General features: G+C 42.0%; 102 protein-coding genes and 2 pseudogenes (2 of these 104 cut by a window edge). 21 read left to right on the top strand and 83 right to left on the bottom strand.

Going from position 1 to position 115,343, the window contains the following annotated elements:
- The 5 genes from mfnA to B9T62_RS36295 all read right to left on the bottom strand — a co-directional run.
- Window positions 1–412, bottom strand: partial view of a tyrosine decarboxylase MfnA gene (gene mfnA / locus B9T62_RS36315; protein WP_087919696.1) — the start only. 746 nt of this gene lie to the left of the window's left edge; the window shows 412 of its 1,158 coding nt (coding positions 1–412); its start codon is at window positions 410–412; the stop codon falls past the left edge of the window.
- A gap of 1 nt (window position 413) precedes the next feature.
- Window positions 414–1,493 (bottom strand): BtrH N-terminal domain-containing protein, encoded by a 1,080-nt coding sequence (locus B9T62_RS36310; protein WP_087919695.1) that lies wholly within the window; start codon window positions 1,491–1,493, stop codon window positions 414–416.
- Window positions 1,490–2,227: a 3-oxoacyl-ACP reductase FabG gene (gene fabG, locus B9T62_RS36305; RefSeq protein ID WP_087919694.1), complete on the bottom strand. Its 738-nt coding sequence runs from the start codon at window positions 2,225–2,227 to the stop codon at window positions 1,490–1,492. Before fabG ends, B9T62_RS36310 begins: the two co-directional genes overlap by 4 nt.
- Complete coding sequence (locus B9T62_RS36300; protein ID WP_087919693.1) at window positions 2,227–3,069, bottom strand: sugar phosphate isomerase/epimerase family protein; 843 nt, start codon at window positions 3,067–3,069, stop codon at window positions 2,227–2,229. Before B9T62_RS36300 ends, fabG begins: the two co-directional genes overlap by 1 nt.
- A 155-nt stretch (window positions 3,070–3,224) precedes the next feature.
- Window positions 3,225–3,902: a LytTR family DNA-binding domain-containing protein gene (locus tag B9T62_RS36295; RefSeq protein WP_087919692.1), complete on the bottom strand. Its 678-nt coding sequence runs from the start codon at window positions 3,900–3,902 to the stop codon at window positions 3,225–3,227.
- A 949-nt stretch (window positions 3,903–4,851) separates the two neighbouring features.
- Here B9T62_RS36295 and B9T62_RS36290 point away from each other — a divergent pair.
- Window positions 4,852–5,406, top strand: coding sequence for a dihydrofolate reductase family protein (locus B9T62_RS36290; RefSeq protein WP_087919691.1), 555 nt, complete (start codon window positions 4,852–4,854; stop codon window positions 5,404–5,406).
- 59 nt (window positions 5,407–5,465) lie between these two features.
- Here B9T62_RS36290 and B9T62_RS36285 read toward each other — a convergent pair whose 3' ends face one another.
- The 29 genes from B9T62_RS36285 to B9T62_RS36140 all read right to left on the bottom strand — a co-directional run bounded on the left by B9T62_RS36285 (window position 5,466) and on the right by B9T62_RS36140 (window position 39,389).
- Complete coding sequence (locus tag B9T62_RS36285; RefSeq protein ID WP_087919690.1) at window positions 5,466–7,190, bottom strand: ABC transporter ATP-binding protein; 1,725 nt, start codon at window positions 7,188–7,190, stop codon at window positions 5,466–5,468.
- Complete coding sequence (locus B9T62_RS36280) at window positions 7,187–8,920, bottom strand: ABC transporter ATP-binding protein (RefSeq protein ID WP_169834492.1); 1,734 nt, start codon at window positions 8,918–8,920, stop codon at window positions 7,187–7,189. Before B9T62_RS36280 ends, B9T62_RS36285 begins: the two co-directional genes overlap by 4 nt.
- A 189-nt stretch (window positions 8,921–9,109) precedes the next feature.
- Window positions 9,110–10,831, bottom strand: coding sequence for a helix-turn-helix domain-containing protein (locus tag B9T62_RS36275; protein WP_087919688.1), 1,722 nt, complete (start codon window positions 10,829–10,831; stop codon window positions 9,110–9,112).
- A gap of 51 nt (window positions 10,832–10,882) precedes the next feature.
- Entirely contained in the window at window positions 10,883–11,659 is a 777-nt protein-coding gene (locus tag B9T62_RS36270) for an IucA/IucC family C-terminal-domain containing protein (protein ID WP_087919687.1), read from the bottom strand.
- A 1-nt stretch (window position 11,660) separates the two neighbouring features.
- The gene (locus B9T62_RS36265) at window positions 11,661–12,734 is read right to left on the bottom strand and encodes an ABC transporter substrate-binding protein (RefSeq protein ID WP_087919686.1); all 1,074 of its coding nucleotides are present in this window, start codon (window positions 12,732–12,734) and stop codon (window positions 11,661–11,663) included.
- 178 nt (window positions 12,735–12,912) lie between these two features.
- Window positions 12,913–13,422, bottom strand: coding sequence for a hypothetical protein (locus B9T62_RS36260; RefSeq protein ID WP_245864237.1), 510 nt, complete (start codon window positions 13,420–13,422; stop codon window positions 12,913–12,915).
- Between the two features lie 27 nt (window positions 13,423–13,449).
- Window positions 13,450–14,262, bottom strand: a complete 813-nt coding sequence (locus tag B9T62_RS36255) for an ABC transporter permease (RefSeq protein WP_087919685.1) — start codon at window positions 14,260–14,262, stop codon at window positions 13,450–13,452.
- A gap of 18 nt (window positions 14,263–14,280) precedes the next feature.
- Complete coding sequence (locus tag B9T62_RS36250; RefSeq protein ID WP_245864726.1) at window positions 14,281–15,060, bottom strand: ABC transporter permease; 780 nt, start codon at window positions 15,058–15,060, stop codon at window positions 14,281–14,283.
- A complete protein-coding gene (locus tag B9T62_RS36245; RefSeq protein WP_087919683.1) occupies window positions 15,044–15,967 on the bottom strand; it encodes an ABC transporter ATP-binding protein in 924 nt (307 codons plus the stop codon). The genes B9T62_RS36250 and B9T62_RS36245 overlap by 17 nt, the downstream gene beginning before the upstream one ends.
- Before the next feature lie 75 nt (window positions 15,968–16,042).
- Window positions 16,043–16,969: a sensor histidine kinase gene (locus B9T62_RS36240; RefSeq protein ID WP_087919682.1), complete on the bottom strand. Its 927-nt coding sequence runs from the start codon at window positions 16,967–16,969 to the stop codon at window positions 16,043–16,045.
- 3 nt (window positions 16,970–16,972) lie between these two features.
- Window positions 16,973–17,668, bottom strand: a complete 696-nt coding sequence (locus B9T62_RS36235) for a response regulator transcription factor (RefSeq protein ID WP_087919681.1) — start codon at window positions 17,666–17,668, stop codon at window positions 16,973–16,975.
- A gap of 183 nt (window positions 17,669–17,851) precedes the next feature.
- Window positions 17,852–19,009: a cobalamin-independent methionine synthase II family protein gene (locus B9T62_RS36230; protein ID WP_087919680.1), complete on the bottom strand. Its 1,158-nt coding sequence runs from the start codon at window positions 19,007–19,009 to the stop codon at window positions 17,852–17,854.
- 138 nt (window positions 19,010–19,147) lie between these two features.
- Window positions 19,148–21,562, bottom strand: coding sequence for a restriction endonuclease-like protein (locus B9T62_RS36225; protein WP_087919679.1), 2,415 nt, complete (start codon window positions 21,560–21,562; stop codon window positions 19,148–19,150).
- A complete protein-coding gene (locus B9T62_RS36220) occupies window positions 21,534–23,720 on the bottom strand; it encodes an McrB family protein (RefSeq protein WP_087919678.1) in 2,187 nt (728 codons plus the stop codon). Before B9T62_RS36220 ends, B9T62_RS36225 begins: the two co-directional genes overlap by 29 nt.
- Window positions 23,721–23,753: 33 nt before the next feature.
- Window positions 23,754–24,266 carry a nuclease-related domain-containing protein gene (locus B9T62_RS36215; RefSeq protein ID WP_245864235.1) on the bottom strand — a complete coding sequence of 171 codons (513 nt, stop codon included), beginning with the start codon at window positions 24,264–24,266 and terminating at the stop codon, window positions 23,754–23,756.
- A gap of 331 nt (window positions 24,267–24,597) precedes the next feature.
- Window positions 24,598–24,885 (bottom strand): hypothetical protein, encoded by a 288-nt coding sequence (locus tag B9T62_RS41095; RefSeq protein WP_245864234.1) that lies wholly within the window; start codon window positions 24,883–24,885, stop codon window positions 24,598–24,600.
- A 29-nt stretch (window positions 24,886–24,914) separates the two neighbouring features.
- Window positions 24,915–25,094, bottom strand: a complete 180-nt coding sequence (locus B9T62_RS41090) for an aspartyl-phosphate phosphatase Spo0E family protein (protein ID WP_245864232.1) — start codon at window positions 25,092–25,094, stop codon at window positions 24,915–24,917.
- A 918-nt stretch (window positions 25,095–26,012) separates the two neighbouring features.
- The gene (locus B9T62_RS36200) at window positions 26,013–29,165 is read right to left on the bottom strand and encodes an Eco57I restriction-modification methylase domain-containing protein (RefSeq protein ID WP_087919677.1); all 3,153 of its coding nucleotides are present in this window, start codon (window positions 29,163–29,165) and stop codon (window positions 26,013–26,015) included.
- A 40-nt stretch (window positions 29,166–29,205) separates the two neighbouring features.
- The gene (locus B9T62_RS36195) at window positions 29,206–30,024 is read right to left on the bottom strand and encodes a DNA adenine methylase (protein ID WP_087919676.1); all 819 of its coding nucleotides are present in this window, start codon (window positions 30,022–30,024) and stop codon (window positions 29,206–29,208) included.
- 313 nt (window positions 30,025–30,337) lie between these two features.
- A complete protein-coding gene (locus tag B9T62_RS36190; protein WP_087919675.1) occupies window positions 30,338–30,688 on the bottom strand; it encodes an AAA family ATPase in 351 nt (116 codons plus the stop codon).
- A gap of 453 nt (window positions 30,689–31,141) precedes the next feature.
- Window positions 31,142–32,572, bottom strand: coding sequence for a hypothetical protein (locus tag B9T62_RS36185; RefSeq protein ID WP_087919674.1), 1,431 nt, complete (start codon window positions 32,570–32,572; stop codon window positions 31,142–31,144).
- 785 nt (window positions 32,573–33,357) lie between these two features.
- Window positions 33,358–33,648, bottom strand: coding sequence for a hypothetical protein (locus tag B9T62_RS36175; protein WP_087919672.1), 291 nt, complete (start codon window positions 33,646–33,648; stop codon window positions 33,358–33,360).
- A gap of 97 nt (window positions 33,649–33,745) precedes the next feature.
- Window positions 33,746–33,952, bottom strand: a complete 207-nt coding sequence (locus tag B9T62_RS36170) for a hypothetical protein (RefSeq protein WP_245864231.1) — start codon at window positions 33,950–33,952, stop codon at window positions 33,746–33,748.
- 91 nt (window positions 33,953–34,043) lie between these two features.
- Complete coding sequence (locus B9T62_RS36165; protein ID WP_087919671.1) at window positions 34,044–34,667, bottom strand: type 1 glutamine amidotransferase family protein; 624 nt, start codon at window positions 34,665–34,667, stop codon at window positions 34,044–34,046.
- A 71-nt stretch (window positions 34,668–34,738) separates the two neighbouring features.
- Entirely contained in the window at window positions 34,739–35,701 is a 963-nt protein-coding gene (locus B9T62_RS36160; protein ID WP_087919670.1) for a helix-turn-helix transcriptional regulator, read from the bottom strand.
- 47 nt (window positions 35,702–35,748) lie between these two features.
- A complete protein-coding gene (locus tag B9T62_RS36155) occupies window positions 35,749–36,318 on the bottom strand; it encodes an SF0329 family protein (RefSeq protein WP_087919669.1) in 570 nt (189 codons plus the stop codon).
- Window positions 36,319–36,495: 177 nt separating this feature from the next.
- On the bottom strand, window positions 36,496–37,869 hold the full coding sequence (locus B9T62_RS36150) for a YecA family protein (protein ID WP_087919668.1): 1,374 nt from the start codon (window positions 37,867–37,869) through the stop codon (window positions 36,496–36,498).
- Between the two features lie 34 nt (window positions 37,870–37,903).
- Window positions 37,904–38,281: a hypothetical protein gene (locus B9T62_RS36145; RefSeq protein WP_087919667.1), complete on the bottom strand. Its 378-nt coding sequence runs from the start codon at window positions 38,279–38,281 to the stop codon at window positions 37,904–37,906.
- Between the two features lie 148 nt (window positions 38,282–38,429).
- Window positions 38,430–39,389 carry a tRNA dihydrouridine synthase gene (locus B9T62_RS36140; RefSeq protein ID WP_087919666.1) on the bottom strand — a complete coding sequence of 320 codons (960 nt, stop codon included), beginning with the start codon at window positions 39,387–39,389 and terminating at the stop codon, window positions 38,430–38,432.
- Between the two features lie 317 nt (window positions 39,390–39,706).
- Between B9T62_RS36140 and B9T62_RS41085 the strand changes: the two genes are divergently transcribed.
- From B9T62_RS41085 to B9T62_RS36130, 4 genes and pseudogenes are all read left to right on the top strand, one after another.
- Entirely contained in the window at window positions 39,707–40,222 is a 516-nt protein-coding gene (locus B9T62_RS41085; RefSeq protein ID WP_245864229.1) for a cellulase family glycosylhydrolase, read from the top strand.
- Window positions 40,223–40,229: 7 nt separating this feature from the next.
- A pseudogene (locus B9T62_RS41555) lies at window positions 40,230–40,715 on the top strand (glycoside hydrolase family 5 protein); the annotation flags it as partial.
- 120 nt (window positions 40,716–40,835) lie between these two features.
- Window positions 40,836–41,375, top strand: coding sequence for a cellulose binding domain-containing protein (locus B9T62_RS41550; protein ID WP_342746204.1), 540 nt, complete (start codon window positions 40,836–40,838; stop codon window positions 41,373–41,375).
- An 80-nt stretch (window positions 41,376–41,455) separates the two neighbouring features.
- Entirely contained in the window at window positions 41,456–42,244 is a 789-nt protein-coding gene (locus tag B9T62_RS36130) for a nucleotidyltransferase domain-containing protein (RefSeq protein ID WP_157794148.1), read from the top strand.
- Between the two features lie 51 nt (window positions 42,245–42,295).
- Here the strand turns inward: B9T62_RS36130 and B9T62_RS36125 are convergent, their stop codons facing one another.
- Both B9T62_RS36125 and B9T62_RS36120 read right to left on the bottom strand, forming a co-directional pair.
- Window positions 42,296–43,324 (bottom strand): Gfo/Idh/MocA family protein, encoded by a 1,029-nt coding sequence (locus tag B9T62_RS36125; protein WP_169834490.1) that lies wholly within the window; start codon window positions 43,322–43,324, stop codon window positions 42,296–42,298.
- On the bottom strand, window positions 43,321–43,611 hold the full coding sequence (locus B9T62_RS36120) for an SPASM domain-containing protein (protein ID WP_245864226.1): 291 nt from the start codon (window positions 43,609–43,611) through the stop codon (window positions 43,321–43,323). Before B9T62_RS36120 ends, B9T62_RS36125 begins: the two co-directional genes overlap by 4 nt.
- 33 nt (window positions 43,612–43,644) lie before the next feature.
- Here B9T62_RS36120 and B9T62_RS36115 point away from each other — a divergent pair, with 33 nt between their 5' ends.
- From B9T62_RS36115 to B9T62_RS36110, 3 genes are read left to right on the top strand one after another with little or no spacing between them, the layout of a single operon-like run.
- Complete coding sequence (locus B9T62_RS36115) at window positions 43,645–44,397, top strand: helix-turn-helix domain-containing protein (RefSeq protein WP_157794147.1); 753 nt, start codon at window positions 43,645–43,647, stop codon at window positions 44,395–44,397.
- The gene (locus tag B9T62_RS40115; RefSeq protein WP_169834489.1) at window positions 44,375–44,734 is read left to right on the top strand and encodes a hypothetical protein; all 360 of its coding nucleotides are present in this window, start codon (window positions 44,375–44,377) and stop codon (window positions 44,732–44,734) included. The genes B9T62_RS36115 and B9T62_RS40115 overlap by 23 nt, the downstream gene beginning before the upstream one ends.
- Window positions 44,635–45,360: a hypothetical protein gene (locus tag B9T62_RS36110; protein WP_087919662.1), complete on the top strand. Its 726-nt coding sequence runs from the start codon at window positions 44,635–44,637 to the stop codon at window positions 45,358–45,360. The genes B9T62_RS40115 and B9T62_RS36110 overlap by 100 nt, the downstream gene beginning before the upstream one ends.
- A gap of 447 nt (window positions 45,361–45,807) precedes the next feature.
- On the opposite strand, the gene B9T62_RS36105 is transcribed toward B9T62_RS36110, so the two are convergent.
- From B9T62_RS36105 to B9T62_RS36070, 8 genes and pseudogenes are all read right to left on the bottom strand, one after another.
- Complete coding sequence (locus B9T62_RS36105; RefSeq protein WP_087919661.1) at window positions 45,808–47,406, bottom strand: type I restriction-modification system subunit M; 1,599 nt, start codon at window positions 47,404–47,406, stop codon at window positions 45,808–45,810.
- Window positions 47,407–47,418: 12 nt separating this feature from the next.
- Window positions 47,419–48,666, bottom strand: a complete 1,248-nt coding sequence (locus tag B9T62_RS39780) for a restriction endonuclease subunit S (RefSeq protein ID WP_157794146.1) — start codon at window positions 48,664–48,666, stop codon at window positions 47,419–47,421.
- Entirely contained in the window at window positions 48,666–49,664 is a 999-nt protein-coding gene (gene rhuM, locus B9T62_RS36095; RefSeq protein WP_087919660.1) for a RhuM family protein, read from the bottom strand. The genes B9T62_RS39780 and rhuM overlap by 1 nt, the downstream gene beginning before the upstream one ends.
- Before the next feature lie 44 nt (window positions 49,665–49,708).
- Window positions 49,709–52,918: a type I restriction endonuclease subunit R gene (locus B9T62_RS36090; RefSeq protein ID WP_087919659.1), complete on the bottom strand. Its 3,210-nt coding sequence runs from the start codon at window positions 52,916–52,918 to the stop codon at window positions 49,709–49,711.
- Window positions 52,915–53,490 (bottom strand): restriction endonuclease subunit S domain-containing protein, encoded by a 576-nt coding sequence (locus B9T62_RS36085; RefSeq protein WP_087919658.1) that lies wholly within the window; start codon window positions 53,488–53,490, stop codon window positions 52,915–52,917. Before B9T62_RS36085 ends, B9T62_RS36090 begins: the two co-directional genes overlap by 4 nt.
- A 570-nt stretch (window positions 53,491–54,060) precedes the next feature.
- Window positions 54,061–54,996, bottom strand: coding sequence for a hypothetical protein (locus B9T62_RS36080; protein ID WP_087919657.1), 936 nt, complete (start codon window positions 54,994–54,996; stop codon window positions 54,061–54,063).
- 221 nt (window positions 54,997–55,217) lie between these two features.
- Window positions 55,218–56,383, bottom strand: a pseudogene (locus B9T62_RS36075) (IS256 family transposase).
- A gap of 89 nt (window positions 56,384–56,472) precedes the next feature.
- Window positions 56,473–57,375: a hypothetical protein gene (locus tag B9T62_RS36070; protein WP_087919656.1), complete on the bottom strand. Its 903-nt coding sequence runs from the start codon at window positions 57,373–57,375 to the stop codon at window positions 56,473–56,475.
- 154 nt (window positions 57,376–57,529) lie between these two features.
- Here B9T62_RS36070 and B9T62_RS36065 point away from each other — a divergent pair, with 154 nt between their 5' ends.
- Window positions 57,530–58,741 carry an IS701 family transposase gene (locus B9T62_RS36065; RefSeq protein WP_087913645.1) on the top strand — a complete coding sequence of 404 codons (1,212 nt, stop codon included), beginning with the start codon at window positions 57,530–57,532 and terminating at the stop codon, window positions 58,739–58,741.
- Window positions 58,742–59,308: 567 nt separating this feature from the next.
- Window positions 59,309–60,214: a hypothetical protein gene (locus B9T62_RS36060; protein ID WP_087919655.1), complete on the top strand. Its 906-nt coding sequence runs from the start codon at window positions 59,309–59,311 to the stop codon at window positions 60,212–60,214.
- Window positions 60,215–60,435: 221 nt separating this feature from the next.
- On the opposite strand, the gene B9T62_RS36055 is transcribed toward B9T62_RS36060, so the two are convergent.
- From B9T62_RS36055 to B9T62_RS36025, 7 genes are all read right to left on the bottom strand, one after another.
- A complete protein-coding gene (locus tag B9T62_RS36055; protein WP_087920561.1) occupies window positions 60,436–61,005 on the bottom strand; it encodes an SF0329 family protein in 570 nt (189 codons plus the stop codon).
- 131 nt (window positions 61,006–61,136) lie between these two features.
- On the bottom strand, window positions 61,137–62,126 hold the full coding sequence (locus B9T62_RS36050) for a tRNA dihydrouridine synthase (protein ID WP_087919654.1): 990 nt from the start codon (window positions 62,124–62,126) through the stop codon (window positions 61,137–61,139).
- A gap of 191 nt (window positions 62,127–62,317) precedes the next feature.
- Window positions 62,318–62,884, bottom strand: coding sequence for a DUF4256 domain-containing protein (locus tag B9T62_RS36045; RefSeq protein ID WP_245864225.1), 567 nt, complete (start codon window positions 62,882–62,884; stop codon window positions 62,318–62,320).
- Window positions 62,885–63,058: 174 nt separating this feature from the next.
- Complete coding sequence (locus tag B9T62_RS36040) at window positions 63,059–63,796, bottom strand: hypothetical protein (RefSeq protein ID WP_087919652.1); 738 nt, start codon at window positions 63,794–63,796, stop codon at window positions 63,059–63,061.
- Window positions 63,789–65,981: a M1 aminopeptidase family protein gene (locus B9T62_RS36035; RefSeq protein WP_087919651.1), complete on the bottom strand. Its 2,193-nt coding sequence runs from the start codon at window positions 65,979–65,981 to the stop codon at window positions 63,789–63,791. Before B9T62_RS36035 ends, B9T62_RS36040 begins: the two co-directional genes overlap by 8 nt.
- On the bottom strand, window positions 65,978–66,955 hold the full coding sequence (locus B9T62_RS36030) for an ATP-binding cassette domain-containing protein (protein ID WP_245864223.1): 978 nt from the start codon (window positions 66,953–66,955) through the stop codon (window positions 65,978–65,980). The genes B9T62_RS36035 and B9T62_RS36030 overlap by 4 nt, the downstream gene beginning before the upstream one ends.
- 42 nt (window positions 66,956–66,997) lie before the next feature.
- The gene (locus tag B9T62_RS36025) at window positions 66,998–67,744 is read right to left on the bottom strand and encodes a DUF4367 domain-containing protein (protein ID WP_087919649.1); all 747 of its coding nucleotides are present in this window, start codon (window positions 67,742–67,744) and stop codon (window positions 66,998–67,000) included.
- A gap of 761 nt (window positions 67,745–68,505) precedes the next feature.
- Between B9T62_RS36025 and B9T62_RS36020 the strand changes: the two genes are divergently transcribed.
- The gene (locus B9T62_RS36020) at window positions 68,506–69,063 is read left to right on the top strand and encodes a DUF2569 domain-containing protein (RefSeq protein ID WP_087919648.1); all 558 of its coding nucleotides are present in this window, start codon (window positions 68,506–68,508) and stop codon (window positions 69,061–69,063) included.
- Window positions 69,064–69,439: 376 nt separating this feature from the next.
- On the opposite strand, the gene B9T62_RS36015 is transcribed toward B9T62_RS36020, so the two are convergent.
- The 4 genes from B9T62_RS36015 to B9T62_RS35995 all read right to left on the bottom strand — a co-directional run bounded on the left by B9T62_RS36015 (window position 69,440) and on the right by B9T62_RS35995 (window position 73,122).
- On the bottom strand, window positions 69,440–70,192 hold the full coding sequence (locus B9T62_RS36015) for a Fic family protein (protein ID WP_087920560.1): 753 nt from the start codon (window positions 70,190–70,192) through the stop codon (window positions 69,440–69,442).
- A 173-nt stretch (window positions 70,193–70,365) separates the two neighbouring features.
- Complete coding sequence (locus B9T62_RS36010) at window positions 70,366–70,644, bottom strand: hypothetical protein (RefSeq protein WP_157794145.1); 279 nt, start codon at window positions 70,642–70,644, stop codon at window positions 70,366–70,368.
- A 722-nt stretch (window positions 70,645–71,366) separates the two neighbouring features.
- A complete protein-coding gene (locus tag B9T62_RS36000) occupies window positions 71,367–72,188 on the bottom strand; it encodes a CPBP family intramembrane glutamic endopeptidase (RefSeq protein ID WP_087919645.1) in 822 nt (273 codons plus the stop codon).
- Between the two features lie 121 nt (window positions 72,189–72,309).
- Window positions 72,310–73,122: a MerR family transcriptional regulator gene (locus B9T62_RS35995; protein WP_087919644.1), complete on the bottom strand. Its 813-nt coding sequence runs from the start codon at window positions 73,120–73,122 to the stop codon at window positions 72,310–72,312.
- A 163-nt stretch (window positions 73,123–73,285) separates the two neighbouring features.
- On the opposite strand from B9T62_RS35995, the gene B9T62_RS41545 reads away from it, so the two are divergent.
- The 6 genes from B9T62_RS41545 to B9T62_RS35965 all read left to right on the top strand — a co-directional run bounded on the left by B9T62_RS41545 (window position 73,286) and on the right by B9T62_RS35965 (window position 78,909).
- On the top strand, window positions 73,286–73,456 hold the full coding sequence (locus B9T62_RS41545) for a GNAT family N-acetyltransferase (RefSeq protein WP_087919643.1): 171 nt from the start codon (window positions 73,286–73,288) through the stop codon (window positions 73,454–73,456).
- Between the two features lie 230 nt (window positions 73,457–73,686).
- Window positions 73,687–73,881 carry a helix-turn-helix domain-containing protein gene (locus tag B9T62_RS35985; protein WP_087919642.1) on the top strand — a complete coding sequence of 65 codons (195 nt, stop codon included), beginning with the start codon at window positions 73,687–73,689 and terminating at the stop codon, window positions 73,879–73,881.
- The gene (locus tag B9T62_RS35980; protein ID WP_087919641.1) at window positions 73,878–74,564 is read left to right on the top strand and encodes a response regulator transcription factor; all 687 of its coding nucleotides are present in this window, start codon (window positions 73,878–73,880) and stop codon (window positions 74,562–74,564) included. Before B9T62_RS35985 ends, B9T62_RS35980 begins: the two co-directional genes overlap by 4 nt.
- Window positions 74,551–75,540 (top strand): sensor histidine kinase, encoded by a 990-nt coding sequence (locus B9T62_RS35975; RefSeq protein ID WP_087919640.1) that lies wholly within the window; start codon window positions 74,551–74,553, stop codon window positions 75,538–75,540. Before B9T62_RS35980 ends, B9T62_RS35975 begins: the two co-directional genes overlap by 14 nt.
- 82 nt (window positions 75,541–75,622) lie before the next feature.
- Entirely contained in the window at window positions 75,623–76,306 is a 684-nt protein-coding gene (locus tag B9T62_RS35970; protein ID WP_087919639.1) for an ABC transporter ATP-binding protein, read from the top strand.
- A complete protein-coding gene (locus tag B9T62_RS35965) occupies window positions 76,303–78,909 on the top strand; it encodes an ABC transporter permease (protein WP_087919638.1) in 2,607 nt (868 codons plus the stop codon). Before B9T62_RS35970 ends, B9T62_RS35965 begins: the two co-directional genes overlap by 4 nt.
- 618 nt (window positions 78,910–79,527) lie before the next feature.
- Here B9T62_RS35965 and B9T62_RS35955 read toward each other — a convergent pair.
- From B9T62_RS35955 to B9T62_RS35845, 22 genes are all read right to left on the bottom strand, one after another.
- Window positions 79,528–81,063 (bottom strand): recombinase family protein, encoded by a 1,536-nt coding sequence (locus tag B9T62_RS35955; RefSeq protein ID WP_245864724.1) that lies wholly within the window; start codon window positions 81,061–81,063, stop codon window positions 79,528–79,530.
- Between the two features lie 136 nt (window positions 81,064–81,199).
- Complete coding sequence (locus B9T62_RS35950) at window positions 81,200–81,622, bottom strand: sigma factor-like helix-turn-helix DNA-binding protein (RefSeq protein ID WP_087919637.1); 423 nt, start codon at window positions 81,620–81,622, stop codon at window positions 81,200–81,202.
- Window positions 81,623–81,832: 210 nt separating this feature from the next.
- Window positions 81,833–83,077: an ABC transporter permease gene (locus B9T62_RS35945; RefSeq protein ID WP_087919636.1), complete on the bottom strand. Its 1,245-nt coding sequence runs from the start codon at window positions 83,075–83,077 to the stop codon at window positions 81,833–81,835.
- Between the two features lie 3 nt (window positions 83,078–83,080).
- Window positions 83,081–83,968 carry an ABC transporter ATP-binding protein gene (locus tag B9T62_RS35940; protein ID WP_087919635.1) on the bottom strand — a complete coding sequence of 296 codons (888 nt, stop codon included), beginning with the start codon at window positions 83,966–83,968 and terminating at the stop codon, window positions 83,081–83,083.
- A 134-nt stretch (window positions 83,969–84,102) separates the two neighbouring features.
- Window positions 84,103–85,176, bottom strand: coding sequence for a sensor histidine kinase (locus B9T62_RS35935; RefSeq protein ID WP_425436723.1), 1,074 nt, complete (start codon window positions 85,174–85,176; stop codon window positions 84,103–84,105).
- Window positions 85,177–85,189: 13 nt separating this feature from the next.
- Complete coding sequence (locus B9T62_RS35930; RefSeq protein WP_087919634.1) at window positions 85,190–85,705, bottom strand: VanZ family protein; 516 nt, start codon at window positions 85,703–85,705, stop codon at window positions 85,190–85,192.
- A gap of 35 nt (window positions 85,706–85,740) precedes the next feature.
- Complete coding sequence (gene vanR / locus B9T62_RS35925; protein ID WP_087919633.1) at window positions 85,741–86,436, bottom strand: VanR-ABDEGLN family response regulator transcription factor; 696 nt, start codon at window positions 86,434–86,436, stop codon at window positions 85,741–85,743.
- Window positions 86,437–86,809: 373 nt separating this feature from the next.
- The gene (locus tag B9T62_RS35920) at window positions 86,810–87,958 is read right to left on the bottom strand and encodes a helix-turn-helix domain-containing protein (RefSeq protein ID WP_087919632.1); all 1,149 of its coding nucleotides are present in this window, start codon (window positions 87,956–87,958) and stop codon (window positions 86,810–86,812) included.
- Between the two features lie 15 nt (window positions 87,959–87,973).
- Window positions 87,974–88,678 (bottom strand): hypothetical protein, encoded by a 705-nt coding sequence (locus B9T62_RS35915; protein WP_087919631.1) that lies wholly within the window; start codon window positions 88,676–88,678, stop codon window positions 87,974–87,976.
- A gap of 337 nt (window positions 88,679–89,015) precedes the next feature.
- Complete coding sequence (locus B9T62_RS35910) at window positions 89,016–90,287, bottom strand: DUF6602 domain-containing protein (protein ID WP_087919630.1); 1,272 nt, start codon at window positions 90,285–90,287, stop codon at window positions 89,016–89,018.
- Window positions 90,288–90,766: 479 nt separating this feature from the next.
- A complete protein-coding gene (locus B9T62_RS35905; RefSeq protein WP_087919629.1) occupies window positions 90,767–91,975 on the bottom strand; it encodes a restriction endonuclease subunit S in 1,209 nt (402 codons plus the stop codon).
- Between the two features lie 3 nt (window positions 91,976–91,978).
- Window positions 91,979–93,535 (bottom strand): type I restriction-modification system subunit M, encoded by a 1,557-nt coding sequence (locus B9T62_RS35900; RefSeq protein ID WP_087919628.1) that lies wholly within the window; start codon window positions 93,533–93,535, stop codon window positions 91,979–91,981.
- Window positions 93,532–94,125, bottom strand: a complete 594-nt coding sequence (locus B9T62_RS35895) for a restriction endonuclease subunit S (protein WP_087919627.1) — start codon at window positions 94,123–94,125, stop codon at window positions 93,532–93,534. Before B9T62_RS35895 ends, B9T62_RS35900 begins: the two co-directional genes overlap by 4 nt.
- 109 nt (window positions 94,126–94,234) lie before the next feature.
- Complete coding sequence (locus B9T62_RS35890; RefSeq protein WP_087919626.1) at window positions 94,235–96,988, bottom strand: type I restriction endonuclease subunit R; 2,754 nt, start codon at window positions 96,986–96,988, stop codon at window positions 94,235–94,237.
- 169 nt (window positions 96,989–97,157) lie between these two features.
- Window positions 97,158–97,565, bottom strand: a complete 408-nt coding sequence (locus B9T62_RS35885) for a hypothetical protein (RefSeq protein WP_087919625.1) — start codon at window positions 97,563–97,565, stop codon at window positions 97,158–97,160.
- A 131-nt stretch (window positions 97,566–97,696) separates the two neighbouring features.
- Window positions 97,697–98,248 (bottom strand): hypothetical protein, encoded by a 552-nt coding sequence (locus tag B9T62_RS35880; protein ID WP_087919624.1) that lies wholly within the window; start codon window positions 98,246–98,248, stop codon window positions 97,697–97,699.
- A gap of 153 nt (window positions 98,249–98,401) precedes the next feature.
- Window positions 98,402–99,760, bottom strand: coding sequence for an AbiJ-related protein (locus B9T62_RS35875; RefSeq protein ID WP_087919623.1), 1,359 nt, complete (start codon window positions 99,758–99,760; stop codon window positions 98,402–98,404).
- The gene (locus tag B9T62_RS35870) at window positions 99,747–100,352 is read right to left on the bottom strand and encodes a hypothetical protein (protein WP_087919622.1); all 606 of its coding nucleotides are present in this window, start codon (window positions 100,350–100,352) and stop codon (window positions 99,747–99,749) included. Before B9T62_RS35870 ends, B9T62_RS35875 begins: the two co-directional genes overlap by 14 nt.
- A gap of 353 nt (window positions 100,353–100,705) precedes the next feature.
- The gene (locus B9T62_RS35865; RefSeq protein WP_087919621.1) at window positions 100,706–101,764 is read right to left on the bottom strand and encodes a toll/interleukin-1 receptor domain-containing protein; all 1,059 of its coding nucleotides are present in this window, start codon (window positions 101,762–101,764) and stop codon (window positions 100,706–100,708) included.
- Between the two features lie 550 nt (window positions 101,765–102,314).
- The gene (locus tag B9T62_RS35860; protein WP_087919620.1) at window positions 102,315–102,749 is read right to left on the bottom strand and encodes a hypothetical protein; all 435 of its coding nucleotides are present in this window, start codon (window positions 102,747–102,749) and stop codon (window positions 102,315–102,317) included.
- 58 nt (window positions 102,750–102,807) lie between these two features.
- Window positions 102,808–103,911, bottom strand: a complete 1,104-nt coding sequence (locus B9T62_RS35855; protein ID WP_087919619.1) for a hypothetical protein — start codon at window positions 103,909–103,911, stop codon at window positions 102,808–102,810.
- A gap of 905 nt (window positions 103,912–104,816) precedes the next feature.
- Window positions 104,817–105,065: a hypothetical protein gene (locus B9T62_RS35845; protein WP_087919617.1), complete on the bottom strand. Its 249-nt coding sequence runs from the start codon at window positions 105,063–105,065 to the stop codon at window positions 104,817–104,819.
- Between the two features lie 388 nt (window positions 105,066–105,453).
- On the opposite strand from B9T62_RS35845, the gene tnpB reads away from it, so the two are divergent.
- Window positions 105,454–105,810: an IS66 family insertion sequence element accessory protein TnpB gene (gene tnpB, locus B9T62_RS35835; RefSeq protein ID WP_087919616.1), complete on the top strand. Its 357-nt coding sequence runs from the start codon at window positions 105,454–105,456 to the stop codon at window positions 105,808–105,810.
- Between the two features lie 62 nt (window positions 105,811–105,872).
- A complete protein-coding gene (tnpC, locus tag B9T62_RS35830; RefSeq protein WP_425436722.1) occupies window positions 105,873–107,450 on the top strand; it encodes an IS66 family transposase in 1,578 nt (525 codons plus the stop codon).
- Window positions 107,451–107,898: 448 nt separating this feature from the next.
- Here tnpC and B9T62_RS35825 read toward each other — a convergent pair whose 3' ends face one another.
- The 3 genes from B9T62_RS35825 to B9T62_RS35815 form a co-directional block, all read right to left on the bottom strand.
- Window positions 107,899–108,588, bottom strand: a complete 690-nt coding sequence (locus B9T62_RS35825; protein WP_087919615.1) for a hypothetical protein — start codon at window positions 108,586–108,588, stop codon at window positions 107,899–107,901.
- A 17-nt stretch (window positions 108,589–108,605) separates the two neighbouring features.
- Window positions 108,606–109,643: a pPIWI-associating nuclease domain-containing protein gene (locus B9T62_RS35820; RefSeq protein WP_087919614.1), complete on the bottom strand. Its 1,038-nt coding sequence runs from the start codon at window positions 109,641–109,643 to the stop codon at window positions 108,606–108,608.
- Window positions 109,644–109,974: 331 nt separating this feature from the next.
- Window positions 109,975–110,538: a hypothetical protein gene (locus B9T62_RS35815; RefSeq protein ID WP_087919613.1), complete on the bottom strand. Its 564-nt coding sequence runs from the start codon at window positions 110,536–110,538 to the stop codon at window positions 109,975–109,977.
- A gap of 498 nt (window positions 110,539–111,036) precedes the next feature.
- On the opposite strand from B9T62_RS35815, the gene B9T62_RS41990 reads away from it, so the two are divergent.
- Window positions 111,037–111,288 carry a recombinase family protein gene (locus B9T62_RS41990; protein ID WP_087919611.1) on the top strand — a complete coding sequence of 84 codons (252 nt, stop codon included), beginning with the start codon at window positions 111,037–111,039 and terminating at the stop codon, window positions 111,286–111,288.
- A 149-nt stretch (window positions 111,289–111,437) separates the two neighbouring features.
- Here B9T62_RS41990 and B9T62_RS35800 read toward each other — a convergent pair whose 3' ends face one another.
- Both B9T62_RS35800 and B9T62_RS35795 read right to left on the bottom strand, forming a co-directional pair.
- Window positions 111,438–112,031, bottom strand: a complete 594-nt coding sequence (locus tag B9T62_RS35800) for a recombinase family protein (protein ID WP_087919610.1) — start codon at window positions 112,029–112,031, stop codon at window positions 111,438–111,440.
- 250 nt (window positions 112,032–112,281) lie between these two features.
- On the bottom strand, window positions 112,282–112,707 hold the full coding sequence (locus B9T62_RS35795) for a hypothetical protein (RefSeq protein ID WP_087919609.1): 426 nt from the start codon (window positions 112,705–112,707) through the stop codon (window positions 112,282–112,284).
- A gap of 629 nt (window positions 112,708–113,336) precedes the next feature.
- Between B9T62_RS35795 and B9T62_RS35790 the strand changes: the two genes are divergently transcribed.
- Window positions 113,337–113,540, top strand: coding sequence for a helix-turn-helix transcriptional regulator (locus B9T62_RS35790; RefSeq protein ID WP_087919608.1), 204 nt, complete (start codon window positions 113,337–113,339; stop codon window positions 113,538–113,540).
- Between the two features lie 93 nt (window positions 113,541–113,633).
- Here B9T62_RS35790 and B9T62_RS35785 read toward each other — a convergent pair whose 3' ends face one another.
- On the bottom strand, window positions 113,634–115,343 hold the 3' portion of the coding sequence (locus B9T62_RS35785; protein WP_169834488.1) for an RCC1 domain-containing protein. Its footprint extends 636 nt past the window's final position; 1,710 of the gene's 2,346 nt are visible here — the last part of the coding sequence; the start codon falls outside the window, past its right edge — the gene reads right to left on this strand; it ends in the stop codon at window positions 113,634–113,636.

Here is a 115,343-nt window from a genome sequence, read left to right as displayed (position 1 = left end):
TCTCAACAATTTTGTATTTTAGGCCCATAAATTCTATCGCTTTTAATACAGAATAGTGAGTTGTTTCTGTAAACAGAATTTCAGGTTTTTCTACTTCTGGCCGCATCTTTTTTGCAACTTGGAGAGCTAGAAAATTCGCTTCTGTTCCCCCTGAGACAATATTTCCAACCATGTCTGGCCCGTGAAATACCTCTTTCAAGAGCTCTATTACTTTACTCTCGACTTTAGCAGTTCCTTTAAAGATTCTATTATCTCCCAAATTAGTATCTAGTCCCTTAATAAAAGCTTCCACACCAATATGTAAGGGCTCGGAACAAATTGAATTAAAAACAAATGGCCATTGTATATCTGCTTTTCTAATATCACGTATTTCTTTCATAATCTCATTACTATTTAAGCCTATTTGTCTCACATTACGTTCCCTCCCATTGTTCAAGTAAATAAAACGCCTTCATCTCTAGTTCAATAGTCTCTTCAAGCAGCTTTTTAACCTTTAATAATTGTATGAAGATTCCCGAATGATCTAATCGACTTGAATAATGAAAGTATTTTGATATCTCTATCCAATTTAGGCTTGATTGGTGCATCATTTTTGCAGCTTTCAATAACAAGTGATGATTTGAGAATATTTTTGAAGCTTCATATAAATACTTAGAATATAATGATCTAAAATTCCCACCGCCAGTACCAACTTCGTCAAACATTTTACCAGTTATAATAAGTTGTGCTCGTAAGGGAGAAACATAACACTGTCTATTATTATCAAACTTTTTTAACGGCAAAATTTCAGGCCAACTCACTACCTCATTGGTAAATAATTTGAGTGCCTTATGACTTCCTTCATTTGTATCTTTTAAATAACTCAAAGTATTTTTTTTAATCGCTTTATATATTGCTTCTTTCAGTCTCAATTTATAATTTTGAGGTACATCAATTATGTGCTGTGCATTGTGGGTATTTCCCCAATATAGATCAGCACCTCTAGCTTTTTTAACACATTCAATTGAGGTGACATGTAAATTATTTGACTGTCTCTTATCGTTGATTTTTTTGTCATAAACTTCACCTAGCCAAATATGCTTATCGTCATACCCCACAAGAGGCACCATATGGAAAGGAACTTCTCTCAATATTCCCTTCCAGTAATCAAGCTTAGATTTATCAAGTTCAACAATAACTGGAATGTTATTATTAATTGAAGCCTTTGTATCCTGCCATGCTTTTTCACCATTCGTTTCAAATAGTCTTTTGTGACTCAACTCAAGAACTTCACAAATATTATCGACCCAAGTATAATTTCGACCTCCTGTATAGAAGGCCGGTATGCTAGTTAACACATCGTGCTTTCTATAGCAAAAACCTAAACTACTGTCTAAACCAAATGCCATTGCTTCCGTAAAGTTAAATCCCCAATAATTAAAATAGTTTTGCAAGGTTGTGGAAATGCAGTGGTAACCTGGATGATACACAAACCCTTCAATCATTTTTTTCATGCGGACAGCCCACCATCCACCGTAAACACCCCTCCTGTAATGTAGTCTGATTGGTCACCGGATAAAAATAGAATTAACGATGTTACATCTTGAGGAGTTCCTATTCTTCCAAGCGGTATCTTTTTTATTTCCGAATCCATATCTTTTATAGTCTGATCGGTCATATCTGTAGAAATCAAACCCGGAACTACCACATTCACATTAACCTTCCATTTTGCTGCTTCTTTAGCCAAAGCTTTTGAGAAGGCTACTACAGCCGCCTTTGAAGCCGCATAGTATGTTTGACCTATTTTACTATCATATATACTTACTGAAGAGATATTAATGATTTTCCCAGCCTTTTGTCTGATCATTCGTTTCATAGCCGCATGACAACAACTCATCAATCCTATAACATTCGTGTTTATGCATGTAATCCAATCTTCTTCTGTACTATTGATAAATAATTTATCGTTACTAATCCCAGCGTTATTGACTAAAATATCAATTCTCCCAAACTTCTTTTTAATGTTCTCGAACATTGCCTTAACTTGTTCAGGATCGGATATATCCGCTTGGAGTTGAATTGAATTTGGAGAGAAGGCTTTAATAATTTCGAAGGTCTCGCGTGCCATATCTGTGTCATTTTTATAGTTCATAATTACAATTGCTTTTCTTTTAGAAAATTCAATTGCAACATCCCTGCCTATGCCCCTTGACGAACCCGTAATTAATATAATCTTGTCATTGAACATCAAATTAACTGTCCTTTTGGAAATAATTCAATATGTTTATTTATAAATTCATAACTTTCTTTTAATGCCTTTTGATGGACGCCTGTGTGATTATATAGTTCAACACTTACAAATCCATCATAGTTATGTTTACTAAGAATGCTGAAAATTCGGGGGAAATCCAGATGACCTTGTCCTAGTATTTCATGATAATGAATACGATCTTTAATATCTTCAATATGAATGTGTTTTGTGAAAGGGAGTGCTTTATCAATGGCATTTAAGTAGTCGTCCTCACAACAATTTACGTGCCCTATGTCAAGATTCATTTTGAAATGTTCATTATTACTATCTTTTATTAATTGAATAGCTCCAGTACTAGTGCTAATTAAAAATTCAGGTTCTGGTTCAATTAACAAAGTCAAACCGCCACATTCACTGAGCAATTCTTCAATCGATTCTAAAAGCCAGCTATACGCCATATCCCTGTCTATATTATCTTTCAGTTTACCACTTGCAAAAACTAAGTAAGGTGAATTCAAATTATTAGCAATTTCTATAGATCTCTTTAAAAAGTCTTTTCTAACAGATCTGCATGCTTTATTAGGATTTATGAGTGATGGTTCAAAAGGCATCTCGCCCAATAAATTATCCGCACCAGCAGAAATACAAGAAATAATAATATTGTGATCTGAGCAGAAGTTTTTTAATTCTTCCACTTCTTTTCTTGTAGTCATTAAAGGATGTAAATGGTTTTCATGAAATGATAATTCAACACCATCATAATTATAATTTCTAACTGTTTTAAGCGCTTCCTTAATAGTTAAATGCCTTAACCCATTAGTGTTATAACTTACTTTCATCAATTACTTCCTCCTATCTATAGACTAATGTTTAAATAATTCAGGGCGTTATTTCTAGTTCAAACTTAACACAAAAAAAAGCATATTTTTCATTATTGGCATATAAAGGCATTTTAATGGACTGAATTGTACATTTTTTCACATAGAGGAGCAAGCTATATGTCTTTTATCAATTTTTTGATTGAATCACATTGATTCCTTGAAACAAAAAATACTTGTCCGTCCTCCATTTCTACACTCAATAATCTATCTACCTTCTTTATGTTTTTAACATACTTAAAATTAATAATCATTCCTCTATGAATCATTGCAAAATTATGGTCATAGAGTGTTTTATAGATTTCTTCCAATGACCTACTTTTTAAAATCAATACCTCTTTTTTCAATTTGATTGCTACATTTCTTCCTTCTTTATAAACATACATAATGTCTTCTGCTTTCACATATTGAACCCCATCTTTTAATTCAAATTTATATTTTTTATTTGTATCTAGTTTATTAAGTAGAAATTCTATTACTCCATCAAGCGTATGTTCAGTTTTAACAAATTCAAATGCAACATTGAAATCATTATTTAATGAGAAGGCTATTATTGAAATCTTATTATCTGAAAAATACTGAAAATCCATTAGCGTATTCAAAACATTTCCCAATTCAATGAGGTTAACAAAAAAAACATCAAAATCATTTATTCGATTATCTTTTAAAAAATCAAAACTATCTTTATATACTTTAATTTCATATTTCATATTTTCACCTTTAAAAAAGAAATCTATACGAGACCTTATCACTTCACACAAATAACTTTCATCACATATCGCCATTTTAACCATAAAACACTTCCTCTTTTCATTTTTAAGATATGAAAGAAATGATTATTTTCCGATTAACAGATGGGATGGTCAACTATAAGTTGTTTGGTAGATTCAAGGTTTCCATTCAGAGTTATACTTTTTACAATATGAAACGCATTTAAGATTAATCCTAATCAACAGAAGAATACAATATCCACTATCCAAGATCGCTTTCGATGCAATTCCTTTATGAAACAATTCAGCTGCTAAGTTATAAATGACCTTATGTCTAAAAAGTTTATAAAAGTCACAAAAAAACCTCCTCGAATTTTGTATTAAACAATTATATCTCATATATGGTTTTTATAGTAATTGTTTGACAATTTTTATTAAAACCATGCACATTTACGGCCGGCTTCAAAAAATGACAATCCATCCACACAGCCCGGATCGTCGTGCATTTTTTCCATAAGCAGTAATTTTGTGCGGTAAAAAATTATTTTAATCAAATACTCCGAATGCTCTCTTTGTCCCTTATGTCAACATTTATGCCAAAATACTTCCATTAAGCGTAAGCACGTACCTGCAACCTCCAAAAACATGGAGAACGGAAGCAACATCTGCCCCAGATTTGTATCCTTCGGTCCGTTTGCAGGTGACATCTGTAGGTAGAGCATTTTGAGTAGAACTTCTTCGGTTGAAAAAATGCTCTTGCCCTTCCTCACCTTCCAAGATTGCCAGTGGTGGCTTTTTCGTATCGTTAAAAGCTTCACGTCTGGTTGCTGAGAAGCTGTATACTACCCAACATCGATAACAAAGACATTTATTTAGCTGTAACCCATCCCCGAGTGTCCTATGGATCTCCCCCTCTCTTGAGAAGACAAAAAATACCCTCTCGATGAATGTACCCTTTCTTTTTTTATATGACATAAGATGACATATTTAAGATTTATAATGGGTAGTAGATCAACGAAAGGAGTAACAAATCATGAACCGGAAAATAATTTTAGATTTAGCAGTTACTTTAGATGGTTTTATTGAAGGGACAAACGGGGAGCTTGATTGGTGCATTATGGATTCTGAGATGGAGTTTATTCATTTCTTAAATCAGATTGACACTATTTTGTATGGAAGAACAAGCTATGATTTATGGGGACAATATACTCCGGGAATTGAACAAGATGATACTGAAAAAGAAACTTGGGAATTAATTCATAGTAAAGAAAAATACGTGTTTTCCAGGACACAAAAAGGGACTGACACTAAAGCAATATTCATAAATGATAATATTCTTGAAGAAGTAAATACATTAAAAAACACGCCTGGCAAAGACATCTGGCTATATGGTGGAGCAAGTCTTATTACAACTTTTATCAATTTAGGGCTTGTTGATGAATTTAGATTATCTGTTCACCCAGTCATTCTGGGAGAAGGAAAACCGTTGTTTATTGATATTAAACAGAGGCTGAATTTGACAATGGTTAATACAAGAAAGTTCTCCTCTGGCGTTGTGCAACTAATCTATCATTTGAATGAGAAATAAACCAAAAAAATGAAGCGGGCATACGCCCGCTCCATTCCTTAAGCTTCTGTTTCCTTAAATTAACCTGCCATATACTGACTTTGGAAAAGCAAATCATAGGTCTCGTTTCGGTTACATAGGTTTTGATGGGTATCAAAGGCTACCACCCTGCCATCTTTCAGAACCATTACCTTGTCGCAGTCCAGAATAGAAGATAGACGGTGAGCAATGGAAATCATGGTTTTCCCCGAGGAGAGACTCTTGAGTTCTGTAATGATGTCACTCTCATTTTCGCTGTCAAGGGCGCTTGTACTTTCGTCAAAAATGATGATGTCCCTGTCCTGTAAAAAAGCACGGGCAATCGATAAGCGCTGTTTCTGGCCTCCGGAGAGTTTCACACCCTTTTCACCGATAATTGTATCCATCTTATTCTGCAAGGTTTGGGTGAAGTCATATATACTCGCTCTGCGGCAGCACTCTATCAATTCGTCATCGGTTGCGTCGGCCTTTGCCAGCAACAAGTTGTCTCTGATCGTCATATTGAAAAGAACGGGTTCCTGCACAACAATACTCACTTTGTCTGAGACACTTTCGCCGTTCACCGAATATATATCAATGCCACCAATGCTTACAGTACCCTCTTGCGGTTTAATCTGCCCTGTCAGCAGTTTAGCGATTGTAGACTTGCCGCTGCCGCTTTCACCAACGATAGCCAGATGCTCGCCCTTACGCACGGAGAACGAAATACCGTCAAGAGCAAATGAAACGTTCCCCTCATAGGTGAATTCCAGATTTTCAACATTTATATCTGTTCCGTCAATTCGCCTATAGGGCCTCTTGTCTGCTTCTAAATTTAATATCCCGATAACTTTACCGATGTTCACCGAATCATTCTTGAAATTCATCATGGAATTACTAATGTTCTCTATAAACCCGAAAAACTGCCCGTAAAAGCTAATAAAAACGAGTAGTACACTGACTTCAGAATAGCCTTTAATAACAAATAATCCACCGATAAAATAGATGAACAGTTGGGTAATGAAGTTCTTCGTGAAGAACGAATAGGTAATCCCCAGATGTAAATAGAGCTGATTCAGGAACCAAACAGGCCTGATCTTCTTGTAGTGCCCGTTTAATTCAGCGAGTTGCGCGTCTTCCAGGTTGTTGGTCTTGATATCCTTCCAGTTCTGAAAATTGGAGTGTAAAAAGGATTCATATTTAATTTGTAGTTTCCATAGTTCCTCTCCGGTCTTCTTCGTCTTTGCTCCCAAAAAATTAACCGTAAATAAAGAGACCGGAACAAAAATAAAACTGAGGAGCGCGATTCGCCAGTCGTAGCACAGCAAAATAACGGCCAGCGCAACAGCGTAAACGACAGCATAGATAAAATCCAATATATGAGTCGTGAAGAATTTACCGGCAACCGCAGAATCGTTCTCAATCCGGCTCTTGACGTCGCCAATGCTATAATTGCTATACACCTCATTATCAAGGCTGATATATTTTTTCAGCAATTTATTCTTTATTCTCAGGTCATATTTCAGGATTAAACGGTTTGAAAATCTCTTACTGACTGCAATCCCGATGGTCGCAAACAGAAAAACAGCCAGATAACCGGCAATGACAGGCCAAAGCTCGTTCATATGCTTATCCACTAGAACGCGATTAACCAACAACGAGTACAAGAACAAAGGGACAAGTCCGAATATTAAGTTCCACAGCTTGAACAAACCGAGCGCAAGGAGCGGCTTGTTAATACCGTCTATATCCCGGGTTAATGCCTTAAAGGTGTCCAATCGTGTCATACAGCTTCACCTCCTGCATACTGTTCGCTGAATAAGTCTATATACGTTTTATTGCTTGTAATCAGTACGTCGTGAGTATCATAGCCTTTGACAACGCCGTCCGCCAGAACCGCGATTTTATCGCAGCTCTTGATGGTGGAAAAACGGTGGGCGATGATTATCAGCGTCCGGTCTTGCGACAGATCACTCATCACCTTCCGGATAAGTACTTCATTCCGGCTGTCGAGGAACGATGTGGCTTCGTCGAAGACCAGAATCTTGGGATTCTTGACTAATATCCTCGCGATTGCCAACCGCTGCTTCTGCCCGCCGGATAATTCCTGCCCGTCCGTCCCAAGCAGCGTGTCCAGTCCGTCCGGGAAGGTCTGGACAACATTATAAAGAGCGGCCTTTTTGATAGCCTCCATCAATGCGTCGTCATTATCCTTGTTGTTAGTAAAGGAAAGGTTGTAACGCAGGGTATGATCGTACAGAATAGTCTCCTGATGGACAATCCCCACCTGGCTCCGCAAGCTATGCAGGTTATACTCATTGACATTCATTCCGTCGATCAGAAGCTCGCCGCTGTCAACATTATATAGATTGTAGAGCAGGTTCCCCATCGTTGTTTTCCCCGCACCACTCTTCCCGACAATGCCAATCGTGCTTCCTGCATCCACGCGGAGGTTGAACCCGTTCAGAACAGGTCTATCTTCCGTGTATCCAAAAGTGACATTGTTAAATTCAATCCTGCCCTCCTTGATTTGTTTCGGAGGCTGGTTTTCTTGGTAATCTTCTTCCTCTTCATTCAGAATATCCACGACACGCTGTAAGGAGACGGACTGCACCCAGACATCGGCCATTTTGCTGTTAATGGAGCTGAAGTAATTCACGGCCATATTGAAATAGCTTATGGCGGCTACAAAAACGCCGAGCTGCATTTGGTCTTTAACAATGAAATAGGCGCAGATGATAAAGATCAATAGTTGCGCGATCAGAGTGATGAATGAATTCACCCTCTCTGTCGTCACTTCGATTCTTCCGTTTTCCACGTTCATTTTATGGATGGATGCCGTCTTTCTTAGATAAGTGCTCGCTACTTTTTTACCTGCGTTAAGGATTTTGATCTCCTGCATATTCTTCACGATTTCAAATAAATAAGAGGATAGTTTCCCCTGTGCTGATGCAATTTCCTTGTTGACCTTTTGCGATCTTGTCTTGAAATATTTCGAGGCAAAAAACACGGCAGGAACCAAAACAACCGTAAAAGCCCCCAGAAGTAGGTTGTAGTAAAACATGAAGCCGACAGCAAATGTGATATGCAATAAGTTGGAATATCCCCAAAGTCCGCTCCAGAAGACGAGATTCATAATATCCGTGGCGTCGTGGTTCATCAGGCTGATCATATCCCCGCTGTACATCCCGGACAGGTCTTTCCCTTTTTTATGTAATACCTTATTGAAAAGCGCCCGCCGGATATCAAAGACAAACCCCGTCATCATCTGCGACGATATGAGATTGTTCAGCGTCGCAACGACAAACTGATTGAACAAGAGGATGCCGGCATAGATCAGGCACAAATCCAAAAAGGCGGTCATATCTTTATCATAAAAAGCGATATTGATTAACTTCCCGCCCAGGAACGGATAAATCAAATTGACCATTGTCATTAATGTAGTGATAATGAACCCGCATACAAATACCCATTTGTGCATCAGCATAAATTTGGTGACCCATTGCCTTTTGGTCATCCACTCACCGCTTTCCATATATTCACAAAAGATATTGTAGCACAATTGTTCGTATATAAGAAGCTCAAAAAACACCTGTCAATGACAGGTGTTTATGAATCAACAACCAGCTAAACCCAATAGAATCTATTTGGTTTTGTATATATTTGTCAGCGGATTCACGCCAAGCTAAGAGTTCTTTGGCACCGCTCAGGCCAGCAAGGCGCGGGCTACCTGATCCACAATGCAATTGATGCCTGTCGGTCCATAGCAGCCGATCCAGGTAGCGGCATCCACCGGGTATATATGCCGCCGCCCGTCTGCATCCAGCATGCCCCAGACGCTTTGCTCTGTCACGGATATTCCCTCCTGCAGCATCTCGTTGCTAAGCAAAAAGTAGTGGTTAGCATGCACAGCCGGCAGTCGGTCGACTGAAATATGATAAGCCGTGTCGGAGGTATCTGCGACAAATAGCGGAGCAGGCAGACCCAGGTCCCGGTACAGTACGGCGCCGGTGCGATGAGAAGCAGTATGCACCCGAACCAATGACTCCCGCGGGCGGATCAGAGCCACGCTCTTACCCGCCAGTACCGGGGCAAGTTCTGCTGACAGCAATGCCGTACGGCGATGGTAATCGGCAATAATACGTTCCGCCTCTGCCCGCTTACCCGTCAGTTCGCCGAACAGGCTCAGAATCGTCTGCCAGCTCTCATTGCGCTTAAACATTATAGTTGGAGCCATCCGGCTTAAGCGTTCATAGTGCTGATCATGCACCTCGGTACAGATAATCAAATCCGGCCGCAGCCGTTCTACAGCCTGCAGGTCAGGGTACTCATAGGTTCCGAGCATTTCCGTTGCCTTAAGCCTTTCCCGGATATATTGAGGGAAATTTAACGCCGCACTACCCAATCCTACACTTCCTGCGGGAGACATCTCAAGCGCAAGCAAATGGTCAGCATATTGAACGTCGAGTACGGCGATTCGCCGCGGAGAAGTGGTAACGCGATATTCGCCTCGCATATGGCATATCACCGGTCCCAGCAGCGACTCGTACGAGCAGGCCAAGCGGTCCGGCAGCCCGGAACAAGCGGTGAGCGCACTGGTCCCGGAAGCGGCAGTGCGCCTGTACAGCTGTGGGGGAACTCCATAATATTTCTTGAACGCTCTGCTGAAGTAATACATGTCGCGGTAGCCTGTTCTTTCAGCGATTTCGCCGATGGGAGCGTCCGTATGGCGCAGCATCCGCTCTGCACTCTCCATCCGCAGCTGGATCACATATTCCATCGGTCCGAGCAACTTCTCCTGTTTGAACCGCCGCTGCAGCTGTCTCGCGCCGCATCCGGCAAGCGCAGCCAGCTCTTTAAGCTCCAGCTCCTGACGATAATGCCCCGCTATATAGGCAGCGACAACATCCACCATGTCCGGCTCTGCGCCGCCCTGACCGCGTTCCTGCTCCATAATAAGCTCATAGAGCATTCCTTGCAGCAGCGCATTGGCATGGAAACGTTCCAGCCCCTCTCCCCGGCTCCATTTGGCTGTGATCCTGTCCGCCGTCTGATGCAGCTCCGCCGGGAGCACGGGATGGTGAACAAACGAAGTGCGCAGCGGGTGATTACGTTGCGGGAAGAGAACATGGGCGGCTCCCGCCATAGGAAAGGCCTTGTAGATAATAACGGTATAATGAATGTTTTCTGATCCCGCAGTCAAAGTAAAGGCTGATCCCTTGACAGCATGACAAACAAAAGAGGCCTGGACATGGAAAAATTCACCATTCATCACAAGCCCCCCTTGCCCGCCGCCTGCCAGCAACAACAGATTAGCCGTCAATCCCGTTTCGCTCATAACACCGCCGGGCGGCAATGTACCGCTGCGCACGTCAAGCGTCTTGATCGCCGTGTCACTCCATAAACTTGCCTGCTCTTGCAGCGGCATTTCTCTCATCTCCTGACAATAGCATCCTTTGCTAAACGGATGTACCTGTTGTCATTTTAATTGAGATTCATTCTCATTGTCAATTTTCGGGCATTTCCTGCAATATTCCCCCGACATCCGGTAATAGAAACAGCAGGTAATGCGCTTGGTCTTCGCAACCGGAGCCTTGTCATTGTTCTCTGTGTACCGGGTAAACGGATTGCGTCTTGCGCCGAACAATTGCCCGGGGGCCACCCGGGTCAGAAACGCAAAATCTTCTTGTATTCGCTGCCTTTCTTGCCCGAATTCGTCTGCTCCAGGAGAATACAGCGGAGCAATACGCACCATAATATTCTCCCAAAGCACCGCTATAGAGACGGGGCCAATGGCGGCAAGCGTCTCCAGCAGCGGCGCAAGCCGTGCCGCAAAAAGCTCCTCTACGACTTCTTCCCGCCACGCTTCCCTATCTTCCGGTGGTGATGCTGCCCGAAGCCCGTTCAGCGCTAGGAAAGGAAAATGCGTATCTCCTGTAGAATCCGGGAAAGCCGGATGATAAAGGAAGCTTCTGTCCAGCGGGAAGAAGACTTCCTGATTATGAAAAGTCATGGCGGTCAGCAACGGCGCGATCCACAGATAGCCGATCCGCTTGGCCAGCATGGAAGCCGCAACCTGCATGTCCGGTGCGCCGATATAACCCTTAAGCCAGCTTACATATTCTCGGCACGCAGCTTCTTCATGCAGTTGGCTCAGAGCAATAGTACGGACGCTGCCTTTCGGCGGCTCGCCTAGCCACAGACTGTATTCTTCAGCCATTTCCCTCCAGGAGGCCGACGATAGATAGTTGTCCATTTCAATGCGATCCCAGCAGCGCTTCCGAGGCCTGATCTACGATAATGTTGAGCGCAATGGGACCATAGTAAGCGATCCAGAGCGTTGAATTCACATTATATGCACGGTTATTCTTGACTGCATCAAGGGATTTCCAGACCGGACTGCTTGCCAGAACCTCTGCCTCTTTGGCGAACAGTTCATCCGACAGCAGGAAATAGTGATCTGCTCCGATGTCAGCGACCGTCTCCATCGAGATTTCAACGGAGGTTTCATCTTTAATCTTCTGGACGAATGCAGGGACATTCAATCCCAAATCCTCATAAAGAATGCTTCCGGTCCGATGCTCGGGACCATGTACACGAATACCTTCCGGTCTCGGGCGAATCAGCGCTACCGTTTCGTCGCCCAGCTTCGCCGACAGCTGCTCCCGCAGTCCGACGATCTTGTCCTCGTAAGCCTGTCGCACGACCTCCGCCTCCGCCTGCTTGCCTGTTATCGTACCGATGGTAGCCAACGTATCCCGCCAATCCTCGTAGAAGTCGAGTACTATTGTAGGCGCGATTTTACTAACGCTGTCATATACCTCCTCCTGAAAGTCGGTCATTAATATAAGATCCGGATTCAACGCCACAATAGCCTCAAGATTGGGCTCATCACGTGTGCCGAGGACCTTCACATCACCCAGTTGGCCGCTTAAATATTCTGGAAACTCGTCCTTCGTTCCAGCCACAACGCTGCCTGCCGGGTGCTCGCCAATCGCTATCAATTGATCGACGAATTTCACATCAAGCGCAGCGATCACCTTCGGCTTCTCGGTCAGCGTATATTCACCCTTCAGGTGCTGGATGGTAACCGGGAAGGCTGCAGCAGCCTGCGCCTCCGGCGATGTCTGAGCCTGTGTTTCAGACCCTGGAGACGGCTCGGCTGAAGCTGCAGCAGACGGCTGTGCGGCTGTGCCTGCATTGGTGCCCCCTCCAGTGCCGCAGGCCGTCAGCACAAGTACCAGTGCCAGCATCCATACCATTAATGGTCCACATTTTTGGGCGGCGTTCATCTTGCTGCCGGTTGCCTGCCTCTTTGTTGCTCTGTTCATGCTGACTCCCCCTTTTGTATGATAATGATTTTCATTATCAAATTACATAATGCGAGTATAATCGATCAACACACTCCGTTTCCATGTACTTTTGCGACATTGCAGCCGGATTAATGCGACATTGTGTTCCATAGACACGAGTCATTTCGTGTTTTTTAGCCTTATCACATTCTCCTGCTTACTCAGTGACTCTTTGCAGCTCAAATTGTGTGGCTTCTAACATCAGGATAAGTCTATCATTATTAACATCCAAAAAACTTACAGGTATAGAAAGTCCTGTAGACGAGTCAGATACGCTTAATGCTTTCACTTCATCATTTTCATTTAAACTCAGCATATCCATTTTAAATAATCTGTAAAAAGAGTCCTTGTTGTAGCATATCTCAGTAATATTATAGTGTGGATCTTCTAGTTCATATTGATAAGCCTTATAGCTTTCAAACCCTTTTGATGAAAAGAGATCTTGATTGATTATAATTTCATCACCAATAACTTGTTGCCCTGTTGGATATCCAGACGCATCATTATATGAATTTGCAAAGCCTAACATCTTTTCAACTTTCCAGGTTCCATAGAAAAACTCCTCAGTTTCACTATCCAAATCTATATTTCCTACAAAAGGCTCCGATGTTGCATTACCCAAACAGGCAGACAATATAGACATCATTAGCAGCATTACTATTTTCACCCTCATTTCCACTCTTCCAATTAGAAATCATCGGCCTTTTTGTCCTTGTCTGAGGAATATACCGGCTGATTTGCGTTTTTTACGCTTCAAAACCGTTTGCAGAGGATTTGTCAGCATCACAATTGCAATTGTGAGCAAAAGCATAACCGCTAAGGATAACATGGACAAAATAAGATTTCCCGGTTCGGAAGTATTCATGAAGGTTCCCGTATCAAATCTCATAACCGTCAGTCCTGACAAGATCGGGTACACACTGCGGATCGTGACGTTCTTGATAAACATGGAAATATATCCGTATAGAAAGGATACGATAACTCCCCCCATGAAAATCCCAGGTTTCCTGCTTGTAAACGCAAGGATGGGCAGTAGCGCAATATATGTAAAAGCCGATATGCCCAGCATCTGTAGAAAGCCTGTGAACAGCACAGCAATGCTCAGTCCTGAAACACCTGACAACCATCCGACAATCAGCGTTACCGCATAGCTGTAAAACCCGAACAGCACACTTAAGATTCCCATGGTCAGCAATTTCCCGAACAACAGGCGCTGAAAGCTTACCGGAACAGGCAGGATATTCTTCAAAGTGTCATCTTTATATTCCCGGTTGATTACATAGCCACCAATCAATGTGAAAATTACAGGCATGAAGATGGTTACACTGTTCCAGATAGAACTGTTAACAAGCGCCTCAAAGTTAAAGTTCTGTACTTTAGCTTCCTCCATCACAACCGATTGTGTAAATACAGACAAAACTGCAGGAAGGGTCATACCGATGAGGCCAATGAGCAAAATATGAAACCGCTTTAATTTCAAAAATTCAGTTTTTATAATACGAAGCACTAAAGATCCCCCCTTTCTTCAAATTTCTCTGCGTCGGTAGATGCAGATCATCAAGCAGATGCAGACCGCCGCTTCCAGCAAAAGCACACCAAAACATACTGCTGCCGGTACAAAGTATGGACTGAAACGATTGTAAAACTGTATCTGGATATCACCGATGGGCGTGTAAAATTGGTATAGCCATCGAAAAATCATTGGGATAGGCATAAGTGTTCCGGCATTGAACCCCAGAGGCTGCCTCAGTACACCATCGCTAAAGTGCATGATATAATTTAACATTGTGTAAAAAAACACAATGATAACCGATAATATGTAGCTTTTATTAAACCATACAACCAGCACAATACAAGGAAGCGCAGCCGCCCACAGCAATATCCCTGTTGCTAATGTCAGGTTGAATTGCAAAAAGAAATCGTTTAAGGGGATGTTTTGTATCGCTGCGATTACAGTGCCGGTTATAAACCCTATCAATTGAAAGAAAATCGAAAAAAGCAGCAAAACGATCATTTTTACGAATACAAGCTGCATTTTAGATATAGGAATACTCAGCAGATTTTTGAGTGTATCATTATCCTGCTCAGAAAAAAACAGCACGGATGCGAGGACGATTAATATCGGCATAAGCAGTATAAAACCGCTATACTCTCTTACCGTAGACTGAATATCTTCATAATTCGCCTCAAGCAGGATGGAGTTAAAAATAGGGAAAATTAAAGCTGCCAGTATTCCGAAGATAAATATTTTCTTTCTTTTGAATTTTGTAAATTCACTTAGCAGCAGGTTACGCAATGCCTTCACCTCCGGTGATACGTTTGAAGTAATCCTCCAAAGTATCTTCACAGATGTGGGCTTCCGATACCTCCAATCCGTTTTCAATAAAAGTTCGGTTTAATGCAGCTACAGACAAATTGTTAGTATACAGCCGTAAGCTGTGATCATTCTCCACTGTAAAGTTGTTCACCCCAAAGCTTCTCTCTATGATTCTGGCTGCCTGCGCTGTATCGGAAACCACAAAATGAATGTATTTACCGTTCTTTTCTTCCAGCTCAGCTAGACTTTCTTCCTCCAGTAATACACCATGGTCAATAATTCCAATGTCATCCACCAACAGGGAGATTTCTGATAGAATATGGCTGGATATTAAAATGGTTTTCCCTTTCACATCGCACAGCTCCCGGATAAACGAACGCACCTCGGCAATCCCGATGGGATCCAGCCCATTGATCGGCTCATCCAAAATCAGCAGCTCCGGATCGTGCATAATGGCAAGAGCAATGGCCAAGCGCTGCTTCATACCAAGGGAGTACTGAGAGAACAGCTTTTTATCTCCGTATGGCAGTCCCACAACTTCCAATGCACTTTGAACGGCATTACGCTTGGAAACACCTCTAAGCTGTGCAAAGATTTTCAGGTTTTCTGTACCTGTCAAATTCGGATAAAACCCCGGTGCTTCAATTAAGCTGCCAATGCGGGGCAGGATTTTCTTTTCATTCCCCTGAATATTTTTGCCAAAAATCCGAACCTCTCCAGAAGTAGGTCTAGTCAGATTCAGCAGCATTTTCATTGCTGTGGTTTTCCCTGCTCCATTTCGTCCAAGCAGACCATAGATGCGGCCTTTTTTTACATGGATATTCAAGTTAGCCACGCTTTTCTGCTCGCCATATTGTTTGGTAAGATGGTTTGTTTCAATTATGAAATCACTCAAGCTTAACAACCTCCTTTCCTTGTTGATAATAAGTCTATCACCCCAATCTTGCATTAACCTTGCCGCTAACTTGCATTAACCTTGCAATTTGCATAGATAGACAGTAAAAACAGTATATTGATGGGGTTCGCTTTGAACAGTAATTCTGCCGTTCATTTTTTCAACCATCTGCCTGACAATGGACAATCCCAATCCACTTCCCTTATCAGAACGGCCTTTATCGCATTTATATAACCTATTAAAGATGTGCTGCAAATCGGTTTTCTCAATTCCAATTCCATTATCCTCTATGTAAATTTCAATTTCCGTTTCCTTTTCTGCTATTTCAATTTTAATCTGCACCGCCTGACTATGGGTAATGACGTTTTGAATCAAATTGTTAACAATGCGGGCATATCCGTCCAGATCTACTTTGGCAAGCAGCGGCTTTTCCGGAATTTCTATTTGGTACTCCAAATGATTTTCCTCAAAAACAGGTATCCAGTCCTTCAGAATATTTCTTGTCAGCTCCCCAATCTCCACCTGCTCTATGGATAAGGCAAACTCACTTGAGTTCAATTTAAACCAATCGAATAGAATATCTATATAGTCTTTCAGGTCATGAGCCTTTCGTCTTGCAATCTCAAGATAATCCTCCCGCTCTTTGCCAGCTATAATCCCTCTGTGAACTGCATCCATATATCCGATCAAAGTAGTAAGCGGCGTCCTTACATCATGAGAAAGACTGGTCATCATCTGACGATTGGTTTCTTCCGCTACTCTGAGCTGTGAGAGCTGACCTTCATAGCGATAAATTATCCCATTGATTTTATAGGCCAGATCTGCGGTCAACTCATTGTTTGCGGCAAGAATTCTCCGATTACCGTTTCCGGACTCAATATCATTCAAGGCATCCATCATGTCCTTAAGCTGCCGCTTAACACCAATCAGTACGGACATACAGGTAATACCGAAGAGGACTGCAAGGCAAAATAATATGCCCAAAGCTACATTGAGAATCACGGCCTACACCTCCTTGTTAAAACGATAACCAATCCCCTTTACCGTCTGGATATAAAATGGTGTGCCAGTGTCAGGTTCAATCTTTTTACGGAGGCGGCTGATAATGGCCATAATGTTGCTATCATCAAAAAGGTATGACTCGCCCCAAACTTCCTCGTAAATCTGCTGCTTCGTCAGGATTCTTCCTTGGTTTTTGGCGCAGAACAGCAACAGGTCAAATTCTTTCGGCGGTAATTCAAACGTACCATGCAGTGAGGTTACGCTCCGGCTATCTAAGTCTATGGTCAGCCCTTGATAGGCCAGCGGATGTGAATGCTCTCCCGTCAGATTGAAGCGTGTGTATCGGCGTATCAGGGAAACCACACGGGCAATCAATTCTTCCATATCAAAGGGCTTGGTCAGATAATCATCTGCACCGGAGCGAAGCCCGCGGACTTTTGAGGTATTGTCATGTTTAGAAGTTAGCATCAGAATGGGAATGCTGCTTTGTTGGCGTATTGTCATCATTGTCTGGAAACCGTCCATTCCCGGCATCATCACATCCAGAAGGATGAGCTGATAGTCATTCTTATCGAGCATGGTCAGTCCCTCAACGCCAGAATAGCAGCTATCTGCATCTATACGTTCAGCCGCCACACACTGCCTGATCAAAGCACATAATTCCTTATCATCATCTATAATTAAAATTCTGTTTATCAAGATTCTTCCTCCTCGTATCTATCATCTTCCGGTTATTGATTATACATTTATCCCCTTTTTCTGTATATCTGTTCCTCTGATCTGCTGTATCCATCCTTCTCCTTCTGTTCATACAAAAAGACCGCCGACAATACCGTCGACAGTCTAAGAATGGGAAGCTCCCTTATTTAACTAAGTTAAATATTAACCCCAATATTGCCGGGCAATCTGTTGTCCTTGATTAATCTTCGCCCACTGCTCATCTTCCGTTAATTCATTACCGCCATCGCAGGACGCGAAACCGCACTGATGAGAGAGTAGCAGTCTATCCTTGTCAATAATTTTAGATGCTTCATCAAGCATTTGAATGACACGAGCCTCATCGTCAAGCGTATTGGTTTTAGAAGACAACAATCCAAGTACAATTTCCGTCTCCGGCTTATCTTTGAACACCGCAAGCGCCTCAAGTGAGCCTGCACGGTCATCATCCCATTCTAGGAAAAAGCGGTCGTATTTAAGCTGCTTCAAGAACAGATTAGCAATTTTAGCATAGGAGCCTCCACCCATATTACGGGAATCATAGTTACCGCGGCAGTTATGAGTCCACATTTTGAGGCCTAAGCTATGACCAAAATCTATGATTGTATTGTTAATGTCTATAAATTCTGTAGCCAGAGCCTGTACTTCCTCTTGATTGATGTTCTCGCCAGTATATGGTGAGTTCGGGTTATCATCTGCAAATAGCTCCCATAAGCAATCGTCGAATTGCAGAATTTGTCCTCCAGCAGCAGCAAATTCCTTAACAAAATCCTTGTATGCCTTAACAAGACCGTTTTTAAGCTCATGTCTGTCCTTATAAACGGCTTCTGTGCCGCCAATGTTATCTGACCATGATAACTCACCAAAAATATGGGATGGAGAAGGTACGCACAGCTTGGTTTCACGGTCGCCAGCAAGGGCTTGAAGCTTACGATAGGCATGAATGAAATGATGGTTCTTTCCATCCAATTCACCTGTAATGCGCAAACCGATATCTTTTCTAGTCTCATATTTGGAAGTTCCATCTGTATCTTTGAAGAAATATCCATGATCCGCAATATAGCGGTCAACCCCTTGGAAGCCCCAGACAAAGTCCAGATGCCACATCGATTTGGAATATTCTCCATCCGTAAGAATGGACAACCCATTGTTAATTTCTTTGTCGACTACAGCCTGAATCGCCTCAGCTTCACACTGCTCATACCCCTCAAAGTCCGGGTAAAAGGGATACTGGATATCATCACGATGTTCAATTTGCTGTTTATATTCTAATAAATTCGACGGACGCAGCAGGCTGCCTACGATTTGAAATCTATTGCACATGAAAAATCCTCCTCCATCTAACATATCTCTTGCTGAATGCTTTGATTCTAGCACGGAGGAAGATGATTTACATAACACTTAAAAGTAATATCTGGTTATAGTAAAAAGGTATAGTGAGGATCTGGTTTTTCACTAACGTTAAATATTCCGTACCTCCACAACCTTCCCTAAATCCACATACTGCTCATGATCCAGCTTCACCTTCACTCTGCCCTTTCGGCGCTTCTCACGCCATTCACGCAGCTCCTCCTCCGTTTCAAGCCGAAGCTCCGCAATCTCTATGGCCCGGTCCAGGATGTACTTACTGGTATAGAGCACTCTATAGACCCCTTGTCCTCCAAGTGCGATAGGAGCAGCCAACCGCTTCCATCCCTCAACCGTAAATCGCACGTACAGATCTTCTTCGGTACCCGGGCGACAAGGGACTTCCTTGATCTCCTTACGCCGCAGCACCTTCCAATCTGCCACTTTGCCTACCCAGTGAATGCCTGTTTTTGCGGGATCAGTAAACTTCTTTCTGGATTGGCACATCGCCACGTATTCGAGCTGGGTGAGAATCTTCACATCTGAAAGGTTCATTAACGGCACATGATAAAAAGAATGCTCCAATGCCACCCTCACCTGCTCCGGTCCCCGAACAGAACCGACAAGCATATTTTTGCCCGCAAGCTGATTGGCATAGTATTCTTTCGTACCGCGTGGGCGAGTCGAGCGTTCGTAAGCTTTTTCGGGACTATCCTGAATAATCTCAGCTAAGAATTGCTCCACCAAGCTTGTAGAATTCGGTAGGAACGGCAAAGCGCCAATATTCAATAGCTCAATGCTTTTGTAGAATCGGTGGCTCTTGTACCGCTCCTCATCTGGATAGGGAAATAACACATAAGCGCCAAACATACTTCGCTCATATTCTCCTGAGCCCTTCTCCTGATACACTATGGCATCCCGATAACGGTGCATTGTATTGATGTCATCCTCTTCAGGCCCAGGCTGTCCATAAGTCCGCTGATAGGAAGTTCCCTCATAGGCCGGATTTAAGCGGTATTTCGCATCGAATACATACTTGTACTCTTTGATCGTGCCGGCATCCTTCTTCTTCAGTGTCAGCACATTATCCGGGCGCTGACTGAGCGTCGGGGTCTTATCCGAGCTAGGAATCGTATTATAATACAGGATGAACTGCTCTCCGTTAACCGGATTCTCGTAAACCATCTTAGCGCTCTGCGAGCGATCAAGCGTAACAAAAATACCGTTCCGATTCACCTTAATAATATCCTGCTTCACCAGCTTATACTTCTGCCCCAGGAGCTGATTCAACTTCAAGAAGCACCAATACTCATAGAGCTGAGCGACATCCTTCATGGATAAGCGGAACAGGTCGCCTTGGATAGACAGGCCTTTAAGCAGCATCAGATAACAGCGGTAGACCTCGCGATATCCGGGGGCCATCTGCAGCACAAGCGTAACGGACATCTGCTTCAGCACTCCAGCCTCACGCAAGAAATCCATCTTGAGCACCCGCTCTAGCTGGATGAGCATGGCGTCTAACCTTTTGATAAGTAATGGATCTGGGGTTCGGCTATTCATCTTCCAGCGAGACTTAAGCTCCTTCAGCTTCCCATGAATACGTTCCAGCATCCAGCGGATGAACCGGTTCTCATTCGTATCATAGGAGAGGCGTTTGCGGGTCTCCATTAAGTGCGTTGCTGTGTAATTCTGACCGTTGACCCTTAAGAATCCATTGCTCTCAGCTTCTCTCAATCGTTCGGGATGCTTCGTGAGCTCGCGGATGTTCTCTCTTCCTGCCTTTTTGACCCGATTGGCATCCATTAGCTGGCGGTTCTGGAGCAGAGCGTAATTAGGATTCTTGTTAATCCGCTCGATGGCATCCAAGAGCTGTCTAAAGATATGCTGTAGTAGGGTGAAGAACTCCGTCAGGCTCTGATACTGCGTCTCCCGCAGGCCTGTTAGCTGGTAGGTTCGGCGCAGAAAGTCAAAGGCCAAATTATAAATCTGCTCATTCACTTCATTCAGAATATTCTGATAATCCAGCTTATAATCCATCTTCGAGGGGAAAATCTCCATCTCCACCCGCAGCAAAGTCTGTCCCGCGCTGCGAATCTCCCATTCCGTCAAACCAACCTCATTCCCAAAGTTCAGAACACCCGCAAGAATAGATTCACCTAGAGGCTTAACCGCCTGCCGAAGCAGCACATTCTCATGGTAAAAGGAAAGCTTAGCCGTTGTCTTGTTCTGAATCACCAGTTCATACGACTGAGTCTCATAGAAGCAAGGAAAGGACGACTCCCCCGGCTGCCAGTCTACCATCCCGTAGGCTTCAGGCGAGAACACCTTAATCTGTACCTCACCAAGCCGTTCGGAGCATGTAATCCCAAGCTGAGCATTCACCCATTCGTGGTCCGAAGAGCGATGAAGCTGTAATGTCTCTACAGTAGGATGATAAGGCCGTCCTTGAAGAAAAAGTGTAAAAAGCTCCGTTTCGATACGGAGCAATTCTACTGCCTGATTAAGAGAGCCAGTATGAAGTGAATCCATCTTCCTCCAGCCTCCTAAGCATAAAAGCCAATTTACGGGCACTTTGCGGATGCTTGGCCGCAGGCGGAGTCTGCCCAGCAGCCCATCTCATATAGAGCGGAGTTACATCGTCCATGAGATCTGGAAGGCTTAGTGTAACGCCAGATCCAGTACCAAGAGCCACTTGCATCAAGTTCAACAGGACCCGACGAACCGAAGAATGGCTACCTTGGATTCGTGGCAGTATCTTTTGCAGCAGCTGCCAGTCAAACGCCTCTTCTTCATCCATCAGACCGTAGCGCTCGTTATAAATCATATAGAAGCAAATCGCATCCCGGACCCGGAAGCCCACATGAGCGTGGATGTCCTCCAGCAGTGTATTAATCTTAACCAGGCTCTCCGTCGTCCGGACAACGAGCTCTTTATGAGTATCATAGGCATCCACTAGCTGCAAATAATCAGAACGGACAAAGAGATGATTCAGTGCAGTAAGATCAGCAAGATCGCCCGCCTCCTGCCCCGTCCCTTGCGGATACTGCTGTAGATTAATGTAATTGAACTCCAGCGTGTTGGCGCGGTCGAGTACTTTTTTGCTAAAAGGATGCGTTGTCTCGTCCATGTTCACTGTACCGATCAAGAGCACATTCTCCGGGATACCAAGTCCACCATAGTTCTCTTGATCCTCAGGCGTATCCAGCAAGATAGGAGAGATAAGCGCCTGCGTCTGAATCTCCCCCTCCCGCCACTCCTGCGTTTCCAGCACACTTAACAGATCACTGAAATAATGCTCCACCCGTGCCAGATTCATCTCATCCAGGCAGATAAAATAAGGCTTATGCCGATTCTCCGGCTGCCGCGCATCCACTAATACCTTCGTAATCGGACCAGGCTGGTATCTGCCCGAAAGGTCCTTATACCCCAGCAGATCCGCAGGATCACTCCAATCGGGCCGCACCGGAATCAAGGTAAACTGACCGTTATCCCTCGTCGCCCCAAGCGCCTCCGCAAACAGCTTCACCAGCCGCGTCTTCCCCGTACCCGATATGCCCGCCAGAATGACAAAAGGCTTAGTCTTTAGCGAGAGGTAGAAGTTCTCGATGAGGTGTTCTGGGAAGAAGAAGCCTTGACGGCGGATTTGGGATTGGATTTGGTGGAGGATGGTTGTAATAGTAGAATCTGATGGCGGTAAAATAGGAATCACCTCCTGCAAGCTCTCTGTATTGGATGCAGTCTCATCTTGATCTAGAATGGTAAAATCAGGCCAATCCACTTCTGGCGTGAGCGACTGAAGCACTTTAAGCCCTTGTCTTGAAAAGCGGAACAAATACCCTTGATTCACTCCGCCTCCTGAATGGAGCGGCCCTTGGGTTATATTCAGTTGCATAGTTTGCTGATTAAACTGTTGCAGCGCAATAGATGGAATGAGTTCTACATACTTAGTTCGAAGCAACCGACCATCCTCTTGCCAGTTGGTATTAGCCATAGAACCTGGTTTAGGCGCTTCTACTGCTGCGTCAGTTACGCGGCTAACATAACGAATAGCCTTATTTGAGTAATGAAGGATGATATCTCCTTGTTTAACTTCCTTCATCGTCTCCCAGTGATATAGCTTTCGACCTTGCGTATTCAATAGGGGCGCCCACAGAATTCCCTCTTCCTTCTCCGCTTGTATGGTGGTTCCCTGATTTACCCACCATACATTAGGCTTCGGCTGATGCGTTATAAACTCTAACCGGTATTCGAAAGGAGCTCCTGTCGCAAAGAAATCTATGTATTCTGCTTGATCTTCAGGAACGACAACCTGTGGTTTCTTCGCATCATCTGCTAGTTGATTCGTTCTCTCTTGCATAATGTAGGAATAGGAATGATTGAAGGTTTCAATTATCAAATCCTTCAACTTTTGATTTCCATTATAACGGAGGTGAAGCACTTCTCGGCCCGTAGACTTTTGATTAATTTTAATTAAAATAGCTTCATAGGTTTGATCTTCATAGATCAGCTTAACCTTCAGCCCTTTGCCTAAGTTTGGTTGTTGACCTTGATTAGCCTCCATAAAATTCGGATGAAACTCCCCAGGAATATGAGTACCATCACTAAAGATGGAGAAATCCACTTTCTTACGACCAATTAGATTAGGAATCTCTGTATCTTTCCACCAGCTTCGTAGTTGTTTAATCATTATGTTAACTCCCTTATTCCAATGATATGTATCTTACTGATGCTTCGTGTTGTTCCCCTTTATTCTCTGTACATGAAGCTTGCGAATCTCAGCATCGGTGATATTAGCCTGAACCAAATGATCATATATGGTTTGGGCCTGCGCCGCAGAAATAGAAGGTTCAGGAGTCCCCGTTTTCAAACTGACCAGCTTCCTTGAGATAAACTCACTTAGTTCCACATCATAGACAACCAGTTCGTCCGAATGGATCTTCCGAAGCTCAGGATCAATACTGAACCGACATCTCATTGTGAATGAAACCATAGAGATAAATTTAACTGCTGCTACACTTTTTAACAGACTCTCGATGGCCTTGATATGTCCATAGTTTTGCTTCAGCGGATTATACATCTTGTAACGGTTGCTCACTGACCATTGCTGATCCGTTCGCCCACCTTTAATTTCTCCATTGTAGTTTTTCGTCTCAATGACAAATAAGCAATACGGGGAAATAACGATATGATCAATCTGGGTGTAACCTGTTCGAGACTTGGAATTAGGGAGCATTAGATCGCTTAACGATTTACACTCCTTAGGTAGCTGTCCAGTTGGATATTGATTTTATGTTCGCCCAACTCTCCAATTCGTGTGGAGGCAATCTTCGGTTTCGGCTTTGGAGTCGTTGCCTTACGCACAGCCTGTGGCGGCTTTGAGTCAGATTTTTTGAAGAAAGATAATAGCGCTTTAAACATAGCAAAACCTCGTATCATCTAGATTTACAATATGTATGGATATTCGACAATATGGGAAGGTTTACCTTCCCAACATGCACACAAGAAAAAAGGACTGTCGCATGGACAGCCCCAACATAAAGTTAACGTATACCTTGGATTCCGTCTTAATCAGAGAGAACAGAAGGTGCAGCAAATGCATTAGCAAGCTGCATTCCATCCTTGAGCCCTTGTAGATATAGACGCTCATAAAGAACGGATTGCTTTAAAGAAAGCTTATCCTCCCAATACTCAAACTCTGGCTTACGTGCAATATCCATGGAGGCAAACAGCGCTTGAAAAGCTTTGCGCTCTTCTTCAAAAGCTTGTCTAGGCTTGGACTGATGTTCGATCTGTGCAGTTACCTCATTCAATCGACCTTGAATCGTCTGTATAAACCATGCTGGAAAGCTCACCACATCTCCTCCAAGATAGAAGTTTAACGTTACGCATGTGAATATCTGTTCTTTTCTTGATACATCTGATTAATAAGCTCATCCACTCTACGACTCTGAGCCTGAAGCGCCTCATTGGTGCTTAACGGAATTCCCTGCTCCAGTGACCGCTGTCCGAGTTCATTCAACTTGTGCTTCTCCTCTTCATATTTGTGCGTCAGATTGTGCATTGCATCCTCACCTTTCTGGCAAAGCTATTATCATTAGCTTTTCAAATGGCTACAACTCGCACTCCAATGAAATTTTTGTCACCCGGAGACTCTTTTCGATGCTTCATTTCGGTATCACCTCACAATATAACCAAATTGTATGCGAAGAAAATGTTATTTTAATACGAATATCGAATTAAATTAAAATAAACTAATGGACGCATTAGAATTTCTATACCCATCTACAGAAAAGAAAATTCATTTCCAAGTTGCAAACCTTCGGCTTAGACATTTGCCCAACCAGTTATCAAGATTGGAAGGTCAACATAGACTCGAGCAGGATTATGAGGTGGTGGCCATTGCGAAAGTGCTGGAGGTTTCTGTTGGGGGAGTAGTTGGGATATATTTGTAAATAAATTATTGGAGATAACTGTAGTTGAAAAATTCTGTACTCCGGCTTACCCGGTCCAAAACTTGTATTCTTCGTTCCGCTTGCTGGTAATGTCAATCATGCGATATCCATAATAGAACCATTTATTGAGCTATAATCCAATTAGTGTTTTCTATGAATCCATCTAACTCACTTTTGTGAAGCAAAATAATACCCTTAATAAATAAAGAAAGACCAGACTATCGAAACTTTCTCGACAGCCTGGACTCCGCATAGTATATGGATAATTTGTTGCTTATCGTAATTCAATCTTCTTAACTGAACAACTTGATATGCCAGATCATCACGTTTCCTCTTCCCCTAGGGAAATGTGTCAACGTTTTCTACTAAAGCAGCTGTTTGCTAAATGACAGGATTTTATATCCTTGTTTCTAACACACTACTACATCGTTTGTCTTCATTAAACTCTTTAAAATACAATTTTAGATTTTCAAAGCTTTCCGTCTATTCTGAAGTGTTTTTTTGAATATAGTAATGCTCTGTTCTAATTAATTTGGAATGAGTATACGATCTGCAGTATCTCTAATTTTTATTAACAATTCTTCGCTACTACACCGATGAGCTTCCTCTACAAGCCTTGCCAGGGCAAGATGATCTTGATTTTCTTGATCAAACTCCAATAAATTCATATGTTTAAAGATATTACCTACATTTATGGAAACAACATGAGACTCAACATATTCTTTAACTATATTAGAGTTAAGTAGACCACATAGATAATAGGCCTCATTTGAATTCCAACATGCCACATAAAACACCTTATGGTCAGGAACAAAGGGTCTATTACCAATCAGCGGCACATTTTCCCCAGTAACAACTGCTGCTTTAAATCGACTTGATTGCTCTGCCCATATTACTTTATAAGGGGAAAAAGCATACTCTCCTACGTTGTAAATAGAATAATATGGTTTATCCTTTAAATAACGTTTCCAAGTCGATCTTGAACGTAATAGTTGCTCATTAGATCGGAAGTAGTCTTTTGTCCGAATAGCTATAGTATCCAGCATTAATTCTGCCTCATCACAATCTTTTTTATTTACGCCGAGGTTTGGGATTATAGCGAATAGTTCTTCCTCTATAGATAAGTTACATTCAGAAAAATCCCCTGCCCCTTTAATAAGTGGATACAACATATGAGGTTCAATCCAAAATTTCTGTGCGACCCCAATATCTTTCTTCCCTGCCTCTGGTCGGGTTTCAATTTGAACAAGTCCTGAAGTTTCATTTTGATTTATTATTCTAACAAAATATACTCCATTTAAATCAGTAGTGACTCCTTTTCTACCGCGAACCCAAGTGCTAATACCCATAATTTTATTCAAAGCCTGAAAGCGTCCAGGAGGAAGAATGCTCCATGGAGAACGCAAACCATTAACCGGCACCGCTTCTAAATGCACTGAATGAATCCTAGCCTCTACTTCTTCTAGAGAAATATTGGAGGGAATAAGTTTTGGCTGCCCTATCTTTGCATTCCAAACATCATATGGTACAGGATAATTTGGCTCAAGATACTGTTTCTTTCTAAAATGCGCAACAGCAGTTTTGTTGGCTGCTTGAAATGGTTTAAGAGCTTTAAAATCATCTACCGATATCGGAATCAAACGATCAATTTCATTAATTGAGAAACTTCTAAATCCTTCCGATGAAGGAGTTTGGAAATGGGCTTGTGTTATAACGAATGCAAGCTGTCCCTCCTGAGCTAACCATTTATCAGCCACGGTATAAGTTATCATTCCCGAAACGTCAAGCTCATTCCCACCATGATGAGGCGTACTTGAAAATATTTCATACTGTTTACATGTAGGCTTAATTCTATTGCGATATAATTCAGGGAGATTAGACCAACGGACCCATGGAGGGTTTCCAACTACTATTTGAAAAGAACCCGCTGTGATAGACCAAAAAAAGTTCCGTACTATTCTGAACCATATTCCATTCCAGTTTCTTTTATGGAGTTCAAGAATTTGATTGTATGTATCGCATAAAGGTTCGTCCCAATGGACGGATTCTTCTTGATTAATAAGTCCAGCCAACACTAATTTTTCTTTCACCTTAGTATAGGCAGAATCATTATTAACCATTTCACTCATTAAAATAAATATTCGATCCAATCTTTGTCGATCAAAAGCTAGCTCCGCTGGAATCACGATCTCTAAGTTTGCAACTTCACTACCTATAGTATAAGTAACAACTTCATTTTCATGATTGGGTTGACGAGCAGGAGAGTATATTGCATCTGCTAGTAAAATTGGTAACTCAATAACTTTCCCTGGAGACGACTGGAGTAAATCAGCAATGGCAATTAAGTAATTAACTCTTGATGTCTGTACTGCTAGCGGGTTAAGGTCAAAACCCCATACATTTTCGGTTAATATGCCAATTAAATCTTCATCTTTAATACCGACTGTAACTGCATAGGATCTTATACGTCTAATCGCACCAAGTAAGAATGATCCCGAGCCACAAGTCGGATCTAAAATGCGGTCAGTCAACCATTGAGGAGACTCCAGCTTATTTAGAGTGAATTCCACAAGCCAGTCAGGAGTATAAAATTCACCTAATGACTTTCTTAATGCATCTGGAACTAGATTCTGGTAGAATCCCTTTAAAACATCCCTGGTCCTCATTTCAGTGAGTGTATCTGTTCTATAGAAGGATATTTTTATCAATATTCCTCTAATCAATGTTAAGATAGTTGCCTTATACTCAGGTAGTTCACAAGTGTCTATATACCAACTGAAAATAGCTTCTTCAATGAACCCCTTAATACCCGCAGAATCAAAAAGAAATCCCTTTTCAATTTGTTCATTTAGCTCATGCAATAGCATATTATCAGAATATGTAGCTATTGTTTGGGAGAATACGTCTCTATTTGATAATCCATGAGCAGACACTACTTCCGCAGCTAACAGCTTAATTATAAGTGAATTGTAAGTATGAATAATAAAAAGACTTCCGGGTATAACCAAATCTTGTGGAAATGCTGGAGATAATTGAAATTGAATTACTTTTCCGATTTGTACTCGTTGTGCCTGAGTTAAATCAGCAACTTGCCCAAATAATGTCCGCCATTCTTCAAAGATCATTTTAATTTTATTATGTTCGCTTTGACAAATGCTAAGACTTAATGCATCTGCTAGTGTTTGCATCAGTTGAATGCCAATACTTGATGATACTCCAAAGTCATCTACTAAATTAGTCACGGTTATTGCGCGTCTGAAAGAATCCTGTAGAGCAGTTCCAACCATGGTTACTGATGCTAACGAAAAGGTGAGAAGGTCTCCATAAATAATCTTGTTATTACTTATACGAGCAAAACAAATATGGTCTCCATCAGTAGCTATTCCGATATAATCTTCTGGAGAAATCCCTTCATGTAGAGCTTTACGTAAAATATAAGGTTGCAAACGTTCGTTCATTGCTTGAATAAAAGCCGAGCTGCTTTTTTTTCCGTGAAAAAGACCAGGCGACTTAAATTCAATAATCACATTATTATAACTTGAATCTTGTCTTTGACGCTCCGCTTGCATCTCAATGTTCAATGCTTGAGAAAATTCTTTTATCCAACCGATACGAAGTTCCTCTTCATTCTGCCAATTAACTCTTGCTTGGCGTAACCTATCAAATAATACTTGATACACTTTATGCATCTCCTAATTCTTTAATTTGATTACATTAAGTCTATGTTCTCAACAACAACATCTCCAATTGCTCTTCAATTGGATAATTTGAGATAAAAAGTTCTTTGCCAACTTCTCTTGTTTTTTTATTAGAACTACTGTAAAACCATGAAGCCGGGTAAAGATAAGCCCAATCTTCGTACAGTCCTCTAACTTCAGCGCAATCATCGTACGTGATAAAAAAGTCATGATTTGTTTCTTGCAAATTTCTTGCTAAACGTTCATGATCTTGATTACTCATTCCAACTCTATATAGTAAGTTCCCCTTATGGTAATATGGAGGATCTAAGTACATAAGCACAGAGTCTCCAGGTTCTTGAATAACTTCTTCAAAATCTAATGCTGTTATACGAATATTTTGTAACATACGATGACAATTCCGGACTTGATCGCATAAAGCTTTAGGATTCCATCGACAATCTATTTTATAAATACTTTGTTGGTTTATACCTCCAATTGGATTACCTTTCAAGATTCCACTGAAATTAGTCCGATTCAAAAAGAAGGTTCTAAAGCCTTTTTCAAGAGAGGTTTGATATTCCTGTTGTTTAATTTCACGCCATAATTCAACTGTGGGTATAGTATTCATTATCAATTCACATAATTCCTCTGGTTGATCACGCATAACTACATATAATTCTGCAACTTCACTATCAAAATCATTTATCCAATTTAGTGTAGAAAGAGGCTTCCCAAAGAAAGTAGATCCCCCTCCTACAAAAACGTCTCGATATTCTATATGTTCTTTTTTCCAGAAGGGGAGAAATCGATCTAACACCTTTTTTTTAGCCCCTGGATATCGTAAAGGAGATTTTGTCATATTCCCACCTTGGTTAAAATTTTTGTGTATTTTCCGCTAAACACTTATTTCCCAAGAAAAATCTATTAGTTAATAGATATAGAACTTAGAGCTTAACTTCATGTATAAATGATATCACATCACTACAAATTTAGGAACTTACGTTCTTTTCCCAGGCCAAAAACCTAATAAAAAAGTTCCCAACCCTTATTCCCAAATATTTCATACTCACCTTTAGACACTCAGAAAAAGTTTATGTTTAACATAAGGAAAGGGGTATACTTAGAGAGGGTTTTCGTATGAAAACAAGGTTATAATTGCTAGCTACCTCAGTCTATGCATCGGAAGATTTCAATAAACAACCATGATTAGAAGCAGCGTTCAGCCATCCCCGATAAATCCCACTCTCTACAGTCAAATGAATAACTCGGCTTATATTATGCTCCTGAACAAAAACCATATCTGCGTGTATTGAACCGACGTTAGGCTGCCATAAATCTTGCTCCCCCTGAAATACGATAGCATTTGTATTATGGCGGATGAGATCCATGAAGCGACATAAATTAGACTTGCCGATATTGTTTGAGCCGATAATAAGATTCATTTTGCTGAATAAAGGGAAGTCAATTCCGGTGTCTTCAGAGAAGGAGCGATATCCACGGATAGATAATTGCTTGAGCCACACAGACAACACCCTTTCTAAATTCAGTTAGTTTGTTTTGCTGAAATTTAGTAAAGTTCAATATAAAGGAGGGTACACGCAATCAAGAGCGAAAAGACAGTCAATATTTGATTAAGCACAAAAAAGAAGCCCAACAAGGAATTTCATGTTGACTTCTCTTTAAATAACTAAAGCCCACCACATCAAGTCCATTCCTCTTTACTCATATCACCAATTTATTCTAAGTTTTATACTATTTCTCTTCACTGCAGTACTACTCACCAACAACGCCACCATCTCTTCCTCATTTACGTGGTAGGGGGTGATTTTGCGGGTTGTTAAAGTGTGATAATGACATATGTCGGATGCTTACAGTTCAAAGTACTTAGGAATACAAGCAATAATCGCATCAGTTATAAAAGTTCTAATACTAAAGTAGTTTATTAATATAGCTTACAGCACTACTCAAAATACAAATCAATTGATTTCTTTGGGCTCATACCGACTAGCCGAAAGTTTTGGCATAGCATCTATAAAGATAACGATGGGCATCCTTAGCCCCTCTCGCTGGCAATTTAAAATTAAGTCTTTTAAATCTGTAATACGTTTTATTGGCCCGCCATTGTCAAGTACAAGATAAATTCCATGTAATGTTTTTTCCGCTTTCTGATACTCAGCTATTTGAACAGTAAATCCATGTAAGAGTTGTCCATTTGTAGTTAGCTTCGACTCTACAACAACACGATTTTTATAGCCCTTACTAAATTTAAAATCCACCGGGCCTCTTCCACCATTCACCTCTCTACTAATATCAATATTATTAGCAGCACAATAAGCATCAGCAATACCAAAGAAAAGTTTTTGAGCTGCCTCTTCTTTTTTTGGCTTCACACCATCATATAACAAGGAATTCAATCCATTGTTTTCAATTAAATCTTTATATTTATCGCATACTGTAATCACAAAGTCCATTAAATCTTCTGGCGTCTCAACGTTTTCCTTTTTTAATTCTAGAGGATATTTTTGCACAGTTTCCTTAGAGGCGTAGTACCATATCACCTGTCCTGCTGGATCATTTATATAATCATAAGTAGTTTGTGGCTTAACTTTGTAAAGCGTTATGAGATCTTCTAACAAACCAGGTTCCTTTAAAATTAATTCCTTTAAAAACTGCTTTTGTTGACTCACGGCTTGTTTCCATGTATCGCCTATAAGTTGATTCACTCGATGTCTTAGCTCTTCATTGTGAGAGCATACGATATCAATATCGCTCCAGCTAAATGCTAATGGTAAATCTCTTAAAATGGTTTTAGGCAAAAGTAAAATTGCACTTTTATTATGAGGGTTCATTACCAATTTGTAATTTTCCCCTTCTATTATTTGCTCACTAGTTTCAACACCCATTTCAGAGAATATCCGTTGAGTGTAGTTAAGTATAGCATCACTAATTATATTTGCTGTAATATCGCTAAGTCGATCAGGACCAATATTACTTTCAAACAACCCTACCAACTCAAATATTTCTGGTTCTTCAATACCACTGTCGATTATGCTTTTTGCCGTCTCGAGCAATCTTTCTCTTAAACCTGGACCAATAGCACTCCCGCTAGTACCTCTATTGGAATAGCCTATGCACAACCCTTTAACTTCTGGGAATTTAAAATATATTTCAGCCCGTCTCCAAAATACATCTCCTTTTTCTTTGGAGTGTCTCAATATTTTCAGTATGTCTGTAAACCTTTGTCTCACTTTTTCGTAAGAATTCTGGAATTCCGGCACTTCACAAGCTGATAGCAGGTGGGGGTCAATGAACATTTTGCTATCAACATCCAGTATTGCATCAAACGCTCCAGTAGAATCAAATTTATGTTTTTCAATTCCTAGAAAATCGCATACCGAGATAGCCATATACCCCACCCTTTTCGTTATTATATCTAAATATAGTATCATACTTTTTATTTGATAGTAAATTTTTGTAATAAACCAAAGGGCGTATATTTTTATTAAATAATACTCGTAGTACTACTAATTATATGAATACACATAAATAACATATCATTGTTCCCCCATTGAAATGATTAAAATTCAGCAAAAAGATAAATGACGTACTGTCTTTGACCAGTACGCAAAAATAAAACTTCATATAAGTTCTTCATGAATGTCTTATCATCATCGGTTTCTCAAACATGTAGCCCATAATGTCTTTCTATCTCCGAATTCGGGGAAACCTTAAACTTGGCCTAAGCAGGAAAAAGGTGATAATTCCCATTGCACCAAGCAACATGATATTCCAGCGGTCAACGATCCGATAGAACAAATCGGGCGAAAGGTACGCTCCATTCTGATACAGTACGTCATCAATATATCGTGCAAATATATGCTTTCCCCGATCTAGGGTCCAATTTTGCTGACGTACAGCGGCACGAAAAGGCTTGTTTGCTCTAATAGCTTTGTCCAATACAGCCTCTAAGCTGTCCATCTTCACATAATAATACTCTTCGCTCCAATGCAGAGCTTAAATCCTCTATCGTCTTGAACGGGCGGACATACCGCCACCCCTTCTCATAAGTAGGATAGCTGGTATAGCCATACCCTAACTCGTAAAATGAGGAGCCTTGTGTTCCTTCCGGAATTGCTACAATGATAGTACCCTTGGGAATTTCTAAGGCAACAGCGGTTTCGATGGTTGGAATTTATGTATAATACTGTAAGTAAACAGGCGCTTCTATACGATGCGTTAACGAAAAAGCGGGCTCTGCAGAAATGCCAGGAAAATAGGGGCTATACGTGTTTAGGTCCATTTTCTCCAGCGGAATTCCTTGTTGATAGGGACTGGCAGTTGCCGCAGAAGAGAAATCCTTACGTAATTGATGATTGTGATACAGGGCGGACCCTGTACGGTAGACAAAAACGCCAAAGAGGATAATGACCGTCAACACGGCACACCACCAAAGCAATGGTCTAGAAACAGAGGGAACAGACATGTCATTATCCTCCTTATCGGTCCATATCAGCTAATTAACCTTTACAGTGAAGCTGGCATGCTCTGCATAGTAAATAGGTGTTGAGTACATATAACTTTTACATAAACCCATCTTCCGGTTCACCAACGTCAAAACCTAATACTTTTGTTGCTTCTGATTTAAACCTTTCTATCCAAGAATCCCAATCGCTCTTATTCATCTGCGTATAAAATGATAATCCGCTTGGCTCAACGGATGCCTGAATAAAAACATCATCATCTTCCTGCTCAAACCAGTGTGGAATCTCCTTCCTATCGCAGAACATTCACTTATAGGCGCCCAGAAAATGTGTACTGCTATATCTGGCCAGACAAACAGAAACACCCTCTCCGTGAAGAGAGGGCGATCTTCATTAACTACTCAGATTTCATCAACTCATAGAAATACTTAGCTTCCTGGGTCTTATAAAGACTATACCAGGCATCTAAGGTTTGAGAATCAAACACCCCCAGGGCTTTCAAGACATGTACAGTGAATTCCAACGGGGCTATTCCAGATGCCGTAATCAGCTTTCCATCAGTTACAACAGGTTGCTTTATGTAGAACTCTTCGCCGGTGTAGGCGGGACAGATCATTTTGAGGTACTCCAGATCATTACTTGTATGCGGGCGTGAATTCAGTAATCCTGCCTGGGCAAGCGCCACTGTAGCCCCACAAATCGCTGCAACTAATATATCTTCCTGTATACATTTCCGGGCGATTTGGAGGATGGGCTCGTGAATGGCTTCGGTCCATGTATCTCCACCGGGTAAAATCAATGTATCTGTGCTTGCCATGCTGCACTCCTTCAGATTGATGTCAGGCATTATTTTTAGTCCACCCATTGTGGTTACAAGCGTCTTTTCATTTGCTATGGTAACTATTCTAGATGAGGCCTGCTCCTTCTTATAATATCTTCCCGAGTTCAGTTCGGCAGTTAAGTACCCTATTTCCCAGTCTGCCATGGTGTCGAACACATATAGATATACCGTATTATTCATTCGTAACTCCTCCTTCAATGATTACCTCCATAATAAAACAGCTCCACTGACATCTGCTGTCAGTGAAGCTATTAAATCTGATAATATTCCATTAAGTCCGCCGCAACAGCAGCAAGTTTCGCCTTCAAACTCTGTGGTTCAATGATTTGAATGGATCTCCCATAGGATAGGAGAAAATAAGGGACATACCTCTGAATGGATTGTTCCTCAAGCAAAAAGATTGCCTGACCATATGTCCGCTCCTTCAGATGATGCCCCAAAAACCAATGCAGACATAAGTCATCCAACGCCTCTGCCCTGCCTCCTAGAATTAATGAAATTAACCCTTCTTTGCCCGCCAGATCAGGCAGCAGATTCTGCATGAAGAATTCACGGGCCGAAAAAGCTTCGGAACGCTTAAAGTTTATTTGCGTCCGCTTGATGGTTAGAATCCGGTCTGCCCGGAAGCTGCGGATCTCATTCTTCAGATGGCAAAAAGCAACCGTATACCATTTGTTGTTCCAGTACACCATTCCATACGGGTCTATCACTCTCTTCTTAGGGTGCTCCTCACGGCCTGTACGATAATCAATTTCTACAGAGAATTCATTAGCCACAGCCTGCTCCAATTCCGCGAGCACCGGCTGAACAGAAGGAGGCCCCACGCGGTTTATAACTTCAAATCCGGCTAAATGGCGGCTAAGTATATTTTTCTGTTCCTGATTCGAATACAATTTCAATTTTGCTGCCGCATTGTCTAATGCCTCATTCATAGGGTATCCGGCTTCTTTTGCAAACATAGCTGAATGAAGGAGGGCCTTTTTTTCTTCAATATCAAAAAGCAGAGGTGCTCTGATAAAATTACTCAACAGGCTATACCCGCCATTATGACCTGAGTCGGATATTATAGGCACTCCGCTGGCACATAGTGCATCAATATACCGGTACACTGTGCGGATATTGATTTCTAACTTTTCGGATATTTGTTTTGCAGTTATTTTCCCGCCGGAATTCAGCATCCATAAGATAGCCAGCATATTATCGTTTTTTGGCATAACAGAAACCCTCATTTATTATGAAATCCGCCTGAAAATCATCCACTTCACAACGCCCCCCGCCGCAACTCATAAAAATACTGCACAACCGGATGCTTCAACCTCATCTTCTCCGCCATGCTCAAGATCCGCTTCTTCCCGACTCGCCTGTCCACCAAAGCCAGAACATTCAATACCATATCATCGCTCTCTAGGCTCTCCTCTATAGGAGTAGTTAAGAACTTATTAGCCACCACAATAAAATTCGATTTACTTAATGCAGCCTGCGCTGACATTAGCTCTTTGGCATGTTCTGTACTTTTTCTGCTTCTGGCCATTACGATTAGGCGTTCCTCCGGCACTGGCCCTTTGGCAGCTTGTCTGACCGCTTCAATTTCGTCATTGCTGATAGGAATTTGGATATCTGGATCATTCTTAATGTCCAGCTCTGTTTGATACCATTTGATCGCGTTCGCTTTATCACCCATATTGAGTATGTTCTTTTTATCTACCGCAATATAACAAATCCCTGATTTATCAGGCAGATAACGGTAACCGGGTGCGCGGTATTCTACCCTTCCATGTAACGCAGGACTGAGAAATCCCTCCAGTTGCTGCTTCAATTTGCTCCAGGACATGTAATTCCCCTCCATAACCAAACAGAGGACAGGCTTGTTGGCTCCGGGTTTGCTCCCTCTCCATTCATCCTATCCTCAGTCTTTTCACGTCTTTTCTATTATAACTGGGCAGCTTAATCTTCACGTTCCTCCGCCCTATTATCAGCGCACGCACTTCATGCGCACACACGAATTCCATCACACGGTAAACGGACTCTCAAGCAACCCTAGCGCAATACGCAAGAGCTTTAAATTGGAATAATTCGGATTGATTAGGTAATGCTCATATTCTTTTCTTCTAACAAACGTCTCGGCGCTTTCTGTGGGAGCTTGCTCTTGTGTAACACGAGCCCATTGCAGTAGCACGGGTAAATTTCCGTAATCAGTAACCTCTTGTTCGGAGAGATTCTTGTCTGTCATGATATTGTATCCATTCATGAAAATATTTTTGGGGAACTGCTTAGCCTCTCTTCGCACATTGACCTGAGTCAGGCCGACGGCTGTAGACAGCTTCGATTCCATCAGCTCCATCGTAGCTTCCAGCTCAGCGCTCTGCCAACCGGAGACCGTTACACCCTTTTTATCGATCACAATAGTCGCCAAATCTTTAGAGATCTCGATTTCGTTCAAGCCAAGCTGTTCCCGGCGGTCCGCTGGTATTGTGCCTAATAGCCCGTCCAGCTTGTCTGCCCGGCTAATTATGGTTATCCCTTCTTCAGGATCTGTCCCCGGCGCTAGAATATATTCATCCCGAGTGTCCAGTAGCATTTGCTCTAGCAGCTCAGGATACTCACAAGTATATTGGTGCGTTTCAAAAATTTGCTCCCTCATGTCCTCCAGATTACTAACCGTTTTTCTGTTTCTACTATTAATTCTGTTGCTTAAATTAAGCATCTCAGGATAATTAGCAGCCAGTATAACCGAAGTTGACATCTCCTGTTCTGAAGCCTTTGCTCGTTCTTCTTGCAACTGCTCGACCCTGGTCATTACCTCGAATGCTACATCAGGGTGACCCCACATAAACACTCCATGGATACACCAATCCTGTACATAAGGCTCAATCATTCCGATAGATACGGTCCAAGGAGGAAGCTTAATCATCGTTTCACAGTACGGCATGCGATACCTTTCTTTGGACCAGATGTCCTCAATGACCGCACCTTGCTCATATTGATCCACCATCTGATAGCAGGAAATCTTCATTTCTCTCCATCTTTGAAGCATCTCCCGGTCTTCCCCGGAATATCTCTGGCCCTTCTCTTTCACAAACCAGTCTATTCCGCGCAAACCGTTATCATATACATGAAAGAAATACGCCCACATGTTTCCGGCCCCTTCTCTATAATTGCCTAAAGAAGAATCGAAGGGTTTATACTTTTGATGATCGAATGCCCATTCTCCGCCTTGCTTGTGAGCCAGAAAGGAATACAGGTCAGTGGTTAATTTAAATTTACGATCAAAAAAATGCCGCGCCTTCGCCTGCACCGTCTGATCCTCTGACTGCTTAAGTAAACAGCATTGCTTATATTTTTTCCCACTTCCACAAGGACAAGGGTCATTTCTTCCTATCATGTCAGACACTCCTCTGAAGGTAAATCTATCACCATTAAATATCACCGTTTACTGCACCTATGATTTCCCTCACATGATTGCGATGCTGCAGAATATAAGACTTCCACACTTCCGGTATCCCTTGTTTAAACTGCCTTTTCAGTTTTGCCTGATAGGGAGCCTTAGCCTCAATCATCTCGATTTTGTAATCAGGAAACCGCAGTGTGATATCCCCTATTTTTTGGGCTTTACCGTTTGGCATTACCCGATTAATCTCGAGTATTAGTGAAGTGCATTCGCAATTAGGGTTGGTACAATAATGTTCTACGGCTACATAAGTATCCTGTGACCCAGGAAATGCAAAGTATTGAAAGCCAGCATTCTCATCATAATTGGATTCTTTGATAATTGTGTAGTATGGATACATACTCATTTGATTCAATCTCCCTCCAAATCAGCTTCGCATGGGGCAGGTTGCTGCACCCTCCCTTGAAGCCTTTTCCAGTTTTTTCGTAAAAATTCATCCTCATCCACCCACTTGAGCTCGGTATAGGCGTAGATTAAGCAGTCTTAGAGCCGGGTTACTCGCTTCCAAACTCACCCAGCAGCGCACGCACTTCAATGGTCGACTTGGTGTTCATTAAGTTATTTCTTAATTCACTTGCCCCCCGGAAGCCGCGGACATATATTTTGAAGAAACGGGTAAGGGGGCTGAACGAACGTGGTTTCTGTCCTGAGTATTCATCATAGAGATCCAGATGCAGCCGCAGCAGATCAAGCAATTCGCTACTACTATGTTCCTTCGGCTCCTGCTCAAAGGCAAATGGATTATGAAAAATACCGCGCCCGATCATAATCCCATCCACACCGTACTCTTCAGCGAGCCTCAGGCCAGTCTGACGGTCGGGGATATCCCCGTTAATGGTCAGCAGTGTATGGGGTGCCACCTCATCCCGAAGCTTCTTAATCTCCGGAATCAGCTCCCAGTGAGCATCTACTTTACTCATTTCTTCTCGTGTGCGCAAATGAATGGACAGATTCACAATGTCTTGCTTCAGGATATGGGTTAACCAGCCGCGCCATTCATCTAAGCTACTGAACCCGAGCCTTGTTTTGACACTGACGGGCAGTCCTCCGGCTTTGGCAGCCTGGATGATCTCCGCTGCGAGTTCGGGACGGCAGATCAGGCCGCTTCCCTTCCCATTCTCTGCTACATTCGTTACAGGACAACCCATATTAATATCAATGCCCTTGAATCCTTCTTGTGCCATACCGATGCTCATCTGACGGAAGTATTCCGGCTTATCTCCCCAGATATGAGCTACAATGGGCTGTTCATCCTCTGTATAAGTCAAACGCCCGCGCACAGCATGGTTCCCCTCCGGGTGACAATAACTCTCTGTATTCGCAAACTCCGTAAAAAACACATCCGGTCTGGCAGCAATACTTACGACATGGCGAAAAACAACATCCGTCACATCTTCCATGGGCGCCAGCACAAAAAAAGGTCGCGGTAAATCACGCCAAAAATTATTCGTCATATCAAAAACCTCTCTATGAATACCAGGACAAATCTTTATCCCGAATAGTAATACTAACCTGTTTATGCCTCAAAAGAAATAGACCGCCCTGTCCGAAGGATACGATCTATCTCATGACTGTAATTCCTAAGCCGGCGCTATTTCGGCTTTTATTATAACACATATCACATTTGAACTTGTACCAGCTAATAAGGATAAAATTCCCATAAATGTTGCCATTTCTCCATATTCTCAGTCTGGTTCAAAGAATACGTTAACATCCTGATCGTATGCTATAAAGTCTGACCTCACTGAAATCAATTAGAGGAGGAAAATCGATGTCGTTTGGGTTCCGGAAGTTGGGTGTATGGTTTGTAGCTTTGGTATTGCTTGCAGGTGCTTATTCGTACCCGGGTTATGAAGTGAAGGCTCAAGGTTCAGCAGGCTACTATCACACCTCAGGCAATAAAATCGTGGATTCCGCAGGGAATCCCGCCGTATTCAACGGACTCAACTGGTTCGGCTTCGAAACCGCGAATTACTCCCCGCATGGGTTGTGGACCCGTTCCATGGATGATGTGCTCGATCAGATCAAGACGAAAGGCTATAACCTGATCCGGCTGCCCTACTGCAACCAGATGTTCGATTCAGGCTCTGCAGCCAATAGTATCGATTATGCCAAAAATCCTGATCTTATCGGTCTGAAGCCGGTGCAGATTATGGATAAACTGATTGAAAAAGCCGGTAATCGCGGCATCCGGATTTCCCTTGACCGACACCGGCCGGATTCCGGTGGACAATCGGCGCTGTGGTATACTGCGGCCTATCCCGAAACCCGCTGGATCAGTCAGTGACTGGGTGATGCTGGCCCAGCGATATGCAGATAACCCTACAGTCATTGGAGCCGATCTGCATAATGAACCGCATGGTACGGCAAGCTGGGGAACAGGTAATCTTGCCACAGACTGGCGGCTGGCCAGTGAACGGGCAGGCAATGCGATTCTCGCCGTGAATCCGAACTGGCTAATCCTTGTCGAAGGCATCGAAACCAACGTTCAGGGCAACTCCAGCAGCTATTGGTGAGGCGGTAATCTGACAGGTGTGCGTAATCATCCGGTCACGCTTACAGTGCCAAACCGTGTGGTCTATTCCCCGCATGATTATGGTCCCGGCGTTGCTTCACAGACTTGGTTCAGTGCTGCCGATTTCCCCAATAATCTGCCGAAGCTGTGGGATGATACCTGGGGATACATCAGTAAGGAACAAATTGCCCCCATTCTTGCAGGAGAATTCGGCGGGCGCAGCGTAGATACCCTCTCGGCGGAAGGGAAATGGCAGAATGCGCTCGTAAGCTACATCGGCCAGAACAATCTCTACTGGACGTACTGGAGTCTTAATCCGAATAGCGGAGATACCGGAGGTCTGCTGCTGGATGACTGGACATCCTGGAATGGGCCGAAGCAGGCTATGCTAGACCCTATTATGAAGCCGGTGACCTTTATCCCTGTTGGTGATCCTGGCGGACCCGGGGAAGGACCGGGGCCGGGCGACCCTCAAGCCACACTGCTCTACCATGCCGGTGAGACGGGGACTGCCGTCAACTCGATCAGAGCCAGCCTGCAGCTCAGGAACGAATCCGGCACCTCTATTCCGCTGAATGAGCTTACGATACGTTATTGGTATACCAGTGATGGAAGCGCTGCACAGACCCTGGAATTTGATTATGCTGTCATAGGCAAAGAAAAACTGCTGACGGAGATCGTCCCCTTGACTACGCCGCTTGCAGGTGCCGATACCTATGCGGAGATCGGTTTTACGGCTGGTGCAGGCTCACTCGCAGCTTCCGGCACAACCGGGGACATCCAGTTCCGCATTCACAACAATAACTGGTCGAATTACAACCAGGCCGATGACTACTCGTTCCAGCCAGCCATCACCAGCAATGCTGCGAATGACCGCATCACCGTCTATTATCAAGGCAAGCTGATTTACGGAATTGAACCATAAATGTCTGAATTGACCATATCTGGCAAGCTGTCCAATGGGTACGCTTAAGGTGCATGAGCACCTTAAGGAGGATGAAAGAGATGTATGAGCATCATAGACAGACGCTGGAGAAGCTGGTGGGGAAGCTTGAGAAGGACCCTTCCTGCCTGGCGGTAATCACCAGCGGTTCGGTAGCCCAAGGAACCGCCAAGGAGACCTCGGATGTGGATGTTCACCTGGTATTAACCGATGAAGCCTATGCAGAATATGACCGGGACCATATGCTGTCCTACTTGGACCGGGAAGTCAGCACCTATGAAGGGGGATACGCCGATATCAAAGTGATCAATCTCCGGTTTTTGGAGCTTGCCGCCAAGCGGGGCAACGAGCCGACGAGGTATGCTTTTACCGGTTCGGACGTTGTATTCTCCAGAATCCCGGAGCTGAACGAACTGGTAGCCCGAATTCCCGTCTACCCTGAAGAAAGCCGGGATCGCAATCTGCGGGACTTTTGCGCCCATATCTTCCTGTACGCTTTTTATTTCGCCAAAGAAGCGGCCCGGAAGAACGACGCCTACGTGCTCGCTCACACCGCCAGCAACCTGGTAATCTTCAGCGGGAGGATGATCCTGGCTTATAACCGGATGCTCTTTCCAAGCCACAAGGGGCTGCTGGATGCCGTAGATGCTGCAGAAGCTAAGCCGAAGGACTTCCGTAAGCTCGCTGCAGAGCTGCTGCAGTCACCCGGCGCAGATAAGAGTATGCGCTTCGCCGCGAAGGTGCTGGCTTTTTATAATCATGGCCTTTCCTTCGAGCAGGCGCTGGGCATTTATGTGATGAACAACGAGCGCTCCTGGATAGAGCAGTCTCCTTCCTTGCAGGACCGCTAATCCAAAACAGCGATTCTCCGGTATACGGGAATCGCTGTTTTGACGTTTTGGCTATGGGCGGGTTGCTTCATAGATAGACCCAAGCGCTGCTGCGCCTCGGCCATGATTAGGGATTGCAGGTGTACCCGTTCCCATGTAGCTTCCAGCTTTTCTGCCCTTTGCCCGCTCATCATTTCTGCGAAAGCATTCAACTGGCTGACATAGTAGTTCATCGGCAAATTCACACAGGGTGCTGCGGTTATCCGGAAGATCATGCCGTATTTTGATTTTGTAGAACCCTTTGACTGGCCGGAAGAAATCCGGGACCGTCAGCACTGTATGCTCGAAATACAGGGTATGCGAAGCCCGGAAAGGCAGCTCAAAGGAAGTGAGACACTCAGCTTCCAGACCGTTCTTATATTGCAGCGCCGCCTGAAAGGTCCAATCACAGCCTTCCGGCCCGTCAAAAGCCGACTGCGCCCTGATCTCACTGGGCTGAAGACCGGCAAGGGTCTGCAGGAACTGCAGCCAATAGCAGCCCAGATCGGCAAAAGCGCCTCCCCCCTTAGCCTTGACACTGCGGTAATTCCCGGCATGTCTGTCCTTGGCAGGTACGGATATTCTTGTACTGATCTTATAGAGCGGGCCGAATTGCCCGGAGTCGACAATGGATTTGAGTGCCTGCTGCCAAGGGTGGAAGGCAATCATCAGACCTTCGGCGAGCTTCAGGGCGGCGGATTTTTCTTTTACCAGCCGTAACCGTTCAGCTTCTTCGGGATGTAGGCACATCGGCTTTTCTACCAATACATGCTTCCCCGCCTTCAATGCCCGGACTGCCCATTCTGTATGAAGCTCATTGCTGAGTGCAATATATACCCCATCCAGATCATTTAACTCCAGCAGTTCCTCCAGACTGCCCGCCACATAAGGAATCTGGTAAGCTTCCGCCATTTTCGCTGCCTTTTCCAATGTCCGGTTGGCGATTGTGGTTATCCGAACCTTCTCCACAACCCGTGCAGGCTCCAGCATGGCTGGTACAGCAATGTTCGAGGCACCCAGGATACCGAGCTTATAGACAGGTTGATCACACCCGTTCTTCATACATGTGTCAGGGCAGCATAGGTATTCAAGTACAGCACATTGCATTTGGAACAGGCCGGCGACAAGCCTTCATCCAGAATCCGCCGCAGTCTGTCGTAGCGGGCTGAATTCCATATTTCCGTCAGCGATTGCTCTTTCACATTGCCAATGGCCAGCTCGCCGAAAAATTTGCAGGCACTCACCATGCCGTTCGGAGCAATATCCACCCGGGTACTGAGCGCCAGACATTTCGACGTACTGCGGGAGGCCATCGGCTTGCCGGCCACAAAATCTTCGATTTGGTTCAAGGGGAAGGAAGCCATCTGGCAGGTGCGAATAAAATGCAGGTTATGCAGGGGGATTTGTTAGTTATACCGCCTGGGGTTTCCCATGTCTTTCACCCTCAGGATATGACCGGTACAGAGCCGCTCCTCATCTTCAATTGTATGCTCAGGCCTGAGCTTGGCAGGATTCTCAGAGAGCTGCCGGGACCCTTCTCTGAAGAGGAGATGTTGCCGCTCCTGAAGCTTCTGGAGGTGAAGCAATGGTTCGGGTATAGGGAGAAAAACGTGGAGCTGGCCTTATTGCTCCGCCGTATGCATGAGATGCAGAGCTGTGGCTCACTTAGGGATCAACAGCAGCTATACCCGTTGCTGTTCGAACTGGCGAATCTCATTATGCCCGCAGCCGCCATTCCTTTCGCTCAGCAGTCCGGGATGGACTATGATCCGCTGCATGACGTCATCCTGTATATGATCAGTAATTTCAGAGAGAAAATCACGCTGAAGGAGATGAGCCGGCAGATTGCGGTGAGCTCCCGCCAGTTTCAGAGATTATTCAAAATAAAGACCGGCAAGTCCTATCTCCAGATGCTCCAGGAAATCCGCATGAAATACAGCTGCCTTCTGCTGATGTTCACGGAGCTTGGGATACAGTCCATTGCCCTGGAGGTCGGAATTTACGACATGAAATATTTCTACCGGCTATTCCGTGAATATAGCGGTATGACTCCTGCTTCTTACCGAAACCGGTTGCAGAGTCACTTTTTGTCGGCGAAGGAGATGATGAGCAGTGCTGAACATTGCTCCCATTAAGAGTACGCCTTACCCTACTCTACGCAGTTGTATTGATGACTGTATCCAGTCTGTTGCGCAGTGGCAAGACAAGGACAGCAAGTGCATGTACGGCAATGCCTGGCAGATGTCCTTTGAAGAACAGCCGTCCCCGGATCAGCCGTTGATTGAGCGGTTAATGCTGCCACGGATCAGTACAGAATCCCTGTCTGCGTACCATGGCCTTATGTTCAGTTATATCGACGGAAAGAACCGGCTATGGATAAGAACTTTATGCTGGACCGCCTGGAGAGCCGGCTGTCTTCGGGAATGCCGGTTCTGGTCGGATTCGATTCATATGACTGCCCCTGGTGTGTAGCCTTCCGCAGGCTGCATACCAGTCATGCCTGTCTCGCCGTTGGACTGGACCGGCCCGGCAACATCATTTATCTAACGGATGCCTACTATGGCAAAGCGCTTGAAGCTGTGGACTTCGATGTCCTCGAGCAAGCCTGCCATTTCTATGCCTTATTTGATCTTTGTGATGCTTCGCGTTCATACACTGATTGGCAGACTACGCTTCAAGGAATGCTGACGAGCCCTTCCAATCTGGTTCAGCCGGGCGAGGTTGCTGCTAACCTCAGATCCTATGCCGAAACCTATCTGCATACAGGAATCGCCGCTGATAATTCTGCCGAATCCAGTTCTCGCTTCAAGCTGTATGCCAACGCCCTGCCCATCAGCCGGATTCGGTTCAGCCTGTTCCTGCAGCTGCTTAATCGCGAAGCCCATGTACCCGCACTCTCCCGGGCCGCCGAGGGCTACCGGCATGCAGGCGAGCAGTGGGATCTGATTAATCAATTCATGATCAAGGTGATGTGTTCCGGCAATAAGCCGGCCGGGCGGGTGAAGATTCACAGAAAAATGTGTGAAATCATCAGTCTGGAAGAGCAGCTTCTAGAGGAATTGGTTCAATTGACGATGCAGGCTGGATGGGCCCAGTAAGTTCGTCAACAACTGTATCCAGCCGATTTCACTCCATCACAGTCCTAGATCTTCGGCAACCCGATGCCTTCAAATTCACGTAAATGGCCACAAAAAAAGAAGACGCACAAGGGTTTGGAGTTGCCCGTGGTCTTCTTAAAGCATTTATATCAACTGAACCTACTCACAAAAAAAACAATATCATCTGTCTTCAAAACATAACTCTGCAATCTACCGAGGTCTTCATCGGATACTTGTGGGATACCATTTTTGGGTTCAGGGAGGTCGCCGGTTTGAAGTGTTCTGTTATTATGATTGGCGTACCTTCCTAAACATAATCTTTTGAGTGAAGCGTACTTCCGAAAGGGCCAGGACGAATATCGGAGATTCCACCAAGTTCACTCTGTTCCCAAGCGAAAGCCTAAAAAGAGTCAAGAAATAATATCCTTGACCCTTTTTCGTCAATTCTTACATATTAATGCCTAAGATTCTCAACTGTTCATTAATCTTAGCTTCAAGCTCAGCGATTTCTTGTTTATCTTGCTCTAATAGCTTATTCACTTCGGCAAGGTCAATGGTTTGTTCTTCTTGAGACGTATCCACGTAGCGAGGAATATTTAAGTTAAACTCGTTTTCTTTAATTTCTTCAAGTGATGCCACATGAGCATATTTATCAATATCTACACGATTTCGGTAAGTTTCGATAATTTTATTAATATTTTTACCGGTAAGTTTATTTTGATTCTTACCTTTTTCAAATTCATTGCTTGCATCGATAAACAAGATGTCTTTTGCTTTACGATTTTTCTTAAGTACTAAGATTATAGTTGGGATAGATACGCCGTAGAACAAGTTGGCAGGCAAACCTATGACTGTATCAAGATAATTTTTCTCAATGATCGTTTGGCGAATCACACCTTCTGCTGCACCGCGGAACAAAACACCATGCGGTAATACAATCCCCATCGTTCCCGTATCATTCAGATGATACAAACTGTGTAAAATGAATGCATAATCTGCTTTAGTTCTGGGAGCGAGTTTACCAAATTCTTTAAAGCGCGGATCTTTGAGTTTCGTTTCGCTATTATCCCAATGAGCAGAATATGGAGGATTCGCGACGACGGCATCAAATGAGCGTGGATGGTCATTTCCTTTTGCATCCGGTCCATCAGGCCAATCGCTTTCCAGTGTATTAGCATTAGACAGAGTCATGTTATTAAACGAAACACCATGCATCATCAGATTCATACGAGCCAAGTTGTAGGTTGTCGTATTCTTTTCTTGACCGAAAAATTTAATCGCCCCGGGTTTATCTCCACCAGGCAGCTCGCCTTGTACCGTTAACAGCAATGATCCAGATCCACAAGTCGGATCATATACTGAATAAGTGTGCTCCGATTCTTCTACACCATCCGTTACGATTTTAGCCAAAACTTTAGAAACTTCATGAGGCGTGTAGAACTCTCCACCTTTTTTACCTGCACTTGCTGCAAATTGACCGATCAGGTATTCATAGATTGCGCCAAGAATATCTTTGTTATCTTCACCTTTGTAATCAATGTCGTGAACAAGCTTTACAATTCGGTTCAGTGATTTTGCACGTTCATTGGTGGAGGAACCCAGGCGCGAGTCTCCAAGATTGACGTCGTTAAATACACCACGGAAATCTTTCGCAGCTTCTTGGTTTAATTCAGCGTTGCGATTAAAGTTATCAAAAATAGTTTGATAATCGCTTGGAATCACCATGCTATTATCGATCTTTTGAACTAAAGATTCCCAAGTATCAAGTGGTGCAATAGCATAGCCTAGACTTGAAGAAATATCTTCTAAGTAATCTTTCAAATCGTCGCCATTCGCTTGTTCTAAATAGGCTTTATTGATCGATTCACCCTCGGCAACATCAAGAACATTATTTTCAACTAAATACAGTTCTTGATGTTCTGAAAGATAACGATAAAACATAAAGGCTAAGATGTAGTTCTTGTATTCTCCGGCATCCATGCCTCCGCGAAGCTCGTTTGCCATCGCCCACAGTTTGGTTGGGATGGTTTGCAGGTTATTACCCATTTTATTTTCCTCCTAGATAAACATTTGTTTTAGTAGTGCTTTCTTTTGTTCTTGCAAGTGATGTAGCTTACGCTGATGAAGAGTGATGAGTTGGTCGAGTTGGTTGAAAAGGGTGCCGATTTTAGTTTGTTCCTCTACACTTGGAAGTGATATAGGTGTTCTTAACATCTCATCTTTATTCACGAATTTCGTTGCATTACCTGTTGTTACAGATTCAAAATGCCCTTTATTATTAAGTTTATGTAGTGATGTTTGAATAAACATAGAACTTACATTTTTATTCAAAGTAAGTTTCAAAATATTCCAAGCAACTAAAAACTCTTTTTTAGTTTTCACAACAACGCTTGGACCTATAGTTCCAATGTTTGCGAATAATATATCATCTATTTTGGGAACATATTTCGGAAAATAATTTGGATATTTTTCTTTATCTAAATAACGAATATCGTCGAAAGATATTTGACCGCTTGTTATGTGTTTTGATTGTAATATTTCAACTCCGTCATTAGAATACTCGACTTTGTCACTTGCTGTGTTAATTCCTTGATAAGCTTCAGCTATTACATCACCCAGCTTACGCTGTTCCCATGCACGCGTGAATCCAGGGAAACGAACTTCTGGAAAATCTTCGCCATTTTCCGGTAAAATTTTTTGGAGCAACCCAGCCTTTAAGTTTTTCAATTTATTTAACTTACTCTGATGAAGGGTGATGAGGTGTTCGAGTTGCAAGTTAAATTCCAATATATTTCTTTGCTCTTCGATTTGAGGAAAAACCAAGTTTATTTTTTTTAAATCTGAATTGTGCAAATGAACTACAGATTTGCCTTGAGCTCGTTTTACCATATCTCTATTTGGTGCTCCATTTGAAATTGCTAAAGCTAAAAAAACAGGATCAATTTGCTCGTTAGGTTTAATAACATTTAGGTCTCCACCTAGTATTACTCCTGGCTTTCCAATCACTGAAGCTCTTGAGATATCTTCTGCCGTTTCCCCGGATGCAGGAACAACAACTTCGTTTCCTTCACTTATTACAGATTTATCTTTCATTTCTACAAATGTATCAACATCATTAATCACTGTTTCGTATTTAGTATAAAGACGACCATATAAAACGATTGGCGAACCGGTTTCGCTTAAATCATTCTTCGTATAACCGCTTCCTTTTGAAAATTCTGCGAGATCACCCAACTCACGCTGTTCCCAAGCGTCAGTGAATCCAGGAAATCTTAATTTAGGTACATTTTCTTTGTGTCTGCTCATTACTGCTCTCCCTGTATGGTCTTGATTACTCGATCAAAATCAGACACTATTTTTTGATGTTTGTTGAATTCTTTATACTCACCGATCGCCTTTTCCTTAGCCTTACTTTGTGAAATGCGCCCATTTCCATCCAGAATTTCATAGCGGTTGAATGTTAAGAATTCATCAATGCTTTTCGCGAAGTCCTGCATTCCCAATAAAACCTCATCTTCGAGCAGACGCTCAACATAGTCAAAATAAGCGGATACGTTACGCTCCAGACTGCGAATTTCTTTTTCCAATAAATAATTCTTTGCAATGGATACGTCGGATTGCAAGATTCGGCCATCGGGCGAGTTCTTCCAAGAAGTAAGCCCCATATGTTCCTTGTCTTTATCGGCACTGTCATAAACAATTTCAGCAGCCGTTTTGCCTGTGATCGCATAATGAAACTTGTTTTGAACGGTCGCATAAAACTTCTTCGTAACGTCTGCGTTTCTGTCATAGTCGTATGAAATTTCCGCAAATACATCGGATATTTGTTGCCATATCCGTCGTTCACTTGCTCGAATGGAACGAACAGTTTCAATCAACTCGCGAAAGTAATCCTTGCCAAAAACATTCTCGCCTTGTTTCATACGTTCAACATTAATTTTAAAACCTTTTTGGATATAGTCTTTTAAAACATCCGTTGCCCAGATCCGGAACTTTGTTGCCTTTTGCGAATTTACACGATAGCCAACTGAGATAACAGCATCCAAGTTGTAATATTTCACTGGTTTCGTTTGTGTTTTTCCTTCTATTGCCCCGTGTTGAGTGGTATGTGCAATTTCTGCAATAACCACTTTTTCATCGAGCTCACCTATCTCAAAAATATTTTTCAAATGACGAGAGATTGACGTTCTATCAACATCAAACAACTCTGCGATAGTTTTTTGGGTTGCCCAAATTGTTTCGTCTTGAACAAGAACTTCCACTTTCTCATCGGCATCATACATCAAAAATTGTATTTCTTTCATCCCGATCTCCCATCTCCCCGTCTTATTGAACAGTTTCGAATTTATTAACTTTTTACCAGTTCATCTGCCAGTTTGTAAATCGCGTCGCGCAACCCGTTTCGATATTTCATCTTAGTTAATGACTGTACTTTTTCGTCATGAGAGAGTAGCGCATAGTTAGAACTGGCTTGAGCGATAATGTCACGGATTTGGCCCGTATCATCCAGGTCTTGCAAGCCGTAGCGATGGCGGCTAAACAATTCTCGCATTTGGGCGCTTGTGATAATATCCGCGATTCCCCACTTCACCCGAAAGTCAAGAAACATGCGATCCAGACTAATATTGTTCGCTTGCTGGATAACCAACTCACTGTCCTCTAGTTTCACAGGATACTTGAAATCAGAACCAGCAGGCGGGAAGTGTCCTTCAATAATAGCAGTAGCCGCATTCATAATCTTAGTCGCATAGTGACGATCATCCAACCCATTAGCAAACTGGTTGATTTTTTCTTGCGTCTCTTTGGCTTCTCGATCTTTACCTTCATGAACTTGGTTTAATAATTTTTCCACGAGTTCAGTCAGATAATCATAATCCACTTTAACATCTTTCACATGTGTCATCCGCAGTTCGATTTGATATACAGGGATTTTCTTCTCTTTCGCAATATGCGACTTGAGTTCATTGGTTAACACTGTTGTCAACATAACTTCTTGCTCTGAAGTCATCCCTAGCTTCTCTAATAACTCCTCCGGATCATCATAGTTAAATCCGACGTTTTCACCCTCAACTTCATCGGGATCATACTGCTTTAATTTTGCCATTCCTCTGTTATACTCACGAAGCAAATCAAGCATCTCGTCCTTTTTCTTTTCAGATGGAGGCAACTGTTGAAAATTAGACGTTAAGTTACCCAGCTTGCCAACCACTTCTTTCACTTCGCTAAATACATCTTCAAAGGGCTTGGCAATGATCCCGTCTTCCTGATTGGATTCACGTTGTTTGTCTTCCGGCAATATGGCTGAGTCTTTATTGGCGTAAACAGCGAGCGCTTTATTCATCAACTTCTCATTTTGAGCAGGCCAGCGATAATTCACTACACGTCCCCACGGTTTTTCTTGCATATCCGAAATCCGGTTCGTTCTGGAATAAGCTTGAATTAATCCGGCTCCTTTTAAGGTGCGATCCACATAAAGCGTGTTAAGTTCAGGTGCGTCAAAACCCGTCAATAATTGGTCAACCACAATAACGAGATCAAGAAAATTTCGGTCTGAGGCGGATTTATTCAAGCGTGAAGCCACGTCTTGCGTATAGCCGGAAACATCGTCCATCCCAAAGGATGTACTAAATTCGGCATTATAAGCGGTAATCGCATAGTGCAGACCTTGATTGGCGGCAAGCATACCATCGTTATTTGAAGTATTTTGACTAAATGTCACAGCAACTTTTAAGGTTTGTCCGCCATTCTTTTTATTTTCTTCGTTGATACGTTGAAACTCATTAAAATACATCATCGCCATTGGCGTACTTGCTTTACCGCCGCCCACGTGAGTTGTAAACAAAGCATTATACTTTCCTTCATTCGAACGATTACGCCAATTTTTAAAAATGTCCTCGACTACTAATTTGACGTGATCCGGGTTTTCGTCGTAGAAACTGGGTTCAACAGCATCATCCATATCTTCTTGGGAGAGATTATTGATTTTCTCCTGAATTCGTTCTTCCATCCATTTGGGATAACGTTCACGGTAGAACGCAGGAAGATATTGTTCTTTCATTTGTTTTTCGTTAATGGTGGTCTCGAAATCAACTTTGAACCCTAAAACATTGCGGTCAGCAATGGCTTCCCGAATGGTATAAGCGTGTAAGAGCGGACCAAAAATATCTTCTGTTCGAAGACCGGTGGTCGTTTCATCAAACATCGGCGTTCCCGTATAACCCACCCAAGCGGATTTTTTAAAAGCTTTTTGGATATTCCTGAATGAGTCACCGCCTGTTGAACGATGGGCTTCGTCCACGATAAATACGATATTTTTATCTGGAGCTTTAAAAGTTTTGCGTTTCACCAACGTGTCCAGTTTTTGAACAGAAGTTACAACAATGCTGTTGTCTTTACTTTTAAGCTTACGACTCAAATCAGTCGTATTGTCTGTGTTTTGAACGCTGCCCAATGTGTCTTCGGTCGCATCAGGATCATAAGCTTTGTAATTTTCATTGGTTTGCTTGGTTAAAGCAATTCGATCCACAACAAAGACAACCTTGTCCACCTTCGGCATACGGCTTGCCAGCCATGCTGTTTTGAAGCTTGTGATCGTTTTACCCGCTCCAGTTGTGTGCCAGATATAGCCGATTTTATGGGTGCCGAGCTCAAAATCTGAACGTTTCAAGCCCTCAATCACATTCTGGGTCGCATATACTTGATACGGACGCATCACTTTCAACATTTGTTTGTTTTTTGTGCCATCTAAGATCATGTAGTTGGTAGCCATTTGATGTGCCATTGGAATAGAAAGCATAGAGTCTGCGAATTCTTTCCAGTTGCGAACGATGGTATTGTCACTCTTGCGCTGCCAGTTGAAAGCGAAGTCCTTATTAAATTTATCTGGCGTAGTATTAGCCATATACTTCACATTATTTGGTGTTATAGCCACCAAAATTTGCAAAGTTGAGAAAATATCCCGATATTGATTTTCATCAATATATTGATGCATTTGATTGAGCGCTTCATTGACATCACGAGTATCACGCTTTTCCTCGATTTGAATGATCGGCAGACCATTAATCAGTAAAGTCGTGTCAAAACAGCGATTTAGTTTTCCTGCGATAATTGCTGGTCGTTCAATTTGATTGACTACTTGATAAACAGTATCCCCTGCCCCTATTTGTTTTTGATCAAAAACGGTAAGAAATACATGGCGTCCATCGTCTAAATCAATCTCGATTTGCGACACTCCATTTAAGCCATACAAGAACTGCCCCGCTTCATAAGGTGTCTGAATATCAGAGATTATTTTCTTAACCTGATTAAATTCCACAACGCTTAAAGGATGTTCAAGTGTATTTTGATTGTGTTGTTCCAGGATCGCCTTGAAGTTACCCCAGAGTTGATCTGTCGTTTTAATAGTTGATCCATATTTCCAATGTTTGGTTTTCACTATGTAATCCATATTTGATTCGTTGACAACAAAGTTGCTTATCCCTTCATGATGTTCTGATTTTGTAATTGTGCCACTTGTAAGGTATTGAATTAAATCGGTTTCAAATTGATTCTCGGTCATTTATTGCTTGCCTCCCTAAGTTTTTCTAGTACTATAGCAGTTTCCAAATTTGAAACTCTTTTTTTTAACGCTTCCAACCGTAATTGGCTGAAATAAAGTTCACCGGTAATGAGTTGAATTTCCATTTTTGGCAATTCAAGAAATTCAAGTTCTTTCACTTGTTTCAACGTGTATTTTAGAACTTGTGACCCCTGTAATCCCATTTGAAGCTGTTTTTTAATGAATTTATCTTCATTAAGTAAGTAAACAAGATATTTTGAATCCACCTTTTCATTTGTTACTAACTTAACGTAGTTTTGCGTGTATAGATATCCGTGATGATTTGCACTAACTATAGTAGATTCTCCCGATATCAAACTAAAGACAAGATCACCTTGACATAGTGTATTCACTCGATCAAAAGTTCGCACTTTTTTGCTGTCCCTACCATTAGAATCAATTCCTAGCAAATCATCTTCAATTTCTGATTGTCCATAATAGGTATAAAGTGGTGCTTTATCATCAGACACTTCTTTAATTCTGAATTGCGACGAGCCACTTACGAACTCAACTATATCATCCAACCTCTTCATATGAATTTGTGCCTTTCTTAAATTTAATTTTCAAACCGCTTTATATTCACAGTTTATCAAATAGACTGCGAAAAATCAAGATTATTTTTTTAATTTAAAAAAATTACAATTCAAGATAAGAAAGCGGTATTAAATTTTGTACAAAAAAAGTTGCCTGCACTGTTTAAGAGCAAACAACTTTTTATTTTCGTAGCCAGTATTAAATTATTCGAAAATGCTTTGAAGCAACTTTGATTCCATCTACCTTTTCTGGTGTCAAATATTTTCTCGGTTGTTTTGTATATTTGGTTTTTTTCGGGCAAGAAGCGCCACCGACTCCACATGTGTCGAGTGCTCAGTGTGAACAATCCTTATATGATGTGCCCCTAGACTTTTAGCCTGACTAGTAGATTTTCGCCTGTCAGGCTTTTGTTTTGTTAATCTTAAGGACGGTTCGTTTATGTGTTGAAGTTGAGCTTACTATCGAATCCACCTTCAAGCAAACAACACTTTAAATACTAATCTCCTAGTTCATCGCATGCAAATTTATTGTATTTGGCTTCATCACCATGTAATAAGTACTAAAAACTTCTATAACCTTTTTGCAGGATGCCCTTTCCATACTTCCATATATGGGGATGCCTCGATAATTCGAAACCTTAAAAACTCAGTCGTAGTACCAATATGAAGAGCTGGTACAATTATTAGAAATTGTGTATCATTTGGCAATGTGAACGGTGTGTATCGTCCACTTCTTATTATATTTATTTCTCGATCTCTATAATCTAAATACGTACTAATTTTTCTGTCATATTGATCCGAAATTTTTCTTTTAAAATTTGAGATTGAAGGGTACAATCCGTAAATTTCTAACTGGTTTATTATGTCATTAATTGAATTACAGCAGGAAACAATTTCTTCAGTGCTGGGAAAGTCTATTCTATTATGCTTTATACGATTTCTTATACTACATACTTGATTTGTTTCTAATACTATAGTTGTGTTCTTTAACAATGTGATAATTTTTTGAATATCCTCCAAATTCACATTTAATAAATGTATATTGTGTCTAAATGGGAATTCGATAAGTTCAGAATTCCTTGAGTAGTGAGGAAGATTCTCGAATGGTTTAACATATTTATCTCTTTCGATCATTACAGACTCACATAATTTTGCAAGTATCCCGAACCCGGTGATCAAAGGAAATAAAGTATTCTTACCTTTAGGATTTAACTCTAATTTTTCATCATCACCAAACATTGCTCCATTCAATTTCTCTACCATAATGTTAAGACCATCCTCAAAACTATAGCTGAAGTGGGTTTTAGAGAAGTGATCAGAAAATAGCATCCATGAAGTAAAAGAAAGGGCATTTTCAAGAATTTCTTCTAAAGATACAAAAAAATTAATTGCTTCACTACGAATTATTTCTTTATCATTTTCGTTTCGGGATATCACACTCGAAGCAACTTCTTTGAATCTTTTAAGTCTATCCCAAAACAAAGATTGACTCTTAGGAAAAGACATTTGATTAAATCCTAATTTCCATAAAATTTTCTTAATAATTCTTTCATCTTCATCTTCATTACTCGGATAATGGTAGCGTCAAGAAGTTTGTGTAATTATTTTTAAGGGTTGTAGGATATCCATTGGGACAATGGATATGAATGGTATTCAAAGGGTCAGGGGGGATCCCCCCTGCGAAAATTTCCTTTCATATCCAGTTGCGTCTGCCGTCGGTTTTGTTTTTAGTTGTCTTGGGCTGGGGGATACTTTTCCGCAAACTTTTTACTCAAAGCGGCTTTCGTCTGGGGGTCCCCAAACCCCCGCAGGACACGTCGGCTCCATCTCTCGTTGTACCCCATCGCTTCCAAATAGACAATCTTTTCGGCGGCATCCATATTGGTCAAACTGTTCATGGGACGCAGCCGTTTGCGGATTTCTTTGTTGGTTCGCTCGATCGGGTTGGACGTGTAAATGGCGTACCAGATCTGGGGTGGGTAGTCGTAAAAGCGCAGCAACACATCCAGCTGCTCTCCCCAGGACTCCAGTTCCTTGGGATAGATTTTGCCCCATTTCTTCAGCACCACATCAAAGTTGGCAAGTGCCACATCCTTATCCGGTGCGGTGTAAATGGTCTTCAAATCGCCGACCATCTCGGTCTTGTGGGTATCCCGAATTTTGGGCAGCGTGTTGCGTATCTTGTGGGTCACACAGCGCTGGACATCGGCTTTGGGGTAGGTTTCCTTGAAGGCTTCCTCCAGCCCGGCCAGCCCGTCAAAGACGCCCAGCAGCACCTCATGCACGCCAGCACTTCCCGCCAGCCATACGCGCTCTCCTTGCCGCCAATAGCGAAGCTGAGAATTTCCCGGTGCCCGTCTTCGTCGATCCCCATCGCGATGTAGATGACTTCACTGGCCACGGTTTGACGCTTCAGCTTGACGTACATGCCATCCAGATAGATGACCGAGTAACGCTTAGAGAGCGGACGATTTTGCCAGGCGGCAACATCTTCAAGCACCGTGCCGGTGATGTTGCTCACCGTCGTTGGAGAGTACGAGGTCCCAAACATTTTTTCGATAAACGAGGCGATATCCCGGGTGCTCATGCCCCCTTTATACATGTGGATCACGGTGTCTTCCAGCCACGCCTCCCGGCGCTGGTACGGCTCAAAGAGCTCCGTCTGGAACAGACCCTGCCGATCCCGTGGGACGTTCAGGTCGGGGATCAGGCCGTGGCGTGTTTCCCAGGTGCGGGTGTAATATCCGTTGCGAGTATTGGAGTCTTCCGGATGTTCGACACCGAGGTAATTTTTGATTTCTTCGCGGAGCATGAGTTCAATCTTTTCTTTCAGAAAACTTTGGATGCTATTTTCGAGTAGATCCTGGAACGGGTTTTGTTGTATACTTGTCATTGAGTAGGGCTCCTTTTCTTGGTGACTTCGCATTCCCAAGGATACCCTACTTTTTTGTCGTTTACTAGACTCCCCGGTCCTTACACAAACTATTTTACGCCATCCGGATAATAGAAGTACCCAAATTTTAGATATGAAAAACATTTTTCTGTATGTTCCTTAGAGTCTAAAATGAGTTCTCTTACTACAACAGAGGGGTCTTTTTCAATTAAATACCTATCCAGTTTTGTGTCAGTATTACTTTCCTTTATACTTCTGAGTTTCCATTCTAGAATTGATGGTTCTTGCATGTATATATTTCTTATCAGGTACTTGATCCTGGAAAATGCTATTTGATTAATATTACGCTTATCAATAGATCTTATTCCCTTGTCGGAACACTCACATATTAGTTCCAGCCAACCGTAAGTTATTCTTCTAGGAGAAGATTCCCTTATTTCTGTAGAAGGGATTGTTATTTTGTTACCTTCGATTAATAATTCAATTGTCTCTGTTATTTCATTATCCCCTAAAAGTAAAATTAACTGTAGACATTCACTCTTGGAAAGAGTTGATATAACTTGCTCATTTGAATTACGCCATCTTTCACTATCTGTTTGCCATTTCTGTAATTTCCCTCTGATTTTTTTGGAATATTTCCTAAATAGCTCACTCAAAATCACTTTCAATTCAATTTCATGAAAAGAATTAGCAAGCAACCATGGTAAGTCTTCTAGATGCATATCTTCGTGGTAAGCAATTGTTTTCCTGATTAATTGCTTCAAATTATTAATTTTAGTGTCTGTTAGGTCACCTTCAAAAGTCTTCATATTTTCCTGGAGAAAATCCATTACATTTTCTACAAGACAAGTACCACTCGATAATTTTACAACATGAGCAGAGTTACACGTCGGATCTTCACAATACCACAAAGGAGCAGTGACACTTGGTCTGAGGATTCTTTGTTGCTCAGAAATTAGAAAGCCAAATGGACCGACAAGGAAGTTTTTCACCTGAAAAACTCCCTTTGAAGTTTCATTTAATAACTATAAATGAGCAAATTCGCTTCCAGTAAACTGTAAAATCAAAAAGAATAGAGACAAAGTGCTCTCCTTGTGTTAAAAAGTAGTCACCACAACACACTTTTTAGCCGAAGGAGAACTCACAATGTCCCATACCGCCATCGTACCTGATCATCAAATGCTTCGCAACTATTTATTGCAGCACCGGTTGCCTTTATATTTCTCTAAACCCGTGATGAATCATATCCTATCTTACATGGCAGCAGCAACGTCCAAAGGATTTCGGGGTAAGGTCGTAGATCTAGCCGATTATAGCCCGTGTCACCGCACTGCTCTCGGGCACTTTTTGACTCACGGGCACTGGGACGAAAGGATTCTTCAACATAAAGTGAAGCAAGAATCTATTCGTCATGTACTCCGCGAGTCCACACAAACGGCGGAGCCTCTATTTGTGATTCATGATGATTCGATTTGCAAGAAGACCAAGCCTTCGTCACAGGCCAAGTCTCCCATCGAACAGACTGGATATCATCATTCGCATCTCGAAGGTAAAACCGTCTGGGGCCATCAGGTTCAGGCCACTATCGTACAATGTGGTGCAGCGGCATTGATTCATTCTATAGATCTATACGACAGAAAAAAAGTTCATCCGGATGGCTCCGTCTATACTAAAATCGATCATGTGTGTGACATGGCTGCGACGATGCCTTTGCCTCCATATGGGGGATATGCGCTTGTCGATTCCTGGTTTACTTGCTCCCGGATCATTGACAGCTACGCGACTGCAGGATACCACCTGATTGGCGCTTTAAAAACCAATCGTATTCTCTATCCGCAAGGCATCCGGATCTCGGTTCAGCATTTTGCCGCGCATGTGTCCAAAAAAGACGTTCACCTCGTGACCGTGAATGGTTCTTCGTACTGGACGTACCGATATGAGGGAGCCTTAAACGACATCCCGAATGCAGTCGTACTTCTCTGTTGGCCTGAGCAAGCCTTTGGTCAGCCGAAAGCTTTACGCGCCTTTTTGTGCACGAATGTGTCTTTAGAGACAGAGACGATTTGTACGTATTACAGCAAAAGATGGCCGATTGAAATCTTCTTTAGACAATCCAAAGGTAATTTAGGATTCGAGACGTATCAAGTTCGCTCGGCCACTGCGTTTATTCGTCTATGGGCACTACTCGCCTGGACACATTTGTTCTGTACCGTGGGGCTTGAACAGCCTTGTTCCTTTGGCGATGGGCTACGCACCGTTCGCAAGCAAGTCAAACAAGATATCGCCCAGTTTATCTATGACTGCGGCCGAAAGAACATTCCTTTTCAAGTGATTCAAAAACGATTAAAATTAGCATGATCTTTGATTTGGAATTTTTTGTATCCGTTTTTGCTCATTTATAGTTAATAAATTGAATGTTTGACTATAATCTAGCTTTTCAGGTTTTTCTGAGTAAGTATCATTAAATTTAATGTACAACTCAGTATCAAAAAGCCAAGGGTAAATAATTTTCCTTTCAAAAATATCGCTATCGATTACTCTAAAAAAACCTTCAATGTTTGTATTTTCGAAATCTATCAGGATATCATTATGATAACCTACTATTAGAAGAGCTAGCTTTATTTCTTCGTTTGTAATATTACGGAATTTATCAGATATAATCCCCCTCCAATACTTTGTACTTAGGAATATAGTAGCAAATTTCCTACTTTTTATATAGTAAATATGGATAAATTGTAGATATGTATACTTAATGAAACTCCCCGCAGCAAGCTGCGGGGAGTTTCATTGAAATTACATCGTTGCATAAAGCAACATTATTCTCCCTAAATGATGAGTTTTTTTGTAAAATCATGTATAATGCTGTAAAATGGAAGTTGTTCTATAACTAAATAATAGTGAATGATCACTAGCATGGGGGTTAATATGAAAAAACATATTTCCGAACTTCTAAACCATTCTCGAACTGGACATTCTAACTTGGAATTCGTAGATATTAATGTCTTAGATGACCAAAAATTATTCATTGACCCTTGTTTAATAGAAACTCAACAAGGGTCTTGGTACAATAATGCAACCAATTTGTTGGATAATTTTTTTAATGAATTTTATCAAGCTTACCGTAACAATGATGCACATAAGAAAATAGAGTTACTATCCTGTGCTAGAGAAATCAATTATACAAAGTTAGGTTATGGAAATGGAGATAATGGACATGGTAATACAGCAGAAGGTCTATTAGAAACTTTTAAAAATCTCGAAAGGCTGACAGCCAATATACCAAATATTACGAAAGCAATGGACATACCTGTTACTATATCAGGCTTTAGTGAAGATGGACTTTCGGATATGATAACTAATATTTTACATTTCCAATTGAATGAATTTACATTAGAACAATTAGCTATTGCTAATGTAAAGCCCAATTCTGAAGACACTTTCGATACTTGGGATGTTGCCTCTTCAGCTTGGAAGAAAGTAACACTCCCCTGCTATCGTTATGAAAATAATAAGATTCTTCTAACCCCTAAAAATATCGTTAGAAAAAGATATTTTTTTGGTGCAAATCAATTTTTAATGCGTGTAATTCTAGAAAGAGCTAAAAAAGAAACCGCATATACTACTCCCAAGGGGAAAACTCGTTATCGGACCACCAAGAAAGAGCTCAAAAATGCGATATCAAAAGAAGATCGCAATTGGAGATATAAATATATTAATGAGAAAACAGAGAGTGACCAGTCATTCTTAAAAGATTACCATGATGCCATCCCTTACTTGTACAGTAATAAAGCAATGACTAATGAAGAATTAGACAATTTTATTTACTCGTAAATTACTATGTAGTTTGAACTAAAGGTACTCACAGGACTTTCTATAATAATCAGGTTAAATTCTCCTTAACTTAAGCCTACAATTTTCACGAATGTTATACTACAAATGACGAATGAAACTCCCCGCCACTCAAGAGTGAGTTCTTAACTATCACTACCCTATCAATTTGCCAAGCGCCCCCTTGCCCATCTATGATCATTCGCGGGTACAGATTATCCACTTCACAACGCCCCCCGCCGCAACTCATAAAAATACCGCACAACCGGATGCTTCAACTCCATCTTCTCCGCCATGCTCAAAATCCGCTTTTTCCCAACTCTTCTGTCCACCAAAGCTAGAATATTCAATACGATATCATTGCTCTCTATGCTTTCCTCTATAGGAGTAGATAAAAACTGATTAGCCACAACGATAAAATTCGATTTACTTAATGAAGTCTGTGCTGACAAAAGCTCTTTTGCATGTTCTGAACTTTTTCTGCTTCTAGCCATTACTATTAGACGATTCTCCGGCACTGCTCCCTTGGCAGCTTGTCTGACCGCTTCAATGTCGTCATTGCTGATAGGGATTTGGATATCTGGATCATTCTTAATTTCCAACTCTGATTGATACCATCTGATTGCGTTCGTTTTATCACCCATATTGAGTACGTTCTTTTTATCTACCGAGATATAACAAATGCCTGATTTATCAGGCAGATAACGGTACCCAGGTGCGCGGTATTCTACCCTTCCATGTAACGCAGGACAGAGAAAGCTCTCCAGTTGTTGCTTCAATTTGCTCCAGGACATGTAATTCCCCTCCATAACCAAACAGAGGAAAGGCTTGTTGGCTCCGGGTTGATCCCCCTCTCCATTCATCCGATCCTCACTCTTTTAGCGTCTATTCTATTTTCTACTCGGATTTCCACAATCCTGACCGCTTAATCCCCAAGTACCTCCGCTCCGTCAGGCTCCTCACTTCCAAATTCATCGAGCAGCGCACGCACTTCACTTGTTGACTTTGCGTTCATTAAGGTATTTCTTAATTCACTTGCCCCTCGAAATCCGCGGACATATATTTTAAAGAATCGTTGAAGAGGTCTGAACGAACGTGGTTCCAGTCCTGAATAGTGATCATGGAGATCTAGATGCAGCCGTAGCAGATCAAGTAATTCCTCACTACTGTGATCCTTCGGCTCCTTCTCAAAAGCAAATGGATTATGAAAAATACCGCGCCCAATCATAATCCCATCCACACCGTACTCTTCAGCGAGCATGAGGCCGGTCTGACGGTCAGGGATATCCCCGTTAATGGTCAGCAGTGTATGGGGTGCCACCTCATCGCGAAGCTTCTTGATCTCGGGAATCAGCTCCCAGTGGGCATCTGCTTTGCTCATTTCCTCACGTGTGCGCAGATGAATGGACAGATTCACAATGTCTTGCTTCAGGATATGGGTTAACCAGCCGCGCCATTCGTCTAAGTTACTGAACCCGAGCCTTGTTTTGACACTGACGGGCAGTCCCCCGGCTTTGGCAGCCTGGATGATCTCCGCTGCAAGTTCTGGACGGCAGATCAGGCCGCTCCCCTTCCCGTTCTCTGCTACATTCGCTACAGGACAACCCATATTAATATCAATGCCCTTGAAGCCTTCTTGTGCCATACCGATGCTCATCTGACGGAAGTATTCCGGCTTATCTCCCCAGATATGCGCTACAATGGGCTGTTCATCCTCTGTATAAGTCAGACGCCCGCGCACAGCATGGTGCCCCTCCGGGTGACAATAACTCTCTGTATTCGCAAACTCCGTAAAGAACACATCCGGTCTGGCAGCAATACTTACGACATGGCGAAAAACAACATCCGTCACATCTTCCATGGGCGCCAGCACAAAAAAAGGTCGCGGTAAATCACGCCAAAAATTATTCGTCATATCAAAAACCTCTCTATGAATACAGGACAAATCTTTATCCCGAAATAGTAAACTAACCTGTTCATACTCTTACTTCTTCTTCACTTTCAGCATGTTATAGCAAAGTATATCAAACGGCAGCATGTGTTAATGGTGGGCATCTAAACAAGTATATCATAACCCCGTGAAAAGCCGAATCCGCGATACCCAATTCAAACTCTAAGCGAGCCACGGAAACCCCTAGCGCCATAGTAAGATTCTGCACCGTTATGATACACAAAGATATTTCCATAACGGAAATCAGCAAAGATTGCACCACCGAGATTTCTGATATCTGCAGGTGTTACCACCCAACTCGATGTTTTCGTATCGAAATTCCCAAGTTTCTGCAATTCCCGGTATTGTTCTTCTGTTAGTAGCTCAATGCCCATCTCAGCCGCCATTTGAACGGCGCTGTTTTCCGGTTTATTTTGTTTTCTTGAGTTCAGGGCTTCGCCGTCGTAACAAACACTTCTCCGGCCTTTGGGGCTTTCTGCTGAACAGTCACAGAAAATATAATCTCTCGTCTCTTCATCATAACCAACCACATCCGGTTCACCGCCGGTTCTTTCCATCTCATGAATGGACCCTAATTTTCCGTTGTTAGCTTCCAGCTTTAGTTGTACTTGGGCCCATTCCAATCCCTCGTGGCGATTCCTATTTTTCTCAAAACGAGTTTTTAATACGTCAAGCAATGCTTCTTTTTCTTCTAGTGATAACTCCCTTTTTTCATTTACCACAGTATAACCTCCTCTAAAATTTAATCCTTCTATATTATCGACACTTTGAGGTAAATCAGACATGTTACCATAGCATGCTTTCCATTTCATATAATAAGTGGCTTGAAATAAGGAATGAGGCTAAACCAGCGCGCGCCGAGAGAATATCGGCACGCGCTAGCTGCATAGCTTTTTTCATCTGTCTACTTGACAGGCTTTTTTCGGTAGATACAAACTAATCAGAAGAAAAAGGATGCCCATTCCCACATAAGCCGCCTTGCCTATCCAAACGACTGTGGGTATGATAAATGCCGGTTCGCCATTCGCCCCTACCTGGAGCGTAGACGGATAATTTTGATAGAAGTCCCCCCCAAACAGTTCCATCCCATACGGTAACGAAACCCAATTCAGCACGAGCAGCAGAAGCATCAGAACATAGATCAGACCGGGCTGCACCCGCCCCGCGAGCAGTCCCACCCCCAGTACAAACAGCATAGCGGGAGACAGTGTGAGCAGGATTGGGGACAGAAAATTGCCAAACGATCCGAAGTGAAAAATTCGCTGATAAAAAACGATGCTGATCAGGACAACCACGCAGCAGATCAACGCAAACGCTGTTACAATTGCTGCGTAACGTACTAAAGCGAAGCTCACCCTTTCAATCGGTGTGGCACCAGTGAGTACCTGAACACGCTGTTCTTTTTTGGAGTAGAGAAAAGAAATGAAAAACAGCAGTGTGATCAAGTTCAGGGGCAACAGCGACGACAGGAATGCCCCATAGCTCCATTTGGAGAAGGGTGCCGTATTCGCCACGCCTCTGATAATATCTCCACTTAATATTTGGTAGCTGTACAATCCGGTAATGACCAACAGACCAAGAAAAAATTTATTAAAGAGGAATCTATGAAGTTCATATCTGAATAGCTTAGTCAAGTTCCAGCATCTCCTTTGTCAGTCCAGAGGTTTTCAGAAAATCGTTGTAGGATAGCAAGGGATAGTTTTCGGTCCCCTTGGTCTCGTACATCTCGGCTAGCAGCTTATCGAAGTTCTTCTCTCCGCCCACCAGTTGTTCCGCCTTTAAGATTTTCAGCGCCATCAGGCAATACTCGTTGACTCTGCTCTGTTCCAAACGAACGGCTTCGGCATATCTATCCGGTAAAACGTCCAGATAATGAGGATTCCGGGTGTAAAAATTGCGTTTCTGAGCCTCAACCGCCTGTTCCCAGACATCGATGTAGTTTTTCCTGGCGTATTCTTCTCCGTACTTCTCCTTGGCGAACCGATAGGTAACATAGACAGTTAAACCCTCTTGCGTCCAGTGGTTCTCAAGGTCCGGCTGGAACATTGTGCTAAGTCCCCACCACTGATGGATGATTTCGTGCGCCAGCACTTCGTTGCCTTTCGCGCCCTTCCAGGGATCGTTCATTCCCTCCTCAGAAAAAGCGGTCTCATCCATACTGCTCATGTCGCCTGCGGCAATGCCCCCCAGTTTAAAAGCAGTTGTCTGAACCAATTTCAAGGTGCCGCTGCCTGCAGCAGCATGTGGCCCAAACTTATGTGTACAGTAATCAATAACCTCTTCCAGAAGCTCTCGAATGTTGGAGGACTCCATAATATTCTGATGCTTACGTCCATAATAGAACTGCGTTGCCAGTCCCTCCGTCTTAATGTCTTCGCGAATAAAGTCCGCCGCAAGCAAGGACATACTGATTGCATCTTTTCTAAGCACGTTCCAAGTTTTGGTCCCATCCTCATTGCCGCTCACCAGTTCAATATTGCCTCCTCTTGGGACGATGGGCACCATGTCTGCGGGAATAGTAAACGTAGCCGTTAAATCAGCAGGATCATTATCATCCGCATCCCTCATGGGCAGCACTGGTGCAAAACTTGTGAAAGTAAGATCAATATACTCGCGGCTAATGATACTGCTATTCATCTCGTTTACTAAATAGGCCCAAGCTTTCGGGTACCCGCCGTATTCGATTACAAGTTCCATCTCTTCCACAGGCGGCAGTGTAAAGACGATCTGCTTACCTGATTCTTTGTCGATGTTCAGATCGGTGAATGCAAGCGGTTGTCCGTTAAGCGTCATGTTGTGTACGGTATAACCGCTGTTGATTTCCAATTTTTGTTCAAGAGACTCCGTATTTTCATTGCGGATTTGGTAAGTTACCGTTCCGTTCAGGGTTCCACTTCTGACATCCGGTGTGGCATTCACCTGAGTGGATATCAGAAACAGCCTCTCGTAATAATCATAATTGTCGAAAGAATCCTCCCCGCTTAAACTGTTGTTGATATAGGGCTGACTGATATAGGTATGAGCCCCGCCGGCAAAGAACACAACGGCAAGCATAGGAAGATAGAGCTTGCGGCCATTGCGAGCTAGTGAGCCGATGATTCCTTTGCCGTACCGTCGAATGAACAGGACCGACACCAGCCATAGTCCCATCAGCACTAGCAGCCAGAACAGCCGGTTATGTGCAGCCATCCGCAGAGGCATCGCATTACTGAAGTCGTCAGTGAAGAGGGGGACGCTCGGATTGATCCATCTCAGCATGTATTTCTCAGCAAAATAATCGCTTCTGCTCACCAGCAGACATGCGACAACAAGGAGAAAGCTGAGCTCGAACCTTCGAGTGATCTGGTAAAAAGCAGCCGCAACAAGACAACCCGTCCACAAGCTGGGTAGCAGCAGAATCATGTAGCTTTCCAAGTAGAGCCCGGGATCGAACAGGTAGCCCATCTTGATATACGTATAGGGATAATAAACAGCCATCATCAGAAGCCCGGCAGCGGTGGCCGCCATAAGGAGAGCGATCAGACGTGCCGCATTCATCGTAAGCGGAGAAACAATCGTGTCCGTGAGGACCGCTGTGCCTTTCCGGTGTACCCGGTCCAACTCAAAAAGGGTAAGAAGAGCAAACAGCACCGCACCACCAATCACTGCGGCAAGGACAGGATTCGCAATAAATCGGCTCGCCTTAGTCGCAATATTAGCCGGTTGATACAGCGAATATCCCGCCAAAGGCGCACAAACCGTCAGCGTGATGACCAGCCAGGTGACTCTGGAGCGGAAGATGCGCTTCACCTCTACCATCAGATAGGAGAGAGAGTTCATCGAAGCCCCACTCCTTTCGAAATCCGGTACATGTAGGCATCCTCCAGCGTTGGTTCCACCGGCTGTGCAAAGGCAGGCAACACCTCTGCTACTATACGGCAGATAACGCCGCGAGTAGTGTTGATACGAGACGTTATCTGATAGCCCTGCTTCTCGTTGTTGTCGACCTGCTCCTCCAAAATACCGACATGGCCATATGCCAATCCGATCAGTTCCTCTGGAGTTCCGTCGAACAACAATCTCCCCTCGTTCATTACGATCAGACGGTTGCAGACTGATTGAATATCCTCGATGATATGTGTGGAGAGCAGCACGATTTTGTCTTCGGCAGTTCTCGAGAAGAGATTGCGGAAATTAATTCGCTCCTCCGGATCAAGCCCTACGGTAGGCTCGTCAAAAATTAGCAGCTCCGGGTTGCCGAGCAACGCCTGGGCAATCCCTACTCGCTGCCGTTGGCCACCGGACAAGGTACGAATACGTGCCTTATACTTTGCAGTGAGATTCGTTTCCTCGATGACCTTTCGGATCGCTTCCTTGCTGTTCTTGATGCCCTTCAGCGCGGACATGTAATCAAGGAACTGCCACACGGTCAACTCATCGTACAAGCCGAAGCTCTGCGGCAGGTAACCCAATGCTGATTTTAACTGCTTCTCCACTTTATTAAGCGGCGAACCGTTCAGTTGAATTCCCCCGGATGTAGGTAACAGCTCAGAAACGAGCAGCTTCATAAGCGTGGATTTGCCTGCGCCATTCGGTCCCAACAGGCCGGTCAGATTGGGGCTTTGCATATCAAAGGAAATATTTCGCAAGGCCTGTTTCCCATTGGCATATGTCATGTTCAAGTCAGTAAGCGTAATGTTCATTTCCCCTCGCTTCCCTTCATGTATCGATAGTATGAAATCAATGAACACAGAACGGGGTCGAGGCCGCTGTCCAGTCTTGACCCTGTTCATCCGCTGCATGCTGTTTGGCATGCCAGGTTATTCCTCCTCAGCACCACTAAGGGAAGAATCAGTTCAGTTCACCGATTCGGCAATCCGGATCAGCTCACTCCGATCAATCAATTTATCCATGTCTTTGGTCACCACCGAGTAGAGAACCCCTTCTGATTCCCATTTGATCACATGGTCATTCATAATGATCGCAACAGCTCCGTTCACCTTCGTACTTTCAATTGCACCTTCCGTAGACATTGAATAGGCGGTCTCTTCATCCGCAAACCATTCTTGAATGTAAATCTGTTTACCTTCGTTATTCATAAAATATAAATCGATGTACTTCGGACTGAGAACACCATGTTCATCTATATATTGTTCCGCATGGTCAAATACATAGCCTTCCGGCAAATACTCTGGCATACCTACCTCAAAGTTCATGTCATCGTTTAGTCTGTCGGGATCGGTAAGCTTGCGCATCTCGTTCTCACCGGCTCTCTCACTTACTCCAATGCTGACTGTGGCTCTATCATCAAGTTGAATTTTCGCAACTTCCTTACCAAGTTCCCTGCCTGACTCATCGTAAAGTATGGTACCATTGGCAACCTCGGGCAGCGTTTCATATTGAGACACAGAGATATGCTCCAGTGATAACGTCTTAAGAATCTTGTCCAGCATCCCGCTGGCGAACGAGGACTGGGTAAACAGCACCCCGACCAGCACAACGGATGCGACGGTAACTAACAGGCTTTTGAAGAGCCTGCCCGCTTCACGACTGCGCTGCTTGGCTGCGATCGTGTCTGCCGACTGCAGAACACTACACCGCACAACTTCTAAACTTCACACCCGCAGCGGTGCATAACCGTCAGGCTCTACTTTTATCCTCAAGCGATTCCTGAAGGGAGCTTTGCTACCCTCCCGCGCCTTCGCTTGCGCTTTGCCCTCCACCTGTTCCCCGTGTGGCTACTGACTTTGTAATTATTTTCACACCTTAAACATATTAAATTCTCAGTCTTGACATCGTGTAGCACTGTACTTTGATGCCCGAACATAAACGTAGAGGGACGAATGTGTACCCCTTCAACCACCACCTCTAAATTCTGAAAGATCATCGCCTAAAATTTCTCATCTTTATAGATTTAGTCAATTGTCGTTTGATAAAATCGTTTTTATTTCGGACTATCCTAAAAAATTAATATTGAACCTTCTATTTGAGATTGGAGCTTTGTATCTCACCATCATAATATAGACTTCAAAAAATGTTTGTTGATTTTAAGTCACATCCAATATCTATTACCTCCCGATGAACGCATACTCCAAAAGCAAGGGATATAATTCAGGTGGTATTGCCTCTTGTAATCTGACTTGCATCTGAATCTGCTGAAGCCGCGCTGTGCTTACATCTGATAATTGATTGATGGCACGAATGTGCTGCTGCAATCGCGCCTCAAATGACGGTCTAGCCCAGATTTCCACAGTGATTACATGGAATTTATAAAATAGTAAATAAATTAGTAAATAAAATACAATCATATGGCGATATACCATATAGAGTGGTTGAATCAAAGCTATTATTGGGGGAATTATGAATGCAAGAGCTTGTGAAGGAACAAGTGGGTCAGGAAGAAGTAGAGAACGAACGAGCAGAAATGAAGATGGAATGGGATGATGAAATCCATGGCCCTAGAGGTATACTTGGCTGGTTGCTTGTTGCCTTTATAGGCATGGTTTTTTCGATGTTTTTTGTAGCGATGCAACTATTTACCAAGACGATACCAGCGTTGTCTTCAGACTCTGAGGTCGTACGATTTGAGACAAGGTCATTTAGAGAAATTTATGATTCTGAGTGGACTACTATTTTGATATTTGACGCCGTATTTTATGGGGCACTCATCATCTATACCGGATATGTGTTATTTGAATTTTTGCGAGAGAAACCGATCGTACCGCGTTTAATGATCATTCTTTATAGTGTGAATCTGCTAGCTGCAATCATCAGAACATACTTACTCTTGACGACCGTTGATGCTGTTAGCGAAGAATTAAAAGCATCATATTGGTCAATTGCTATAGCCGCTGGAATATGTTTAGTATGGATTCCTTATTTTAAACTGTCCGTTCGAGTGGACAATACATTTTCGAAGTAAATGACCGATGATATTTTAGACCAACACCAATGAAAGAGGCGGCTAATCATATGCAACAGAGCAAGCGCTCATGGTGGCAGCCGTACAAAACATGAAGAAGCTTGCTCAGTACCTGGAAAGACACGAGAAAGAGGGGTAACCTTCCTCCAAGATGCCCTAGTGCGGTTTTCTGGAACAAAAGACGACAAATCGGTCGATACATGTCCGCCGTACCTTCCGATTAATATTCAACTATGCAACAACCAATGAGAAATCGCTCCACCCAAAATAAAAAACTCAAGCTGGGATGAGCTTGAGTTTTTTAGATTAGGCAAATGCGGCTCTACATTAATTCCTCAACAGCAACACACAGCACTCCACATGCCCTGAGTGGCTATCACGGATGAGTCTCTGGTCCATGCTTCAATTCCGGAAAGAAATAAGCAACCTCCGCTTCATATCTGTCCTGTGCCGACAGGCAGGTGTCCAGCAAATATCCTTTTTCCGAAGAGTACTCCTTCAGGCCACGGTAATAAAACAGCTTATGCTCATGGTCGATGATAAAGGGGAGTATATCATTTTTCAAACATTCCTTGAACAGGATGATCCTGCCGACACGACCGTTTCCGTCCTGAAAAGGATGGATGCTTTCAAATTCATGGTGGAAGTCTACGATGTCCTCAAACGAAATTCTGGGTTTTTGGTGATACATGGTGAGCAACTTCCCCATCGCGCTTGCCACTTTTCCCGGAGCAGTCGTTTTCATATCTCCTACCACATTGGGTCTAGCTTTGTAATCCCCCACGCGGAACCAGTCTTTTCTTTCATCTGAAGTATTTCTTTTTAAGATTCTATGGAATTCCTTGATCATTTCTTCGGACAAGTCTTCATGTGCAAGGTTCAACATGTAGTCAAAGCAGGCGAAGTGGTTTACCGTCTCTATAATATCGTCAACACTTGCTGTTTCTTCAGGTTCTACGTTTATTGTGTTGGTTTCAAAAATATATCGTGTCTGATCCTCAGATAACCGACTGCCTTCGATCCGATTGGAGTTATAGGCAAGCTTAATTTGGGTCTGATGGTACAGCCCTCCTTTAAGCCCCATCTTCATTTCTTCCTGTAAGAGCTCTACTAATGTTTTATGTTTCATCCACATTTCTCCCAGTAAATTCAGAATGATTCCATGTATCTTAACAGTCAAAATAGCCTTACCTGTTGTTATCATTATAGCATTCTCTATTGTAAAATATGCAGTTGTGCAAGATTCTGTCTGAGCTAGACATTGATCCCGCCAAGAACAAAAGAGGCCGCAGTTGGCCTCTTTTACGTAAGCTTTGCCAGCTCATCCATAAAAGACGGTCGTTTATGATATTGAGCTTTTAATTGAATGATGATTTCTGCTTGGCTTGGTTTCCCTACTACCTTTTTATATCGTTTAAGCATGGCGCATACACGCTGATACTCTTTTCTGTTGGAAGATGTGCTGGTCGCGTTATAAATATAATTGCTATAAATCTGCGCCATTTCCTCGCGGTAGTCCGTAGACAGTCGATCTGCATATTCTTCTATCGTGGAAGGATTGGTCCTTACATATGCCATCATTTCTTCCGAATCATTTTTTTCTAAGATAAGCTTAAGATAGACTTCCCGGGTTCTCCAATGGTTAGCTTTTTTCAGTTCCGGAAGGATGCTGCGGTAGAACTCTTCTTTGTCCCCTTGGAACAGAGACTCCAGTTCATGATAATAGACATAGTCACCATCCTTGCTGCATCCTCTGTAGGTGGAGCACTACTGTCCACCTTTCTATCCGGTTCTTTTACAGCCTCAATTGATGGTTCAATCGTAGGGGTATTCTTTGTAGTTCCGTCGTCTTGATTTTTTAATACAGATACATTACTACATCCAACCAAACAGGCAGACAATATAGACATCATCAGAAACATTACCATTTTCGCCCTCATTTTCACCCTCCAAATTACTATATAATAGTAATCAAAATGTTACTTGAATCCTTGAAATACCCAGAGTCGGAGCAGTCGTTACTTGTAACTGACATTTCATGTATTACAGTTGATCCGGGACACCCCCAACCTAACAGAAGCATTGTCATACAGCCGAGTGACAACTCGTCATAACTTTCATATGACAAGAAAAAGCCGAGGAAAAACAGGAGTGGATACCTGAATTTCGCACGGCTCACAAATCGACTCGACATAGTCCTACTACGCACTCCACATGCCTTGAACGGTCAAAAATGATGTCGCTTGAACCTGGTGGAGCCTTGGCGGCAGGGTACATTTCAGCGTAGTAACAGTATTATCATTTCATAAATTACCTTTAGTAAATACCTCTTCTGCCCGTTCTACACATTTCCCATATAAGCACTTTTTATAATTTAACAAAACCAAAACCACTGCCACTATAAAGTATAATAAAGCAGTAACCATGATGTTTTGCAATACATCACCAGCTTGAATAGCAACAAAATAATTAAAAAATTGATGAATCATAATTGGTATTAAAAGATTATGGTTCCAGTTATAAAATACTGTCATAATTACTGATGCCGCAATAATGTAAATCAAAAAGCAAGTAATATATTCAATCAATTGTATTCCTGAATACCCTGATAAAAACCATAATGGTGTATGCCAAAATCCCCAAGCCGCTCCAACTATAATTGCTGATTTTAATGGATTGAATTTTTTTTGTAATTCATTTAATACAAATCCTCTCCACCCCAGTTCTTCTCCTAGCGGTCCCCGAATTAAATTATCTCCGAATGTCACCAGCCATGTTATCCATGAAGTCACGAGCAATGATTTTATCGATACATTCCTTATAGAACTTGTAAATAAAATATAACCTAGAAAAACAAAAAATTGCAGTAGAATTATACATAATACAGTTGATATTTTTATCCTTTCACTAAATTGTCTTGTTATATATTGTATCAGATTATCCTTTGGATAGATTTTGTGGAACATAGCTATAAAAACAAAGGTAGCAGTCCATGCCGATATTACTTGTAGTATTTCAGCCAATGTATTGGCTTTTAGAACAAGCATAGCTATCCCAATTGCAAGAATAAAACAATAAAATACTCCATATGTCCAGAAAACATATCGTTTTAATAGTTTTTTCAATAGAAAAATCCCCTGAAATTTATTTTCAAATAAAAACCAACAGAACGTTTGTATATTTTGCTCTGTTGGTTAAATATAAACTATGGTGTTACACCCAGGTCAATACTCATATTAAAATATTCTATTTCTTTTTAACCGGAATAAATATTTCCAGAAATACTCGTTCCTTGTTATCAAGGTAGGTAATAAGACGAGTATTGGCAAAAACAACCCCTTCCAGCTCAAGTCCTTGTTCCTCAGCCCATTTCAGCCCGGAACTGAAAGCTTTATATTTAATATCCTCGGCTCCATTTTGGTATCTTCCATCCTCGACAATAATATAAATACAAGTGGAGTAATCCAAATAAACCTTATTTTTTTCCTTTTCGTTACTTTCAATTTTTTCAACAATATACATCTTGGTATCCATGAATCCTGTTTCATCAAAAGTAAACATTCTCATAATTTTAGACAAAATATCTTCCTTAATTAAATCCATATTTTTGAGTATAACTGGATATTCCAGAAAAGAATCAAAGTCTGAAATCTCTCCTTTTATTTCATACGTTGGTAATTTTCTAAGAGAATAATTATTTAAATGTTTTTTTATATCCTTACAAAATTCTTTTGTTTCATTAATTTTTCGCAGCATGTATTCTTTATTTCTTATACTTGCTTCTAAATCTCTGGCTTTTTCTCCCAATAGGGATTCCAATTTATCTATTTCGCTTCCTGCTTGTAGTTTTTTAACTTCCTTAATAGATAGATTTCTTTTTTTATAAAAATCTGTAACCATCAATGTATAAATATCATAAAAATTATATTCTCTATAATTATTTTCTTCTTTCTGGTCAGGTTTTATAATCCCTTTCTCCTCATAATATCTCAGCGCATCCCTTGATACTCCAAGAATTTCTAATACCTGCCCTGTCTTATAAGTATTGTTTTCTTCCATTCCATGCTAACCTCCTCGTTATAATTTGACCGGGAATTTAGGGCGGAGTCCTGAAACTCCAATACTTTTAATCCCCCTGAAAACGGTATAATACAATGGAAATCAAGGTGTTTGTTTTCAGCTTAGCATCCCTATATTCGCATGAGCAACACCAAAACCTAGTATTCTCATTTATGTATTTAATGATTTAAACCTAACCAAAGTAATAGCTGAGACACAAATGGCTAATCATTCTTCTTGCAGACTATTAGAAAAAGTAGGAATGAAATTAGAGCAAACAGTCATAAGATACGGTGCTGAACAGGCCATATATGGTATTGAAAAGCAAAAATAGCATTCCAGATAATTCAGTTAAACAGAAAGAAAGTCCACTAGAAAAGAATCACAGCATAACCGGATATTTTTCGACGAAACAAAAAGGAATACTGACCTTTAACGCCGCCTAACATCTTTAGCCTGTGCGGGAGCGTGAACTCCTTTCCACGCTCCCGTATTTTTTTGTTTATACCTCAGCCTGTATATTTCCGTCAAAAGAAATATAATAAAGTTATGGAGGTGTTATGCGTGGATTATATAACGACAAAAGAAGCAGCGAAAAATTGGGGAATCACAGACAGAATGGTAGTGTACCATTGCTCTGCCGGACGGATTAAGGGAGCTAAAAAAATGGGAAATACATGGCTTGTTCCGGTTGACGCTGAAAAACCGGCTGACGGACGATACAGGAGCAGTAAAGTAAAGGATGGTGAAAATAAATGAAACGGATATTTTTGGTTGAGGACGATAAGGCAATCGCCAGAAACCTTGTGCTGCTGCTCCGCTCGGAGGGATTTACAGTCACTCACGCCCCTACGCGGAGTGAAGCCCTTGCCGCGCTTGCCGGGAATACATTTGACTTGGCGCTGATTGATATTTCTTTGCCTGACGGAAATGGCTTTACGGTTTGCACGGAAATCAAAGAAGCGCAGGATGTTCCCGTTATCTTTCTGACGGCTTCCGGCGATGAGGCGAGTGTTGTTACCGGGCTGAACATAGGCGCGGACGACTATATCACCAAGCCTTTTCGTCCGCGTGAATTGATTGCGCGAATTGGAACCGCCCTGCGAAAAAGCGGACGTTCCGCATCCGATTTTGAAATTCGCGGGCTTCATGTCGATACGGCAAGCGGCGTTGTGAAAAAAAACGGCAACGAGGTTTTTCTTTCAGCATTAGAATACCGCTTGTTGCTGGTGTTTATTAGCAACCCCAAAAATATTATCACGAGAGGTAAGCTACTTGACGAATTGTGGGACGCGGCGGGCGAGTTTGTCAATGACAATACACTGACCGTGTACATCAAACGCTTGCGGGAGAAGATAGAGAGCGACCCGGCAAGCCCGCAAATCATTCTGACCGTTCGCGGGACGGGGTATAGATTGGGGGGCGAGTATGCTTCGGAATAGAGAGTTTCGGCAGTTTGCCATTTTGTTCTCCTTAATGGCGTCCGCCGCTGTAACGCTTGGATTTGCAATACATACAGCAGCGGGAATCCTTTCCATCGCTTCTGCCGCTGCCTTTGGCACAGTGTTTTTCGTGTTTACCAAAGCCCGATACCAAAGCATTGCGCGGATTTCAAATCAAATCGATCTTGTGCTTCATAATGCTGACCATCTGTTTATTGGTGAATCGGACGAGGGCGAACTTTCCATTCTGCATAGCGAGATAACAAAAATGACGTTGCGTATTCGGGAGCAAAACGACGAGCTGAAAAAAGAAAAAGAACATCTTGCCGATTCGCTGGCCGACATCGCCCACCAACTCCGAACTCCGCTCACCTCCGCGAACCTCATTCTGTCATTGCTGGCGAATAACCCTGATGACAACGAGCGAAAAGCATTTATGAGGGAAACAGAGGAATTGCTTGTGCGGATGGATTGGTTGCTTACTTCCCTATTGAGATTATCCCGCTTGGACGCGGGCATTGTGGTGTTCCAAAGCGAGCAGATCGATGTAAACCACTTGATAAACACCGCGCTTCGGCCGTTCCTAATCCCGATGGAGCTGCACGATATTGATTTGCAAATAGATGCACCGAAAGGGGTAATTGTTCAGGGCGATTCGGGTTGGCTATCGGAAGCCATTCAAAATATCCTCAAAAATTGCATGGAAAGCGCAGGCGAGAACGGGAAGATTGAGATTGTCTGCGCGGACAACCCATTGTTTACCGAGATTGCTATCCACGACAATGGTGCCGGCTTTGAAAAAGAAGATTTACCCTGCCTGTTTGACAGGTTTTATCGTGGGAAATCCCCGAATGCTACAGGATACGGAATTGGACTTTCTCTCTGCAAGATGATTATAACCCGGCAGGGAGGGACGATTACCGCAAAAAACCACCCGCAGGGCGGCGCGATATTTGCCATTCGTTTCCCAAAGTGACGAATCTCTCACCTGAAAGTCACCGAGATGTAAGTTGAAAACTTTATGATATGGGTAAACCATAACGAAGGAGACTCACATAATGGAGTTTTTAAAAATTGAAAATCTAAGCAAGGTCTACGGCAAGGGTGAAAACCAGGTTATCGCGCTTGACCATGTTTCGCTCACCATCGAAAAGGGGGAGTTTACCGCACTCATCGGCTCCTCCGGGTCCGGCAAATCCACCTTGCTTCACATCATCGGTGGCGTGGACGTGCCGACAAGCGGAAAGGTGTATTTGGACGGGCAGGATGTATATGCCCAAGGCAACGAAAAACTTGCTATTTTCCGCAGGCGGCAGGTTGGGCTGATTTACCAGTTTCATAACCTCATTCCCACTCTAAATGTGGTGGAAAACATCACCTTGCCTATCCTGATGGACAAACGCAAGGTCAACGGGGAACGGCTGAATGACCTGCTCGAAATGCTTGGGCTGCAAGACCGCAAAACCCATTTACCCAATCAGCTTTCGGGCGGTCAGCAACAGCGCGTTTCCATAGGACGCGCTTTGATGAACGCCCCGGCGGTGATGCTTGCCGACGAACCCACGGGCAGTTTGGACAGCCGAAATGGACATGAAATCATCAAACTGCTGAAAGAAAGCAATCAAAAATATCGACAGACCCTTCTCATCGTCACGCATGACGAAAATATCGCCCTGCAAGCAGACCGCATTATCGGCATATCAGACGGCAAGGTAGTGCGGGACGAGAGGGTACGGCCATGAACATTTTCAACAAAGTTACCCTGCAAGGCATGATAAAAAGCCGCACACGCACAATCGTAACGATCATCGGAGTGATCCTGTCCGCCGCCATGATTACGGGAGTCGCTACCTTTGGCGTTTCCCTGCTGAACTATATGGTAAACGGTGCGACCCAGAAATACGGCGGGTGGCACGTCGAGTTTATGGATGTTGATTCCTCTTTCGTACAAGAACGAATTCAGGATGATGGAATTGCAAACACCGCAACATTTGATAATATCGGCTACGCAACGCTGAAAGGCGGGAAAAACCCCAACAAACCCTATCTTTTTGTAGCCGGATTTAGCAAGGAAGCCTTCGATAGCTTACCCATAACCCTTCTTTCAGGCCGATTGCCGGAAAACAGCGGGGAGATTCTTGTCCCGGCGCACGTCGCGGCAAACGGCGGCGTGAAAATCGCGGTGGGTGACACGCTATCGCTTGCTGTCGGAAGCCGAATGAATGGCAACGAGAATCTCGGTCAACATGACCTGTACATGCCTGGGGGCAAGCCGGGGAAGGCCAAAGAAACGCTTGTGCCCAAAGCCGAGAGAACCTACTCGGTTGTTGGTATCTTCCAAAGACCCAGCTTTGAGGAAACCTCCGCGCCGGGTTATACCTTGATCACGAAAGCAGATGCTGGGGACAAAGCGGACAGCTTCAGCCTATTTGTTACGCTTAAAAACCCGCGTGGAGTTGATGCTTACACAAGCAACACAGGCGGAAACCAAGCTTACATCTATAACGATAATGTGTTGCGCTTCATGGGCGTTTCGAGTGATGCCCTTTTCAAAGTGCTTCTGTACACGGTGGGCGGCATTGTGGTCGCCATCATCATGATCGGCTCCATTTTTATGATTTACAACGCATTCAACATCTCGCTGAACGAACGCACACACCAGTTCGGGATTCTCTCATCGGTGGGAGCCACAGCCAGGCAGCTGCGAAATTCGGTGCTATTTGAGGGACTTTGCATTGGTGCAGTCGGCATACCTATTGGCGTTATTGTCGGCATAGGCAGTATCAGGCTTGTGATCTCCGTTGTCGCCGGGAATTTCGAGAACGTTATGTACAGCAACGTACCTTTAACCCTGACAGTGTCCTTCCCCGTAATTGTCGTTGCGGCGGCGGTTAGCATGGTTACGATTCTGATTTCGGCCTATATCCCGGCCAGGAAGGCCGCAAGCACTCCCGTGATGGAGAGTATTCGCCAGACGAACGAGGTCAAGGTTGAATCTAAAGCTGTGAAAACGTCAAAACTGGCGCAGCGTATTTACGGTTTGGAGGGAACTCTTGCGCTAAAGAATTTTAAACGAAACAAGAAACGTTATCGCAGCATTGTGTTATCCCTTGTTTTAAGCGTAGTGCTATTTATATCAGCCAGTGCTTTTGTAACGGATATGAAACAGGCGTCGGCGCGGGCAGTAGCGTTTACTGCTTATGACATCGGTTTGGCCACGCAGGACATGAACGATAGCGAAATGTTGCCGCTTTACGACAAACTAAAAACCACAGGTGGTGTTTACGAAAGCTCGTATCAAGCACTTATGAAGTATTCCTGCGCGGCCGAAGCAAGCGATCTTTCAGACGATTACTGGGAGAACGCGGGTTCACATTCGCCGGACGATACGGTTCATCTGCCAATGGACATCCAGTTTCTTGATGACAGCGCCTATCTGAATATTATCCAAGGCTTAGGCTTGCCCGCAGAGGATTATACCGGGCCAAATGCGAAAATGATCGCCGTTGCCAAAATGACAAACCGCATGAAAGCCAACCGGGAGGAGGAGGTTGACAATTTTATTAATATGTTCAAGAGTTCTTCCATGAATTTCACCATTGCTCCCGAAACAAATGGCGAACCAAAGATGGAACAGAGGCAAAACGTAAGCATTACGTTTGTCGAGACTGTGCCTCCTGATACACTCCCCATCCTGGGAAACTCCGGGCCCCAACATCCGTTCTTTTTTAGGGTGATGGTTCCCTATTCGCTGAAAGAGAAGTTTGAAACCCCCGATACCCATGTAGCTATTAAGGGCTTGACCTTTCGCTCCAAGAATCCCGCACAGTCGGTGGCTGAAATGGAAACGATGATTCAGGTTGCGGGAATTACAGCCGAGTACAAGCTGTACAATGTGTATGAAATGCTTGATGAGAGTCACAATATGATATTCATTGCCAATGTGTTCGCTTATACTTTTATTATTATGATCTCGCTGATTGCGATTGCCAATGTATTCAATACGATTTCCACGAATATCAAGCTGCGCCGGCGGGAGCTTGCCATGCTCCGCTCTGTGGGGATGTCCGACCGCGATTTCCAAAAGATGATGAATTTCGAGTGTGCCTTTTATGGCATGAGGGCGCTCCTCTTCGGGCTTCCCATTGCTGTAATTTCTTCTTGGCTGATTTACAAAGGGATGTTCATCGGCGGGGCGGACAATATCGATTTTGTGTTCCCGTGGGGCAGTATCGGAATCAGCGTGTTCAGCGTGCTCTTTATCGTGTTCGTTACAATGCTGTATGCCATTAGCAAGATAAAAAAAGAAAATATCATTGACGCGCTTCGGGATGATATGACTTGATTCGCAATCGTCTCGAAAGACGCATTAGGCCTTGAAAATACAGAATCCATCCTACACAAGTAATGTAAATTACAAAGGAGTGCTACCCTGCGGTAATAAAAAAAACGCAGTTGTGGCAGATGATGTTTTGCGGCCAAAATGTGGCCATGCGGCGGTTTTGAAATAACAATCAAAACCGCCGTTTTCCTTTTTCAAAATTGGAAATTCGGAGGGTGTATTAAAGTCGCCCTTTTTAAGGATACGGCGGTATCTTAGGAGGTATCGCCATGATGACTGATATAGAGCCACTTGTCATTGAGGCAATCAGAGAACTGATTAAAAATCAAGATTTTGCAACGGAAATCAAACCGGCTTGAAAATGAAATTGACAGTCTGCCGGAAGATGCTCGTTTTAGGGAACGCAAGCTCCAGGATATGACCCTTCGCCTCGATGGACTGTATGACATCATCGTAGAGCTTGAAGAAAAAAAATCTCTAATTTCTTCGCTAATCAAAGAAATAGAGATTTTTCCATATGATGAGGCTGATTGCCTTTGAAAGTCTATTTTATTCAATTTTCCTGTTTATAAAGACGGTGGAGATGTTTGTGGGTTTTTGTTGGACAAAAGTACGCACGTCTCAATATGTATAGGAACTACTATGGGAAGACAAAGACTGAACCTCGTTCCTATCATTGGAACACAATTCAGCAGTTCTATGTTTGCCCCTTGCATTTTTCCTTTGCGGCTTAAATCGGCTGCCATCTACATTGTTTTTTAATCCTGTTTTATATACAAAAGTAAGTTGCGCTGGGTCTTTGTTTCCATCTTCATCATAACCGCCTACGATAACTTTTTCAACAATACTTTCAAAAACATAGCGGTCAAATTCAGATAAGACCTCGTTCTGCTCCAACGTCTTTTTAAAATCCCGTAAACGGCGTTTTATATCCTTTTCATTCGCAGCGGTTTCCTGTAACTTCTCTCTATCTTTTAATAATTGTTCCTGCTTCTCTGTAAAAGAAGAATATTTTGCTTCATAGGAAGCCTTATCAAGGGTATCTTCTAACCGCATATCCACCAGTTTACTTTTCTTTCTTTCAATGGATTCAATTTCTTTATCCAATTTAGAAAGCTGCTTATTTACAGTGCTGCTGCTTAATGTATCGTCCATTCTTTGCAAAAATTCATCTAATATGTCTTTGTTATCATCACATAACAGACGGTAACTTTCAAGAAAGGCTTCCTCTATGGCTTGTTCAGGAATCCCTTTGCTGTCAGGACAATATTTTTTGCCCTTTTTCGTAGCAGCTACACATTGCCAGATAACCTTGCTATATTCGGAACTGCTGTGCCAGTTACGCCTAGACAATGTACTACCACAAAATCCACATACCAGCATACAGCTAAAAGTATATTTCCGGCTATATTTTTCTCTTTTACCATCGCCGATTTTTCCTCTGTTTTTGTTTCGCCGATTCAAGATTTCCTGTGCTTTTTCAAAGACTTCCTCACTGATAATCGGCTCATGATGTTCACGGATATAGAATTGGTCTTCTTCCCCCATATTATCTAATCGCCGTTTGGAAATTGGGTCAACGGTAAAAGTCTTACCCAGTAATAAATCTCCCTTATACTTCTCATTTTTTATAATGCCAAGAATGGTAGAGGGTGCCCATGAAGAGCTACCGTATTTCGTTACGTATCCTAGATTCTCTAATTCCTGTCCTATCACGGAGCCCCCAGCCCCTTCAATATAGCGATTGAAAATGTAGCGAACAATTTCAGCTTCTTTCTCATTGACTGTGATAGTCTTATCTTCTTTATTGTAATCATAACCTAGACACCCTTGAAAACCTACCAACTCACCACGCTTCATCTTCATTTTCAATCCCTTTTTGACATTTGCAGATATATTTTCAACTTCCTGCTGTGCAACGAAGCTAAGTACTACTAAAAGCAGTTCTCCGTCCATTGTTAGGGTATTGATTTTTTCATCTTCAAAATAAACAGCAATATTCTTTTCTTTCAGCATACGGACATATTTTAAGGTGTCCAGCGTATTTCTAGCAAATCTGGAAATAGATTTTGTAATGACCATATCAATATCGCCATTCATGCAATCATTTATCATTCGCTGAAATTCTTCACGCTTTGTAACCTGTGTTCCAGTAATTGCTTCATCAGCATATATATCAACAAAAACCCATTTTTTTGTTTTTCTTAATCAAATCCGTATAGTATGCTTTCTGTGATTTATAGCTGTTCAACTGGTCTTCACTGTCTGTACTAACTCATAGGGTATGTAGTTTTCATTCCTCTTGCTCCTCCATAAATTTTTTAATAAAGGCTAGTCCGCTTGTTCTGTGACGATAAAGAGTAGAACGGTTCAGCTTTAGCAACTCTGCGATTTCTGTGTCATTCATATCCATAAAGTAATACAGTAGGATAATCTCACGCTTCTTGTTCGGCAAATTACGCAATGCTTCACTTAGCAAATAGCTCTCCACACCAACTGTAAATCCGTTGCATGTGAACATCTGAAAATCTGTTGAATAACTGTCTACGACTGAAAATTGATTAACAAGGTAATCACCCATATCGGAAAATGATATTTCTCGTTTGGATTGTCTGGACAGAATTTCCATGTAATCCTTGCGTTCATCGTCCATAGCACGCTTGCAAATGTAATCAAACTGATTTTCAATAGTAGTTTGAAAAGATGATGGCTTCATAGTATCTCACCCCCTTTCTTGCTATGAAAGGGAGTGGGTTACACTCTTTTGTCCCCTTTCGCACTAAGTCCCGACACGAAAGGGCTGCCAGTTGCATTTTCCACAGGAAAACTTTTGAAAATAACGCAAAAATGCCCGACTGCATAGCACAGTCGGGCACAAGGGAATTATTAACAATTATGTGATGATGTGTGTGTTCATATTGATAGTCTATGCAACTTGATGCTTGCAGTAAGTGCGTACAGCAAGGGAAAGAAATACAGGAATTTCAATTATCGCTGCCGTCATTATCACATAAGGCGACCACACGCTTACTTGACCAATATGCAGGTAAGCAAAGCCTGTCAGTTGATAAAGCAAGCTGTTTTGCATACCGATTCCCCCTGATGGCAAGATAAAAGTAAGCCAATTAGCTCCAGCTGAATAGGTAAATATCGGGAGCAGACACATTACAATAGCAATCAGGATAACAGAAATTGAATCCTTGAATTTGGCTGATAAAAATAATGTGAAGCTGATAGTTGCCAGTAAAGAAAGAAGTCCTCCTATTGCTAAGACAATTTGAAGCTGTCCTAAATTAAACGCAGGCAGACTGATAACGGAAAATAACATCTGCATTGATGTTTTCATGCACTCCGTTCCGAATGCGAGATTTGAAATGAGTAAATGCAGTGAAATACATATGATGAACGCTACGACAAAAATGGTCAGTGCAGCCATTATTTTTACAGTTGCCAATCGGGAGCGCCCATGCTTTGTGCAGCGCAAAATACTATCCGAACCCGTTTGATATTCATTGGAAAACGTGGGTGTAGCGGCAGCGGTACATAGAATGACAAGGAGAAAAATAAAAAGCACAATATAATCAAAGGCGTCCCTTGAATATCCGGGATAAAACTGAAAGGGCGTTTTTACCTCTGTATATTTTTGCAGGGCTTGTTCCTGTGCAGAGGGGTGTTCTTTTTGCTCCATCTGCATAATTTCTTTCAAATGCTGTACCGTTTGTTCATAAAAACCGTCTAATTTATCGGAGGAAATCTCCATCAAACTTGTTCCCTGACCAGTTTTGGGGTCAGAAAATGCTTCGGGCAGTCTGCCTAAAAGTGCTTCTACCGGAAACACTTTTTCCATGTAAATCCCTGTCGGGAAATCTCCGCTGTAAATACTGTCCTCTCCATATGGTTGAACAGCACTTTGATAAATGGTTAAAGCCTCTTTGAGCTTTTCCGGGGTAACTTCTCCGTTACCTGCAAAACGGAGCGACTTTTTATAAGCGATCGCATCCAAACCATTTAACTCCGCTACTTTGTTACCGTTTTCGTCATATTGATTGATGTCCTCGAACATAACGGGCAGCCAAGCCATTACGGCGGACATTACCAGTGCAATCAGCAATAAAACAATGGAGCGGCGTGATTTAAGCACACGCTTTACTTCAAGCAAATAAATACGCATAGATTATTTTCCCTCCTCACTAGTTTCCTCTTGCGGGAACAACCATAAATATAAATCCTCCAAACGAGGAGGAGCCATTACAGAATCGCTTGTTTTCGCTTCATCTGCCAGATAGCGAATAGATACATGATTATCACCCTCACTGCGTTGATTAATAATCCGCAGCTGCATTTCATACATGGGCATTTTATCGGCAGGAACAATGCAAGTCCAAACTTTTCCCACAACTTGTTTTACTAATTCGTCTGTTGTTCCTACATCAAGAATTTTCCCGGCTTTCATAATGGCATTTTTGGTGGAGATATACTCAATATCTGACACGATGTGTGTTGAAATGAGTACAATCCTACCATGTGAAAATTCGGAGATGAAATTGCGAAAGCGCACTCGCTCCCCCGGGTCAAGACCAGCTGTCGGTTCGTCCATAATCAGAATTTCAGGGTCATTCAGCATTGCCTGTGCAATTCCTACCCTACGTTTCATTCCACCGGACAGCTTGACAATTTTTTTGCTTTTCACATTGGAAAGGGTGAGCGTGTCGAGCAAGCTATCAATCTTTTTTCTTGTTTCTCTTGCCGGAACATCTTTCAGTGCAGCAACATATTCCAAGTAGTCTTTCACCGTAAAATCCTGAAAAAAACCAAAGTCCTGCGGTAAGAAGCCAAATAGATTTCTGTATGCTTCTCCCATCGTATGAATGTCTTTACCATCATAGAGGATTTTCCCACTGGTTGGATTCAGAATGTCCGCAATCATACGCATGAGAGTTGTCTTACCGGCTCCGTTGGCTCCAAGCAGTCCCCATACACCAGGTGTAAGGCTTAAGCACACATCATCAACTGCGGTTTTATCCTTAAACTGTTTCTTAAGGTTTGTAATTGTCAGTTCCATGTCACTTCTCCTTTTTCTAAATTACAACGACAAACGTCCTTGTTCAGTTTTATTGTACTGAACAAGGACGTTTCAAACTTTAATATGAACAGGATAAATTCCTAAGAAAATCCTAATATCCGATTGATGTTTTCTTAAGACAAAGCCGGCAGGGATACGGTAAATGTAATTGTGTCATTTTCACTTTGAGCAGAAATTTCACCACCGTGTAAACGGATAATTTCGTCTGCGATAGACAACCCAAGCCCTGCGCCGCCGGTATCTGATTTACGAGCATCGTCCAAACGGTTGAATTTATCAAAAATAGAGGAAAGCTGATCGGACGGGATAGTTGGCCCGTGGTTTTCAAATGTGACGGTAATCGTATCCTTATCCGCTTTTGCAGAAATCATAATTTCTGTATTGGGATAGCTGTATGCAGCTGCATTTTTGAGAATGTTGTTAAACACTCTGGCTAGCTTTTCAGAATCGGCATAGACCGTCAGGGTTTCCTCTGCGTTAAGTACAGCGGAATTTCCCTTAGCAGATAAGACAGGATAAAATTCATCAATGAGCTGTACAAGCATATAGTATAAGTCAACATTTGCTTTTGTCAGTTTGATTTGCTGTGTGTTATACCTTGTAATCTCAAAAAATTCATTAATGAGTTTTTCCAACCGCATAGATTTTTTCAAAGCGATACCGATATATTTTTCTTTCTGTTCTACGGGCATGTCGGGTGCTTCGTCAAGCAAGCTCAAATAACCGATTACAGAGGTGAGTGGTGTGCGAATATCGTGTGCAAGATACATCACCAATTCGTTCTTTTTGTTTTCAGCTTCTTTTACGGCTTGCTGGCTAAGTAGGACAGCCATTTTAATTTGGTTCATCTGTTTTTCCATATCTTTTAGTGGTTCCGACAATTCAATAGTGTTGTCGTTTGGCTGATACACGGTTTTGGTAGCATTGATGACCTCCTGCAAATATCCCCAAGGCTTTTTCCAGTAATGATGAAAGATACAGCAAAAGCCAACTACCAAATACAAAAAATAGATGACCTCAATTCTAAGATGAAGCCACGGAAAAAATGTATTTGAAAATTGACTAAATCCATAGTCAAATATTATTGCCAAGATATAACCAATCAAGGTATAGAGAATTAAGATAATGTAGAGCTTAATTCTCAACTTCTTTTCTATATCGTTTTTCTTCAAAGTTATCACCTCTATCCTTGCAGTATTTTTAATTGGATAGTAGCAATACAGCCATCAGTCCCAAGAATAACACTGTAACGATTCCTGCAACAACTGAAATTACCGTATCTATTTTCTGCTTATCTTTTACCACTTTCACCAAGAGAGCATATAAGGCAATACCAATGATACCGCCTGAACTATTGGTTATTAAATCCGTAATATCTGTACCACCGATTGAAAGAACAAACTGCATGGCTTCCAAGACAAGGCTTGTACCAAAAATGATAAGGAATTTGCTTCGCAGCTTCATTTTGGGAGCCAGCATAGACAACAAAATTCCAAAAGGAATAAAAATCAAGACATTGTCCCTGACTTCCTTAATATGAAATTGTTCTCCGGCAGCAGTAGAATAATGAAAAGGTATTAAGTTGACACTTCTTGTATGGTCGATATTGCTTAATGAAAATTGCAGTTTAAAGAGTATAACCCATACCAATATAACCAAATAAAATATGAATAACATTGAAATAATGATTTTTAAGCGTTTTCTATTTTTCTCCATAACATAGTTTTTCCTTTCCAGATGGTATGTGGCAGTTAAATCTTATATCCCACACCCCATATTGTTTTGATATATTTGGCTTCATCTACGGTATCACCTATTTTTTCCCGCAAATGCCGGATATGAACGGTAATGGTGTTATTGCTTTTATTGTAATATTCATCCTGCCATATTTCATGGAACAGCTTCTCGGAGCTTACAACAATTCCCTTGTTCTCCAACAGAATACGAAGTATAGAAAATTCCGTTGGTGTCAGCGAGATAGGCTTTTCTTTTAGCAGGCATTCATATGTTTCGGTGTTTATTTCTAACCCCGAGTAAGACAGAACCGTTCTTGTTTCTGTTTCCTGTTTGGTAGAATTGTATTTTTGATACCGACGCAGCTGCGCTTTTACTCTAGCAACCAATTCAAGAGGTCGAAACGGCTTTGTGACATAATCGTCAGCCCCTAAGGTTAAGCCCGTGATTTTGTCGGTTTCTTCATCTTTGGCGGTCAGCATAATTACTGGAAAAGTATATTTCTCCCGAATTTTACGGCAAAGGTCAAACCCGTTTACTTCGGGCATCATAATATCCAGAATAGCAAGGTCAAGCTCTGTGGTTTCTATGCAAGCAAGTGCTTCACTTGCGGAATAAAACTTAAATACTGTGTAGTTTTCATTTTGCAAATAGACTTCTATCAAATCCGCTATATCGTGTTCATCGTCTACAACAAGAATTTTATCACTCATGGCGGGTTCCTCCTTTCAAACATACCTAAGGTATTTTATTATTGTATCAAAGTAGTCTTTCCTATTTATAATTTTTAGCATGAGAATTTATGACCTTATTTCTAATTTTATCACCCTCACCTGTGAAGACGATATGCTTGAAAAAGTGCCTAAAACTAAGGATTTCTACGTATCTGCTCGTTGTATCAACACGATAGTCTCCACATGTGTTGAGTAAGCAGAGTCAACACATACAATAACAATTAACGGGGATGCCTAAACCCGTTTAATGCCAAAAAGCAGGGAGCCTTTACTTAGATATAGCAAGGAGCACTACCAGTAAAAATCAATATGCATGCATAAACCTCCGAGGTTTTTTCAGGCTCTCAAAGGTTTATGCATCTTTTTGATTGTTAACAATCAGTCTAAGCGTAGGCTCGATCTCCTTAAGTTTAAGTGAACCTTTATCCATGGTACAAAGCATTTCGATAAACTCTCGCGGTACACCACTCTCATTGATAATTTGCACCTCATTTTTAAAATTATCTTGGAGCAACATTTTTATACCTTTATTCAAAAGAATCGGTTTTGGAACCGTTATCACATCATCAAACGGCTCCTTTGATCTCATCTTGTGAATGGTCATTTGCTTCAATAAAGAAGTATATCTGCTCTGATCAATTATCCCTAATTCTTGAGCTCGATATAACATAGCTGCGATTGATACTTTCCAATATTTTTTCAACTCTATAAAGTGAATCAACTTTGTGGAAGTAACTGTCTTTGCAAATGCCTCTGCAGGTAATAGTAATGCTGATGCAAAGCGATTCGCCTGATGCTCAATAATCTTGAATTCCTCTCTTGAGAGGATATCCTGGTTGTGAATATGATTGTGCATCAAGCGATGGCCAATTTCATGAGCCGCATCAAATTGTCTTCTTGCAGCAGACTCCTTATCATTCCCTAAGAAAATATAAGGACGCCCCTTTCTGGATTGACAGAACGCGTCTACCTTCAAGCTCTCCATATCAATAGAAAAAACAACAATACCGTTTCGTTCCATAAGATTAACTATATTATTGATAGGATTTTCTCCAAGTCCCCAAAACTGTCTGACATTCTCCGAGAGAAGCTCTATTGAATCATCATCCCAGTCAGTTTGATCAAATGAAGATAGATCAGGTAAGTTCAGTTCAGGAAATTCAATGTACTTTTGCAGATAATCATATATATATCCAGCAAGCTTTGATTTATTGTATTGAATTTCCTTATTTTTTTTTGTTACTGCTGCAGATGCCCTAAAGAAAGTATTACCTATGATATGTTCTTCATAAGTCTTATAGAAAAAACTCTTAGGGAAATCCAACTCCCGTATAATTCCCATCATCGTACTAGGTTTTGGTTCGTTTTCTCCCAGCTCGTATTGAGATATAGCTTGTTTAGAAAGGCCTACTCTAGATGCGAGTTCATTAATACTTAGACCTCTTACTAAACGAGCTTCTTTAAGTCTAGCTGGGATGATTCTCTGATCTTCCTTAATCATATTACTTTCCTACTTTCATACTGACGGATCAAATTTCAGCTTTAGAGGAATATCCTCGTCAGTTTGATGCGCTGTCTCCTTAAACGGTATCTTGATATCGTCACTGTTCTCATAAACATTAATCGGCGTAACATTATCTAAACTATTACTTAATACCATACTCGTAGTATCTTCTAAAAATATCCAGTCCGTATGATCAGGCAGTAATGCGCCTTCTCTGATTGCACCATTATGTGGATCATATACAACAATTAGACCAAAGGGATAATTCTCCGTACCCAACGGATGCATTGCCCGCTGGTATTGAATATCGATATCTGGGGAGTCCTCAGGTAATCCTTCCTCAATTAACCTTGGGATGTTTGAGACAGAAAAGTTCATTCTGTACGTACTTGCACTGTCAAACATGTCTTTTTTAGTTGCTAATGGTAATACAAGAACAGATATATTTCTTAGCTTTTCTCTTAATACTATGTAGGGATGGAATCCCGACTTTTTCTTCTCAAACTCGATTTGCAGATGCGGATGTTTCTCAATAGAATTCATTACCTCTGTGTTAACAAGGTCATAACGGTTTTTGGGAATTGAAGTATCTGTTACTATATCAGAGAATAGTTCTAGGTATAGCTGATGTCTCTTAAATCCTGTTTTAATACCCTCACATATAACTGTTCTCTGCTCCAAAAGAAGCATACATTTTTGATATATATCCATACTCATAAATTGTCCCCCCCCTTTGTTGATGCCCTTGATACTAAGATATACCAAAACTATATTTTTGTCTAGTTAGGGTTATATTTATTTTATTTTTGTAAAGTTACACCTCGTTTTACGGTTAATTGTCAACCCACTTAACCAATTCGACTTCCTAGTATTCTCATAAAAATAGAGCTGGATAAAACTCACAAAGGAGATTTATCCTGCTCTTGAATATACCTCTATGTTTTCTGAATCGTCTTAACTATTACAAAGAATCTGTAGGCCGGCTTGGTATCTCAGCAATAAAAAGTCTCATTCTTTATTTTGTAGATACTGTTGTTTTATACACAAATGCAGTTCATTCATCTTTACCTTGCATCATCTTGTTAACCCAATTGGTCAGTCTACCTGATTTATTTTCGGCAGCATACCACTTACCGTTAACAGTAACAACCGCACACTGATCAGTCAACAAATGAAATGTATCTTTTTCAAAAGTAATCAGTCTCTTCCCAGAAAGACTCTTAATAAGGTCTTCTAGTCTCGCACCTTTTTGATCCAACCATTTTTGGAAGCCCGGTTTCTCTGTATTAAGCTCTTGATGTACGCAAAGCCAATTGATTATGAACCACTCTACCTCATCAAGTTCCGCGGGCTTCCACTCCCAAAATAAAGGCTCATGATCTAGTCCTTCTTTTGGGATATAAATATAATTTGTCTCCCAACCTATTTCATCATCGCTTCTTTTAGCCTTAGTCCGCAGAAAAGGATGGAAAGCTTCAAAATCAAGATCTTCGCCAAAGATATCATCGCTAAGGTTGTATCTATAGCTCAGCTTTGTCCAAATAAACTCTAGAAGCATTAAAAAGGGATTATGTGTTGTTGAACCATAGAAATTCCAGTTACCTTCCCTATCTAGTGGACTTATATAAGGCATAGCATCCAACTTTGCTATAACACTATTATTACATATAATAAGATCGGGAAAGATAGTTGGACTAAATCCCCTAATACCTGAGTTTTTTTCTATATATTTGTTAAACGCTTCTCTTAGGGCAAATTCAGATGAATATCCATAATAACCAAATACTATTCTCACCGGCATCATTTCTTCTATTAACAAACTGTGATAAATCATTTGTTCATGTAAAGGCAGTTCTGTCACTTCTTCATAGTCAGGAAGTTCTTTCTGTACTATATGTCTAAACGCATCTCTAAACGCCTTCATATTTAACAACTCATTATTGGGTTCAGTAATTGAGTATATTTTCCGCATTTTATCATAAGCATCTATCAAGTCATCTTGATACAAGTTTTTCTTAACTTCTAGGACCGCAATTACTTGAGAGAGATCATATATAAATTTGCCCGTATACGGAATGGATTCGCCTTCGCCCTCTACTATCATACAGTCTATTTCATTACTAAATTCATCTAATTCATTCCGTATTTTCCCGGAGACAATCCTTATATCTAATCCTTTAAATATAGCTTTATTCAGGAGACTCGCTGTAAGTCCTTCATACATATCTCCAATTGTAGGCCCATGCTTAATTATACTGTATTTTTTCAATAATTCTTTTTCCTTGATCATAAGAGAATTCAATAGATCGGCCACTGTTGTAATCAATTTAATTCACCTCTTACCTGTATTATACTTCCAATATTCTACAGCCCTTTACCTCTCTGCTATTTTCAACTACCTTATCTTCAGATAAAACCCTCTGGCACCTCCTCCTTCTCCCGAGTATCCCGCTTAATCATACTCTTGCTAAACACAACTTATCTCATGGTGGGTCCTCAACATTTCAAGCGCACTATCCATACGCCTCTTTAGAGTAACCTTGTGCCCTCCCCCCCACTTTTTGTCTAGCAATCGCTTTACTAGACTGAGTTGCTCGTATTCAAAAAAAATCAGGTAGAGCGATGTCCAAGTTCGAGGATCTACGTTCAGATTATGAACCAAAGATCTTGGAAGCGGTGAACTTTCTCGAAGCGAGGTGAAATGGTGTTGAGTTTGGGCCGAAAAAAAGGGGTTCCTTGTTGATTTGAAGGGTTGTTGGGTAGTCAAGATAATATACAGGCAGTGGATTGACCACTGCCCTTGATTTAGACAAACATTTTTTGCATCAAGCCCTTTTTCAATTCAATGAGGGATGTTTGTTTCTCAAATTCTTTTTCGATTTTGGAGCCGATTAGTGATAGGTTGGAAGCTATTTTATGTTGTTCTTCAAGGGAAGGAATGTGTATGATTAACTTTTTAATAATGTTTGCTGACAAATTTCCTTGCCCTCCTTGCAGGTAAGTACTTAAGATATTTTGTTTATTGTTATCTAAGAAAAGTTTGATAAATTTAGTATCGTGTTTGCTTCTGATACATAAAATCGCTTGATTAATTGCTCCTTCTAACTTGGAAATAGCTGTGTCACCACTATTTGCTCCATACAATGCAACTAACAGGTCACCAACCCTTATCATTTTAGCTGACGAATTATTTAACCCCGTTTTATTTATTCTTAGTTCCGTTGAATTACTATTAATCTCAGCAGATCGAATAAAAGGTATATCCCCATTATAAAAATTGCTGTTAGTTGACGTAGGGGTACCTCCAGAGAATGTCTCGACAATATCCCCTAGGTACCTCTCTTCCCACTCAGGGAATTCCTGCCCATTCTTATCTTTAAATCGTATCTCCTGCGAGAAGATTTTCTTCATCATACCCTTTTTGAACTGTTCCAGTTGTTTGATCTTCTCCTGCTGCTTCACTATCTTTTGGTCGAGTAGAGAGAAGAAGGTAGCTATTTTATGTTGTTCTTCAAGAGAGGGCATATAAAGACTGACACTATTCAGTATTGTTTGACTTACGTTATACCTGGTACTTCCACCAGCCTTAGACGACACTTGATCTCTAGCAGATGATGTGTCCAACAGTAATTTTAGAAAGTATGGATTGTATTCACCGACCTTTTTCCCCCGTATTACAAAACCACCGAATAACGCATATTCATTTTTATCAAGGTACGTACTACTTTTCCCAACATCTTCACGTGTTTCTGAACTTCTGAGAAAAAGCATATCCCCATACTCTACTTTTGAGACTTCCTCTTGTCTTTCACTTACACTTACAGAGCCAATGACATCATCATATAAAATGTACTCATTATTAAGGATGTCCAATACGTTTATGAATTTTCGTCCATGACCATAGCTATCTTTCGATGCATTTATCCCATTATTAAAGGTTAGTAATGTACTTAACGGCGTTTCATTCCAATCACTATCAAAATCAAAATCAAACCTCAACGCAGGCATACTCATCCCTCACACCTCCAATTCCTCAAAATACTTTGCTAACTCCTCATCAATTTGTACGATCTCATTGTCGATCTCTTTCAACCGTACTTGCACTGCTTCAATATCAACTGACTCTTCTTCTTCGAAGGTATCAACATAACGAGGGATGTTCAGATTATAATCGTTCTCCTTAACTTCTCCTAAGCTAGCCGCATATGAATACTTCTCAATAGTTTGGCGACTCTTATAGGTTTCTACGATCTTCTCGACATCCTCGTCACGCAAACGGTTTTGGTTCTTACCTTTTTCAAAATTATTGGAAGCATCAATGAATAAGATATTATCATTAGCCTCACGACACTTCTTGAATACTAAAATACAAGTCGGTATCGATGTACCAAAGAATATTTTTCCTGGCAGACCGATCACCGCATCCAAGTAGTTTCTTTCTTCTTCGATCAAGTACTTGCGAATAATCCCTTCTGCTGCACCTCGAAATAATACCCCATGTGGGAGGACTACTGCCATAGTTCCATTATCATCAAGGTGATGAATCATATGTTGGACAAAAGCAAAGTCAGCTTTAGAAGCTGGAGCCAATCTACCATAAGCACTGAAGCGTTCATCCAGCAGGTATTTCTCGTTCGAACTCCATTTGGCAGAGTAAGGAGGGTTCGCGACAATGGCTTCGAATCGTTCATCCAAGTGCCTTGGCTCCTCTATCGTATCCGCATTCTGAATGTCGAAGTTTTGATATGAAATGTCATGCAGAAGCATGTTCATTCGAGCCAAGTTGTACGTAGTTGATACCTTCTCTTGTCCATAATACTTTCTGACATTCGCTTCCTTACCCACTCGTAGCGCAAGGGAAGCAGAACCACAGGTGGGGTCGTATACATTCTTCAAGTCTTTCTTCCCGATGGTAACGATTTTGGCAAGTATTTTAGATACTTGTTGCGGGGTGTAAAACTCCCCAGCTTTCTTACCCGCCGAAGCTGCAAACTGACCAATTAGATACTCATATGCATCACCTAGAACATCGATTTCGACATTGTCATGCAAGAAAGGAATGTCATTAATATTGACCATGATCTTCCCAATCAACTTGGATCGAGATTTTACATCACGACCTAGCTTCGATGATGCTAGATCCATGTCATCGAATAAATGTTGGAATTCGTCTTCACTAACTGCGCCGAGAGTCGATTCCGTAACCGTGTTGACTGCCTTTTGGAGCATTTCAACATCGAATTTACCTGAATCACCTTTGGCGATTTCTTCTATCATGTTAGAGAATAGGTAGTCTGGTTCGATTACATAACCAATCTGCTGAATTAATTCATCCTTAAGCCCAGCTTGCAGCTCTTTGTCCTCCCATGCCTTGGCATAAGATATTTTATCTTCCTCAAGCAACTTGTTTACTCGGGTCTCCGTCTTCTCAGATAGAAAGCGATAAAAAATCAAACCAAGAATATAATTCTTAAACTCCGAAGCTTCCATTTGACCCCGCAGATCATTTGCCATGTCCCATAACTTCTTGTGCAAATCAGCTTGTTGCTGACGCTGTAATTCAGATGTAGTCATCTGTTTTCCTCCTTGAGATTCTTGATGATAGTTTGAGTGGCATAATGTCGTTCAAGTATGGTTCTCTCTTGAACAAGTCGATTTTTTCGGTGTAATAATCTGTGGACAATACTAACCTTCACTTGTTCATCCATAGGTGGCAAAATGATTTCCAATGTCCTGAGCATCTGGATCGATAGTGCTGAGATTGAAGTGCCTTGGGTAGAGACCCTTAATTGCTTTTTAGAGTTAGGATGCTCATTGATGAACCATTCCAAGTAATCAGGATGCAGAACCTCACTAGGCTCGATAATCGCGAAGTTTGAGGGGATCAGTTTACCAACATGCTCCTGCCTCAAAGCAACCGCACGTTGTCCAGTTAAACTGAGCAAGACCAATCCTTCCCTCGCAATCGGCAATAACCCCATTCGATCTTTAGATACAAACACATCCTGTGAATGTTCTGGCACAATGTTTGGCTCTGAACTTAACCACTCGTTCATCTCCTTCATCGTATACAGAGGAAGCCTTGCCGCATCAGAGGATGGAGATGTCTGAATACGATTTAGAAAAGCCCCCTGAGTTACCGAAGCACATTGTTCTAATTGCAATCCAACCCTCCCCTTAACGCTATTTAACAAAATAGCAATATAATATGGTTCAATACTAGTAAAAAATAGCAGAGAAGTCAATGACTTTCCTGCTATTTTTATAAATAGCTTACGAGAAACGTTTTGTGTGATCTGTAATGAACTCAATTATTCGTTGAATTAGCGATCTCTTCTGAAGAAATGGGAGTTTGATGACATCACTGATTACTTGTTGATTAACGAAGCCACTGTATTCGTATTCCTCAACAAAGCTTTGAATGTCTTCAACAGATAACCCAACCTCTCCAGCGAAGGTTTGGATCTCCTTACCACGCTCTTCTTGTTCAAATGTATTATAGGAATCATCTACGGAATCGGCGCTACTTAATGTTGGAACGACCTTATCCAAGAATTCTTTTAGAAGTCGAGCCTTGAGACGCAATTCTTCGTTATCTGCGCGATCAATCTCATCTTGAATATGCTTCACCAACTTATTACGTTCATCTTCATTGTTAAAGTCGATATTCTTAATCAGGTTCATAATGTAGCTAACGTTAATCCTATCCGTGTGCATCAATTCGATGGAGAAGTCTACGTCAGCCAAAATCGAAGTCTTACCCCCACCTCCACCACGCTTAACTTCATCATAGATACGGAGATACTTACTCTTGTAGTCCTGATACGTTTGCTCCTGGATACCTAACCGTTCCTCAGTAAACTCATGCTCAGTGAACGTTTCAAGCTTATTTAGATACTTGGTGAGGTCTCGGAAGGCTACTACAAACTTCTGCTTATCCTCTTCACGCTCTAGATTATCTACAGCTGCCGGTGTTAAAGCCATAGCTCGCACCTTAACGAGGGCTGCCTTAAACATATCTAAATACTCATCATAGGATTTCATCAGAACATCATCTACGTTATCTGTCTTAGAGAATAGCTTTATCGCTTCATCGGTGTCCTCTTTCAAGTTGCGGTAACAAACTATGTTACCATATGGCTTGGTAGCTTTCCCTGTACGATTCGTTCTGGAGAAGGCTTGAATCAGGTTATGGTACTTCAAGAAGCGATCCATGTACAGTATGTTAAGTGGCTTACTATCGAACCCTGTCAAAAAGATGTTCACTACAAGGAGAATATCAATTTGAGCAGTCTTAACACGCTTTGAGACATCAGCGAAATAATTTGAATATTTATCGGTATTGAAATTCGTGCCAAACATCTGGTTATAATCAACCATTATTCGTTCTAGACTATCCCGAGAATGTTCGTCACGACCTTCACTATCTTCATTCTGACCATAAGTGAAGATACCCGCAATCTTAAAGTTATGGGACATAGATTTGAACATGTCGTAATATTTAACTAGCATTGGAATGCCATCTACAGTAAAGATCCCAGTATAGCCTTTGCTACGAGACTTACGTTCATGATGCGTAAGAACATTCTCAATAATCAGCTTAATACGTTCATCATGCATCCAGACCTCATCGGTTAAAATGCCTTTTACCTTAGTCTTATCTGCCTCATTCACCTTTACGTCAACAGTCTTATTATACTCGACTGAGAATCCAAGTACGTTCTCATCATGTATGGCGTCTTTAATCAAGTAGGTGTGTAGACACTTTTCAAAAATATCTGCCGTTGCTCGACCATCCTGGCTCTTGTTCACTTCAAACAACGGTGTCCCAGTGAAGCCAAAGTATTGAGCCTCCTTGAAATGATCATCAATTAACCGTTTCATCTTACCGAACTGGCTACGATGACATTCGTCAATTATAAAGATGACCCGTTCTTGTTGATACGGTTTCATGATCTGCTCGTAACGCGAATTCTTAATCGCATTTGCCATCTTTTGAATAGTGGTTACAATTAACGTTTTGCCTTGATCAGCGATCTGTTGCACAAGTTTACTAGTGTCATCAGTCATATCGACCGAGTCATTCTCAAATTTATTGAACTCAGTTAGCGTCTGACTATCCAAGTCCTTACGGTCGACTAAGAAGAACACTTTCTTAATATGCGGCTCATTCGCTAAGATCTGGCTCGCTTTGAAGGAAGTTAGTGTCTTACCGCTTCCGGTGGTGTGCCAAATGTATCCATTGTTCTTAGTCTCTAAGGCTCGCTTTACTAAAGCCTCCACTGCATAAACTTGGTATGGTCGCATGACCATCAGTTGCTTCTCTGTTTCGTTCAAAACGATATATCTGGCAATCATCTTTGCCATATGACACTTCTCTAAGAATGTTGCCGCAAAATCATTAAGGGTCGTAATCCGACTATTCTCCGAATCAGACCAAAAGAAGGTATGGGAAAACAGGATGTCGCCATCCGAGTTTGCAAAATACTTAGTGTCAACCCCATTACTCACGATAAATACTTGCAAGTAGCGATACAAACCACGAAATGAGTGTTTCCGATACCGTTGTATCTGATTGAATGCTTCTTTGAAGTCTAAGCCTCGGCGTTTCAGCTCAACTTGAATAACTGGTAAACCGTTGATAAACAGAGTTACATCGTAACGATTCTTATACTTGCCCTCAACGATTGTCTGGTTAGTTACTTGGAAGTTGTTTTTGCACCACTCGCGGGTGTTCATCAGCTCCAAATAAACCTCTGTTCCATCATCACGCTGAAAGACTTGCTTGTCCCTAAGGATTTTGGCAGAATCGAAGATACTTTTACCATCAATCTGTGTAAAAAAACGGCTGAATTCTGAATCCGTTAGCGGTTGACCATTCAGTTTCTTCTCATTGAACTTGTTTAGCTGCTGTCTAAAATTAGCTACCATTGTATCATAATCATTTATTGTAACTCGTTCATAATTTTGATTAACAAGTTGGTCAATCAAATTCTTCTCAAGTTGCGCCTCAGACTGATAAGACAATCATAATACCCCCTCATACAATACACTCGCCAGTAACTTACAATATTCTACATCCCTAGTCCCATCTCCTTCCCAAGAAATCAGGGAACATAGTAGCACAAAAAAACCCACCCAAATTCTGAGAGGACTATAGCGACTAAGACGCTGAAAATGAATTGGATTACTAAAATTAATGAACCGCCACAGGCTGCACCATAAACTTCTGTTCATTACCTTGAACTTTAATGTGATCTTCCCAAACGAATAACTTCCAGTGCTCACCCTCATTGGGATTCCTGAGCATGATCTCAGGATTCATCATCTTCCGAAGTTCTTTGAAATCAATATAGTAGATCTTATTAACCCCTAAGCGAACAGCAAGCACAGCAATGTGCGAGTCATCTAGCAACTCGATTTGCTTTGTGGTCAAGTCAAACCAACCTTTAGAACTAACATGTAGCTTTGAATATGGAGTACATATGACTATACTCTTCCCGCCGCTGATAGCTTGATACATGATCTGCTTACCTTGTATGGTAGACAAAGTGCAGTTGTATCTCTTACTTAACTCGTTAATCACAAAAGTCTTATTAGACATCCACATTACCCCCACTACTATGATTACCACCATAGTAACACATGGATGCGTAGCCTGTACTTAGCAAATGAACGGCTATCAACCGGTTGCAGCCACACCTCGATCAAGCGTGATTACAGTTGAATTATTTCTCAGCTTGTGCCCTTACTAAAACCCTGACCGATGTCGTTTTCCAACTGCTTTGAAAATGATCGGCCCCATAGGAAACGGTCCTTGTCCCTAAGCGAAAGACCCTCTGGTGTTGCTGACTCTACCATTTGTATGTAGGTTTGATATCCACTCCAAATACTCTCAAAACTGATTAAGTTCTTTAGTTTATAGCAATCACCTAACTCGTCACATACCCTAACATCATACACTGTGAATTCTTCTGGGTAGAGGGCTGTTAAGATTGCTGTAGCCATAGGGAGTTGGAAGCCCCACACTTTCATTATGTAGCGCAATCTCTCTTTAGGTTTGGTTGCATTGCTTATTCCGGTTGTGAGTGCATATACTGCATCCTCAAGATTGTCGAACTTATCATCTTTCAGTAGTCGCTGAGCAATCTTGGTTTTGGCTCGATTGGCTTTCCAGATTACAATACAAAAAAAGTCATATCCGTTCAGGAACCCCTTCTCTGAAAAACGATTATGTACTGTCTCAAATATGTATGATTCCAGATCGTACTGTGATAAATAGCACATTTCAACACCTCTCTATCTAGAAACCCATCCAAAGCTGTTGCATAATTACACTCGAATAATCAGAATTTACGAATCGTTTACCATTACATACTCGATGCCGATAAACTAACTTCAAGATTTATCGGCATCTGAATAATCATTCTGTATCAAATATTATGAAGACTTAACCCCATGCTTTTTGAACAATCCTTCGAAGAACTCTTTAACGATCTTTGCCCCGGCTTCCTCGTCCATCAATTCATATCCACCGAATCGATAGATCTCATAACCGTTGAGTTTTAACTCCCTGTCTGCTTGCACCATTTCAGCATATTTTTTGGGACTAGATATATCTTCATCAGAATAGTGTTGCTTTCCATCTACTTCAAGGACGATACGCTGCTTGTTTGAAAACAGTAAAAGGAAGTCCATACGCTGTCTTGATAAATAAGGTTTTCCCGCACGCTGCTTTATTGTATATGGATCATAGTGTAAATAGACTTGAGGTATTAACGCAGGAAAGTTTTTGTCGAACAATTCTTTGAAACATCTAAAGTAACTTTTAAATAGTAGCTTCTCTGGTGGAGATGCTAACGTTTGATATAAACGCATATAAAATTGTTTTTCCGTCTCTATGTTTGGCTCTGATACCCCATTCATATCAGCCCACCACGTTACGAGGTCAGCCCAATAAAGACCAGTATTCGGAATACTACGGTCGTAGACTAAACAGTTTTCTTCATGCTTTACAATCCTAATGTCATTATTAATCGAGTCGCTAATTACAATTTCGGGCTTCTGTCCCACCGCGGCGAATATCAGATTTTTTACACTGCCTTTTACCCCATCAACCACTTTATCGATACGGTAGACAGGAAAACCTGAAATATTGTCCGCCAAATTGAACTTATATCCGTCATTTACTAAATGCTTATTGATGAATTCAATATACTCGTTCTGCTCGTCCTGTTGTCGCACCAATGGATGGACGACCTGTTCTAAGAATTTTATAAACATTTCATCGGGTGCAATCATTAGTTCTAAGTACTTCTCGTACAGATAGACTTCATCCCAGTCAGAGTTGTTGATCATATGCTGCCATATATCACCTGATGCGGTCTTAAAGCGGGAATCAGTTGAAGGCATGCTATCCAAATCCCATACCCTATTCAGGAAGTCTACCAACTCATATTTTCCTGGGATATTATTTCTGGTATGGAGTTCATCCATTATAATTCGCCTTGTTATCTCGCTGATTGTATAAAGTCCAGTCGGATTAAGTCGAAGGACTAACTTTGACAATATGTTTGCTTTTGAGCCATAGTCGTTGATTATCCGCTTGGCTAAGTCCAAGAGAAACAACTGATCCTTGCCTTTAAGTCTTTTTTGAATGTAAACCCTTCTGCTACTATGCGCCTCAGACTCATCTCCGCTTTCCAAGCCATATTTAGTGCAAACTGTCGGTATGTCGTAAGCTTTTTCCTCTAGCAGCACCTGAACTATCGCATCAATAAGTTCGTTAATACTCGCCATTGAATACCCCCATTTTAAATAAATACGAATCAAGGCTACCTATAGATACCCATAAGAGCATTTCCCATTCAATGTCAAGTGCCTTACCAATATTGTACTCCAACGCAAAGAAATCATGCCCTTGTTCCCTGCAAAATCTCTTCACGTTTGAGTAGCACAACTCCTTAATCCTAGCCTCATTACCGAATTTCTTAAATGAGGAATTAATCGGATCTATTTCAGTACAATCCAAACCAAATTTATGATATTTAGAAGGAATACTCTCGAGTGGATGTACACCAATCAAAATGTGGTAACATGGAACCTTGTAATCAGTGTATTTCTTTACCTTTTCAATATCCTGTAACACACCATCCTTCTTACCACCATCACCACGGAATAGATTGTTTACTCCCGTTGGGTCACGACTATTACGAGCTATATAGTGAGTGTACCTTGCCTTAAATTCGAATAATGCTGCTGGTGAAGTTATATCATTCTTGTGTTTAATAACTGCTAAATCTCGATTTTTCCATTCACGTTGGATAAAGTAATCGTCATCGTCTTTTAGGGTATTTGCAGAAAGCAGATTGAACTTGTCTCTGATGTTCATTTCCGTTCGGGAATTGCTGTAAAGAATAGCTAATTCGTTTGGAAACCACGTTTGGTTAAACTACTCAGTAAACTTTCTACATTTTCGGGTTTAAACAACATTATTAAGTAACACTCCTAATACACAATCTCATAATTATCTATTCATCTTGACCGTTCTCGAGATCTTCCTCTAAGCTTAATTCCATGACAGCGGTTCTTTTGTCTCATTCGCTGTAATATTTCGACAAATCACCTGATAAACCCTTTACTTTTATTGAGTGAAAAGAAGCCTCTTCTAGATTGCTTCTTGGAGCCAAGGACTAAACATAAAGAGCCGCCATCTAATGTGGCGGCTTCTCAGTATTAAATCATTTAATAAGATAATTCCATACCCCTGATCCTCAGCACCTTTTGCCAGAAGTCGATATTGGAAAGGTCTGGTGCTAAACCGAACTCCTCCTCAAACTGTTCGGATACCTCTGGTGACATACCTTCAAGTGCATCACTCAATATATTCAATACTTTGTCTGCTTTTCTTACCAATGGATGCCCATAATTTATCGTAATCTTATTTCCATCCTGATCAATAAATTTTCTTGCCGCTAGCTTATGTATCGCACTCCATCCGTCCATTGGCGCTGGTGTGTAATTATGTGAGAAATACCTGTAGTGGAAAATCAGGCTCACCATTATTGAATCTAATTGGTCTAGGGATGATTTGGTATCATCGATAAGTTCCTGCAGCTCTTCCGATTCATCAGTGTTGTGCGACCGGATAACATGCTTGACCGCAGTTTGATCTTTCAGTTTCTTCAACTCTTCGATCAAATCATCCTTTGCATCGCACTCGTCGATTTTTTCTTCCAGTTCTACTTCAAGTTCCTTCAACTGGTTCTGAAGCTTACTGAATACCTTTACTGGAACGGAAAATGGACCCTCTTTTTGACGCTGCTCATTGTACTTCTCTATCGATTCAAGGAACTGTTTACCCCTAGTGCGATATTCTCCTGAGCGAATCCTACCATTCAAATTTTTACCTTCCAATTCATCTCTTAGCTTTGGAAGATCATCCTCGGTCGCCATCAGGACGTTTGTGACTCCACGCAATGCGGAGCGATCTAATATCTTGTACGACGTTGGAGGAATTACAATCGGGTAAATATTTTGATTATTCGCCCATGCTGCTCCCATTTCATTCAGGCAAAAATCACTGTCCATATAGTTTTCGGTCAATATCATAATGACCAGTTCAGCTGAGTTAATGTTTGTCTTTATATGCTCAGGGAAATTAGCTCCGGTTGGAATATCTCCACCCGAAGTGAAATAAATTTCTTCTCGGTCAACCCCAAGACCCATGACGAGCATATCAATGAAGGGTCTGATGACCAGTTCAGCATCCTTCACAGCATGACTAATGAATATCTTCGGCATACTTATCTATCTATCTCCTTATCAATTATTAATTCGACTTCATCACCCTGCTGACTGAATTTTTTCCTGTTGTCGAACCTGAGTCTTTATACCCAAGTATAACCGATTTTTGGAAGAACCTCCATACAATTGATCGCTATTGAATTAATATGTCTCCTACCTATTCAAACGCTCGATAAATGATAAAGCCGTCAAGCATTGGCTGGATTAGATGGAAAGAAACTAGGCGTTTATGAATAGAGTTTGGAGAGATATCTTACCTTTTAAATATCTCAGGGTAATAATCATAAAATAAGGTCCTTCAAATTTGAGAGACTTTTAATAGTATCGGCTTCACTAAAAATAACTGCCGATTTCTGCGGTAGCTCGCCCCCTTAGTGAGGTACTAAATACGATAACCTCCATCTATTATAGTAATACTATAATCAGGAATTTTGAAAATTCCGAAGTCCTATCTAACAAAAAGCCGCTGAATACCCGAAAGGTAACAAGCGGCTTTGCATCGACCAGTATCTCAATTGGGTGACATTCTAGCAAAAGAGTTAATGATTCAAAAACCACCATATTCATTAACTTCTTCATTGAGCTTGTCAATGAGCTTTTCTGCATTCTTGACTAGACAATCAGCTAATTCAGAACCAGTATACTCATTGCCCTGCTCATCTACGTAATCCTTATCAATCCAATCGAGTTCTTCATCGTCCGAATCACCCGCGGCGGACTCTTCCTCAGAATCTTCTTTCTTTCGCTTCACAGGAGTTAGTTGTGATACTGTGTACTCATCACCTTCGGTTTGCCACATCTCAATAAGCTGTTCTTCCCCATACTCATCCTCGTGCTCTGCCAAATATCTTAACCTTGCTAACTCCTGCTTCAAGCCACTTATAGTCTCAGCATCATCAGCATCGGTAACGACAAGATCAAGTTCGCCGTCCTTTTCAACTGCGTATAATTCCTCGGGTTGCTTACGTTTTCTTTTACCCATTATTCAGTCTCCTTAATGTAAGATGTAATCAAAGATTGTCTGTCCATATCATGCATAATTACGATTGGCAACGAACAAACCTAGTTAAATTGCTTACATTTTCGGACTTTTTCACCTTGCTCCTGTCATGATTCCTAACTGTTAGCATCAAGTACAACTCAAATACCTTCATAACACCTAGACAAAGCTTATAAATTCCCTTCGCAGCTTTGGCTCTCTTTTTCTTTTTAGTACTATGTGCCTCCTTATTTCTAATCGCTAATAAAGTATCTATGTCGTCATCATCAAGTAATAAGTAGATGTCCAACTCCGAAACTTGACGTTTTTTCTCCGAATCAGTCAGCTTGTCCATTATAGATTTTAATTTAGTCCGCAATATCGTTTCACTGGAGTTTTCACCAACTGTACTGAATACCCCTTCTATCATGGATACGACCTCTTGTATATTCTTGCCGATATTTCTATATCCGTAAGACATGTACACATACCGCAATCCGCTTAACAGATGCTGGCTGTCCTTAGTTGAGAAGAAATAAAACCATTTCTTAAAGAACGTCTCTACGCTCAGACCGTCAAGCTTCATCAAAGCTACTTTATCTTGAATGTTTAAACCACCATTAATACTTGTGAAGTTATTCTCCTTACTAAAATGTACCGAATATTTGTGGTCTCCCTTATTATAGAACTTCACCTTAGTTAGATAGACGTCCTTACACAAAAGAAACTTGTAGAAATATTCGATGATGTGAATGTGTTTTCTGAAATCGTTGTAACCTTTGTAATCTTTGAACGTAATTTCAACGTATTCAGGTAATATGTTGATGTCACAATAGCTCATCTTATTTACTTTCGTAAGTAATAGCGCATCAATAAGCCCTATGTCTTCAAAATATAACTCTGCCCTATTGACTTGAACATTCAGACAATCAATTAATTTTGAATTTTCAAGGTTACTATCTTGAGACAGTTTAAACTTGAAGGCTTCCCTGGCTTTATATCTTTTCTTATCAATCTGCTCGACATCCACATAAAATATTTTCGATTTGTCACTTACCTCTGTTATGCAAGTTGTTTCAATCTCGTAGTTAAAGTTTTCATAAACCTTAACTTCCTCTATCTTAGCCTCACTCTTAAACTGTATAACATCATTCTCCTTCTTCATAATTGAACGCATCCCCTTCCAAGTTAATTATTGTATCCGCCTCTAAAAAACTCGAATGGGTAATAAATAATAATATCTCTTACAATATCCTTTAATCTTATGTCATGGTACTCGCAAATCTTAACTAGTTTCTCGTAATGCTTATTCTTAATCTTTAAGCTACATTTTTTCATTTCAGAGGTAACTACTCGGACACTTCGACTTCTCGAATAAAACCCCTTTTCCTCAATATCTTCCAAAGCCATACCAATTGACTTGTTCACTAATTTTTTCAAAGTGAGGTTATTATCGTCTGCTATATCCTTCAACTCCATGTAGTCACGATACAATAACTGCACCTTGACAGAACTCTCGTCTGGAACATTTGAATCGATTATTGACCTGAGAAGCATACTTTCTCCTTTCTAGTGTTTAGGCATTTTACGTATTGATCATACCCAAATTATACTTGGGTCACAGGGAGAAATCAAGGGACTGACAGACCCTTTTTCTCTAAAAAATTACCCGAAGATATAGACATGTTGATAGTTAATAAGGGCTTAACAGTCCCCTTATTTGAGTTATCAGAATTCATTTAGATTAAGGAATATTAACTCTTGGAGGGATGGAGGGGGAGGAGAAGCTCAGGCTGTCGGATCGGGGTGACCTAGTCAACGCTCTTTCTCTGTTCAATTTGTTTCATTCTTTACATTTGTCGTCTTATTTATATATCTAATCTCAGCGACAGGGTGCTGAAATTCATTTCAAGTGTACTCAAATTTGAGAATGTGCGCACAGCCCCCAAGTATCGAGAAGGGCATGAATACCTATCCATACCCCACCTTGATCGGCTTCTATACTCGATGGACAAGGTCAACATTCCTCAGGTAAGAACCGAATTCCCACGTAGCAACAGAATTTGGAACTTAAACACCCATCAAACCAGGTATCGATAAATGGCATTGACCAAATCCGTCTACAGCGAATCTTACCCCTTTACTTTCCAGTTGGTCGTAATAACCCATTACTCCACCTTCGAACCAGAACTCCGGTTGATTTACAGTAAGAAATAGCTCATATCCTTCTGGCTGCGATAAAGAATCAGGAAACGGGTCGTTAACTCCAGTTAATGATGGCAGAATCAATGGTGCAGTTTCTTTATACGTAATCGTCAAATACTTCCCACCTTCAAATCGCTCAAGGCCTCTGTCAAAATAAAGCTATCTAAAAGACGGAGGCGAAGACGAATGAATCGAGAAGAACGGCGGCAGCTCTGGCAAGCCCGCATGGCAGATTACCGTCAAAGCGGACTAAGCCTGAAACCTGGTGCGCCTTGCAAGAGTATACCCCCGATCAACTGAAATATTGGCTCTATAAAAGAACCCCGAAGACCTCCAGCACGACCTCTAGGCTACCGTCTCCGCAGTTTATTTCCTTGGCCACGCTTCCGGGTTCCCCGCCAAGTTCCTCCCTGCAGGTACATATCGGTTCCGCCCGAATTGAAATTAGCTCCGGCTTCGATCCCGATCTGCTACGCGATTTGGTTCGAGCCCTGGAGTCCCCATGCTAAGCCTCCATCCTGCCCCTCAGGTCTATCTCGCCTGCAGGGTCACCGATTTGCGCAAATCCATCGACGGCCTGGCCGCTGTCGTGCAGGAGCAATTTCAACTGAATCCGTTCTCCACGGCCCAGTTTGTCTTCTGTAACCGACAGCGCAATAAGCTCAAAATCCTGCAGTGGGATCACGCCAGCTTTTGGCTCTACTACCGCCGCCTGGAGCAGGGAACCTTCGCTTGGCCGAAAGCCGAAAGCGCCTCTGCGCATGTCATTTCCCAGCGGGAGCTACGCTGGCTGCTGGATGGTCTTTCCCTGCAGCAAAGACAGGCTCATCTCCAAGTGAATGCCCGGCAGGTGATTTGAATACCTGCCCGGCAGTTTAGCAGGATTTGGGGTGGAGTAGGGAGAATGTATCATTCATGAAGATACCCGTGAACGACCCTACCCTGGAGAATCTCCAGCAACAAAATCAATCGAAGGACCAACATATCCGCAAGCTGGAGCAGCAGAATGCCGAGCTTTCTGCCAAGCTACAGTGGTATGAAGAACAATTCCGCCTGGCCCAGCAACGGCGTTTTGGCGACTCCAGCGAGAAGACGTCTGCGGAGCAGATGGAACTGAACCTATTCAATGAAGCGGAAGTGCTGGCTTCGCCGGAGCCTGAGGTGGAAACGGAGCAGATTGCCTATGAACGTCGTAAAGCCAGTGGCAAACGCGAAGCGGATCTGTCCAAGCTGCCGGTGGAAATCGTGACCTACGAGTTGCCTGAAGGCGAGCGGATCTGCGAATGTTGCGGCGGAGCGCTACATGAGATGAGCACCGAAACGCGTCAGGAAATTGTCATGGTCCCGGCTCAGGTTAAAGTCCTGCGGCAGGTACGGCTGGTGTATGGCTGCCGTACCTGCGAGCGTGAAGGCGAACGCACGACGGCCCCGATGCCCCGGCCGGTATATCCCGGTAGCCTGGCTTCGCCGTCGCTGCTGGCCCACATCCTGTACCAGAAGTACGTGAATGACCTGCCGCTCTACCGGCAAGAACAGGATTTTATCCGAATGGGCTTCATCTTGTCCCGGCAGACGATGGCCAACTGGATGATGTATGCTGCGGAGAAGTGGCTGTCGCCCGTGTTCGGTATCCTGAAGCTTCATTTGCTGGAGCAGGATATCCTGCACGCCGACGAAACGACGCTGCAGGTACTGCGCGAACCGGGCAAGTCCGCCGAGTCGAAATCTTACGTCTGGTTGTACCGCACCGGAAGCAGCGGACCTCCGATTGTACTTTATGAATACCAGCCTTCGCGCGGTGGAGAACACCCGCGAAATTTCCTGACCGGGTTCGATGGGATCTTGCAGGTTGACGGATATGCCGGGTACCATAAGGTGAAGGATGTCAAACTGGCCGGGTGCTGGGCACATGCGCGGCGGGGATTTGACGAAGCGCTAAAGGCGCTTCCCCCGTCCCAGCCGAAGGTCGGCACAGCTGCGCAGGAAGGCCTGACCTTCTGCAACCGGTTGTATGCGGTGGAACGGGAAACGAAAGAGCTTCCCGCAGACGAACGCCAACAGGTCCGCATGGAGCGAAGCCGTCCCATTCTGGAGGCCTTTTCGGGTTGGCTGCGTCAGCAGAAAGGCAAAACGTTACCCAAAAGCAAACTGGGCGAAGCGATAGGGTACTGCCTGAATCAATGGGACAAGCTGACACGGTTCTTGGAGGATGGCCGGATCGAGCTGGATAACAACCGGGCGGAACGCTCCATAAAGCCCTTTGTGATCGGACGGAAAAATTGGCTGTTCGCGAATACACCACGCGGTGCGCAGGCGAGCGCGGTTATTTACAGTGTGATGGAAACAGCCAAAGAGAATGGGCTGCATCCCTTCAGCTACCTAACGTTTCTATTCGAGCAGCTGCCACAATTGGAGAAGGTGAACGATCCTCAGGCCTTGGAACTGCTCCTCCCTTGGTCGACCCATCTCCCTCCGCACTGCCGCGTCCTGACTTCTTAACTTCATTCGAGTTCCAGCCTACATCTTATTATAGGGTGTGGGCTATTTGACGCTTACCTTGCTTTAGCATCTCATCCATCTGGCGATCTAGTTTCTGAGACTTACTTGAAACCCGAATATATGCGTAGACCTTACTATTTGCTTGTTCGCTCATGGCGTTTATCGCTCCTCTTGGACAACTGCTATATCCTTATTATAGCAATAGCGTCCATAAAGGTAAAAACAAACATAGCTTAGTTTGCGGACGTTCATTATATTAGATATTTGACCATTACGGACGCTGATTATTGAATCCAAAATGGTGTACCTTTATGGACATTCAGAGCAACACGTTTATGTTGATATTCGACCAAAAGAAAAAACCGCTCTTTTTGAGCGGCGTTTCCAGTTTGCCTGTTGTTAATGAAAGAAAGTATCTAAGGACTACCCATTGTATGTAACTAAAAATTTAGTCATGTTTAATGTATCCTATTGTTGGAAGGAGTTTAACCTTACTGGGTGCCAAATTATGATATAATCCACAACTACTACACCAAAATTTTGTTGACCCAAATGCCATATACTCATAATATTCTTCGTCCTCAAATAATATATGTAACGCAGGATTTTGTTTGAACTGCTTGTATCTCCTAACCCCCTCATTGTAAGGTGTTTCGTTATCTGCTAGGACAAGCCAATTATGTTCGCAATGTTCATGTTTTTTGATCTCCCTACTACACGAATAGGGTACTGTGGTTGGTCTTCTATTTCCCACCCTATAATATTCATATTGATGCGGATTCCCGATTGTAATCACAAGGACATCACCACAAATACAACTCCAATATAATTTAGTTCCTTCGTCATAGTCGCTATTTATATACCAGCCGCTGTGCGTTCTATCGTAGTGCTGTGAAACACATTTCCTACAAGTATGATTAATTTGAGTATTGGTTCCTGTCTGTTTACAAATAACGCATGTTTGCCCCTCGACCATACGCTGATAATCTAAGTTTGTTTCATGTTCCCTAATCTTTTTGGGGTCAATGGAAAAGCAATCCTTACATAATGTATAGATGTCAGAGGGAAGGTCTATTCTTTCATGACACCTATCGCATCTCGTTTCAATTCTAAGTCCGAAGAAGCGTCTGATCTTCATGAAGTTGCCTCCTCTGCTTAAAAGTATTGATCTGGATCTGGATCTGGATCTGGATCTGGATCTGGATCTGGATCTGGATCTGGATCTGGGTCTTCTCTGTCATCTTCCTCCATGTCGCGATCTGCCCAATCATCCTCTTCTTGTTCCATATCGCGGTCTACCCGATCATCCTCTTCTTCTTCCATATCGTGGTCTACCCGATCATCCTCTTCTTCCTCTGACTTGTCATAGAATCGGTCCGTATCAACAATGATGTCATCTGTCTCAATATTGACTTCCAAAGGCTCTTCGACATCAAGCTGAAGATTGATGACAAATGGATAGGAATCTTCAAATTTAACGCCATCACCGCGCGCGTAGTCACCATCAGAGCCATACTGGTGTTCAATATCAACCGAACCAATTACTTGAACATCGATATGTTCATGGTCGATTGACCGAACAATAATTTCGTGAACATCGCTACCTTCGACAAAATAATGCGTGGACAAGATGTCTATATCGACCAATACATCTTCAATTGTTGCCGATGAAATTGCTTTGCTCAAAGATTCTTCCAGTGCTTCAGATACTGTTCCCTTGAGTTCTTCAATCGTCTCGAAAAATCTGTGTACTGCTGACAATGTGTCTGCAACTAGCTTGTTCCCAGTGGTATGATCTACATTAAACGTACTTTCGGTGTAATGAACGTAATTACTGAGTTCGTCTACCGCTTGTTGTGTCCTATTCGTAATTAACTCAAGATCAACTTCAAGATCGTCAGAAACAAACTCGTCAGACAGTCCCCCGCGAATTGCGTACTGCATTCTTTCCGTCCGCCTTGAAGTTGTTCTTGTCCCGTTTTTGTTGTCCCACCAGCTGCATTGTACAACCTTTTCATTTGGAGCTAAACGATCAACGATGTGGTTTACGAGTTCCCTAATTCCCAACGAAAAAAAAGAGAAACGAAGCGGGTTGGATTTCGACTCCAGCACATCGAGCGATGCTTTAAACGCCTCAATCTCCAACGTGCCTTCTAGGTACTTTTCGATAAATTCACTTGGATTATCTTTCATATTCGTGAGTCACCCTTTTTAACAGTTATGTATATCATAGTTCTCTCAAATGTTAACATAGCCTTATTATATACGATTGTAGAGGATGTACTTGTATTTTCACAATATCAAAGCCGAGACAAATGTATCGTATGTACGGGGTGGTTAACAGTCTGAGTTGATACTGAAAAGAAATAGTTCGCCTGTACACTTACACGTAGAAACTCAGCACAATTCAATGACGATACGACCAGTGTAAATGTTCTCATGATGTAACATAAACATAAAAAGAACGCCTGTATAGCATCTACAGACGTTCTCACGTGTCGGACAATGCTTCCGTGAGTATTGCTTAAAACTCAATGATTTTATACTGTTTCAGGAAGTCTTTCATCAAGCTGCTAACCCCTACAATAATTGATGTTGAATGAAACATAATAACTGTTCTTTTTTCACCATTGCTTTTGATACCTATAGTATTCTCTAGAAAATTCTTAGTAAAGGTTTGTGCGATGGTAGTTTGAATTATGTCGCGACTTATAGAATCTAATTGACTTAAATTTTCAGTTATATGCGCAAAATCCTCAATGAACTTATTCGCATAATTGTCTAGTGCTTCACCTTGGTAACCAAAATCTTCAAAAGCTAGTCTCATTGCATAAGCAGTTGATTGACTTAAATCATGTGAATCCAAATTACTCCCTTTTTCTAACGAAACAATCATAAATTCAAATTGTAGGGCTATGTACTTGAGTAGATTTAATTCTAAATTGATAGTCTTTATTTCATCTTCATTAAAATTATTTCTTACTTCCTCAACTTGTGAATAATCCGTATCAGGAAAGTCGTGGAGCGTATGGGTGAGTAATCTTGCTGATTGACCTAGATAAACCTTCTTCCTCCCAATTCCAAACATTTACCCTCACCCCCCATATGCTTTTCTTAGAATTACATTATATCATTTTTATGAAATTATAGGATATTTTGTACAGGGTAATTTTAGCAACTTTTGACCTCAAACGTGCAATCCATCTTCACTATACTTCCTTGTAGCAATCTCAATCAAGATCGGGGTGAATAGTAAAATCCTTCTGACTTGATTTCAACTTGTAACTTCTCCAAAGATTCAGCAACTGTCCATCTAATTGTGGCATCCCTGTTCGTTTCCAATTCACGATGTCTATGTAGCAGAATTGTAACTCAGTATCATTCAATTCCTCGATCATATCCTCTAACATGAAATGCCTCCAATGGATTAATGATAATCACATCCTATAAGCCCTCTTTTTGCCTGTATAAGAGCTTCTGATTAGGTCGGACAATGCTAATGTGAGGGGACATGCTTGCTAGAGGTGTCAATGTGAAGTTCTTGAAGGACAATCTATATTTTGAAGCTGTATAGAAGGCTAGTCCAATGCGGAAATTAATGTTTAACATGTTAGGCTCATTCACACAGTTTGAGAGAGACTTGATTGTAGAACGTACCACAGAGGGTAGAAAACGGGCCAAGGCAAAGGGGACTCATATGGAGCGTCCTGCACAGGATGCAAGTATCATTAAACGTGCATTGAAACTATACGCTGAGAGAGAGTCTAATAGACTGACAGTAAGCGAGATCATCAAGTCCACTGGTCATCCGCTTTGCCAACGATCTGTCGTGTATTGAATCCTAACCTCATCCTAAAATCAGAGCCCTCATCTTGGTGTCAAGGTGTGGGCTATTTGACGCTTACCTTTATACGTACTTAGGGCAAGCTTTTTGAAATAAAGGTCAATGCTAGCTTGTACCTTGCGTGAATGCCCATCTTCGATAGATTATACTTGTCCATTTTGAAGCCTCCGTTTCTTAAGCTCTCGCTTAATTGTGCTTTCACTAATCGTGGTTATTGCGACAACGTCATTCATGGTATGGTTCTGGAGCATGCTAATCGCATTATCCAATTGTCGCGGTGTAAATTTCGGTGGACGACCTTCTCGGAAACCAGTTTTCTGTTTTGCAATTGCCTTACCTTCTGCAGTCCGCTCAATAATCATATTCCGCTCAAACTCGGCAAAGGCGAAGAAGATCGTTCGTATTAAAATGCTAGTCGGTGTGTTATCCAAGACCCCCATATTAAGAATGTGAATCCGAACGCCACGTTCGATTAAGCTTTTTACGATCTTTTCACCTTCCATAGTTGAGCGGGCAAATCGATCCAACTTGGTCACGATCAATGTATCGCCAGCCTTCAAAACCTGAAATAACTTGGAGAACTGAGGCCGATCCATTTTCGATCCTGTAAAACTATCGACAAAGATATATAATTGAGCGACCCCCTCGGAAAGTAACAGATTGACTTGGTGCTCCAAACTATTACCATGTTTCGACTGTCCAACAGTACTTACTCGGGCATACCCGTATTTCGGCATCTTTCATAACACCACCAATCATTTTTTAGATTTACTTTTGACACCGATTTATGACACCCAATAAACCCGCATTCTACCGTCCCAAAATTGGACGGAATTGATCGGGCCAAAACTCAAGAGTTATGACCCTCACGAATGACCCCAAATACAATACAGCAGTCCGATATAACGGAGAGTGTTCCTTTAAAGCGAGAAGCATCACTCTGGAGCGCTACCTAATAGAGAAGATGATGCATAACGTACTCTCAGTTCAATAGGGTCTGCTAAGCATTTTACTAATTTGATGTTTTAGTACATTTGACTTAAAGTGTGACAATGCTTTAGATACACCCTTTTCATTCTTGGCCAGGTCAATGTTTTTGATTGTTTCAGCACCGACGAACGTTTCCATTTCCATTTCAATCTCTGAAAGAATCGCTTTAAGCTCTTCTACATCCAAATTAAGGAATGCCGCTATTGTAATAAGGCAGCTGCCACTTGAACAGTAATACTTAACACACTGCTGAGAATGGTCAGGAAGAGTTTGCAAAAAGTCTTCAAACATAAAAAACTCAATAGTTCTAAGGGCATTGTATTTCTGCGTTAGTAATATCCTTACTTGAATGTCAATGTGGTCGGAAAAGATCAACTCAGAATACAGTGTGTAGTGTCTTTGTAAATCAATAAGAATTTTCAACAAATCTACCCCCTTCTGGATTTATACTGAAACATAAAATAATGCCTGACTTGATACCCCATAACATGGGAATTCAAAGATGTGCATCTATGTATTTGATCCCGAAGCTACTGTGTAAATAGAATTAGTGTTCGTTAAGAACTACGAGAAATCGCTCACTAAAAAAAAGAAAGACAGTATAGACTCAGCGGAGAGTACTATACTGTCATTTTTAGTTGATGTCTTGTTTCTCAGTCTCTGGTGAGTTTTTGGTTACATACATGATGACAAATCCCCCCAATCAACATTGATCCATGAGTAAAGGAGAATAATCTGCTTAACCGTTCGGATACCTATACAACCAATAGCTTTTTCTAGGGGAGAAATTAATTGCACTCTCTGCTTCCAAGCTACATATTACATTTTTGTGTTCGTTAAACCATTAACCCATCATCACAGACACTCATAACTCCAGGAATTTATTAACTTTGCAATGTGAGTTCATTATTCATCATCACGATTTAGTATCTCAATATGCGAAACATAACACTATCTATAGATTAGGTATTATAATACGCCAATTATACTCCGTTATCAAAAGTTGACGTATTGTCTACGATTAGGGAAAAGATCAAGGAGTTGTTTTCCCTTTGAAACTCAGTGAAGCTAGAAATGTTAAAAGTCTTACACAGGAGAAAATAAGTCGATTAATTAATGTATCTTTGAAACACTATCAAAATATAGAACATGGGATTACAACGCCAACTGTTAATATTGCTTTGCATATCTGCGAGATACTTGAAGTTGACCCTAGAGATATTGATGAATGGAAAGATAGAAGACCATCCGTTTAAAATATAAACAAAACACCCCTATAAGCGTACAGTTTTTTAAAATATCTGCATGCTTATAGGGGTGTTTGGAAACTACAACACATCTTCAATGACTTATAAATTTGTGATGATACATTTCGCGTTCCAACTATCTTTGATAGGGAATGTTATCTCCCTAGGAAATGATGTTTCAGTGTTAGAACTAGCAATTCCCAATTGCCCTTCATCGTTTAAACCTAACGACCAAACAGAACCATCTTTTCTCAGTATAATTGTATGGTATGCACCTGCTGACACTGCCATGGTGTTTGATAACAATGAAGACTTAACCGGTGTTGTTATATCACCATACTGACTAACTCCAATTTGCCTATAATTATTATTCCCCCAACCCCATAATTGACCATCCTGAGTGATTGCAATTGAGTGCACTGTGCCAGCGCTAATTGAAACAACTTTTGTTAGATTCTTGACCTGGACGGGTTTATTCTGGTTTACTTTTGCTCCATTACCAAGCTGTCCGTTAATGTTGTTGCCCCAAGTCCAGAGCGTTCCATCTTTTTTTAGGGCAAGAGAATGATTCGCACCTGCTTGTACTGCAATTACGTTAGTCAATCCCTTCACTTCTGTAGGTATAATACTTATTTTATTAGTTCCATTACCCAATTGGCCGAATTCGTTTGATCCCCAAGACCATACTTTCCCATTATTTTTTAGTGCCAGGGAGTGGCTATTTCCCACAGATACAGTAGTGATCCCATTGAGTCCCTGTACTCTTACTGGTACATTACTGTTTTTAACAGTCCCGTTCCCGAGTTGTCCCGTGGTATTCTTTCCCAAAGTACGGACAGTCCCATCCTTGAGCAGTGCAATAGAATGCCCCTGTCCGGCTTCTACTGCTTTAGCTTGTGTCAGACCTTTAATCTGCAGAGCAGGCATCACCTTCAAACTCCAAGAAGTATTTTCAATTTTCTGAGTTTCTGAATTTTTCAATTCCATTCTATAATCAGCCACAAAAGGAATTTCATTCCAATCAAAAGTTTGATTACCGAGCTGTCCGTATTTATTTTCTCCCCAGCCCCATACAGTGCCATCCTTCTTGAGCGCAATAATGAAATTATTACCTGCTGACATGTCAACAGCATCACTTATAGTAGTTGATAATAACGGTCGATCAATAGTGTAGCCCATAATTCCTAAGAGAGAGACCTGATTCAAATATCCCCACGACCATAGTTTACCATCATTGTCGAGAGCCATAGAACTATTGCCACCTGCAAAGATTCCTGGAAATTGATTTCGAGAATATACTACATCAACCACTTGAACATTTCCGTCTTTAAACTTCACAGTAAAACCGCTAAATCCTGCCCATACGTTGCTAATTTCCTGGTTGGATAAGCCCTTTACTTGCACAGGGTTAGCACCCTCATCTGAGGTAACTACACTCTCAGATGACCAAACCCAGTAGCTTCCATCTTTACTGAGCGGCGATCCCCAAGCCCAAAGTACATTACTCTTACTTAAAGCTAAGGAATGATTGCCTTTTGCTGAAATTGATATAATTTCACTTAATCCGGGAACTTGTTGGGGGAATAATCTAGATGTATAAATATTATCACCTTGTTGTCCCAACCCATTATGTCCCCACACCCAGACAGTGCCATCACTGCGAAGTGCAATAGAATGGTCTCTCCCCCCAGCAATAGCAGTGATTTGATCTAATCCTTGTACCTGAACAGGGGTGAAATGATCCCCCTTTGTACCATCTCCAAGTTGTTGCATGTTATTTTGTCCCCAAGCCCAGACTGTTCCGTCTTTTTT

This window comes from Paenibacillus donghaensis, assembly GCF_002192415.1.
Taxonomy (GTDB): domain Bacteria; phylum Bacillota; class Bacilli; order Paenibacillales; family Paenibacillaceae; genus Paenibacillus_AQ; species Paenibacillus_AQ donghaensis.
The sequence above is the reverse complement of the archived record's forward strand: the minus strand, read 5'-3'. Positions and strand labels throughout refer to the sequence as shown.

Coding starts and splice junctions, on each gene's coding strand:
- B9T62_RS36310 (WP_087919695.1), bottom strand. CDS start 1,493: ATGAAAAAAATGATTGAAGGGTTTGTGTATCATCCAGGTTACCACTGC.
- fabG (WP_087919694.1), bottom strand. CDS start 2,227: ATGTTCAATGACAAGATTATATTAATTACGGGTTCGTCAAGGGGCATA.
- B9T62_RS36300 (WP_087919693.1), bottom strand. CDS start 3,069: ATGAAAGTAAGTTATAACACTAATGGGTTAAGGCATTTAACTATTAAG.
- B9T62_RS36295 (WP_087919692.1), bottom strand. CDS start 3,902: ATGGTTAAAATGGCGATATGTGATGAAAGTTATTTGTGTGAAGTGATA.
- B9T62_RS36290 (WP_087919691.1), top strand. CDS start 4,852: ATGAACCGGAAAATAATTTTAGATTTAGCAGTTACTTTAGATGGTTTT.
- B9T62_RS36285 (WP_087919690.1), bottom strand. CDS start 7,190: ATGACACGATTGGACACCTTTAAGGCATTAACCCGGGATATAGACGGT.
- B9T62_RS36280 (WP_169834492.1), bottom strand. CDS start 8,920: ATGACCAAAAGGCAATGGGTCACCAAATTTATGCTGATGCACAAATGG.
- B9T62_RS36275 (WP_087919688.1), bottom strand. CDS start 10,831: ATGCCGCTGCAAGAGCAGGCAAGTTTATGGAGTGACACGGCGATCAAG.
- B9T62_RS36270 (WP_087919687.1), bottom strand. CDS start 11,659: ATGGACAACTATCTATCGTCGGCCTCCTGGAGGGAAATGGCTGAAGAA.
- B9T62_RS36265 (WP_087919686.1), bottom strand. CDS start 12,734: ATGAACAGAGCAACAAAGAGGCAGGCAACCGGCAGCAAGATGAACGCC.
- B9T62_RS36230 (WP_087919680.1), bottom strand. CDS start 19,009: ATGTGCAATAGATTTCAAATCGTAGGCAGCCTGCTGCGTCCGTCGAAT.
- B9T62_RS36225 (WP_087919679.1), bottom strand. CDS start 21,562: ATGGATTCACTTCATACTGGCTCTCTTAATCAGGCAGTAGAATTGCTC.
- B9T62_RS36220 (WP_087919678.1), bottom strand. CDS start 23,720: ATGATTAAACAACTACGAAGCTGGTGGAAAGATACAGAGATTCCTAAT.
- B9T62_RS36215 (WP_245864235.1), bottom strand. CDS start 24,266: ATGCTCCCTAATTCCAAGTCTCGAACAGGTTACACCCAGATTGATCAT.
- B9T62_RS41090 (WP_245864232.1), bottom strand. CDS start 25,094: ATGCACAATCTGACGCACAAATATGAAGAGGAGAAGCACAAGTTGAAT.
- B9T62_RS36195 (WP_087919676.1), bottom strand. CDS start 30,024: ATGACAAAATCTCCTTTACGATATCCAGGGGCTAAAAAAAAGGTGTTA.
- B9T62_RS36185 (WP_087919674.1), bottom strand. CDS start 32,572: ATGGCTATCTCGGTATGCGATTTTCTAGGAATTGAAAAACATAAATTT.
- B9T62_RS36175 (WP_087919672.1), bottom strand. CDS start 33,648: ATGTCTGTTCCCTCTGTTTCTAGACCATTGCTTTGGTGGTGTGCCGTG.
- B9T62_RS36170 (WP_245864231.1), bottom strand. CDS start 33,952: ATGTTCTGCGATAGGAAGGAGATTCCACACTGGTTTGAGCAGGAAGAT.
- B9T62_RS36165 (WP_087919671.1), bottom strand. CDS start 34,667: ATGAATAATACGGTATATCTATATGTGTTCGACACCATGGCAGACTGG.
- B9T62_RS36160 (WP_087919670.1), bottom strand. CDS start 35,701: ATGCCAAAAAACGATAATATGCTGGCTATCTTATGGATGCTGAATTCC.
- B9T62_RS36155 (WP_087919669.1), bottom strand. CDS start 36,318: ATGTCCTGGAGCAAATTGAAGCAGCAACTGGAGGGATTTCTCAGTCCT.
- B9T62_RS36150 (WP_087919668.1), bottom strand. CDS start 37,869: ATGATAGGAAGAAATGACCCTTGTCCTTGTGGAAGTGGGAAAAAATAT.
- B9T62_RS36145 (WP_087919667.1), bottom strand. CDS start 38,281: ATGAGTATGTATCCATACTACACAATTATCAAAGAATCCAATTATGAT.
- B9T62_RS36140 (WP_087919666.1), bottom strand. CDS start 39,389: ATGACGAATAATTTTTGGCGTGATTTACCGCGACCTTTTTTTGTGCTG.
- B9T62_RS41085 (WP_245864229.1), top strand. CDS start 39,707: ATGTCGTTTGGGTTCCGGAAGTTGGGTGTATGGTTTGTAGCTTTGGTA.
- B9T62_RS41550 (WP_342746204.1), top strand. CDS start 40,836: ATGCTAGACCCTATTATGAAGCCGGTGACCTTTATCCCTGTTGGTGAT.
- B9T62_RS36130 (WP_157794148.1), top strand. CDS start 41,456: ATGTATGAGCATCATAGACAGACGCTGGAGAAGCTGGTGGGGAAGCTT.
- B9T62_RS36125 (WP_169834490.1), bottom strand. CDS start 43,324: ATGAAGAACGGGTGTGATCAACCTGTCTATAAGCTCGGTATCCTGGGT.
- B9T62_RS36115 (WP_157794147.1), top strand. CDS start 43,645: ATGCAGGTTATGCAGGGGGATTTGTTAGTTATACCGCCTGGGGTTTCC.
- B9T62_RS36110 (WP_087919662.1), top strand. CDS start 44,635: ATGGATAAGAACTTTATGCTGGACCGCCTGGAGAGCCGGCTGTCTTCG.
- B9T62_RS36105 (WP_087919661.1), bottom strand. CDS start 47,406: ATGGGTAATAACCTGCAAACCATCCCAACCAAACTGTGGGCGATGGCA.
- B9T62_RS39780 (WP_157794146.1), bottom strand. CDS start 48,666: ATGAGCAGACACAAAGAAAATGTACCTAAATTAAGATTTCCTGGATTC.
- rhuM (WP_087919660.1), bottom strand. CDS start 49,664: ATGAAAGAAATACAATTTTTGATGTATGATGCCGATGAGAAAGTGGAA.
- B9T62_RS36090 (WP_087919659.1), bottom strand. CDS start 52,918: ATGACCGAGAATCAATTTGAAACCGATTTAATTCAATACCTTACAAGT.
- B9T62_RS36085 (WP_087919658.1), bottom strand. CDS start 53,490: ATGAAGAGGTTGGATGATATAGTTGAGTTCGTAAGTGGCTCGTCGCAA.
- B9T62_RS36080 (WP_087919657.1), bottom strand. CDS start 54,996: ATGTCTTTTCCTAAGAGTCAATCTTTGTTTTGGGATAGACTTAAAAGA.
- B9T62_RS36065 (WP_087913645.1), top strand. CDS start 57,530: ATGTCCCATACCGCCATCGTACCTGATCATCAAATGCTTCGCAACTAT.
- B9T62_RS36060 (WP_087919655.1), top strand. CDS start 59,309: ATGAAAAAACATATTTCCGAACTTCTAAACCATTCTCGAACTGGACAT.
- B9T62_RS36055 (WP_087920561.1), bottom strand. CDS start 61,005: ATGTCCTGGAGCAAATTGAAGCAACAACTGGAGAGCTTTCTCTGTCCT.
- B9T62_RS36050 (WP_087919654.1), bottom strand. CDS start 62,126: ATGACGAATAATTTTTGGCGTGATTTACCGCGACCTTTTTTTGTGCTG.
- B9T62_RS36035 (WP_087919651.1), bottom strand. CDS start 65,981: ATGAACTCTCTCTCCTATCTGATGGTAGAGGTGAAGCGCATCTTCCGC.
- B9T62_RS36030 (WP_245864223.1), bottom strand. CDS start 66,955: ATGCCAAACAGCATGCAGCGGATGAACAGGGTCAAGACTGGACAGCGG.
- B9T62_RS36020 (WP_087919648.1), top strand. CDS start 68,506: ATGCAAGAGCTTGTGAAGGAACAAGTGGGTCAGGAAGAAGTAGAGAAC.
- B9T62_RS36015 (WP_087920560.1), bottom strand. CDS start 70,192: ATGAAACATAAAACATTAGTAGAGCTCTTACAGGAAGAAATGAAGATG.
- B9T62_RS36010 (WP_157794145.1), bottom strand. CDS start 70,644: ATGATGGCATATGTAAGGACCAATCCTTCCACGATAGAAGAATATGCA.
- B9T62_RS35995 (WP_087919644.1), bottom strand. CDS start 73,122: ATGGAAGAAAACAATACTTATAAGACAGGGCAGGTATTAGAAATTCTT.
- B9T62_RS35980 (WP_087919641.1), top strand. CDS start 73,878: ATGAAACGGATATTTTTGGTTGAGGACGATAAGGCAATCGCCAGAAAC.
- B9T62_RS35975 (WP_087919640.1), top strand. CDS start 74,551: ATGCTTCGGAATAGAGAGTTTCGGCAGTTTGCCATTTTGTTCTCCTTA.
- B9T62_RS35970 (WP_087919639.1), top strand. CDS start 75,623: ATGGAGTTTTTAAAAATTGAAAATCTAAGCAAGGTCTACGGCAAGGGT.
- B9T62_RS35965 (WP_087919638.1), top strand. CDS start 76,303: ATGAACATTTTCAACAAAGTTACCCTGCAAGGCATGATAAAAAGCCGC.
- B9T62_RS35950 (WP_087919637.1), bottom strand. CDS start 81,622: ATGAAGCCATCATCTTTTCAAACTACTATTGAAAATCAGTTTGATTAC.
- B9T62_RS35945 (WP_087919636.1), bottom strand. CDS start 83,077: ATGCGTATTTATTTGCTTGAAGTAAAGCGTGTGCTTAAATCACGCCGC.
- B9T62_RS35940 (WP_087919635.1), bottom strand. CDS start 83,968: ATGGAACTGACAATTACAAACCTTAAGAAACAGTTTAAGGATAAAACC.
- B9T62_RS35930 (WP_087919634.1), bottom strand. CDS start 85,705: ATGGAGAAAAATAGAAAACGCTTAAAAATCATTATTTCAATGTTATTC.
- vanR (WP_087919633.1), bottom strand. CDS start 86,436: ATGAGTGATAAAATTCTTGTTGTAGACGATGAACACGATATAGCGGAT.
- B9T62_RS35920 (WP_087919632.1), bottom strand. CDS start 87,958: ATGATTAAGGAAGATCAGAGAATCATCCCAGCTAGACTTAAAGAAGCT.
- B9T62_RS35915 (WP_087919631.1), bottom strand. CDS start 88,678: ATGAGTATGGATATATATCAAAAATGTATGCTTCTTTTGGAGCAGAGA.
- B9T62_RS35905 (WP_087919629.1), bottom strand. CDS start 91,975: ATGAGTATGCCTGCGTTGAGGTTTGATTTTGATTTTGATAGTGATTGG.
- B9T62_RS35900 (WP_087919628.1), bottom strand. CDS start 93,535: ATGACTACATCTGAATTACAGCGTCAGCAACAAGCTGATTTGCACAAG.
- B9T62_RS35885 (WP_087919625.1), bottom strand. CDS start 97,565: ATGTCTAATAAGACTTTTGTGATTAACGAGTTAAGTAAGAGATACAAC.
- B9T62_RS35880 (WP_087919624.1), bottom strand. CDS start 98,248: ATGTGCTATTTATCACAGTACGATCTGGAATCATACATATTTGAGACA.
- B9T62_RS35875 (WP_087919623.1), bottom strand. CDS start 99,760: ATGGCGAGTATTAACGAACTTATTGATGCGATAGTTCAGGTGCTGCTA.
- B9T62_RS35870 (WP_087919622.1), bottom strand. CDS start 100,352: ATGAACATCAGAGACAAGTTCAATCTGCTTTCTGCAAATACCCTAAAA.
- B9T62_RS35865 (WP_087919621.1), bottom strand. CDS start 101,764: ATGCCGAAGATATTCATTAGTCATGCTGTGAAGGATGCTGAACTGGTC.
- B9T62_RS35860 (WP_087919620.1), bottom strand. CDS start 102,749: ATGGGTAAAAGAAAACGTAAGCAACCCGAGGAATTATACGCAGTTGAA.
- B9T62_RS35855 (WP_087919619.1), bottom strand. CDS start 103,911: ATGAAGAAGGAGAATGATGTTATACAGTTTAAGAGTGAGGCTAAGATA.
- tnpB (WP_087919616.1), top strand. CDS start 105,454: ATGCTAAGCCTCCATCCTGCCCCTCAGGTCTATCTCGCCTGCAGGGTC.
- B9T62_RS35825 (WP_087919615.1), bottom strand. CDS start 108,588: ATGAAGATCAGACGCTTCTTCGGACTTAGAATTGAAACGAGATGCGAT.
- B9T62_RS35820 (WP_087919614.1), bottom strand. CDS start 109,643: ATGAAAGATAATCCAAGTGAATTTATCGAAAAGTACCTAGAAGGCACG.
- B9T62_RS35815 (WP_087919613.1), bottom strand. CDS start 110,538: ATGTTTGGAATTGGGAGGAAGAAGGTTTATCTAGGTCAATCAGCAAGA.
- B9T62_RS41990 (WP_087919611.1), top strand. CDS start 111,037: ATGCGGAAATTAATGTTTAACATGTTAGGCTCATTCACACAGTTTGAG.
- B9T62_RS35800 (WP_087919610.1), bottom strand. CDS start 112,031: ATGCCGAAATACGGGTATGCCCGAGTAAGTACTGTTGGACAGTCGAAA.